The organism is Lentzea alba (genome assembly GCF_011067745.1).
GTDB lineage: Bacteria > Actinomycetota > Actinomycetes > Mycobacteriales > Pseudonocardiaceae > Lentzea > Lentzea alba.
In genome coordinates this window covers 679,463-793,151 of sequence record NZ_JAAMPJ010000002.1, presented here as the reverse complement: position 1 = coordinate 793,151, position 113,689 = coordinate 679,463, and the positions used below count along the sequence as shown (strand labels likewise).

Here is a 113,689-nt window from a genome sequence, read left to right as displayed (position 1 = left end):
GGCACCCATCAGCGGGTCCTGCATCGGCTCGCTCCAGGACGGCCCCATCGCCTTCGCCGCGAGTTCCACCACGTGCGTGCCGACCTCGTCGTCGTTCACCGTCACCGGGTAACCCGGCACGATGCTGACCTCGGCGTGGCACCCGTAGGCGGCGGCCGTGTGCTTCACGACCTGCTTGAGCTCCTTGTGCACCTGCTTGCGGGTGAGCTCGGACAACGTCCTGATCGTCCCGTCGAGCGTGGCGACCTCGGGGATGATGTTCGTCGTCGTGCCGGCCTTGATCTGCGCGACCGTCACCACGGCCGGCTGGTGCACGCTGATCCGCCGCCCGAGCATCGTCTGGATCGCGCCGACCATCGCCGCGGCGGCCGGTACCGGGTCCAGGGCGTTGTGCGGCATCGCGCCGTGTCCGCCGCGGCCCTTCACGTGGATGTGGAACGTGTCCGCGCTGGCCATGATCGGGCCTGGCCGCGTGGTCACCACGCCGGACTTGGTCGTGGACGTGATGTGCAGCGCGAACGCCTTTTCCACGCCGTCGTCCAGCAGGCCTTCCTCGATCATGTACCGGGCGCCGTGGTAGCCCTCCTCGCCCGGCTGGAACATGAACAGCACCTTGCCCCGCAGCGCGTCCCGGCGGTCGGCGAGAAGCCGTGCGGACGACGCGAGCATCGCAACGTGCGTGTCGTGCCCACAGGCGTGCATGTTGCCGTCCACTTCGGACGCGTAAGGCAGCCCGGTGTCCTCCTGGAGCGGCAACCCGTCCATGTCGCCGCGCAGGAGCACGGTCGGCCCCGGCCGTTCGCCTTCGAGCACCGCCACGACCGAGGTCGTCGACTCGCCCTTCGTGACCTTGAGCGGCAGACCCTCCAACGCGTGCAGGATCGCCGCCTGCGTCTTCGGGTTCTGAAGCCCCTGTTCAGGGTGGCGGTGGATCTGCCTGCGCAGCGCCACCGTGCGGGGCTGCAGCGAGCGCGCCCCCTCGAGCAGTCCGGCGAGCCGTGGGTCCGACGTTGTTGTGCTCATCTATCGATGGTGCCACCACCTCAGCTACCGGGAAGGTCGTCTGGGCCCTACGGTGTGCACATGACACAGCAGGAGCCGGTCAACGGCTTCGCGGTCGCGGTCGTCCGAGAGGACGGCCGCTGGCGGTGCAGCAGGATGGACAGCTCCGCGCTGTCGGAGCTGGACGCGGCGATCACACAGCTGCGCCAACTACGGTCGACCGGCGCCGTGTTCGGGCTCCTGGCCGTCGACGACGAGTTCTTCATCATCCTGCGCCCGGTCCCAGGAGGCGTGGCCCTGCTGCTCTCCGACGCGGCCGCCGCCCTCGACTACGACATCGCCGCGGACGTCCTGGACCTCCTGCGCGTCGAACCGCCGGACGAGGAGGACACCGAGATCTGGCCCGAGGGCGACCTGGGCGTGCTGTCCGACCTCGGCATGCCCTCGCACGAGCTCCAGATCATCGTCGACGAGGAAGACCTCTACCCGGACGAGCAGCTCCAGATGATCGCCCAGCGCATCGGGTTCATCGACGAGTTCACCAAGCTGCTCGACACGATCCAGGCGTGATCTCCTCAGACGACATGATCCGCACGGCGATCCGTGCGGCTGCCGGCGCGGGCGCGGACGTGCCGATCGGCGCCGTGGTCTTCTCACCTTCGGGTGAGGTCCTGGCCGAGGCCTGCAACGCGCGTGAGGCGCTCGGCGACCCGACCGCGCACGCCGAGATCCTCGCGCTGCGGGCAGCGGCCGCGAAGTTCGGCGACGGCTGGCGGCTCGACGGCTGCACCCTCGCCGTGACGCTCGAACCGTGCACGATGTGCGCCGGCGCGTTGGTGCTCGCGCGTGTTTCGCGTCTCGTCTTCGGCGCCTGGGAGCCCAAAACCGGCGCGGTGGGCTCGCTTTGGGACGTCGTGCGCGACCGCCGGCTCAACCATCGGCCAGAGGTGCAGGGCGGTGTGCTCGAGTCGGAGTGCGCTGACCTGCTCGAACGCTTCTTCCGGACCCAGCGTTAACCCCCTGGATCCGGCTGTGTATTGTTCTTACCGGTGGCGTGTCCGAGCGGCCGAAGGAGCACGCCTCGAAAGCGTGTGAGGTGCAAGCCTCCGTGGGTTCAAATCCCACCGCCACCGCTCAGAAGGGCCCCGGATCTCTCCGGGGCCCTTTTTGCATGCCCGGAAACCTTCTGACCCTTGTCGCGAGCTGATCTTTACTGCTTTACTAGCTGCCTAGTAAAGCAGTAAAGGGGACCTCATGTTCGTCTTCCGGATCGACAGTCGCTCCGGCGTGCCGCCCTACCTGCAGCTCGTCCAGCAGGTGCGTCAGGGCGTGTTGCTCGGCTTCCTGCGGAACGGCGACCGGCTGCCGTTGATCCGCGAGGTGGCCGAGTCGGTGGCGATCAACCCGAACACGGTGGCCAAGGCCTATCGCCAGCTGGAGCAGGAAGGCCTGGTCACCGGGCGTCCGGGGCAGGGCACCTTCGTCAACGAGACCGCGGCCGCCACGATCTCGCCCGCGACCTACACCTCGTTGCAACGCGGTCTGGAGGCGTGGATGGGCCGTGCGCGGGCCGCCGGCCTCGACGAGCAGGCGATCAGCGCGCTTTTCACTTCCGCCCTCAACCAAGCGAAGAATGAGAACATCGCATGACAGCGACCGAGTACGCGCTCCGGACCGACGGCCTGGGCAAGCGCTATCGCAAGGTGTGGGCGCTGCGGGACTGCTCGCTGGCCGTCCCGGCCGGCCGGGTCACCGCGCTCGTCGGACCCAACGGCGCGGGCAAGAGCACCTTCCTGCGCCTGGTGGTGGGGCTGCTCGCGCCGACCACCGGCAGTGTCGAGGTGCTCGGCGAGTCTCCCGCCACCAACACCCCGCAGGTGTTGTCCCGCATCGGGTTCCTCGCTCAGGACCACCCTCTCTACAAGCACTTCACCGTCGCGGAACTGCTGCGCCTCGGCCGCTCCTGCAACCCGCGCTTCGACCAGGGCCTGGCCGAACGGCGGCTGGCGCAGCTGGAGATCCCGCTCGACCGCAAGGCCGGTGCGCTCTCCGGCGGTCAGCAGGCCCAGGTCGCGTTGGCGTTGGCGCTGGCCAAGCGGCCCGACCTGCTCGTGCTGGACGAACCCATGGCGAGTCTTGACCCCGTTGCTCGCTTGGAGTTCCTCCAAGCGTTGATGGGCGCGGTCGCCGCGGACGGCATGACCGTGTTGTTCTCCTCTCACGTCGTGCCCGAGCTGGAACGCGTCTGCGACCACCTGATCGTGCTCAACCACAGCAGGGTCACGCTCGCCGGCGACATCGACTCGCTGGTGGACGAACACCGGCTGCTCGTCGGTCCGCGTACGACCGGTGATCTCGGCAGGGCGGGCACGGTCGTGGAGGCCACGCACAGCGAGCGGCACACGACGTTGCTCGTGCGCGACGGCGGACTGCCGGCGGCTCCCGGCTGGCAGGCGAGTCCGGTCGGCCTCGAGGACCTGGTGCTGGCCTACCTGCGCCGGCCCGCGCGCAACGACGTCGAACTGGCGGAGGTGTCGGCATGACCTGGCTGACCTGGCGGCAACACCGCGCCGAGATGTACACGCTCGGCCTGTTGGTCGCGGCGATCGCTGTCTTCCTGCTCGCCGTCGGACTGCCGTTGCACTCGTTGTTCCCCAACGGTGCAAGTCAGTGCCTGGGCATCGACGTCACCGAGGCGTGCTCGACCGCGATCAGGCGGTTGAACGAAGAGCACGGGTACGCCTCCAAGATGCTGAACCTGTTCAGCCTGGTGCCGTTCCTGATCGGCGCGTTCTTCGGCGCACCGCTGGTGGCCCGCGAAATGGAGGCGGGCACCTGGCAGTTCGCCTGGACCCAGTCCGTGCCGAGGATGCGCTGGCTCGCGGTCAAACTCGGGGCGCTGGGCCTCGCGGCAGCGTTGTTCGCCGGCATCTTCGCGGCCGTCGTCACGTGGTACCGGCAGCCGATGGACGTGCTCGACGGCCGGTTCGGGGCCGACGCGTTCGACGTGGAAGGGCTCGCTCCCGCGGGGTACGCCCTGTTCGCGTTCGCCGTCGCCACGGCGGCGGGCGCGGTGTTGCGTCGCAGCCTGCCCGCACTCGCGGTCGCGCTCGGTGCCTTCCTCGCGGTTCGCGTCTTCGTCGGGGGTTGGCTGCGGCCGAACTACCAGGAACCGCAACGTCTCGTGGAACTCGTGGCCGCCGGTGACCCCGCCGACCCCGGCAATCCGCGGATGTCGACCGGTTCCGCCGCCGACTGGACCATCGCCACGGGTTACCTGGACTCGTCCGGCCGCCCGCTCTCGCTCTACGACGCCGTGACGATGTACTCGGCCGCGGAGAAGGAGGGCGTGAAGTTCAGCGCGTACCTCCACGAGCGGGGCGTCCAGCAGTGGGTCGAGTACCAACCGACCGGCCGGTTCTGGACGTTCCAGCTCGCGGAGACCGCCATCTTCGTCGGCCTGGCGGCGGCGCTGCTCGCGTTCGTCGTGTGGCGGTTCAAGCGCCGCGTCTTCTGAGCGAGGTTCAGAAGCGCACCCGGTCCAGGAACAGGTCGAGCAGCTCCGCGTCACCGAACACCTCGAGCCCGTCCACCGGCCGGCGCCGGTAAACCGCCAGCACCAGCTCCACGACCGGCCCGCGCAACGCCACCGCGGCCTTCTCGTGCCCCTGCCGCACCACGGGAGCGGCGCCCGTGAGATCGATCACGAACTCCGCTTCGCAATCGGTCGCGTGCAGGTGCACGGAACGGCCTGGCCCGAGCAGGGGAGCGGTCTCGGCAGGCCACCGCATGAACGCGTAAGGCAGCGCCAGGGCGGTCCACTCCGAGAGCGTGTCCCTGGCGACCTCCGCATCGAGATCAAAGGCCACACCCAGCGCGTTCGTCACGTCCCAGCGGTGCATGACGGTCTCGTGCGTCATCCGGCGCGACCACGCCCGCGGGCCGGGGTGGCCGCCGAGCGTCGCGATCATGAGATCCGGATCGACGGCCAGCAGCGCCTCCGACAACGACGCGGCGCCCTCCAACAGCCACGGGACGACGTCGGAGACCTGCTCACCGACGTACGAGGCCAGCTGCTGGGCGCCGTTGCGGTCGTACGGGATCTCCGTGACTCGCTCGCGGATCATCAGGTCCGCCCAGCGGTGGGCGTGGCCGACGTGGCGAACCAGCTGGTTCAGCGTCCAGTCCGGCGTGGTCGGCACGGCGATCGAGAGGTCGGCGCCGTCCAGTGACGACGCGAGCAGTGCGGTCTGGTCGATGATCTCGGCGCAACGGCGCTCGTAGTCCAACATGCCCCAAACGTAGGGACGCTGACCGACGCCTGGGAGGGGACCGCCGGTCAGCGTTCCGAAATCGAGCATACACCATGATCGAACACTTGTTCGAGTGATCATTGATGGGCCAACTGGTTAACCGTTAGTAACAACGCCTTCCAAACGCCACCCGATCGAGGAAAGATGCGTCGATCCGCCGCATCCCCTGGAGGAAGTTTTGAGACCCACCCTGCCCGGCGTCGGGACAGCGGTGGCGGCGCTCGTGTTCGCCGCCGTCCCCGCCGTTGCCGCACCCAGCTCCGACGCGCTGATCTCCGAGGTCTACGGAGGCGGCGGCAACTCCGGCGCCACGCTCAAGCAGGACTTCGTCGAGCTCGCCAACAAGAGCGCCTCGGCGATCAGCCTGGACGGCTACAGCGTCCAGTACATCTCGGCCACGCCCGGCGCGACCACGCAGTGGAGTGTGACCCCGCTCGCCGGTTCGATCGCGCCCGGCAAGACGTTCCTCGTCGCCGAGGCCAAGGGCACCGGCGGCACCGTCGACCTGCCGGCCCCGGACGTCGTCGGCACCATCGCCATGGGCGGCACCAACGGCACCATCGCACTGGTCAACGGCACCGAGGCGCTCACCTGCAAGACGGCCGCCGACTGCGCCGCCGACTCGCGCGTCAAGGACCTCGTCGGCTTCGGCACCGCGGTCGTGCGCGAGGGCACCGCGACCGGCGCCCTGAGCAACACCACCTCGGCGTCCCGCAAGACCGGGCTCGCCGACACCGACGACAACGGCGCCGACTTCACGGTCGGCAACCCGACCCCGACCAACTCCAAGGGCGAGACCCCGGGCGGCGGCAACCCGGATCCCGACCCGGACCCCGTGCCCGGCGACAAGCGCATCCACGACATCCAGGGCGTCACGCGCATCTCGCCGTTGCTCGGCCAGAAGGTCACCAACGTCCCCGGCGTCGTCACCGGCACGCGCGCCACGGGTGACCGCGGCTTCTGGATCCAGGACGTCACGGGTCAGGACAGCGACCCGCGCACCAGCGAGGGTGTCTTCGTCTACACGGCCGGCACCGCGCCGACCGTCGCCGTCGGCGACAACGTGCTGGTCAGCGGCACGATCGCGGAGTACCGGCCGGGTGGCGGCTCGAAGCAGACCCTCACCGAGATCACCGTGCCCACCACGATCACGTTGTCCAAGGGCAACCCGGTCCCGGCGCCGGTGCTCGTCAAGAACCTGCCGCAGGGCTACCTGCCCGCGCCGGGCGGCGACATCGAGCAACTGCCGCTGGAGCCGCAGACCTACGCCCTCGACCTCCTCGAGTCGCTCGAAGGAACGCTCGTCCAGGTCGACGACGTCCGCGTGGTCGGCCCGAGCACCGAGTTCGGCGAGGTCTGGGTCACGATCAACCCGAACCAGCACCCCACCGTCCGCGGCGGCACCATCTACACCGGCTACGACCAGCCGAACAACGGCCGGCTGAAGATCAAGGCCACGCCGCTGCCCGTGTCGAACGTCGGCGACGTCTACGCCGGCGCGACCGTGGGAGCCATCGAGTACACGGACTTCGGCGGCTACACCCTGGCCGCGCTGAAGCTCGGTCAGCACGTCTCGTCCAACCTGCAGCGCGAGATCACCGCGCAGCAGAAGGAGAGCGAGCTGTCGGTCGCGACCTACAACGTCGAGAACCTCGACCCGGCCGACGCGCAGGCCAAGTTCGACCGGCTCGCGGACGGCGTGGTGACCAACCTGCGCAGCCCTGATGTCGTTGTGCTGGAAGAGATCCAGGACAACAACGGCACGGTCAACGACGGCACGGTGGCCGCGGACCAGACGTTGCAGAAGTTCACCGACGCGATCGTCGCCAAGGGCGGCCCGCGCTACCAGTGGCGGCAGATCGACCCGGAGAACGGCAAGGACGGCGGTCAGCCGGGCGGCAACATCCGCGTCGGCTTCTTCTTCAACCCGCAGCGCGTGTCCTTCGTGGACCGTCCGGGTGGCGACTTCAAGACCCCGGTCGAGGTCGTCAAGAAGCACGGTCGCGCCGCGCTTTCCGTGTCACCGGGCCGGATCGATCCGCTGAACGACGCGTGGCAGGACAGCCGCAAGCCGCTCGCCGGTGAGTTCAAGTTCCGGGGCCGCACGGTGTTCGTGGTCGCGAACCACTTCGCCTCCAAGGGCGGGGACGACGCCATGCACGGCCGCACCCAGCCGCCGAACCGCTCCTCCGAGGTGCAGCGCGTCAAGCAGGCCGCTGCGCTCAAGGCGTTCACCGAGCAGATCCGCGCGATCGACAAGGGCGCCAACGTCGTCCTCGCCGGCGACCTGAACGACTACCAGTTCTCGCCCGCGCTGAAGACGTTGACCGGTGACGGCAACCTCAAGGCGCTCATCGAGACGCTGCCGGTGAACGAGCGGTACAGCTACGTTTTCGAGGGCAACTCGCAGACGCTCGACCACCTCGTGCTGAGCAAGAACATCACCCGCTTCGGCTACGACGTGGTGCGCATCAACGCCGAGTTCTCCGACCAGGCGAGCGACCACGACCCGCAGATCGTCCGCGCCCGCCCGTCCACGGGTGACGCGAACATCGACAAGATCGTGTTCGCGCTCGAGGACATCCTCGACTGCCTGAAGAAGTAACCACGGCTCGCCGCCGCCGCGTCACTCTCCTGACGCGGCGGCGCTGGCCGCGGCCGTCACCCCGGCCTGAATCGCTTCCACCGCACGGCGAACGGCGTCTCCCGCCCAGTTCCCCCGCGCGATCTCCTTGGCCCGCTTCCTGATCTCGCGCTTGTCGCCCACGAACACCTTGTGCACGGCGTCCACCGCGTACAGCAGCGTGATCAACGAACCGATGTGCGCATCGGCCCCGCGATACCCGTGCACGACCTCGCCGACCGCCTTGCGCAGCTTCTCCGCCGCTGCTTCGTCGACGATCGGATAGCTCTTCGCCGGGAAGATCCCGAGCACCTTCCGCGGCTCGACCCTGATGACCGAGTGGTCCCGCAGCTGCCCGATCACGTTGTTCCACAAGCGCTTCCGGACGCGTTCGACCGCGGACTGCGGGCGCAGCGGCTTGGTCAGCCGGCCGAGAGCCTCGTTCAGCACCAGGTCGTTCAACGGGGTCGGATCGACGACTCGCAGTTTTTTGCCGTTCGGCTCGAACGCGACGCGCCCCGAGTTCACCAGCTCGACGAGCACGGCACCCGCGAGCGCGTTCTCCGCCGACGTCGAACCGATCCGCACACGGCCGCTCCGCTGGTCGATGAGCAGCAACATCAGGTCTCCGGGCAGCATGAAAGAACGGTAGGTGCCGCTGTGGTCCCGGGAATCCGACTTTCGTATCAGCTCGACGCCACCGACGTCGCGGCCACCGTGAGCTCGTAACGCCGGAAGGGCGCCGACTCCTGCGAGTCGGCGCCCTTCCGGTGAAGAGAGCGGAGGATACGGGATTTGAACCCGTGAGGGGGTGAACCCAACACGATTTCCAGTCGTGCGCACTAGGCCGCTATGCGAATCCTCCGTGGAGAACCTTACCGGACGGGTGTTCCGGGACCCAAAACGGGGGTCTCCGGGAAAACTTCTGAGGTCTGTGTCGATCTGGCGGGTGCCCGCTCGTCGTGATCCCGTAAGACCGACCGAGGAGGACAATCGTGAAGTACATGCTGTTGATCTACGCGGCCTCTGACCAGCAGGCGAGCTGCACCGTCGAGGACTGGATCGCCTACGAGAAGGAGATGAAGGACGCGGGTGTCCTGGTCTCCGGCCACTCGCTCGCCGACCTGGTCACGGCGACCACCGTCCAGGTGGGACCCGACGGCCGCAGGACCGTGACGGACGGTCCGTTCGCCGAGACCCGTGAAGTACTGGGCGGCTACGACATCATCGACGTGCCGGACCTCGACGCGGCGCTGGAGTGGGCGGCGAAGTGCCCCGGTTCGCGTGACGGCGGGGCGGTCGTCGTGCGGCCGATCGCGGAATTCGACTTCTGAGTCCTGCGATGAACGTCGAGCAGGTGTTCCGGGAGGAGCGCGGCCGGTTGCTGGCCACCCTGGTCAAGCGGTTCGGCGACCTCGACCTGGCCGAGGAGGTCACCTCCGACGCGATCGAGGCGGCGCTGCGGCACTGGCCGGTGGACGGGGTGCCGGACCGGCCCGGCGCGTGGTTGCTCACGACCGCGCGCCGCAAGGCCGTCGACCGGTTGCGTCGTGACCAGGTCTACGCGGCGCGGCTGGCGTTGTTGCAGGTGGAGGTCGACCGGGCCGATCCGCCGGCCGCGGACGTGCTGCCGGACGAGCGGCTGGAGTTGTTCTTCACGTGCGCGCACCCGGCGTTGCCCGAGGAGGACCGCGGCGCGCTGACCCTGCGCTGCCTCGCCGGCTTCACGACGCCGGAGGTCGCGCGGGCCTACCTGGTGCCGGTCCCGACGATGCAGCAACGGATCGTGCGCGCGAAGAAGAAGATCAGCCAAGCGCGCATCCCGTTCCGCGTCCCGGACCCGCACGAGCTCCCGGAACGCCTGCCCGGCGTGCTGCAGGCCGTCTACTCGATCTTCACCGAGGGCTACGCGGCGCAGCGCACCGACCTCGCCGAGGAGGCCATCCGGCTGGCCAGGATCCTGCACCGCCTGCTGCCGGACCGCGAGGTGACGGGACTGCTGGCGTTGATGCTGCTGATCCACGCCCGCCGCGACGCCCGCGCCGACCTGCTGGAGGACCAGGACCGCTCGCTGTGGGACCGCGACCTGATCGACGAGGGCAGCGCGCTCGTCGAGGTGGCGCTGACCGGCGGACACGGTCCGTACGGGGTGCAGGCCGCGATCAACGCGCTGCACGACCAGGCCCCCGATTTCGCGAGCACCGACTGGCCGCAGATCGTCGCCCTCTACGACGTCCTGCGGAAACTCACGCCGTCACCGGTGATCGCGCTGAACAGGGCCGCCGCGATCGCCATGCGCGACGGCGCCGCGGCGGGGCTCGCGTTGCTCGACGCGCTGGCCGACGAACCCAAACTCCGCGACTACCACCCGTACCGGGCGGCCCGCGCCGACCTGTTGCACCGCCTGGGCCGCGCCGCCGAAGCCGCCCAGGCCTATCGCGAGGCCATCGCGCTCGCGGGCACCGAACCCGAACAGGACTTCCTGCGCCGCAGGCTGACCGCCATCGAGGGGCAATCGTGATCATGAAGTGGCTGGAGGCCGAACGCCTGAGCGTCGCCGACCTCCTCGACGACCTGACCGACGACGAGTGGCAGCGCGAAACCCTCTGCACCGGCTGGACCATGCAGGAGATGGCCGCCCATCTGACCACCTCGACGCGCACCGGCTGGTGGGACGCGATCAAGGGCGCCGTCACGTCCGGCTTCAGCTTCGACCGGATGGGGGACCGCCAGGCGCGTGCGATCGCGGCACGGTTCACCCGGTCGGAGTTGATCGCGCAAATTCGCGAGACCGCCGCGTCGCCGAAACGGGCTCCGGGTGCCGCCCCGATCGATCCGCTGGTCGACTTCCTGGTCCACGGCCAGGACATCGCCCGTCCGCTGGGCCGCTCCCGTGAAATGCCTCTCGAACCCGCCCAGTCGGCCTTGGAGCACGTCCTGCGCAGCTCGTTCTACGGCGCCCGCAAGCGTTTCCCCAACGGCGAACTGCCTGCTCTTCCGGTGTCTGACCTGCTGATGATCGCCACCGGCCGCGTGTTGTCCACAACTGGGGACAACACTGTGGGCAACTCGAACATGCGTTCGATGTAGACCCTTCGCTACACTTGCGTCGGACCTCGTGCGGCACACATCTCGCGAACCTCCCCAGGGCCGGAAGGCAGCAAGGATAAGCGGGCTCTGGTGGGTGCACGGGGTCCCCTTTTTCTGTCGGGGTCCACCGGTACTGTTCCGGGCGTGGCGCTCGCTCTGTATCGCAAGTACCGTCCGGCCACGTTCTCCGAGGTCGTAGGCCAGGAGCACGTGACCGACCCGCTGCGCGTCGCCTTGTCGGCAGGCCGGGTGAACCACGCCTACCTGTTCAGCGGCCCGCGCGGCTGCGGCAAGACCTCGTCGGCCCGCATCCTGGCCCGCTCGCTCAACTGCGTGAAGGGCCCCACGCCCGACCCGTGCGGCGAGTGCAACAGTTGCATCGGCCTGGCGCCGAACGGCAGCGGCAGCGTCGACGTGGTGGAACTCGACGCGGCCTCCCACGGCGGTGTCGAAGACGCGCGCGAACTCCGCGACAAGGCCTTCTACGCCCCCGCCGAGTCCAAGTACCGCGTCTTCATCATCGACGAGGCGCACATGGTCACCACGCAGGGCTTCAACGCCCTGCTGAAGATCGTGGAAGAGCCGCCGGACCACCTGATCTTCATCTTCGCCACCACGGAACCGGACAAGGTCCTCCCGACCATCCGCTCCCGCACGCACCACTACCCGTTCCGCCTGATCCCACCCGGCGTGATGCGCAGCCTGCTCGAACGCAACTGCGCCGCCGAAGGCGTGGCCGTAGAACCCGCGGTCTTCCCTCTGGTGATCCGCGCGGGCGGCGGCTCGGCCCGCGACACCCAGTCGGTGATGGACCAGCTCCTCTCCGGCGCGGGCCCGGACGGCGTCAAGTACACCCAAGCCATCACGCTCCTGGGCGTCACCGACGCGGCCCTGATCAACGACGTGGTCGACGGCCTCTCCACCGGCGACGGCGCCGCAGTCTTCGGCACCATCGACCGCCTGGTAGAAGCGGGCCACGACCCCCGCCGCTTCGCCTCGGACCTCCTGGACCGCCTCCGCGACCTGGTCCTGCTCTGCGCAGTCCCCGACGCCGCCGAGCGCAACCTGGTCAGCGCCCCGGACGACGAGGTGGCCACCATGGTCGCCCAGGCAGAACGCATCGGCCCAGCAGCCCTGACCCGCTACGCCGAAATCGTCCACACGGGCCTGGTGGACATGCGCGGCGCCACCGCCCCGCGCCTGCTCCTGGAACTCCTCTGCTCCCGCATGCTCCTCCCGTCAGTGAGCCAGTCGGAAGCCGCCCTGCTCCAACGCCTGGAACAACTGGAACGCCGCCCACCAGTAGCAATGCCGGCCGGAGTTCCCGCAGCCCCCGGCGCACCCGCCCCGGCCATCAGCAGCGACACCGCCGCCGCAGGCGGCCCGGTCTTCACCCGCAGGTCCCAGCAACCGCCAACCGCCGAGCAGCCGAGGCAACCAGAACCACCCCGCCCAGCACCAACTGCGCCCCCGGCAGCCACCCCTCCCCCCGCCGCAACTCCCGCGCCCGCAGCAGCCCCGGCGCCAAGCCCGGCTCCGGTCGCCGCAGAACCCCCGGTCGCCGCTGCCCCCTCTGCCGCCCCGACCCCGGAACCCGCCGCCCCCACAACCGGCGGCATGGACGCGGCAGCAGTCCGCCGAGTCTGGTCCGAACTGCTGGCCGCAGTCCGCAACTCCAGCCGCAGCACCGAAGCAATGCTGACCAACGCCGTGGTCAGCGAGGTCGACGGCAACGTCGTCACCATCGCCCACTCCTCGGCCCCCTTGGCCCGCCGCCTGGCCGAACCCCGCAACACCGAGGCCATCGCCAACGCCCTGTCCGCAGTCCTGGGCGGCACCTGGCAGGTCCGCTGCACCCACGGCACCCCCAGCACCACAACCCAAGCCCCAACCCCCACCAAAGCGGCCCGCCCGGCCCCCACGCGCCCAAGCCAGGCAGCAGCAGCCCCGGCCCAACCCGCCCGCAAGCCAGAACCCCAACGCCCAGCCCCACGCCCACCGGCAGACGACGTCCCTCCGCCCCCAGAACCGCCGGAGCCCGACGAACCCCTCCCGCCGGAACCGGACGACGAAGAGGCAATGCTGGCCGAGGCAGCCCGCCCAGCAGACCCGAGCACCATCACCGAGGCCAAAGACCCCGAAGCCGTGATGCTCAAACTGCTGGCCGACGAACTGGGCGCCCGCCCGCTCAAAAAAGCCTGACCCGCACCACCGCAAGCACCACCCGCGAAGCGGCCCCTCAAGCCCAATGCCGGAGGCGAGGCGACGCGAAGGCGCAGCCGAGCCCGCTCTTGGCATGCCCACCAACGCAAGAAGCAACGCAACGCGCAGCCGTCCTGAGCAACAGGCGTGCCATCAACCCACGTGCGGCGCTGGCCCGGTTCTTGATCAGATTGGCGGGGTCCGGGGCGGAGCCCCGAGTCCCAAAACGCAACGCGCTCCTCGCAAGGTGACCACCCGCAAGACCGCGCCCCACCCAGGCCGAATCGTCGAAACCCGTACCCTGGACCTCAACCACCCACCCACGAGAGGACCAGCGGTGCAACCCGGTCAGTTCGACATGCAGGCCCTGCTCCAGCAGGCCCAGAACATGCAGCAGCAGATGGCAGAAGCACAGCAGCAGCTGGCCGAAACGCAGGTCACCGGCAACGCGGGCAACGGCCTGGTCACCGCCACGGTCACCGGCGGCGGCGAGCTGGTCAACCTCGCCATCGACCCCAAGATCGTCGACCCCGAAGACGTCGACACCCTCCAGGACCTGGTCATCGCCGCGATCAAGGACGCCAACACCAAGGCCCAGCAGCTGGTGGAGCAGAAGCTCGGCCCGCTCGCCCAGGGTGGCCTCGGCGGATTGCTCGGCTAACAAATGTACGAGGGCCCAGTACAGGACCTGATCGACGAGCTGGGCAGACTCCCAGGCGTCGGCCCGAAGAGCGCCCAAAGAATCGCCTTCCACCTCCTGGCAACGGAACCCGCGGACATCGAGCGTCTGCAGAACGCACTCCAGAAGGTCAAGGAAGGCGTCGTCTTCTGCGACGTCTGTGGCAACGTGAGTGCGGAGACCACCTGCCGCATCTGCCGCGACCCGAAACGGGACCTAGCCCTGGTCTGCGTGGTCGAGGAGCCCAAGGACGTCCAGGCGATCGAGCGCACCAGGGAGTTCAAGGGCCGCTACCACGTCCTGGGCGGCGCGCTGGATCCGCTGAGCGGTGTCGGCCCGGACCAGCTCAGGATCCGGCAGCTGCTCAACCGCATCGGCACGGCCACCAACGGGATCGACATCTCCGAGGTCATCATCGCCACGGACCCCAACACCGAGGGCGAGGCCACGGCCACCTACCTGGTCCGGATGCTCAGGGACTTCCCCGGCCTCACGGTCACCAGGCTGGCCAGCGGCCTGCCGATGGGTGGCGACCTGGAGTTCGCGGACGAACTGACGCTGGGACGTGCGCTATCTGGTCGCCGAAGCATGTGACCACCGCTCCACCGCGACTGGGCGACACCCGCCTGGTCGCGGTGGACGGTCCGTCAGGCGCCGGCAAATCCACCTTCGCGAAAAACCTCGCAGCAGAACTCGGCGCCCAACTCATCAGCACCGACCACTTCGCCACGTGGAGCGACCCCACGACCAAATGGTGGCCAAGACTCGTCCAAGCCCTCGACCAGGTAGCCGACGGCAAACCCGGCAGGTACCGGAAAACCGACTGGTCCCAAGGCTTTCCGTGCCCAGACCAAGGTGACGAAGTAGAAATCCGTCCACAAGGGACGATCATCCTGGAGGGTTTTTCCTCAGCCAGGAAAGCGAACACCCGCACCAGCCTCACCATCTTCGTCGACCACGGCGACGAAGCAACGAGACTCGAACGCGCGGTCCAGCGGGACGGCGAAAGCCAGCGACAGCACTTCATCCGTTGGCAGCAATACGAAAGAGGCTGGTTCGCGGTCGACGAGACCAAGGCCAGAGCCGACTACGTTGTCACCTCGAGCTGAGCCCGGACCACCCCGGCCTCGGGCGTGCCGATCTCGCTGAACACCTCGAGCGACGAAGCCCAGTACTCCCGAGCCGAATCCACGTCACCCAACGCGGCGGAAGCGTCGCCGGCCAACTGCAGAGCACGCCCGAACACCCAGCGGTGCCCGGAGTCCGAGCCGACGGAAGCCGCGCGCTGAGCGCATTCCAAAGCACCGTGGGCATCGAGGGTGTCGAGGTGGATGCGCCCGAGCACGAGCAGCACCTCCATCTCGGCGAGCCGGAACTGCGACCGACCAGCCTCGACGAGCGCCGAGGTCGCCATCGACAGCGCGTCCTCGTAGCGACCCACGCCGCGGTACGCCGACGCCAGCCCGCGGCGAGCGGAGCAGACGCCCCACGAGTAACCGGTCTCCACCGCGATCGCGAGCGCCGCCGAGAACTGCTCCACCGCTTCTTCGAACCGGCGAGCGCCCTCCAAAGCCCGGCCGAGCAGGTTCTGCGCGTCGCAGACGCTCTTGGCGTTCTCCAGGTCCTGCGCGATCTGCATCGCCGCAGAAGCCTCGACCGCGGCCTCGTCGTAGCGGCCGCGCATGATCAGCGTAATGGCCATGCCCTCGTGCATGGTGTGGCCGAAGTTGCGGGCGGCCGCACGTTCGTACAGCTCGCTGGCCCGCGCGAAGTAGGAGGCGCCGAGGTCCGGCGTGCCGCGCGCCGCGTGCACCTCGCCGAGGGCGCGCATCGAGTTCGCCTGGCTGATCCACGAGTCGAGGCGCGTGCCGACTTCCAGGGCTTCCTCGAACGTCGTCGCGGCGCGGTCGAGCTGGCCCAGCTGCATGTAGACGCCGCCGAGGTTGAACAGGGCGTTGGCGAGCACCTGGGTCGCGTTGACCCGGCGGGCGATCACCAGGGCGCGTTCGAGGTGGTCGGCGGCGTGTTCGAGTTCGCCGAGGTCGATGTAGACGCTGCCGGCGTTGGACAGCACGGCGGCCTCGGCCTCGGGCAGGTCGATGTGCTCCTGCAGGGCGATGGCCTGCTGGTAGTAGCCCAGGGCGTTGCGGTGCTGGCCCGTCACCCAGTACAGCGTGCCCAGCGACGACAGCATCGCGAGCTGGCCGAGTTCGTCACGCGGCGCGCGAGCGCCCAGCAGTCCCGCCTTCGCGGTCTCGCGCCACTCGGCGGTCAGGCCCTGCGTGTAGAAGTAGCCGCGCAGGGCGTCGGCGAGCTGCCACGGCGAGTTCTCGGGGTCGCGCTCCACGGAGTGCGCCACCAGCGCCACCAGGTTGGCGCGCTCGACGTCCAGCCAGGTCAACGCCTCGGTCGACGTGCTGAACGTGCGCGGCACCACGCTGTCCAACGGCGCGGGGCGCGGGAAGCGGAACAGCGTCGACTTCATCGCCGAGGTGGCGTTGTCGACCGAGCGCACCGCCCAGTCCACCAGTCGCCGCAACGCGAGCCGCGAGTCCGCGCGGCCCTCCTCGAACGCCAGGCGCTCGGCCGCGTAGTCGCGCAGCAGGTCGTGGAACTGGTAGCGGGACGGCGCGTGGTTCGCGATCAGGTTCGCGGTGGCCAGCCGGTCGAGCCGGCGGCGAGCGTCCTGAGTGGTCAGCCCCGACAGCGCCGCGGCCATCTCGGGCGTGAAGTCGGTGCCGGGCACCAAAGAAAGCAGCCGGAACATCTGCGCCAGCTCGGGCTTCAGGGCCGTGTAGGACAGGTCGAACGCCGCGTGCACCGCGACCCGTTCGTCGCCTTCGACCGCCAGCGCGGCCAGCCGGTTGCCCGCCCGCAACTCCTCCACGTAGTCCGCGATGGACAGTTCCGGACGCGACACGAGGTTCGCGGCTGCGATACGCAAAGCCAATGGCAAGTGCGCGCACAACGCCGCCAGCTCCAGCGCGGCGTCCTCTTGGGACTCGACCTCGTCCGCACCCAAAATACCCGCCAGCAACGACTTCGTCTCGTGCCAGTCGAGCACGTCCAACCGCACGTTCGACGCTGCGTGCGAGACCGCGAGGCCGCGCAACGTGTCGCGGGAGGTCACCAGCACCGCGCATCCCGGAGAACCCGGCAGCAGCGGCCGGATCTGCTCGGCGGACGACGCGTTGTCGAGCAGCAGCAACACGCGCTGGCCGGTCAGCGTCGACCGGAACATCGCCTCCTGCTCGTCCTGGTCGAGCGGCACCTGGTCCGGTTCGGTCCCCAGCGCGCGCAGGAACCGCGGCAGCACGTCGACGGCGCTCAACGGCGGGCCGGGGGCGTATCCGCGCAGGTTCACGTACAGCTGACCGTCCGGGAAGTCCGCGCGCATCCGGTGCGCCGCGTGCACGGCCAGGGCCGTCTTGCCCACCCCCGGCGGCCCGGCCAGCGTCACGACCGGCACGCCCTGCGCGGTCCGCAGCAGGGCGATGATCAGCGACACGGCCTCGTCGCGACCCACGAAGTCGGGGATGTCCGCGGGCAGCTGGGACGGCACGACCCGCTCGGGCTTCGCGGCCACCACGGGCACGCCGGCCGACGCGGCGGCCACCGCGTCGATCGACCCGGACAGCACCTGGCTGTGCACACGCCGCAGCTCGTCGCCGGGATCGATGCCCAGCTCCTCGCCCAGCAGACGGGAAACCCGCTGGTAGGCGGCCAGTGCCTCGCTTTGGCGGCCGGACCGGTACAGCGCCACCATCAGCTGCGCCCAGAACCGCTCGCGCAACGGATGTTCGCTGGTCAGCCGCGACAGCTCGGCCACAAGCTCGCCGTGCCGGCCCAGTTCGAGATCGACCTCGACCCGGCGCTCCAGCACGTGCAGGCGGCGTTCGTTCAGCCGCGGCACCTCGTCGCGGTGCAGGATCTCCGACGGCACGTCGACCAGCGCCGGACCCCGCCAGAGCCCGAGAGCGGCGGCGAACGCGGCCGAGGCGGCCTGCAGGTTGCCGGCGGCGCGCTCCTGCTCGCCCTGGTCGATCAACGGCTCGAAGCGCATCAGGTCGATGGTCTTCTCGTCGACGTCGATCAAATAGCCGTCCGGGACGGTCCGGATGGGCACCGACGGCCCGAGCAGCTGTCTGAGACGCATCACATAGGTCTGCAACGTGGCGCGAGCGCGGGCCGGCGGATCTTCGCCCCACACGTTCCCGGCGAGCTCGTCCACGGACACCGAAGTGCCCGCACGCAGCAACAACGACACCAGCAGCGCCCGCTGACGGCCCGCCCGGACCAGCAGTGGTTCGGAGTCGAGGAGGACCTGGAGGGGGCCGAGCACGCGGAACTCGACCTGCCTGCTCATGCGACCTCCTCCGCGTGTCGTTGTTGTTTCTACAGCCTAGGAGAGCGTTCGACGTATCCGTGGTGCTCACGTTGGGTCAGCGAACGTGCGCCAGACGTATCAGAATGCCTGGTCTAGTGGCCGGATCGTGACCTGAGTAGCCCCGGAGGGGGTATGTACAACGGTTATGGTCGGCGACCACACCGTGAGATGTGCGGATTGTCCAAGGGGTGTTTGATGGTCCACTCAGTAACGGCTCGCCGCCGTTGGGTTGCCGCGATCGGCTTCCTCAGCGTCAGCGCGCTGGCCCTGTCCGGTTGCGCGCAATCCCAGCGCGACTCTGGTGGTGGCGGCAAGGAAGGCGGCACGCTGACCTTCGGTGCCGCCGGCGCGCCGAAGCTCTTCGACCCGTTCTACGCGACTGACGGCGAGACCTTCCGGGTCGCTCGTCAGATGTACGAAGGCCTGGTCGGCTTCAAGCCGGGTACCGCCGAGGTCGAGCCCGCGCTGGCCACCAAGTACGAGTCGAGCGCCGACGGCAAGACGTGGACCTTCACTCTCAAGGAGGGCGTGAAGTTCCACGACGGCTCGGACTTCAACGCCGAGGCCGTCTGCTTCAACTTCGAGCGCTGGTACAACCAGAAGGGCGCCGGCCAGTCCGACGCCGTCTCGCAGTACTGGCTGGACAACTTCGGCGGGTTCAAGACCACGCCGGACAAGCCCTCGCTGTACAAGGCCTGCACGGCCAAGGACGCCAAGACCGCGGTCATCGAGCTGAACGAGGTCACCTCGCAGTTCCCGTCGGTCCTCGGCTTCACGTCGTTCTCGATCTCGAGCCCGACCGCGTTGAAGCAGTACGACGCGGACAACGTCGTGGCGGCTGGTGACGCGTTCACCTACCCGGCCTACGCGAACGAGCACCCGACCGGCACGGGCCCGTTCAAGTTCGGCAAGTACGACAAGGCCAACAACACCGTGGAGCTCGTGAAGAACGACGCCTACCACGGCACCAAGGCCAAGCTGGACAAGATCGTCTTCAAGATCATCCCGGACGAGACCGCCCGGAAGCAGGCGCTCAAGGCCGGCGACATCGACGGCTACGACCTGCCGAACGCGGCGGACTGGGCCGGTCTGAAGACCGACGGCTTCAACGTCGCGATCCGTCCGGCGTTCAACGTGTTCTACCTGGGCATCAACCAGAAGAACAACCCGAAGCTCGCCGACCTCAAGGTTCGCCAGGCCCTGATGTACGCGATCAACCGCGAGCAGCTGGTCAAGTCGCAGCTGCCCGAGGGCGCCAAGGTCGCGACGCAGTTCATGCCGGACACCGTCAACGGCTACAACAAGGACATCAAGGCCGTCGGCTACGACGCCGCCAAGGCCAAGTCGCTGCTGGCCGAGGCCGGTGCCTCCGACCTGACGCTGAAGTTCTACTGGCCGTCCGAGGTCACGCGTCCGTACATGCCGTCCCCGAAGGACCTGTTCGGCGCGATCTCCGGTGACCTGCAGGCCGCCGGCATCAAGATCGAGGTCACCACGAAGCCGTGGAACGGTGGCTACCTGACCGAGGTTGACCAGGGCATCCCGGACCTGTTCCTGCTCGGCTGGACCGGTGACAACGGCACCGCGCACAACTGGGTCGGCACGTTCTTCGGCCGCACCGACAACCGCTTCAACACCGGTGTGTCGCCGTGGGGCAAGACCCTCGCGGACGCCCTGGCCAAGGCCAACTCCGAGCCCGACGAGGGCAAGCGCACCAAGCAGTACGAAGAGATCAACAAGCAGATCATGGAGCAGTACCTGCCCGCGATCCCGATCTCGCACTCCCCGCCCGCTCTGGTGTTGAAGTCGGACATCAAGGGTGTCGTCCCGAGCCCGTTGACCGACGAGAAGTTCGGCCCGGCCTCCAAGGGCTGAGCTGGACTAGCTCCCACCACAAGAGAACAACGGGGTAGCTCAAGTGCTCCGCTACACGATTCGACGGCTGATTCAGCTGGTCGGCGTGGTGCTGGTGCTCTCGATGTTGCTCTTCGCGTGGTTGCGACTTCTCCCAGGAGGGCCGGTTTCGGCCCTCCTGGGAGAACGCGCTACGCCGGAGTCGCGCGAAGCCCTCACCAAGCAACTCGGCCTCGATCAGCCGATTTTTGTTCAGTACTTCAAGTTCCTCGGTCGCGCCGCGACCGGTGACTTCGGCGTCTCCACCGGTGTTCAGCCCGGTGACTCGGCGCTCGACATCTTCCTCCAGCGGTTCCCCGCGACGATCGAACTCAGCTTCTTCGCGATCGTGATCGCGATCGCGGTCGGCGTCCCGCTCGGATATCTCGCCGCGAAGCGTCGCGGCGGCTGGTTCGACAACCTCAGCGTCGTCGGCTCGCTGATCGGTGTGGCAGTGCCGGTGTTCTTCCTGGCCTACCTGCTCAAGGACGTGGCGTCATCCAGTCTCGGCCTGCCCTCGCAGGGCCGGCAGGACGCGATCGACGCCACCCGCGTCACCGGGTTCTTCACCCTCGACGGTCTCATCACCGGCGAGTTCGACGCGACGCTGAACGCACTGGAACACCTGATCCTGCCCGCGATCGCGCTCGCCACGATCCCGTTCGCGGTGATCTTCCGGATCACCCGCGCGGCCGTGCTCGACGTGCTCGACGAGGACTTCGTGCGCACCGCCGAGGCCAAGGGCCTCACCGCACCGGTGATCCGCCGCCGGCACGTGCTGCGCAACGCGATGCTGCCGGTCGTCACGACGATCGGCCTGCAGACCGGTGCGCTGCTCTCCGGCGCCGTGCTCACCGAGAAGGTGTTCTCGTTCGCCGGTGTCGGGCAGGCGCTCGCCATCGGGTTCGAACGCCGTGACTACCCGGTGCTACTGCTGTTGATCATCATGGCCACGATCGTCTACGTCGTGGTCAACCTGCTGGTCGACCTCTCGTACGCGCTCATCGACCCGCGCATCAGGACGAGGTGAGCGCAGTGGCACTCGGAGTGACCAAGAAGGAAAAGATCGACGGTCTCGCGGAGTCCGCGGGCGTCTCGCTCGCCGCAAGCGCGTGGAAGAGGCTGCGCCGCAGCCCGGTGTTCCTCATCGGTGCGACGATCATCGGCATCTTCGTCGCGCTCTCGCTGCTCTCGCCGTGGCTCGCCCCGCACAACCCGTCCGAACCGATGCTGATCGAGCAGGTCGTCAAGGCGCGCAACGAGATCCCGCCGCCGCAGCCGGGTCACCCGCTCGGTGGCGACCTGCAGGGCCGCGACTTCCTGTCGCGTCTGCTGGTCGGCTCGCAGCAGACGTTGATCGTCGGCGTCGGCGCGACCCTGATCGGCCTGGCCGGCGGGTTGATCCTGGGCACGCTCGCGGGCGCGCTCGGCGGCTGGGTCGACTCGGTCGTCATGCGCATCGTCGACGTCATGCTCTCGCTGCCGTCGCTGCTGCTCGCGTTCTCGATCGCGGCGATGTTCGCGAAGCCCAGCCAGTTCACCGTGATCCTCGCGGTCTCGATCGTGCAGATCCCGGTGTTCGCCCGGCTGCTCAGAGGCTCGATGCTCGCGCAACGGCACAGCGACCACGTGCTGGCGGCGACCGCGCTCGGCGTGAAGAAGAACGCGATCGTGTTCCGGCACATGCTGCCGAACTCGCTCAGCCCGGTGATCGTGCAGTCCACGCTGGTGCTGGCCACCGCGATCATCGAAGCGGCGGCGCTGTCGTTCCTCGGCCTCGGCAACCCGGACGACCGGATCCCGGAGTGGGGGCAGATGCTCGGCGACGTGCAGAACGTCTTCGACACGCATCCGCACCTCGCCGCGTGGCCCGCGGTCTGCATCATCATCGTCGCGCTCGGCTTCACGCTCATGGGCGAGACGCTGCGCGAAGCCCTCGACCCGAAGAACAGGCGGTGAGTCGTCGTGGCACTGCTCGAAGTTCGTGACCTCACCGTCGTGTTCCAGCGCAAGGGCGAGGAGCCGTTCCGCGCGGTCGACGGCGTCAGCTTCGACGTCGAGCCCGGCCAGACGGTCGGGCTCGTCGGCGAGTCGGGCTGCGGCAAGTCCGTGACATCGTTGGCGATCATGGGTCTGCTGCCCAAGCGCGGCGCCAAGATCACCGGCACGGTGTCCTACGACGGCACGGACCTGCTGAAGCTGTCGGACCGGGAGATGCGCGACCGTCGCGGCCGCGATCTCGGCATGGTCTTCCAGGACCCGCTGTCCTCGCTCAACCCCGTCGTCCCGATCGGCCTGCAGGTCACCGAGGTGCTCGAACGGCACCGCGGCATGCCCCGCAAGGAAGCCATGATCGAGGCGAAGGACCTGCTCGACAAGGTCGGCATCCCGGACCCGAACCGGCGGCTCAAGGAGTACCCGCACCAGCTCTCCGGCGGTATGCGGCAGCGCGCGTTGATCGCCATCGCGCTCGCGTGCCGGCCGAAGCTGCTGATCGCGGACGAGCCGACGACGGCGCTGGACGTGACGATCCAGGCCCAGATCCTGTCGTTGATGAAGGAACTGGTGCAGGACCTCGGCACCGCTCTGGTGATGATCACCCACGACCTGGGTGTCGTCGCCGGGCTGTGCGACGAGGTGAACGTGCTGTACGGCGGCAAGGTGGTCGAGAAGGCCATGCGGCACAAGCTCTTCGCCGAGCCGCGCCACCCGTACACGCACGGCCTGCTGGCCTCGATCCCGCGCCTGGACGCGGCGCCCGGCGAGAAGCTGACGCCGATCAGGGGTTCCGTCGCGGACAACATCCCGTGGACCAGCGCCTGTGCGTTCGCGCCGCGGTGCCCGAACGCGCTGGACGTGTGCCGCGCGGAGACGCCCGCGGAAGTCGAGAAGCTGGGCCGCCTGCTCCGCTGCCACAACCCGGTGGTGCCGGGAACTCCCGCCGCCGAGGAGGTGCCGGTATGAGCGAGACCCTGGTTTCCGTCCAGGACATGAAGGTGCACTTCCCGATCAAGCGGGGCGTGTTCATGGACCGCACCGTCGGCTACGTCTACGCGGTCGACGGCGTCGACCTCGAGATCAAGCGCGGCGAGACGTACGGCCTGGTGGGCGAGTCGGGTTGCGGCAAGTCCACCCTCGGGCGGGCGATGCTGCGGCTCAACGAGCCGACCGCGGGCAAGATGGTCTTCGACGGTCAGGACTTCTCCGCCCTGAAGGGCGAGGAGCTGCGCAAGATGCGGCGCCGGATCCAGATGGTGTTCCAGGACCCGCTGTCGTCGCTCGACCCGCGCCAGTCCGTGGAGTCGATCCTGATCGAGGGCCTGCGGGCGCACGACCTGGACGAGGGCAAGGAATCCACGTCGAAGCGGCTCCGCGAGCTGCTGTCGGCCGTGGGCCTGCCGTCCACCGCGCTGCGCAAGTACCCGCACGAGTTCTCCGGCGGTCAGCGGCAGCGCATCGGCATCGCGCGGGCGCTGGCGCTCAACCCGGACCTGATCGTCGCAGACGAGCCGGTGTCCGCGCTGGACGTGTCGGTGCAGGCCCAGGTCGTCAACCTGCTGGAAGAGCTGCAGGACCAGTTCGGCCTGACCTACCTGGTGATCGCGCACGACCTCGCGGTCGTGAAGCACATCTCCGACCGCGTGGGCGTGATGTACCTCGGTGGCCTGGTCGAGGAGGCCACCGCCGAGGACCTCTACGCGGAGCCGCTGCACCCGTACACGCGGGCGCTGCTGTCGGCGATCCCGGTGCCCGACCCCGTGGTCGAGGACCGGCGCGAACGGATCCTGCTCGCGGGCGACCTCCCGTCGCCGGCGAACCCGCCGTCCGGCTGCCGGTTCCACACCCGGTGCCCGTGGCGACAGGCTTCTCGCTGCGACACCGAACGCCCGGCGCTGCGCGAGCTCAAGCCGGGTCACAAGGTCGCATGCCACTACGCCGAACAAATCCAGTCCGGCGAAATCCAGCCGCACGAGGTCAAGCCGATCCTGGTGGAGGAGGGCGACACCCTGTCGCCTGACATCCCCCTGGTAGGCCCAGCCTCGGTAACCGAAGCCCTGAACCCCTAGTTCCAAAGTTCACGCGGGGCCCTTTCGTACTGTCACGTAGTACGAAAGGGCCCTGCGTGTCTCACCCCAGTGGCGAGTGAGGCTCTAGTGGGTGATGGTCCCGTGGCTGGGTGGACAGTCGTGGGGCGATATTGGTCAGGGCTGCTGAGATCGCGTCGGTGGACGGGCTCGAGGGAGTCACGATCGGACGGCTCGCGGTCGAGCTCGGCATGAGCAAGAGCGGGGTGTTCTCGCACTTCGGGGCGAAGGAAGAGTTGCAGATCGCCACGGTGCACGCGGCCGCGGAGATTTTTGCGCGCGAGGTCGTGGTCGCTGGTGGGGCGTTGATGGACGTGTGCGGGCGCTGGCTCGACTACTCGAAGCGCCGCGTGTTCCCCGGCGGCTGCTTCTTCGTCGTGACGCGCTCGGAGTTCGCCGCCCGCCCCGGCCGCGTGCGCGACGCGTTGATGCTGTTCAACCTGCGTTGGATCTCACTGCTGGAGCGACTCTGCGGTGACGCTCAGATGGCGTTCGAGGTGGACGCCCTGCTGGCCGCCGCGGACCGGTTCGCCGTGCTCTACGACGACGCCTCGGCGTACGAGAGGGTGCGGTCGGCGTTGCGCGTGCGGATCACCATGCCCACCGGGATGGAGATGAGCGTGGCCACGCCGAACGACAGCAGCATCGCGAGCCACGCCTCGTCGACGATCTGACCGCCGATGTACCCCATGGTGGCGGGGTAGAGGCTCCAGAGGGCCGATCCGACCGCGGCCACGGGGATGAACCGCTTGAGCGGCCACTTCAGCGCACCCGCCAGCAGCGCGCCCACGATGCCGCCGGCCGGCAGGAACCGCGCCGCGATGAGGATCGTCTCGCCCTTGGACCCGAGCTGGTCGGCGGTCCACACGACCATGGCCCGCGCCTTGGCGTTCTTGTTGACGCGGTCGAGGGCCCTCATGCCCATCCGCCGGCCCATCGTAAAGTTGATCATGTCGCTGGCCAGGCAACCCGCGGCCGCGACGAGCACCACGAGGTACAGCGGAACCTCACCGGAAGCGGCGAGGACGCCGGCACCGATGAGCACGGCCTCCGTCGGTGCCAAGGGCACGACGGCGACCAGGAACAGCACGACGAGACTGGCGGCTGTGGTGCTCATGATCCGTGAACGTACGTGACGCGGATGAACAATCCCGACCTGGGTGTTTCTTCAGCGCACCTACAGGATGGAAGTCGATCTACGCTGGTTCGTGCCGTTCACTCTCGCGCACCCGGCCGCCGTGCTGCCGTTGCGCCGGTTCCTCTGGTTCCCCGGACTCGTCGCGGGTGCTGTCGCGCCTGACGTCGGCTACTACGTTCCGGTCCTGCCGACCCACGACCTGCTCGGCGGATCCGTCGCGGCAGTGGTGTTGCTGCTGGTCGGACGGCTGTTGCTGCCCTCGGTGATGGCTGTGGCGCCGGAGTTCGTGCGGGTGCGGGTGCCGCGGCCCGGAGGCATCCGCCAGCCCGTCGTGCGCGCGTTGTCCATTGTGGTGGGAGTGCTCACGCATCTGCTGTGGGACGGCTTCACGCAGACCGACGGATGGTTCGTGCGGCGGTGGGACTGGTTGGACATCACAGTCGTCGGACCGCACCGGCTCTACAACGTCATCGGGTACGTGTCGTCGCTCGGCGGCATGGTGCTGCTCGCCTGGATGGCTGCCCGGTGTCCGAAAGTGCATGACTGGCCGTCACGTACCGGGAAATCCCGGTACAAGTTCTGGATCTTCGTGGCCCTTGCCGCGGCAATCGGCGTGACGTGGTCTTTGTCTGATCCTGTCAGCCAGATCAGCCTTTATGACTGGGTACGACGTCTCCTGCTGGGCCTGATTCAGGGTGTGAGCGTCGCCGTCGTGGTCCACGCCGTTCTCTGGCGCTTCGGTCAGTCACGGAATGACACGTGATGACTGCCGGGCACCCGTCTTGACCTGCTTGTTCACCCGTCATTAACCTCCGAGGTCCAATAGGAAAGCTTGTTTACCAATCCTTCGAGCCGCCGCCCTTGCCCAGGAGGACGAAGTGATCAGAAAGCACACCCGCACGGGTGTCGCGTTGGCCCTGTTCGCGCTGGTGATACCTCAGATCGCAGCGTCGGGCACGGCCAACGCGGCTGATTCCCTGCTGTCGGCCAACAAACCCACCACCGTCTCGTCCGTCGAGGCTCAGACCTTCGGCGGCGCCAATGCCGTGGACGGAGATCCGACCACTCGCTGGGCGAGCCTCGAAGGCGTCGATCCGCAGTGGATCGCGGTCGACCTCGGTGGCACCGCCACCATCACGAAGGTCAAGCTGAACTGGGAGGTCGCCCACGCCGCCGAGTACAAGATCCAGACCTCGGCCGACGGTTCGTCGTGGAGCACCAAGAAGACCCTCACCGGGCAGAACGGTGGCATCGACGAGACCGCCCTGACCGCGAGCGGCCGCTACGTGCGGATCTACGGCACCAAGCGCGGTACGCCCTACGGCTACTCGCTCTGGGAGCTGGAGGTCTGGGGCAGCCGTGAAGGCGGTGACAACACGCCGCCGAGCGCGCCGGGGAACCTCACCAGCACCGGCACCACGTCGAGCTCGGTCAGTCTGCAGTGGACGGCCGCGAGCGACAACGAAGCCGTGACGGGCTACGACGTGCTGCGCAACGGCAGCGTTGTCGGCACTCCCACCGGCACGACGTTCACCGACACCGGGCTGGCCAGCGGCACGGCGTTCACCTACACCGTCCGCGCTCGTGACGCGGCCGGCAACCTCGGGCCGTCGAGCAACGCGGTGCAGGCGACGACCCTGCCGGCCGGGCCTGGCGACAACATCACGATCGTCGTCGCCGGCGACATCGCGTCGTTGACGAACGGCGAGCACTACGAGACCGCGAAGCTGATCGAACAGATCAAGCCGAACCACATCCTGACGGTCGGTGACAACCAGTACGACAACGGCACGCTCGCGGAGTTCAGGGCCCACTACGACAAGTCGTGGGGCAAGTGGAAGAGCATCACCCACCCCGCGACCGGCAACCACGAGTGGTACGACAACCTCAACGGGTACAAGGCGTACTTCGGTGCGCAGGCCTACCCCGCCGGCAAGCCGTACTACAGCTGGGAAGCGGGCGAGTTCCACTTCGTCTCGGTCGACTCCGACCCGATGGACAACGACGGTTCGGACTCCACGCAGGTCAACTGGCTCAAGGCGGACCTGGCCGCGAACACCAAGCCCTGCGTGGTCGGCTACATGCACCACCCGCGGTTCACCTCCGGCAAGTACGGCGACAACGCGAAGATCGCGCCGTACTGGAACGCGTTCGCGGACGTCAAGGCGGACCTGATGCTCGGTGGCCACAACCACCACTACGAGCGGCTGTCCCCGTTGAACAAGAGCGGTGCGATCGACCAGACCAACGGCGTGAGGTCGGCGGTCGTCGGCATCGGCGGTGACTACCTCTACAAGGAGCGCACCCCGCGGGTCGGCGTGGAGAAGTACTTCTCCGACAGCCACGGCGTCATGAAGCTCACCATCTCCGGCCGCTCCTACTCGTGGGAGGTCATCGACACGGCCGGAACGGTGCGCGACAAGGCCGGTCCCTACTCCTGCCGTTGATCTGCTGATCGGAGGCCGTCGTGTACATCGCAACCGCTCGACAAGCCCCCGCCGCGGGTGGCACCGGCAGGATCGCGGCGAACGTGCTCGCCCTGGGCTCGGTCTCACTGCTCACGGACGTCTCGTCCGAGATGGTGACCGCGATCCTGCCGCTCTACCTGGTGCTGGGGCTGGGGTTCTCCCCGCTGCAGTTCGGTGTGCTCGACGGCATCTACACCGGTGTCACGGCACTGGTCCGAGTCGTCGGCGGTCATGCGGCTGACCGCTGGCAACGGCGCAAGCTCGTGGCCGGCCTGGGTTACGGGATCTCGGCGGTGGGCAAGCTGGGCTTGCTCGCCGCCGGGACCTCCGCCACCGCGATGGGGCTCGTGCTGGCGGGGGACAGGACGGGCAAGGGCTTGCGCACCGCACCGAGGGACGCACTGATCACGTTGAGCAGTGAGCCCTCCGCGCTGGGACGCGCCTTCGGTGTGCACCGCGCCATGGACACCGTGGGCGCGTTCCTGGGGCCGCTCGTGGCCTTCTGTCTCTTGTGGACGCTCCCGGCCCGCTACGACGTGGTGTTCGTGGTGAGCTTCTGCTTCGCCGCGCTCGGTGTTCTCGTTCTGGTGCTCTTCGTGCGCGATCACCGCGACGTGCTGCCACGCGTCGCGGTGTCGCTGCGAAGCGCGTTCGGTTTGCTGCGGTCCAGGCCGTTCCGGCGGGTCTGCCTGGTCGCGTGCGGGCTCGGGTTCCTGACGCTGGGCGACGGGTTCATCTACCTGTTGCTGCAGAAGAAACTCGACGTCGACGTCGCCTACATCGCGTTGCTTCCCCTCGGCACGGCCGGCGTGTACCTGCTCGCCGCCGTGCCGATGGGCGCGCTGGCCGACCGGGTCGGGCGGTGGCGGATGTTCCTCGTCGGCCACCTCGCGTTGCTCGGGGCGTACCTGCTGTTCTTCGGTGCTTCCGGGATTTCGTTGCTCGTGGGCGTTCTGCTGTTGCACGGGCTGTTCTACGCGTGCACGGACGGCGTGCTGATGGCCGTCGCCGGTCCGCTGATCCCGGACGAGCTGCGCACGTCCGGTCTGGCCCTGCTCCAGACCGGCCAGGTGCTCGCGCGGGCGTCGTCTTCCGTGCTGTTCGGCGCGTTGTGGACGTGGTTCGCGTGGTGAGGATGCTGCTCGTCGTCGCAGCCGTGATCGTGCTGGGCGCGGGTGCCACCGCCTACGCCCTGCGCGCTCCGGAGGAGGTCCCGGTCGCGGTCGAGCCCGGCCCGGTCGAGCTGACCGCGGGCCGGCTGCTGTTCGTGGACGACGCGAGCGGCAGGGTGGCGTCGGTGCCGCTGTCCTCACCTGGCGGTCCGCGTCGGCTGAGTTCGTTGTCCTGCAAGCGGTTCTTCACGGCAGCTCGGCAGGGGCTGTGCCTCGCGGACCGGTCCGGCCCGTTCCCCGGATCCGTCGCGATCTTCGTCGACGAGTCGCTTTCCGAGACCCACCGCATCGACGTCGCGGGTGTGCCGAATCGCGCGAAGCTGTCGCCGGACGGACGGATGGCGTCCTGGACGACGTTCGTCACCGGCGACTCGTACGCGCAGACCGGCGCGTTCTCGACTCGCACGGGCATCTACGACCGGGAGACGCTGCTGTACCAGAGCAACATGGAGGGCACGCGGATCGCCGGCATCAAGAGGGCGGAGGACATGAACTTCTGGGGCGTGACGTTCACCGAGGACGATCGCTCCTACTACGCAACGCTGTCCACCGGGGGCAAGACCTACCTGATCAGTGGCGACTCGGTCGACATTTCCGCGAAACCGTTGCGGGAGAACGTCGAATGCCCGTCGCTGTCGCCGGACGGCAAGCGCGTGGCGTTCAAAAAGCGCGTGCCGGGCGACGGCGCGCGGCCGTGGCGGCAGCACGTGCTGGACCTGACCACGATGGTGGAGACACCCCTGGCCGAGACGCGTGGGATCGACGACCAGGTCGTGTGGCTCGACAACGACACCATCGCCTACGGCCTGCCGGGTGAGGGCATCTGGGCCGTGCCTGCGAACGGGGAGGGCGCGCCGCGGCAACTGGTGCCGCACGCGTCCTCCCCGTCCGTTGTTTTCAGCCCAAAATGATCTAACGCTGCGCCCGGTTGATCGCGGAGACGATCGCGCGGAACGACGCGGCGACCGTTGAGCTGTCGATGCCGACGCCCCACAGCACGCGGTCGCCCACCGCGCACTCGAGGTAGGCGGCCGCGCGGGCGTCGTCACCGGCGGACAGCGCGTGCTCGGCGTAGTCCATGACCCGCACGTCGTAGCCCACCGACGCGAGCGCATCGACGAACGCGGCGATCGGCCCGTTGCCGGAACCCGTGATCTCCTGCTGCTCACCGTCGATCAGCAGCGTCGCGGTGATCTCCTCGTGCCCGCTGCCGTCCGACGACGCCTTGTGCTTGAGCAGGTACAGCGGCACCTTGCCGTGCAGGTACTCCTCCGCGAAGGCGTCCCACATCTCCTTCGGGTTGATCTCGCCGCCCTGCGTGTCGGTGACCTCCTGGATCACCTTCGAGAACTCGATCTGCAGGCGCCGCGGCAGGTCGAGGTGGTGCTCCTGCTTCATCAGGTACGCCACGCCGCCCTTGCCGGACTGCGAGTTGACCCGGATGACGGCCTCGTAGTTGCGGCCGACGTCCTTCGGGTCGATCGGCAGGTACGGGACCTCCCAGGGGAAGTCGTCGACGTGCTGCCCGGCGTCCTTGGCGTCGGCCTCCAGCGCCTCGAAGCCCTTCTTGATGGCGTCCTGGTGACTGCCGGAGAACGCGGTGAACACCAGGTCACCGCCGTACGGGTGCCGCTCGGCCACCGGCAGCTGGTTGCAGTACTCGACCGTGCGCCGGATCTCGTCGATGTCGCTGAAGTCGATCTGCGGGTCGATGCCCTGGCTGAACATGTTCATGGCCAGCGTGACCAGGCAGACGTTGCCGGTGCGCTCACCGTTGCCGAACAGACAGCCCTCGATCCGGTCCGCACCGGCCAGGTAACCCAGCTCGGCCGCCGCCACACCGGTGCCGCGGTCGTTGTGCGGGTGCAGACTCAGGATGATCGAGTCGCGGCTGTCGAGGTTGCGGGACATCCACTCGATCGAGTCGGCGTAGACGTTCGGCGTGGCCATCTCGACGGTGGCCGGCAGGTTGATGATCAGCGGCTTCTCGGGCGTGGGCTGGATGACTGCCGTGACGGCGTTGCAGACGTCGAGGGCGTAGGTCAGCTCGGTGCCGGTGTAGGACTCGGGGGAGTACTCGTACCGGAAGTCGGTCTCCGGGTAGTCCTGCTCCTGCTGCTTCGCGAACTTCGCCGCGTCCACGGCGATCTTCTTGATGCCTTCGCGGTCGGAGCGGAAGACGACGCGACGCTGGAGGATCGACGTCGAGTTGTAGAAGTGGACGATCGCCTTGTTGGCGCCGCGCAGGGACTCGAAGGTCCTGGCGATCAGCTCTTCACGGCACTGGGTCAGGACCTGGATCGTGACGTCGTCCGGGATGGCGCCGTCCTCGATGATCTCCCTGACGAAGTCGAAGTCGGTCTGGGATGCGGCAGGGAAGCCGACCTCGATCTCCTTGAAGCCCATGCGGACCAGGAGGTCGAACATCTTGCGCTTGCGCGCGGGGGACATCGGGTCGATCAGGGCCTGGTTGCCGTCTCGCAGGTCTACGGCGCACCACAGGGGAGCCTTTTCCGCCCGCTTGGTCGGCCAGGTGCGGTCAGGGACGTCGATTACCTCTACTACCTCGTGGAACGGGCGGTAGCGGTGGAAGGGCATGCTGCTGCCGAGCTGGCGGTTCCACTGCGGCTGGGAGTCGGGGGCCGGGCGCGCCGGCTGGCGGATTCGGCTGGTTCCCGAGGTGTAGGCGTCGGGGGAGGTCATGATTTTTGGCTCCGGGTGCGGGTCGTGATGGGAACGACCGGCGGCAACGCTGAGTCCCGCGACGGGGGGCCGGTCTGATCAGACCCCGTCACGGCAGCGAAGCAGGAGGGAACGCCACACGTCGGACAGAGTAGTCACAGTTTGGTTGAAGATGGAACTGCGGGCCCGGATCGTGGGATGTGGTTGCTGGGAGTGACCGGGTGGGTGGTCGCCGTGCGGGCGGCGACCATGCGGTTGCGTGCTTCCACTTGGGGCTCTGCCCCAGACCCGGCTCCGCCATCGGCGTGGGTGCATGTCATGGTGCAACCACAAGTTTTGTTGCGCGTGAATCCGGGAATCGTTCACGTATGTCCAGATTACGTACGACTAGTGGCCGCGGCACGGCTTCACGCGTGATCAGCGGCATCGGTGCGCTCTTCGCCCTGATCGAGATCCTCTACATCCTGATGATCGTGCTTGGCGCCAACACCGCCAACGGGTTCTTCAGGTTCATCCAGTCCCTGGCCGAGCCCCTCGCCCTGTTCTTCCCCGGGCTCTTCCACACTGGCAACTACAACGTCGACGTGTTCCTGAATTACGGTCTGGCCGCCGTGTTCTGGCTGGTCGTGACTGGGCTGCTCGCGCGTGCGGTGTCACGCTACTGACCGCCCGCCGCTTGCTGCCGACGGCACGCGGGGTCCCTACGTACCCGTCTGACGGTACGCGGGGACCCCGCGTACCGTTTTGGGCGCAGAAAGCCTTGTGCCCGTTGGCAAATAGGTTGCTGACAACGTTGTCACGTGAGCTTCTGGCTGGCCGTTCGAGCGATCGTCCTTAAGCTCGTGAGGCGCCTCAACTAGGTTCGGGGCATGGCGCGCGACGACTTCTGCAACAGCTGTGGGGCCCAGTACGCGGACACGTCCGGGTATCCGCGCAAGTGCGACAGCTGTGGGCACATGGTGTGGGACAACCCGTCGCCCGTTGTCGTGTTGCTGGTGCCGGTGAAGGACGGGGCCCGCACTGGACTTCTCACCGTGCGCAGGGCCATTCCGCCGGTGGGGCAGTTGGCGTTCGTCAGCGGGTTCATGGACCGCGGCGAGTCGTGGCAGCAGAGTGCGGCGCGCGAGCTCGAAGAGGAAGCGAACGTGCGCGTTGACCCCGACGAGTTGCGGCCGTTGCACTTCGTGTCCACGCCGGACGGGGGGACGGTGCTGATGTTCGCCGCCGCGCCGGCGATCAACGCCGAGGACTTGCCGCCGTTCGTGCCTAACGACGAGGCGTCTGAGCGCAAGGTCATCTTCGAGCGCGAGCCGTTGGCGTTTCCGCTGCACAACGAGGTCGCGTCCAAGTACTTCTCAACCGAACAGTGACTGGCCCCAGGTGCCGGTGAAGGTGGTGTCGGAGAGCGGGTGGCGTTGGCGTTCGCGCTGTTCGCGGGCTTGAAGGTCTTCGGGGAGGTCTTCCAGGTCGCCCTGGTGGCCCAGAGCCATCACTACCAACGGGCGCACGTCGTCGGGCATGTTGAACGCGGTGTGGGCGGCTGTCTTGTCGAAGCCGCCCATCATGTGTGCGATCAGGCCCAGGTCCACGGCTTGTAGCGCGATGTTCTCCATGGCCAGGCCCAGGCCGAACTCGACGTTGGGCAGGTCGCCGCGCGAGTCCTGGGTGATCACGCAGCCGATCAGGAGGACCGAGGCGCGGAAGGCCCAGGTCTTGTTGCCGGGGCGGAGGGTTTCGAAGATCGCGTCGAACGTCGGGGTGCCGCGCTTGCCCACGACGAAGCGGGCGGGCTGGCTGTTGCCGTGGGACGGTGCCCAGCGGGCCGCTTCCAGCAGGACGCGCAGCTCGTCGTCGGAGATGGTGGCTTCAGCGTGGAAAGCGCGTGGGCTCCAGCGCTTCGAGATCAGCTCGTTCATCAGATCGCATACTGCCAAACGGCCAGGGCGTTGGCGCCGAACCAGGCGCTGAACAGGATTGCCAGGCCCAGCACGGTCAGGACTGTGGAGGTCTTGCGGCGGGCCAGGACCAGGGCCAGGGGGAGCAGCAGCGTGAACGCGGGCAGCAGCAGGCGGGCCTTCGAGTTCATCAGGCCGTTCGAGCCGATGTCCATGACCAGCACGCCGATGCCGTAGACGATCAACGGCCACTCCAGGCGGCGCTGGAAGGCGTAGACGACCAGGACGACTGCCAGCACCAGCAGCCAGACCGTGCCGGTTTCCAGTTCAGAGCGCGGATTGCCCAGGTGTTCGAAGGCGAACTCCAGGGTGGCGCCGCCGCCGTCGAACTTCGAGCCCCAGCCGCGTTGCTGCACGCCGAACCAGCCCGCCAGGTCGCCGGTGCGGATTGCCACCCAGCCGAGGTAGCCGAGCAGGCCCAGCGGCGCGATCAGGCCGCCTGCCCAGGCTCGCCAGTCGCGGCGGTCGGCGATCACCGCGACCAGGGCTGCCAGGCCGACGGCCGCGATCAGCGCTGCCGCGGTGGGGCGGACCAGGCCCGCTGCCGCGCAGCAGACGCCGGCGAGGATCCAGCGCTTCTTCACCACGCCGACCAGGGCCCACGCGGCGAACGCGCAGAACGTGGCCTCGGAGTAGGTCATCGAGAGGACGACGGCCATCGGGGACGCGGCGAACAGCGTCACGAAGATCAGGCCGGTCTTCGTCGAGCCGTCGCGGACCGCGCGGCCGAGCACGAACAGGCCGTAAGCGCAGAACAGGCCGCTGATCAGGCTCACCGCGAAGGCGGCGCCCACCGCGTCCACGCCCGGCAGGCCGTCCACCCACCTGATCAGGGCGGGATAGCCGGGGAAGAACGCCAGCGGGGTCTCGGCCGAGCGCCTGCCGGCCGCGTCGGTCAGGCGCTGCGGCACGTCGTTGTAGCCCCCGGAGGCGATTCCGAGGAACCACTCGCCGTCCCACGACTTGAGGTTGTCGACGGCGGTGTCGGCCTTGCCGTGGATCTTGTTCTGGTACTCGACGACGAGTTGCAGGACGAAGAGGCCCACCTGCCGCACGAACAGGTAGATCAGGGCGGGGGCCGTCCAGCGCGCCGCCGGGTGTCTGAGCGCCTCGGCCAACCGTGAGGGCGCATTGCTCTCATGCACGGCTGTTGGGGCCTCCACGACATCGGTGCTCGACGACACCCGGACAGAGTAGTCACGCGCGTCACGGCTCCAGAGTCTCACCAGGTGGTCCGGGTAGGCTGCCTACGACGTGGGGTTTTAGTCGCGCGAAGGAGGTCAGGTCGGTGGCGCTCGTCGTCCAGAAGTACGGCGGTTCATCGGTTGAGAGTGCCGAGCGGATCAAACGCGTGGCCGAGCGCATCGTCGCGACCAAAAAGGCGGGGAACGACGTCGTGGTCGTCGTGTCCGCCATGGGTGACACGACCGACGAGCTGCTCGACCTCGCCCGCCAGGTCTCCCCGGTGCCGCCCGCACGTGAGCTCGACATGCTCCTCACCTCGGGTGAGCGGATCTCGATGTCGCTGCTCGCGATGGCGATCAACTCACTCGGTGCCGAGGCTCGTTCCTACACGGGCTCGCAGGCAGGCGTGATCACGACCTCGGTGCACGGCAAAGCCCGCATCATCGACGTGACGCCGAGCCGGATCCAGGACGCGACGTCCGAGGGGGCCATCGCGATCGTCGCGGGCTTCCAGGGCGTCTCGCAGGACTCCAAGGAGATCACCACGCTCGGCCGTGGCGGCAGCGACACCACCGCGGTGGCGCTCGCGGCCGCGACCAAAGCCGACGTGTGCGAGATCTACACCGACGTGGACGGCGTCTACACCGCCGACCCGCGCATCGTGCCGAACGCGAAGAAGCTCGACACGATCACGTACGAGGAAATGCTCGAGATGGCCGCGTGTGGCGCCAAGGTGCTGATGCTCCGCTGCGTGGAGTACGCCCGCCGCTACAACGTGCCCGTGCACGTCCGCTCTTCGTTCAGCAACAAGACCGGAACCATCGTGTCCGGTTCAGTGGAGGACCTTCACGTGGAACAGGCGATGATCACCGGCGTCGCGCACGACCGGTCTGAAGCCAAGATCACTGTCACCGCCGTGCCCGACCACCCCGGCATCGCCGCCAAGATCTTCCGGGTCGTGGCGCAGGCCGAGCTCGACATCGACATGGTCGTGCAGAACGTCTCGCAGGCCGCGTCCGGCCGCACCGACATCACGTTCACGCTGGCCAAGGTCGACGGCCCGCGCGCGGTGGCGGCGCTGGAGAAGGCGCGTGGCGAGATCGGGTTCGACCAGGTCCTCTACGACGAGCACGTCGGCAAGGTGTCGCTGATCGGCGCGGGTATGCGCTCGCACCCCGGCGTCACGGCGACGTTCTGCGAGGCGCTGGCCACGGCCGGCGTCAACATCGACATCATCTCCACCTCGGAGATCCGCATCTCGGTCATCTGCCGCGACACCCAGCTCGACGACGCCGTGCGCGCCCTGCACGACGCGTTCGACCTGGGCACCGACGAAGAGGCCGTCGTTTACGCAGGGACTGGACGATGAGCGCCCCCGTTCTCGCACTGGTCGGCGCGACCGGTGCCGTCGGTACCGTCATGATCGACATCATCAACACCCGGTCCACCGTGCCGTGGGGCGAGATCAGGCTGATCGCCTCCCCGCGCTCGGCGGGCAAGAAGATCAACGTGCGCGGCCAGGACCTCACGGTCATCGCGCTCTCGCCCGAGGCGTTCGACGGCGTGGACATCGCGATGTTCGACGTCCCTGACGAGGTCTCGGCCGAGTGGGCCCCGATCGCCGCCGAGCGCGGCGCGGTCGCGATCGACAACTCCGGCGCGTTCCGGATGGACGCCGACGTGCCTCTGGTCGTGCCCGAGGTCAACGCGGACCAGATCAACAACCGCCCGCGCGGCATCATCTCGAACCCGAACTGCACGACGCTGTCGATGATGGCGTCGCTCGGTGCCCTGCACCGCGAGTTCGAGCTGAAGGAACTGGTCGTGGCCTCCTACCAGGCCGCTTCCGGTGGCGGCCAGGCGGCGATCGACCGCCTGTACGCCGAGATCAGCGCGCTGGCCGGCAAGGAGGTCGGTGTCGTCGCGGGCGACGTCCGCCAGACGCTGGAGGCCGCCGGGCTGCCGATCTCGGACTCGCCGTTCCCGGCCCCGCTGGCGCTGAACGTGGTGCCGTGGGCGGGTTCCCTGAAGGACGACGGCTGGACGTCGGAGGAGCTGAAGGTCCGCAACGAGGCCCGCAAGATCCTGGGCATCCCTGACCTGAAGGTCTCCGCCACCTGCGTGCGCGTCCCGGTCGTCACCACGCACTCGCTGTCCGTCCACGCGACGTTCGCCCGCGAGGTCACGGTCGAGGCGGCGCACAAGATCTTCGAGGAGCAGCCGTCGATCGTCCTGGTCGACGACCCGGCCGCGAAGCGCTTCCCGACGCCCGCCGACATGGTGGGCGAGGACCCGACGTACGTGGGCCGCGTGCGCCAGGCGCTGGACTTCCCGAACACGCTGGACTTCTTCGTGTGCGGTGACAACCTGCGCAAGGGTGCCGCGCTGAACACCTACGAGGTCGCGGAAGAGCTCGCGAAGCGCCTCTGAACGTTCTGTCGCGTTGGTGGCCTCTGCCGTGCACACGGCAGAGGCCACCTTCGTCTATGGAACGTTCTTCGCGAGGTTCACCAGCCACTGGCCTTCTCGCTCGACCACGAAAATCTTCTCGGCATACGGTCCCGCGGCGGAGGTGCCGGTCAGGTCGGCGATCGACTCGTGGGCGATCTCGCTGTCGCGCACGCGCGTCTCCGTCACCACGATGTTCCGCCCGCCCCACGTCGCGAGCCGGGCAGTCACAGCAGCGTCCACCGACGCGTCGACACCTGGTGACAAAGCGCGCAAGGCGTTCTCGTCGTTGTCGTTGAGCGCGCGGACGTAGCGCTCGGCGGCCGCGGCCGGAGTCGCCGACCCCGTCGCCCCCGGCGGTAGGTCGCGCGACGTGGGATCGGTGTTGTCCGCGGTCAGCAGGACCAGCGCGGCGGCCACGCCGATCAACAGAGCACAGCCGACGACGGCCACGAGAACCACGTCTCGCAGCCGCCGTCGCGGTTCAGCGGTCACGTCAGAAAGTATGCAGTGCCGACCAGCCGTCCTTGTTGCTCCAACCGTCGCGGAACATCACCGAGGTGAGTGGGACGTTGTGCCGGTTGTTCGTGTGGTAAGTGAGGAAGATTTCCTTGGCGTACGGCCAAGTCGGGTCCTCCGGGTAAGCCTCTCGCCCACTGACGAACATGGTGTGGTCGAGGTTTCCCTCGCCATTGGGGTCGTTCGGCGGGTGGTCCCAGTTGACGTACATGACGTCGGCGGGTTGTGCCTTCCACACGCCGTACGGGTCACCTGCGACCAAATCCCTGGTGTGGCCGGAGAAGTTGTACATGTAGACCGCGTTGTTGTGTGCGGCAGCCCAGCTGTACGCCGTGAACCCCTCGCCGCTCGGTCCGTAGAACCAGACGTCCGGATCGGTGCGGTTCCACCAATAGCCGACTGGTTCGAGTCCGCCCCGCAAAATGATCTGCGAGAAGAAGTTGGTGCAGTCGTTGCCGTACTTGCGGAACTCCGGGTTGTAGAACTCCTGTGAATCGGGCACCTGGCCCCACCAGCGGTCCGCGTAGGCGAGCATGGCCAACCAGTCCAACGGCGCGGCGACCGTTTTCGCCTCCTCGGCCCGCGGGGTGAACCCCTGTCGGTTCGGGGTGGCGCCCGAGTCGGGCGTGGGAGCGGAGTTCGGTCGTTCGACGCGGGGTGCCGGCTTGTCGGACTTGGCCGTCACGGTGTCGTTTTGCGGGGCTTTCATCGTCTTGTCCGCCTGAGTCGGTGGCGGCAGGGCGCTTCCGTCGAGGTGCGGCGTGGTGGAATCGATCTTCCACCGGCCGTCCTCCGTGCGCAGGACGAAGTCGTGCGTGAGGGAGTAGCCCTCGTGCTGCGGTGGTGTGAGACCGGTTGCAGGGTCGACGGTGGTGCTGACCGAGCGGAAGAACAGCTTTGTGGTCTCGGCGGCGCGCGCCCGGATCACGCCGGAGCCCGACCGGTCCACCTTTCCGACCCGCACCTGGACTTCCGCGTCACGGTGGCCGCCGAACGGCAGCTTCCGCAGCTGATCGCGGTGTGCGCGTAGTTTTCCTTCCTGAGCACCGAGTTCGTGCGTGAGTTTCGACGTGAATCGCGAGCCCTGCTCGGAATCCGTCTCGCCAGTGATGAGGCCTGCTCGGGACTGCAGGTAGGAATGGATGATGTCACTGATGGCAGAATCCGAGGGTTCTGCTTCCTCGGCCAGCACGGGCGACGACAGCGAAAACGTCAGTCCCGATGTGATGCAGAGTGCTGCCAAAGTGCGATGCGATGCTCTCATCAGTCTTCCCCCGAAGAACTAAATGATTGCGGAATGGCGACTGCCCCCAGCGGTGCCGCCTCTTCTCGCGGAAACCACGGAACCGCAGTTCAAAGTGAACAGGTACCGCCAACTGGATGTAGTCGTATTCTGGGAGGCTCGGAATTCTGGGTCGGGCACGTTCAGTTCCGGGAACCCAACCCGCCGGTGGCACAAGAGTGGTTCGAGCGGTATCCGCCCTCCTAGGCTGATGGCCATGGCGGAGAGCGACGAGCAGTACGACGCGCTGGGTGCGATCTACGAGCGTGCCAAGCACATCCCGACCGGACTGGCCGAGCGCGCGACACTGCTGTCGGCCGTGGGTGACCTGCTCGGCAAGTCCGTGCTGGACGTGGCCTGCGGCACCGGCTTCTACGCGCGGCTCTTCCGCGACCTCGGTGCGACGAAGGTCGTCGGCGTCGACTCGGCCGGCGAGATGATCGCCTACGCCCGTCACGTCGAGAAACGCGAATGGCGCGGGATCACCTACGAGCAGCACGATGCGACCAGCCTGCCGGTGCTCGGCGAGTTCGACGTGGTGACCGCGGTGTGGCTGCTCGGCTACGCGGACGACGTGCCCGCGCTCGACGCGATGATCGGCAACCTCACCGCGAACCTCGTGCCCGGTGGGCGACTCGTCGTGCTCGTGCCGAACCCGGAACCGGACTGGGAGCTGTACGCGCAGTACGGCCGCTACGGCTACGAGATCGTCCCGACCGGCCCGATGAACCTGAAGCAGCCGGTCAGGGTGCGCGTCCTCGGCGACCCGCCGTTCGACTTCGACTCCTTCTACTGGGAGCGCGGCGTGTTCGACGGCGCGCTCACCCGTGCGGGCCTGACGGAGGTCACCCGCCATCCGGTCGTCGTGCCGGACGAAGAGGAGTCCTGGGACGGGCTGCTGCAGTGCCCGAGCTTCGGTGTGTTCACCGCCGTGCGGGCCGGCGCATGATCGTTCTAGCGGTCGATCTCGGGACGACGGCCACGAAGGTCGTCGCGGTGGACGCGCGGGCGAAGGTGGTCGCCTCCACCGAACGCACCTATCCGATGCGCACCAGCGGTCTCGAAGCCGCGCACGACCCGCAGCAGGTGCTCGACGCCGCGTTCGACGCGATCCGCGAGTTGGCGTCCGAGGACGTGCGAGCCATCGCGCTGACCGGTGCCATGCACTCGATCATGGGGCTGGACGCTTCGCTGAACCCGGTCACGGAGGCGCTGAGCTGGGCCGACAACCGCGCGGTCGAGCAGACTGAACGACTGCGCGGCACTGCGGAAGGTCGCGAGCTGCACCGCCAGACCGGCGCTCCGATCCACTCGTTCACGCCGCTGATGAAGCTCGCCTGGTTCCACGAGAACGGCGTCCGCGCCGCGAAGTGGTGCGAGATCAAGGACTTCGTGCACCTCCACCTCACCGGCGAGCTGATCAACGAGCACTCGTCCGGCTCGGGCACGGGCCTGATGAACATCCACACACTGCAGTGGCACGAGCCCTCGCTGGAGTTCGCCGGCGTCACCGCGGACCAGCTCCCGCCGCTGGTCGAACCCACCCACACCACGCCGCTGAAAGCCGACATCCCAGGGCTCAGGAAGGGCATCCCGGTCGTCGTCGGCGGTGGGGACGGCCCGCTCGGCAACCTCGGCGTCGGCGCGGCCTCCCCTGGCGCGGGCGCCGTCTCGCTCGGCACGTCGGGAGCGCTCCGGGTGGCCCAGCAGGGACCCGGCATCGACGACGAGGGCCGCACGTTCAGCTATGCCATCGCCGACGGGCTGTGGGTTCGCGGCGGTGCCATCAGCAACGGTGGCGTGGTGGCCCAGTGGGCCGCCGAGACGTTCGGCATCCCGGTCGGCGACCTGCTCGCCCAAGCCGAACACGTCGACTCCGACGGGCTCGTCGCGCTGCCGTACCTGCTCGGCGAACGAGCGCCGTGGTGGGACCCGACCGCGCACGCCGCCCTCCTCGGCCTGCGTCGCGAACACACGCCACAGCAGATCACGAAAGCGCTGGTGGAGGGCGTGTGTCAGCAGCTCGCACTGGTGCTGGACGCGGTGCCGCACGTCGACGAGCTGCGGATCACCGGCGGAGCGTTCCGCGCCCCGATCTGGGCGCAGACCCTGGCGAACGCGCTCGGCATGCCGTTGCACCTCACCGAGGACACCGGCGGCTCGGCCGTGGGCGCGGCGCTGCTGGCGTGGCGGGCGCTCGGCGAGATCGAGTCGCTGACCGTCGACCTCGTGCGGCCGATCCGGACGATCACGCCGGACGCCGACGCCATCACGAGGTACGCGAAGGCACGACCGTTCGTGGCGAAGGCGTACCGGGCGCTGGAAGAGCTGTACGGCGATCTTGAACACATCAAGAAAGCGAAGGGTTAAACGCTTTGCCGTCCACGTGAGGATGAGGACGTGGATCTCGCCCCCTTCAAACACGTCCTCATGCTGCCCGGAGTTCGCTCGCTCGCACTCCTGATGTTCTTCGCGAGAATGCCCCCGGCGGCGACCGGCGTGATCCTGACGCTGCACGTCGCGGTCACCCTGGACAAGGGATACGGCGCGGCGGGACTGGTGGGCGCGGCGGCCACGATCGGCATGGGGCTGGGCACCCCGCTGATGGGCAGGCTGATCGACCAGCGCGGTCTGCGCGCGTTGCTCACGGTCGGCGTGACGGCGTCGGCGGCGTTCTGGCTCACCGCACCGCTGATGGGCTACTGGACGCTGCTGTGCACCTCGTTCGGCGTCGGCCTGCTCGGCGCGCCGATGATGTTGATCGGCCGGCAGGTCATCACCGCGCTCGTGCCGGAGAGCCGGCGCCGGATCGCGCTGTCGGTCGACTCGATCTCGGTCGAGCTGTCGTACATCGGTGGACCGGCCCTCGGCGTGTTCGTCGCGACGAAGTTCTCCACGAACGCCGCGTTGCTGTTCATCGGCCTCTCGATCCTGGTCGCGGGCGTGTTGCTGTACTGGATGAACCCGCCGATGGTGCACGAGGACGAGATCGTCGACGGGCCGCAGCCGAAGATCGTCGAGTGGATGCGCGGCCGGATCGTCGGCGTGCTGGTCGTGTGCGTCGGAGCGACCGTGTGCCTCGCCGGCATGGAGGTTTCGGCGATCGCGTCACTGGAACACATCGGCAAGCAGAGCTGGCTGGGTGTGGTGTTCTTCGCGATGTGCGTGGCGTCGATCGCGGGCGGCCTGGTCTACGGCGGGGTGAAGCGGGCTCCCAGCGTGCTGGTGCTGTTGGCACTCATGGCGGCGTTGGAGATCCCCGTCGGACTGGGCGATGGCAACGTCCTGCTGCTGTGCCTGCTCCTCGTGCCGATGAACCTCATGTGCGCGCCGTTGATGGCGGCGTCCGGTGAGCACATCAGCAGGCTCGCGCCGCCCACCGCCCGTGGCCTGGCCCTCGGGCTGCAGGGGTCGGCGTTCACCATCGGTGGCGCGATCGGCGCACCACTCGCCGGTGTCGCGGTCGACCACGGCGGCGCCCCGGCCGGGTTCGCGATCGTCGGCGTGGCGGGACTGCTGGTCGCGGGTGTCGCGTGGCTGCTGGCCAGGCAGAGCAAACCTGTTGCCAGCCGGGTGACGATGTCCTCGTGAACCTCGCCCCCTTCAAGTCGGTCCTGGCGCTGCCGGGGGTCCGTCCCCTGATGCTGCTGATGCTCTTCGCCAGGATTCCCCCGACGGCGGCGGGCGTCACGGTGACCCTGCACGTCGTCACCACGCTCGACAAGGGCTACGCGGCGGCCGGCACGGTCGGGTTCGCGACCATGATCGGTCTCGGCCTCGGGTCGCCGTTGATGGGCAGGCTGGTCGATCGCAAGGGCCTGCGGTTCGTGTTGGCGTTGAGCCTGCTCGAAGGCGTGTTCTGGGTGACGGCGCCGCTGATGGACTACTACCTGCTGCTCGTCCTGGCGTTCGCGAACGGCCTGGTGGCGGTGCCGATGATGTCCATCGGCCGGCAGGCCCTCACCGCGCTCATCCCCGAACCGCAACGGCGGCCGGCGTTCTCGCTGGACTCGATCTCGGTCGAGCTGTCGTTCATGGTCGGCCCCGCGGCGGGCGTGCTGATCGCGACGAAGTTCTCGACCGGCACGGCGCTCATCTCGATCGGCGTGGCGATCCTGGCCGCGAGCGCGGTGCTGTTCGTGGTGAACCCGGCGCTGGTGCACGAGGACGAGGTCGTCGACGGGCCACAACCTCGCGTGACGGAATGGCTGCGCGGACCGGTGATCGCGGCGTTGATCATCCCGTTCGGCGCCACGATGACGTTGTCCGGCATGGAGATCGCCTCGATCGCGTCGCTGGAGCGCGCGGGCGAGCAGAGCTGGCTCGGCCTGATCTTCGTGGTGATGTGCGCGGCGTCGGCCCTCGGCGGACTCGTCTACGGCAGCCTCAAACGAGTGCCGGGCGGGGTGGTGCTGCTCGCGGGCATGGCGCTGCTGGAGATCCCCGTCGGGCTGGGCGACGGCAGCGTGGCGTTGCTGGCCGTCGCGCTCGTCCCGATGAACCTCCTGTGCGCGCCGACCATCGCGGCCTCGACCGAGCTGATCAGCAAGCACGCACCGGCGTCGGCGCGCGGCCTGGCACTGGGGCTGCAGGGCTCGGCCTTCACGTTCGGCGTCGCCGCGGGTCAGCCGCTCACGGGGCTCGCCGTGGACCACAGCGGACCCCCGCTCGGTTTCGCCGTCGCCGGACTGGCCGGACTGACGATCGCCGGTCTCGGCTGGGTGTTCTCCCGCCAGCGTCAGGCGGTCTCGGTCACGTCCTGAGCGGAGTTGGCCAGCGCGAAGCCGGTCCGGAGCGCTCCCACGGCTTCGGACACGGCCTCGCGGAAGATCCCGCCGACGCCGAGCACGTTCGCGAAGCCGTGGAACAGGCCCTCGTGCCTGCGCAGCACGACCGGCACGCCCTCGGCGGCCAGCCGCTGTGCGAAGGCCTCGCCCTCGTCGCGCAACGGGTCGTAGCCCGCGGTCGCGATGTAGGTGGGCGGCAGGTTCGAGAGGTCCTCGGCGAGCATGATCGACAGGCGCGGGTCGTGGCGGTCCTGGCCGCCGGAGCTGTACTGGTCGAGGAACCAGTCCATCTTCTCGTCGGTCAGGAAGAACCCGTTGCCGAAGATCTCCCGCGACCGGCGGCGCACCGAGGCGTCCACGCCGGGGTAGAAGAGCAGCAGGAACGTGATGTCGACCTCGGCGCTGTGCGCGGTGACCGCGGCCAGGTTGCCGCCCGCGCTGTCACCGCCGAGCGCGATCCGGTTCGCGTCGATACCCAGGTCCTCGGCCTTGGCCACGGCGTAGCGCAGCACCTCGGCCGCGTCGTCGACCGCCGCGGGGAACGGGTGCTCGGGCGCGAGCCGGTAGTCGGCCGCCAGCACCCGCACGCCGGCTTCCCTCGCGAGGAAACGGCACAGGTTGTCGTGGGTCTCCAGACCTCCGGTGACCCAGCCGCCACCGTGGTAGAAGATCAACAACGGCGAGCCGGTCGCGAGGCCGTCCGGCGTGTAGAGGCGGCCGGCGAACTCCCCGATCGTGAGCTCCCGCGCACCCACTCCGGTGATCTTCGGGCCGGCGACGAGCTTCGAACTCAACTCCAGGTCCAGTCGGCTCTCGGATGCTGACTTGGTGCGCCAGTCCGTTCCGGACAGCTGCTGCAGCCTCAGCAGGAGCTGTGCCTCGGGGTGCAGGTCCTGGCCGTCCAGGCGGATCGGGGTACCGGCGATGAGTCGACGCACAGGGTTGGGAAGACCGAACGCGAAGCGCAGTGCACCGGCCAGCACGGCCGCCTGGAAGTTCGACATGTGTTGCAGGTTACTCATGAGTAGTGCTGGATCTCCAGGTATCTGGAGGTGGAAGGATCGAAGTCATGACGGTGACGGTGGTGGGCATCGGCGGCTCGATCAGGTCCGACTCGCAGTCCGAGCGGGCGCTGCGGGTGGCCCTGGAGGGTGCTCGCGAGCTCGGTGCGGAGACGATCCAGTACAGCGGCCCTGAGCTGGTGCTGCCCTTCTACGACCCGTCCGTCCCCGAACGCACGGACGTCGCGCTGAAGATGGTCGAGGACCTGCGCCGGGCGGACGGCGTGATCCTCGTGTCGCCCGGCTACCACGGCACCGTGTCCGGCCTGGTCAAGAACGCCCTCGACTACATCGAGGACCTGCGCGACGACGAACGCCCGTACCTCGACGGCCGCGCGGTCGGCACCATCACCGCCGCGTACGGCTGGCAGGCCGCGGTGAACACGCTGTCGGCGGTCCGTTCGATCGTGCACGCGCTGCGCGGCTGGCCGACGCCGTTGGGCGCGGCGATCAACTCCGCGCAGGTCAAGTTCGACGGCGACGGCGCCTGTTCGGACGCCGACGTGGACCGGAACCTGCGGGTGATCGGCCGTCAGGTCGTCGAGTTCGCGCTGCGCCATGCGTCTCAACTCGACGTGAACTGACTCACGATCGGGCAGACAAGTCGTGTGCGATCCGTTGGGTACCAGTGGGTAACAAAAACCACTGACTCAAGGGAGAGCGGAATGGACACGCTGTACACGGCCGAGGCGACTGCTTACGGCGAAGGCCGCAACGGCGAGGTGCGCTCCTCCGACGGTGTGATCGACGAGGTGCTGTCGGTCCCGAAGGAGATGGGCGGCCCCGGCGGTGACGCGACCAACCCCGAGCAGCTCTTCGCGGCCGGCTACGCGGCGTGCTTCAACTCCGCCCTCGCCGCAGTCGCGCGCGCCGGCAAGATTCAGCTCGCTTCTTCTGAGGTAACCGCCAAGGTGGGGATCGGCCCGAACGGCGCCGGGGGCTTCCAGCTCGCCGTCGAGCTCGCGGTCAACATCCCCGGATTCGACCAGGCGGTCGCGGAGAAGCTCGTCGAGCAGGCCCACCAGGTCTGCCCGTACTCCAACGCGACGCGCGGCAACATCGAGGTGGCGCTCACCGTCACCGTCTGAGGAGGCGCGTTTCACCATGGCCAAGAACCCGATCACCAGCCCACTCGCTGACGCCGACCGCGACGCGGTCGGAGCGGTGCTGCAGGCGACTCTGGTGGACCTCGTGGACCTGTCCCTGATCGGGAAGCAGGCGCACTGGAACGTGATCGGCAAGAACTTCCGCAGCGTCCACCTGCAGCTCGACGAACTGGTCGTGCTGGCGCGCAACGCCGCCGACCAGGTCGCCGAACGCTCGGCGGCCCTCGGCGTCACGCCGAACGGCACGGCGAAGACCATCGCCGCGTCGTCCGGCGTGCCCGAGATCGCCACGGGCTGGCTGAAGGAGGACCAGGTCGTTTCCTCGATCACGGCGTCCCTGGCGTCGCTGATCTCCCGCATGCGGGCCCGCATCGACGAGACCGACAAGCCGGACCTCGTCACCCAGGACCTGTTGATCGGCATCACGCAGGAGCTGGAGCAGGCCCACTGGATGTGGCAGGCCCAGTCCGCCTAACCCATCAGCTGACGGACGGCCCGCTCCTCGATGGAGCGGGCCTCGTCGACTTTCTCGGCCAGGTCGTCGTAGTCGCCGCCGCGGGCGATCTCGGACCAGAGCTGCCCTGACCGCCGGAACTCCTGTGCACCAGGCAGTCCTGCCTCGGTGAGGAACTCGGCGTAGAGCGGCCGGGTCGCGCCCGGTGCCGTGTACTCGACCTCCAGGCAGTCGTGCAGCCGCTGCCGCACGAACCCGGGGTCGTCGGCCCACCGCTGGGTCCAGCCCTTCTTCCCCTTGTCGCGCAACTGTTCCGCGAGCTTGCGCATGCCGGAGAAGCCGAAGTTCACGTCGAAGTTGTTGCCCAGCACCGGTCCGGTGAGGTGTTCGCACGTCATCCGCACGGCTTCCTCGACGTCCGGCTCGCCCTGGCGGGCGCCGATGCTGATCATCTCGTGCTTGCCCTGACCCCAGCTCGTCATGAACTCGCTGAGCGGCTGGGTGTTCGTGCCGTGGTTGTGCACGGTGACCACGTCGTCGTCCACGCCGAGCACGCCGACGGGGTGCTTCTCCTTGCCCAGCAGGCAGATCACCGGTCCGTCGGCTGATCGCAGCTGCTGTTCGGCCTTGCGCGCGGACCTGGTGGACGTGACGTCGTGGGCGATGTTCGCGTGCATGAGCGCGGTGGGGATGAACGGCGCGGGGTGGTGCCGCGCGACGATCGTCATCGTCGGTGTGTGCCCCTTGTACTCGAACACGAAGTACATGAACCCGATGCCGCCGGCGAGCCCGGCCAGCATGGCCTCCGACCACTCGTCGTCGAGCATCTCCCGCAACAGCCAGGAATCGTGCATCCGACCGGTGGGCCGGGCGTCCTTGAGGACGTGCCGGCGTGCGGTGGTGTAGGACTCGCCGGTGCGTTCCATCCGGGCGCGAACCAGGCGCTTGAACGACTTCTGCTCGGTCATGGCGTGCCTTTCGCGGACGTGCTGGAGCCGTTCCCCACGCCTTGCTCTGCTCGTCCGGGCTGCGCTCGCGGTGCACACGACTGACCGGTGCCGGGAGGACAGGAGTCCCCTTTGCCTCCGCGACGCCGGTCAGCGCGGGTGACCGATCAGGAGGTGAGGCGCTCGGCGGCGCAGTCACCATGCTAACGCCCGCGCGGCGTGACCACCTGCACCTCTTGGTTCGCGACGTAGGGCGGGTAGCCGGGCCGGTCCACCCGCCAATCCCCGTCGTGGGAGAACATCAGGCCCACCCGCACGACGACAGCGGGGTTGGCCTTGCTCGTGAACAGCACCTCGTCGTTCTCGGTGATCGTGCCGGGACCCGTGGGCATGAAGCGCAGGTGGCCGGTCGGCAGGGCGGTGAGCAGACCGGGGATGCCGGAATCGGTGCGCACCTCGCCGTGGGCGGCCCAGGTGGCGGCGCCGACGTCGACCTCGCCGGAGGCGTCCTTGACCACGCCGAACAACCGGTACTGCGTCATGAGCAGGTCTCCGGCCGCCGGCGCCGGGTACCTGGCGGTGGTGACCGACACCGTCGCGGTCCTCGTCTGCGGGGCATCGCGCAGTCCCGCCGCGGGCCACATCGGCGTCTCCCCGGACTCCACGCCGTTGATCTGGCTGTTCCACGCCCCGGCGCCGCGCGGCAGGAACCGCCAGTACGTGTCGCCGAGCGGGCCCGTCTCCCGCGGTCCTGGGACGGTCGTGCTGACCATCACCGACGTCGTCTCCGGTTTGGCCAGCGCGAACGCCAGGCTGCCTCCGTTCGGGAAAGCGGCGTCCGCGGGGTCCTGGGTGGCGGCCACGAAACCGACCGCCAGCGGTTGTTCCTCGGGGAAGCTCACCGCGCGCACGAACAGCTGCTCGGTGCCGGGGGTGCCGGTGGTCGCCGGGCTGGTCACGAACGCCACGACCGGCCGGTCGTCGGCGGTGTACCCGGCCATGACCACCAGCACGGTGTTCACCGCCAGCGAGGACGACCGCTCGGCGTACAGCGGGTCCACGTCGCCGTCGGGTACACCGGGGCCGCCGGACGCGCGCCAGACCTCCTCGGCGCGGTCGAGCAGCGCCTCGTCACCCGCCAGCGAGCCTCGCAGCGACCAGTCGTCGATGTCGGGGAGACCCATGGACGCGATCGTGTGCACGGCGAACCCCACGACCACCGCCACGACCGCCAGGAAGGCGAGTCCGGCCCACGCCGCCGTTTGCAGCAGGTCCCGGACCCACCCCCCATCAGCGTTCGGTCTCACTTCGCGAGGTGCCGCCGCGCGAAGTCCACCTCGGCCGCCGTCTGCCGCATCGTCTCGGCGACGACCAACGAGCCGTGTCCCGCGTCGTAGCGGTACATCTCGTAGGTGTGGTCGCGAGCCGCGAGCGCGTCGAGGTAGTTGTCGATCTGCCGGATCGGGCAGCGCGGGTCGTTCTCGCCCGCGAGGATCAGCACCGGCGCGGTGACCTGCTCGACGTAGGTGAGCGGCGAGCACTCCTTGTAGAGCTCCGGCAGTTCTTCCGGCGAGCCGCCGAACAGCGCCCGGTCGAACGCCCGCAGCGGTTCCATCTCGTCCTCGTACGCCGCGAAGTAGTCGGCGACCGGGACGCCCGCGATGCCGACGGCCCAGCGTTCGGGCTGGACGCCGATGCCGAGCAGGGTCAGGTAACCGCCCCAGCTCGCACCGTTGAGGACCGACTTCGCCGGGTCGGTGAGCCCGGACTCGACCGCCCAGTCGTGCACGGCGGCGATGTCCTCGAGCTCGGTGAGGCCCGGCCTGCCCTCGATGGCGTCACGCCACTTCGAGCCGTAACCGCTGGAGCCGCGGTAGTTGACGTGCACGGTCGCGAACCCGGCGTCCAGCCAGACCGCGCGGTAGGCGGAGAAGCGGTCCTCGTCCGACGAGTGCGGGCCGCCGTGGATCAGGAACACCGTCGGGAACGGGCCCTCGCCCTCGGGCTTCGAGACCAGCGCGTGCACCTCGCCGACGAAGACGTCCTCGAGCTTCTGCGAGGTCGCGGGCTTGGCGCCCTGCGGCTCGACCAGCACGCGCTCGGTGCCGTCGGTGGCCAGCGCGCGGATCACCGTGGACTTCTCGGCGGACGACCACGAGTACTCGACCGTGCCGTCCGGCCGCACGCCCGCGGAGCCGATCACGCCGGGCGCCGTGTCCAGAGTGGACAGTTCGCCGGTCGCGAGGTCGTAGCGGTGCACGGTGTTGCGGGCGTGGTGGGTGTGCACGATCAGCAACGCGGTGGCGTCCGGGTACCAGTCGGCGGCGACCTCACCCGGCAGGTCGAGGACGATCTCCTGCTCGGTGCCGGCGGCGACGTCCCAGATCAGCAGCTCCTCGCGACCGCGGCGCTCGTGCAAAACCAGCAGCCGCTGGTCGCCGCGCACCGGGCTGAACGAGATGGCGTCGAGGCCCTTGCCCTTGCCGTCCCACTTCTCGCCCTTGTTCTCCCCGGTAACCGCGTCGAGCGCGCGCAGGGCCATGTGCCGGTTGTCGCCGTGCTCGGAGTGCGCGATCACGACCAGCGACTCGTCCTTCGACATCGCGCTGACACCGGCGTCGTTGACGTGCTGGTAGAGCACCTCGGTCTGCCCGTTGCGGGACAACCACACCGTGGTGCCGTCGTCGGTCGAGGCGGCCACCGCCGTCACGTCCCGGCCGAGCTCCAGACCGGCGGGGTAACCGGGCGTCACGGCCGGGATCGCGGGCTCGGCCTTGCTGCCGTCCGCGGTGAACGGCTCGCGCACCCAAACGCCGAACTCGTCACCGTCGTGGTCGTCGAACCACCAGATCTCGGTGCCGTCCGGGTTCAGCGTGGCGTGCGAAGTGCCGTTCGGCCGGTCGGTGACCTTGCGGTGCTCGTCCGCCGCCCGGTCCCAGGCGTAGATCTCCCACACGCCGCTCGCGTTGGAGACGTACAGCGTGCGGTCCGGCGCGTCGTCGGCCCAGCCGGGCAGGCTCATCCGGGGAGCGGTGAACCGCTCGCGCCACCGGGTCTCGGCGGCCGGATCGTCGAAAAGCTGGTCCGGAACGTTCGGAGAAGGGTGCGTGCTCACCCTTCAACACTAGGGCCTGTGTCGAAGTCTGGATCCGCGATAGCCGGGCCTGAGGCGGCCCCTGACGGCACGGACGACCGGCCCACGTACAACACCGGTATGCGGACCGGGCGTCCGCACCACCAGGAACCACCTCAGGCGCGACTCTCATCGAACCCAGACTTCGACACAGGCCCTGGTGCCGCGATGCACCCGTCTGGCCGTCGGAATACGGGCAAGGGCCGACGTTCCCCGCACTAGAGTCACGGGCAGTTTTCTAGGGGGACTTGTCATGACACGACCACAGCAGTGGGCCGCGGCGCCGCCACAACCGTCGCCGGGTTACCGGCCGCACCCGCAGCAGCCACCTCCGACGTACGCCCAGCCGCCGCGCAAGCAGCTGGTCACCACCGTCGTGACCCTGCTGCACTGGGCGTTCCTCGCGGGCACGTTCGCCCTGGCCGACCTCGCGATCCTGAGCGTCGCGATGACCGGCGACGGCATGGTCACCGGAGTCTCGCTCGCGATCGCCTGGGCCACCCTCGGACTGCTCAACGTGCCGGCCGTGCTGGCCATCGACCACGCTGACTTCCGCCTGTCCCGGTGGGCGAGCCTCGTCACCGCCCTCGCGTTCGGCGGCGCGCTGGTCCGGTCAGCGGTCCTGGGTGCCGCCGGGCCCATCGAGTGGGTGGTGATGGTCGCGATGCTGGCGGTGTGCCTCCTCAACGTCTTCCTCACGCTCCGGCCGCGCCGATGACCGGCGAACTCGCCCGGTTTCTCCGGCCAGCGGAATAGCTAGGTGTGCGGCCCGCCGAGAGTTAACGTTGATACATGTCCGAAACGATGGATCGCCTCGCCGGCGCAGCCACGTTGGAGGAAGTGCAACAGGTCGTGCGCACCACGGCCCGGTCCTCGCTGGCCGCCCACGGCGCGACGTTGGTGCTGCTGGACGGCGATCTCTGCTACTACGCCGACGAGGACTCGATGAGTCCGTTGTGGAAGGGCCAGCGATTCCCCGCGGTCAACTGCATCAGCGGCTGGGCGATGATCCACCGCCAAACCGTGGCGATCAGGGACATTCGCTTCGATTCGAGGATTCCTCAAGAAGCGTATCGGCCGACCTTCGTGCGAAGCCTGTTGATGGCCCCGATCCTGCGCCCGGAACCGATCGGCGCCATCGGCTGCTACTGGGCGATTCCGCACACCGCGACCCCCGACGAAATCGCGACGCTGGAGTCACTGGCCGCTGTCGCCGGCGACGCCCTGGAACGCTTCCCGGAGGGCCTGCCCGCGCGGGGCTTCCTCAGCTGATGTGACGGAAGTGCCGCAGGGCCAACGGCCGCTGCAGGTACTCGTCCTCGTCCGGAAAGGTCACCGGGTCGGTGCGCCAGCCAGGCCCCGCGTAGTTCTCGAGCGCCTGCTCGTCCCGCCACCGGCTCACGTACCGCACCTTCAGCGGGTCGTCGAGGTCGACGAGCACCTCGTGTCCCTCAAGTCCGTCGTACGTCTCCGGAAACGTCCTGACGAGGTCCCGCACCCGTTCGACGAACTCCAGCTCCCGCCCCGGCTTCACGAGAGCCTCGGACACACGCGTCAGCATGTGCCCGATCCTATTGGCACAGTTCTACTTGCCGAGCTCTTGCTCGAAGATCTGGTCGACCTGACGCGAAGCCCGCGACAACGCCTTGACCGCGGCCACGACCACCACGAATCCGGCTGCCACAACGGCGGTGACCCAAGCCGACGTGAGCATGTAGACGATCGCCAGCGTCTGCAAGACCACAATGGACTTTGCGACTACGACGATCCACGACCTGTGGACGGGTTTGGCGGCGGCGGAGTCCATCACAAGCATCTCCCGACTTTCGAACGAGTGCCGAACGCATTGCCTGTGTCGCGTCGATCAAGGCACCCGTTACTTACCGTGAGTTGAACCGTCAACCTTCACTCGAAGGGCTTAACGCTACGTGCACGTTCCGCATAGTTTGGCGCGGAACGGTGGCGCTGCGTCATGCAGACACGGTGGCCTCTGTGGCCGCTGGTGTCGAGCCGCATCACACGATCGAGTGGTCCTCGGGCACTATTGGTGGCCTTGTGAGGGAGGGGGGCGGGACCTTCGGCCCTGGGGTCGGCGAGCACTCCGGCGAATCGGCGAGAAGTGGTTTGTCGACAAAGCCATGTGGAGACCGCTGGCAGCTCGACGGCTGGGCATTTCGATGCACAAAACAAAAATCGGGCCGATTCCACTAAATCGTGGAATCGGCCCGATTTTTTGTCGGGGTGACAGGATTTGAACCTGCGACCTCTTCGTCCCGAACGAAGCGCGCTACCAAGCTGCGCCACACCCCGGCTGGGAACGAGTAGAACTCTACATCATGTCCGCTCCAGCTCCGAATCGGGCCCCCTCATTTCGCCCCTGACCAGGCGTAACCGGCCGCGGAACGAGAGTCAGCAGGGAAGCCTCCGGAGGGCAGCAGAACCGCACCGGCGCGTACGGCGAAGTGCCCATGCCGGCGGACACGTTCATCCACATGTGCGAACCCCACCGCGACACCCCGCGGGCGCGGCCGCGGTCCAGTTCGCAGTTCGTCACCAGGGCGCCGTAGAACGGCACGCGCAATTGTCCGCCGTGGGTGTGGCCCGCCATCACGAAGTCGTAGCCGTCGGCGGCGAACGGGTCCAGCACGCGCGGTTCCGGCGAGTGCGTGATGCCCAGACGCAAAGCGGCCTGAGGGTCCGGGGTGCCCGCGATGTCGACGTAGCGGTCGCGCTTCAGGTGCGGGTCGTCCACGCCCGCCACGAAGATCGTCTGGCCCTTCACCGTGATGGTGCGGCGGACGTGGGTCATGTCCTCCCAGCCGCGTTCGATCATGCCGGCGCGGAGGTCGCGCCACGGCAGCGTCACGCCGTGGATGCGCTTCGTCTTGGACGACGGCAGCAGGTAGCGCACCGGGTTCTTGAGCTTGGGCGCGTAGTAGTCGTTGCTGCCGAAGACGAACAGGCCCGGCTTGTCCAGCAACGGGCCGAGCGCGCGCAGCACGCCTGGTACGGCGTCCTTGTGCGCGAGGTTGTCGCCCGTGTTCACGACCAGGTCGGGGTTCAGGTCGGCCAGCGCGGCGACCCAGCGCTGCTTCGACACCTGGTTCGGCGTCATGTGCAGGTCTGAGATGTGCAGCACGCGGATCGGGCGCGCGCCGGGGCTCAGCACCGGCACCGTGGCCGTGCGCAGGGTCCAGTGCCTTCTCTCGATTCCCGCCGCGTACGCGACGGTGGCGGCACCGAGTGCGGTCGTGGTGAGGAGGGCGCGGCCGAGCTTGTTCACGCGTCAAGGGTACGGAAGGGGGATAACTCGATCGGCGCGGCATCCGGCGGGCGGTACCGTTCTGCGCCATGGCGGAGTTGAAGACGCGGTTGCAGAACGACCTGACTGTGGCGATGAAGGCCAGGGAGACGGTCACGGCCGGTGCGCTGCGGATGGCGCTCACGGCTGTCACGAACGAGGAGGTCTCGGGCAAGCAGGCCCGTGAGCTCAGCGACGATGAGGTCGTGAAGGTCCTCTCGCGCGAGGCGAAGAAGCGCAAGGAGGCCGCCGAGGCCTTCGACGGCGCCGGGCGCGCCGAGAAGGCCGAGTTGGAGCGCCAGGAGCTCGCCGTGCTGGAGGCCTACCTCCCCGCCCAGCTCGACGACGCCGAGCTCGCGTCCATTGTGGACAAGGCAGTCGAGGCCGTTGCCGCGCAGCTCGGTGAGACGCCGGGGCCGAAGCAGATGGGCCAGGTCATGAAGGCCGTCAACGCCGAGGTCGCCGGGCGCGCCGAGGGTGGCCGCGTCGCCGCCGCGGTGAAGGCCAGGCTGACCTCCTGAGAACGTCGTGCCGCAGCGGCCGAAACCGCTGCGGCACCCATTTCTAGAACGCTTTGTCGACAGCGTCCGCGAACTCGCCCATCGACCCGAACTCCAGGTCGTAGCTGAACTCCCCGGACGGCTCGGGCGTCGCGCCCCAGCCCGGCTGGTCGCGCCGACGGTTGATCCACACCGACGGCAGCCCCTCCCGCTTCGCCGGGACGTGGTCGTGGAACAGGCTCTGCGCCACGTGCAGCAGGCCCGAACGCTCCACGCCCAGCTCGGAAAGCGTTGCGTCCAACGCCCGGAAGTGGTTCTCGGCCGGCTTGTACGCGCCGACGTCCTCCGCGGTGATGATCGCTGCGAAGTCCCCGCGCAGCTGCCGGTTACTGCCCGCGAACCCGGCGCGGTGCACGTTGGACAGGATGATCAGCTGGTAGTGCGCGGCCAGTCGGGCCAGCGCGTCGGCGGAATCGGGGAACGCCGGCCAGTCCGGCACCGAGTCGCCCAGCCGCCGAGCCCACGAGTCGCTCACCTCGCGTCCCAGTTCGGCGCCGGCCCGGCGGAAGGCCGTGGCCAGCACGTCGGGATACAGCCGGAACGGCGTCTCCGCCGCCACGGCCGCCTCGTGCGAGCTGTACGCGAGCAGCAGCTCCTCCGTGGAGAGTTCGAGCCCCTGTTCGCGCGCCCACGGCGAAAGCACCGCGGCGAGACCGCTTTCCCAGTCGATGAGCGTGCCGTAGCAGTCGAAGCTGAGTGCCTGGAACTTCGTCAGGTCCATGAACCAAACTGTAGTACAGTTCAACTGTAGGGCAACCGGTTAAGCTGGCCACATGTCAGCCCTCGACGGCCTCGAAGTGCGCCGCACCACCACGGCCCAGCAGCTGGCCGACGGCCTCGCCGACCGGATCATGGCCGGCGCTTTCGGGCCAGGCGACAGGCTCCGGGAGAGTGCGATCGCCGCCGAACTGGGCGTCGCCCGCAACACCATCCGCGAGGCCGTGCGCATCCTGGAGCTCACCGGCCTGGTCCGCTACGAGGTCAACCGCGGCGCCGTCGTCATCGCGCCGACGCCGGAGAACGTCGAGGCCCTCTACACCGCGCGCGAACGCCTGGAAACGGCCGCGGCGGTCCGCACTCCGCGTCCCGAGCAGCTGCAAGCGATCAACACGGCGTTCGACGACCTGGTGGAGGCCGCGAAAACCGGTGACCCGAAGCAGATCGTCGACCGCGATCTGGCCTTCCACCAGGCGATCGTGACCACGCTCGACAGCTCACGGCTCGACGACTTCTACGCCGCGATGACCAAGGAACTGCGCTTCTACCTCACGGTCCTCTCGAAGGACGACACGCCGGACGAGATCGTCGCCGAGCACCGGGTCATCGTCGACGCCATCCGCGCCGGCGACCGTGACCGCGCGGTCGCCGAGATCAGCGCCCACATCGACACGAGCGTCCAGCGGCTCAAGCAGCTGCTCGCCGACGACCGGTAGCTCCTACCTCCTGGGGATGCCGGGTTCGGTCGGCAGCGTGATCGGTGGCGGTTCGTTCGGGTTGCCGGGGTTGCCGGGAGTGCCCGGCGGCGGCTGGTTCGTGGGCTCCGTGGCCACCGGCGGCGGCACGTAGCCCGAGCTGACCGACAGCGTGATCACCGTGCCGCGCAACGCGTTTCCGCGCGGCGACTGGCTCACGACCGTCCCCTTCGGCTGGTCGGAGTTGACTGTCTGCAGGTTCACCTTGTAGCCGGCCTGCTCCAGGGTCCGCATGGCGTCGTTGACCTGCTTGCCGACGACGTCGGGGACCTGGATCTCCTTGCCGCCCTTGAGGTAGCGCGGGTCCGCCGGTGCGAGCTGCGACACCGGCAGCGAGGCGTGCATCGCCGACATCGTCGTGAACCACGTCTTGGCCGGGACGGAGCCGCCGAAGATGTTGCCGCTGCCGCACAACCGGGGCGCGCCGGCCAGGCAGATCGGACGCGGGTTGGTGCCGTCGTTGAACGTCTGCACGGCGCCCGCGAAGTCCGGGGTCGCGCCGATGAACGCGGCCGACTTGTACTCCTCGGTGGTGCCGGTCTTGCCGATCATCGGGCGGGTCCACTTGGCCGCGCGGGCCGCTCCCGCGGCAGTGCCGTTGCCCTGGTCGTCCTTGCTCATGCCGATCGCGAGACCGTTCGCGAGGCCCTCGGCCACGACCTGCTCGCACGGCGCCTCGTTGACCTGCACGGCCTTGCCGTTGCGGTCGAGCACCTTGGCGATCGGGGTGGGCGGGCACCACTTGCCACCGCTCACGATGGTCGCGGCGACGTTCGCCAGCTCCAGAGTGGACACGGGTGCGGGCGAGAGCGTGAACGACGCGTTGCCGCCGTTCTGCTTGTAGAACTCGGTCTGCGAGATGCGGTTCTGCTTGTCCTTGGCCTTCGGGTCCGGCCGGGTGCCCTGCAGGTTCGTCGCCATCGTCTCGCGCATGCCCAGCCGGGACGCCATGTCGACGACGGCGTCCATGCCGGTCAGCTCTTCGAGGATCACGAAGCCGGTGTTCGGCGAGGTCTGCAGAGCCGCCTGCAGCGTCATCGACGACGGGTAGCTCGAGTCGAAGTTGCTCAGGCAGTACCAGCGGGTGCCGGGCTCACCGGTCGACGGGCACCGCTGGGCGCCGCCCTTGAAGACCTTCGAGGTGTACGAGGTCGGCGTCTGGATGACGTTCTCGATGCCGAGACCCTTCTCCAGCGCCGCCGCGGCCGTGAAGACCTTGTAGACGGAGCCCGCGCCGAACTTGTTCTCCACGCCGCTGGGCAGGTCGAACGTCGTCTGGTTCTGGTCCGCCTTCAGGCCGTAGTCGCGGTTCGCGACCAGCGCGAGCACGTCGTGGCGTTCCTTGCCGGGCTTCACCACGGCCATCGTGTTCGCGATGCCGTCGGTGCCCTTGGCGACGCCCGCCTCCGCGGCCGCCTTCGCCTGCGAGGTGACCGCTCTGTCCAAAGTGGTCTGAATGGTGTAACCGCCGGTGCGCAACTGCTCTTCGCTGAAACCGGCGCGTTGCAAGTAGTTCACCACGTAGGAACAGAAGAAACCGTTTTCCGGACCGGCGCCTACACAACCGTTCGGTGGCGTGCGAACCGGCGTTGCGAGTCCGAGGCCTTCCTTCTTCGCGGCCTCACCCGCGTCGCGCGACAGCTTGTCGTTCTCGACCATCCTGTCGATCACTTTGTTGCGCCGGTCCAAAGCTTTGTCCGGATACGCTTCGGGGTCGAGTGCTGACGGACTGTTCACCATTCCCGCGAGCATCGCGGCCTGCGGAACCGTCAACTTGTCCGGCGTCGTGTTGAAGTAAGCCTGCGCCGCCGCCGCGATGCCGTAAATCGTCGAACCAAAAGGAACGACGTTGAGGTACCGGGCGAGGATCTCCTCCTTGCCGAGCTTTCGCTCCAGCTGCAACGAGATCCGGGCCTCGCGCATCTTGCGCGCGATGGTCTGCTCCTGGGCCTTGGCCTGCTCCAGCTTGTTGTTCCGCGCCACCACGTGGACCAGGTAGTTCTTGACGTACTGCTGGGTCAGCGTGGACGCGCCCTGCGACACTGAGCCGCTGACCTGGTTCGTCAGCCCGGCGCGGATGGTGCCCTTCCAGTCCACGCCCTGGTGCTCGTAGAACCGGCGGTCCTCCACCGAGATCAGCGCCGCCTTCATGGTCGGCGAGATCTTCTCGGGTGGTGTGAGGACTCTGTACTGGTCGAACAGGTAGGCGATCGGCTGCCCGTCCTTGTCGGTGACCTTGGTGATCAGCGGGGGGTCCGTGGTCACGAGGTCGGCGGAGATGCTGTCCACGGTGTCGCTGGCGCGGTTGGACACCAGGCCCGTCGCGCCCACGACTGGGAACAGCATGCCGGCGAGGAGAACCCCAGCCAGCAGGCACAGGCCGAGCATCTTGAGCACGCCATTCCTGACTCGCACGCGGGTCAGCGTACGCCGTACACGAACGGGTGAAGGTGATCAGTAAGCCCCGTTACTCAGCATGAGTAGAGATACGCAAGACAGGTAACAGTCGGGTGACCCAGGGTTGGACGTGGAACCGAACGGCACTACAGTCCGTCAACGTCCAAGGAATGCAGCCGTAGCTCGAACGCTACGGCATCCGTGGCAGGGGTGTGGCGGATTTTCCACATTTGGACAGCACTGAGGAGTGGGGGATATGAACCAGGGGGATTGGCGTATCAACGCTTCGTGCCGAGACGAAGAGCCTGACCAGCTCTTCGTACGAGGTGCGGAGCAGCGCAAGGCGAAGCTCGTGTGCCTGGGTTGCCCAGTTCGCATGGAATGCCTGGCCGAAGCGCTGGATAACAGGATCGAGTTCGGGGTCTGGGGAGGCATGACCGAGCGCGAACGCCGTGCTCTGCTGCGTCGCCGGCCTGACGTGGAGTCGTGGTTCGAACTGCTCGACACCGCACGTCAGGAGCACCTCGAAGACACCAGGGTGGGATAACTACTACTCCCCGGCGAGGCGCCGACCTATCTCTCGGAGGCCGTCCAGGTCGTGCACGTCCGCGGGCAACGCGGGCACGCCGACCAGCGCAACACCGGGGTGAGCACGTGTGAACCGGGCCAGCAGCCGCTTTTCCCGACTGGCGACTGCTGCCCGGTCCGCATGCAACCGGAGCACCGCCGCCGCGAGCGGCGCATCACCGGAGCGGTCCAGGTCGTCCGCTGCGGCGAGCGCGTTCGCCGCCGGCAGGTCCGTCGCGAGCACGGGATGAGTCCTGTTCGCCACGAGCCCGCACAGCGGCATGCCTTCGGCGCTCAGCCGTTCGACGAAATAGCTCGCCTCGCGCAACGCGTCCGGTTCCGCGGCCGCCACCACGACAAATCCGGTGCCCGGTGAGCGGAGCAGCTCGTACGTGCGCTGAGCGCGTTCGCGGAATCCGCCGAACATGCTGTCGAACGCCTGAACGAATGTCGACGCGTCCTGCAACAGCTGGCCGCCGACGATCGTCGACACGGCACGCGTGAAAAGGCTGAAACCGGTTCCGACGATCTTGAGCAAACCTCGGCCGCTCGCGCGTGCGGGCGCGGAGAGCATGCGGATGAACTTGCCGTCGAGCACGGTCGACAACCGCTGCGGCGCGTCCAGGAAGTCCAGCGCCGACCGCGACGGCGGGGTGTCGACGATGATCAGGTCCCAGTCGTCCTGCGCCACCAGCTGGCCGAGCTTCTCCATCGCCATGTACTCCTGCGTGCCGGAGAACGACGAGGAAATGGTCTGGTAGAAGGGGTTCGACAGGATCTGGTCGGCCCGGTCTCGGCCCGCGTGGGTCAGCACCATGTCGTCGAACGTGCGACGCATGTCCAGCATCATCGCGAACAGCTCGCCCTTGGGCTCGAAGCCGTCGACGACGACCTCGCGCGGGGTGTTGTCGAGCTCCCGCAGGCCCAGCGACTGCGCCAGCCGCCGCGCCGGGTCGATCGTCAGCACGACCACGCGCCGGCCGCGTTCCGCCGCCCGCAACGCCAGCGCCGCCGCGGTCGTCGTCTTGCCGACGCCACCGGAGCCGCAGCAGACCAGCACGCGGGTGCCCGGGTCGTCCAGCAGCGGGTCGAAGTCGAGCCTGGTGGTCACCGCACACCCGCCGCGACCAGCACCTCGGCCAGCTCGTACAGCGCGGCCACGTCCACCCCGTCGTTCAGCTCCGGCAGCTCCACCGTCGGCAGGTCCGAATGGCTGAGCAGCTCCATGGCTTCCTCTTGTGACTGCACCCGGATGGCGTGCTCCACGGTCTCGTCGACCAAACCTTCGAGCGTGAACTCGTCGAGATCCAGCCCGGCGGCCTGCAGACCGGCGCGGACCCGTGACTCGTCGATCCGGCCCTCCGCGGCGACCGGCACCGAACGCGCGGGCAGCCGGGCCGGGTGGACCCGGTTCACCAGCACCGCGCCCGGCCGCAGGTCGGCACCGTCGAGCTCGGCGACCGCGTCCAGGGTCTCGCGCACCGGCATCTCCTCCAGCAACGCCACCAGGTGCACCGCGGTGTCGCCGGAGTGCAGCAGCCGTACGACGCCCTCGCTCTGCCCCTTGATCGGCCCGACCTTGGCCAGGTCGGCCATGGCCTTGGTGACGTCCAGGAACTTGACCACGCGCCCGGTCGGCGGCGCGTCCAGCACGACGGCGTCGTAGAGGTGGCGGCCGTCCGGCCCGGTGCGGTTCACGCACTCCTTGACCTTGCCGGTCAGCAGCACGTCCCGCAGGCCGGGGGCGAGCGTGGTGGCGAACTCGATCGCGCCCATCTTGCGCAGCGTCCGGCCCGCGAACCCGAGGTTGTAGAACATCGCCAGGTACTCGAGCAGCGCGGCTTCCGCGTCGATCGCGAGCGCGTGGATCTCACCGCCGCCCGGCGCGGAGGCGATCCGTTCCTCGGCGTAGGGCAGCGGGGCGCGGTCGAAGAGCTGGGCGATGCCCTGCCGGCCCTCGACCTCGATCAGCAGCACCCGCCGGCCGCCGGTGGCCAGCGCGAGCGCCAGCGCGGCCGCGATCGTGGTCTTGCCGGTGCCGCCCTTGCCGGAAACCACGTGCAGACGGGCTCGGGTCAGCTCCTCGGTCCACGACGTCACACGTCCAGACTATGTGTGAAATCGGCTGGAGGTGGACCGGTCGGTCAATCGGCCATGGTGAGGAAGAGAACGGCCATGGCGGTGGCGGCGACCAGCGCCCAGGCCACGACCGACGGCAGCCACAGCGCGATGCTGAGCGTGATCACGGCCACGACCACGAGCCCGATCAACCCGGCCTGCACGACCTCTTTGCGCTCACTGTGCTTGCGATCACGCACCTGAGCCATGGCGACGAGCACCATCACCAGCCCTCCGACACCGAACAGGCTGGTGGCGATGATCCGCCAGGTTTCCATGTGATCAAGGTAGCCCGAAGTCCGGGAACCGCGCAGGCGTCGTTCGGGTGGCGGGTTAGGCTCCGCGTCATGACCAAGTGGGAGTACGCGACCGTGCCGTTGTTGATCCACGCAACGAAGCAGATCCTCGACCAGTGGGGCGAGGACGGCTGGGAGCTGGTCACGGTGCTGACGAACCCGACGGGGGAGCAGCACGTCGCGTACTTGAAGCGGGTGAAGGCGTGAGCACCTGGAGCGCCCGCCTGAAGGAGCTCGGCATCGAGCTGCCCGGCGTCGCCGCCCCGCTCGCCGCCTACGTCCCCGCCACGCAGAGCGGGTCGTGGGTGTTCACCTCCGGTCAGCTGCCGTTCGTCGAGGGCAAGCTGCCCGCCACCGGCAAGGTCGGCGCCGAGGTCTCCCCGGAGGAGGCCAAGCAGTACTCCGCGACCTGCATCCTCAACGCGCTCGCCGCCGTGCACGCGCTCGTGGGGATTGACTCGATCAAGCGAGTCGTGAAAGTTGTCGGGTTCGTGGCCTCCGCCGAGGGCTTCACGGGGCAGCCGGGTGTCATCAACGGTGCTTCGGAACTGCTGGGCGAGATCTTCGGGGACGCGGGCAAGCACGCCCGGTCGGCCGTGGGGGTCGCCGAGCTGCCGATCGGTGCTCCAGTTGAGATCGAACTCATCGTCGAGGTGTGACATGTCGGACACGTGCCACGAACTGCTGCTGCGGCTCGCCGGGCGCCTCCCGGACGACCTGCTGTGGCGGTACCGGGACTGGGCCGCCTCGGACGCGTATGCGGTGCTCGCGCGGTCGTTGCCGCGCACTCTGCTGCACGGACGCATCCCTCTGACGGATCATGAAATGCGCCTTTTGCAGGACGCGCTGGTGCCCTACGGGGCGGAACCCGGTGCGGTCAGTTCGGTCAAAGGACTGGACGAACTGCCACCTACCGACTACACCTTTTCCCCAGAATCACCCGATCGGGTGCCGATGGGGGATTCCGCGACCGTCGTGCTCGGTGCCACGCTGCGAGGCCGGCACGGGGTCGGTGAGGTTCGCTCCTGCTGGCGCATCGGTCCCTCCGGGGTCAACCGCGTCCTGCTGGTCGCGGCGACCACCGGCCACGCCCGGCTGACCGGCGAGTTGCAGCGAGTGTTGCGTGCGTTGGGCGAACACGACCCGTGTGTCGAGGTCGTGCCGTCCGGTCTGGACCTGCCGCCCTACCACCGGGCGGCGTTGGCGGCATCGGAGCTGGTGTGCGCCGGCGCCGAGTCCGAGGAGCACTTGGTGCTCAGCTAAGGAGAGTTGGACGTGACGACGAACGACGGTGTCGGTCTGCCGGTCCGTCTCCACGATCTCCTGCTGTCGATGGCCGGGCGCGTCGATGACGACGCCCTGTCGCAGGCGCGCGAGTTCCTCGCGGTCGGAGAGCTCGACCGCGCGATCGAGATGCTCATCGGCGCACTTCTCGCGGGCAGCATCCCGGTGCTGCCGGACGAGCGTGCCGCCATCACCTGGATCCTCCACGAGGTCCGCTCGGACGGATCGCTGACCGACCGCCTGCCGGTGGTCGAGATGCTGCCGTTCATCCGGCACCGGTTCACCTCCGAGTCGGATCCGACCTCGGACATCGCGGGCCCGCTGACCCGCGCGGTGCAGGTGCTGCCGGACGTGCGCTCGGTGCGCTGCGTCTGGCGTTCCTCACCCGCCGGCTCGACACCGGGTCCGTTGCCGCAGCGCGTGGTGCTGGTGGACATCGGTCCGCAGGGCTTCGCGCCCGCGACCGCCTACCGGGTCGACGCGGTGCTGCGCAAGGTGGGTGTTCGGGCCGCCGTCGAGGTCCTGACCGTCGGCACGCAGCTCAGCGACTACCACGCGTCCGCCGTGACGTCGTCGCGCGCGGTGCCGATCTCCGGCGCCCCGATGGCTTCCCCGCAGTCCCCGCCGCCGCCTCCGTCCCAGCAACCGGCGATGGCCCACGAACCGGCCGCCGCCTGGTTCGACCAGAACGAAGAACTTCCCGCTCCGGCGCCGGTGGCCGAGCCGACACCGGCGCCGGAGCCACTGGAAGAGACCGGCTCACGTCGCACGCGTTCATCGTCGTCGAACCTCGAGGGCTCGCAGCCCTTCCCGCCCAAGCCCGTGAAGCGCATCCCGATCGTGCCGACCGAGGCCGGGATCGAGCTGCTCCCAGGACCCTCGCCGATCGACCGGGCCGAGCTGCTCCCCGAGCCCACGCCGATCAACCGGGCCGAGGTGACCACCGAGCTGAAGCCGGACGAGCTGGCGGCGCTGCAGGCCGCGCTGGCCGAGCCCGCCGAGCCGTCGTCGGTGGACGCGAACCTGAGCGAGCGTGAGCGGGCCCTGCTGCAGCAGCTGCACGAGGAGCTGGCGCAGCGCGAGCAGACCGGCGCGAAGCCCACCGACTCCGGCCGGTGGCAGATCGACCGGTCCTCGTCGCGTCAGTCCGCGTTCGGGGTCACGAACAACGGGCACCAGCCTTAGTAGCCGGTGCGCAGGTACTCCAGCTGGGCCCGCACCGACCACTCGGCGGCGGGCCACAGCACCCTGTCCACGTCCGCGTAGACGACCTCGACGACCTGTCGCGGGGTCGGTGAGCCGCCGAGCGACTCCACGGCCTTGCGGACCTGTTCCAGCCGTTGCGTCCGGTGCGTCAGGTACATCCGTGCGGCCTCGCCCGCGTCCGCGAGTTCGGGGCCGTGGCCGGGCAGCACCGCGGTGTGCTCCGGCAGCTCGGCCAGCAGCTTGAGCGAGGAGAAGTAGTCACCGAGCTTGCCGTCCGGGTGGGCCACGATCGTCGTGCCGCGGCCCAGGACCGTGTCGCCGGTCAGCACCGCCTCACCGTCGATCACGAAGCACAGCGAGTCGCTGGTGTGGCCCGGCGTGCCGAGGACGCGGAGCTCCAGTCCGGCGCTGGTGATCACGTCACCGTCCACCAGGCCTTCCGAGCCGTAGGTGAACGTCGGGTCGAGCGCGCGCACCGGAGCCTTGACCAGTTCGCCGAACTCGCGGGCGCCTTCGGAGTGGTCCGGGTGGCCGTGCGTCAGCAGGATCTCGGCGATCGGGCCGACCGCGGCGACGCGCTTCAGGTGGGCCTCGTCGAGCGGTCCGGGATCGATGACGACGTACTCGTCCGCGTCCGGGGCCTTGAGCAGCCACGTGTTCGTGCCGTCGAGCGTCATCGGGGACGGGTTGTCCGCGAGCAGCACGGCGGCGTGCGCGGTCACCTGGCGGAGTTCGCCGTAGCGGGGATGCGCGGCGCGGGCGCCGATCAGCGGGGAGCCGCTCACTGGAACACCACCCGGATCACGTCGCCGTCGCGGATGAGCTTGGGGATGATCTTCTCGACGCTGCGCTCCTCGGCCATGACCTTCTCCACGGTCCCGTGAGCGCCCACCTCCTCGAGGGTGCGCCAGGTGGGTGGCATGAGCATCCGGCGGCCCTCCTGGGCGTCCTGGACGGCCTCCGCGGGCCTCTGCCACGAGGCGTCGGAGGCCTCGGTGGTCTCACCGTCGGCGCGTTGCCCGGTCGGCAGAGCGGCGACGAAGAAGCGGGTGTCGTAGCGGCGGGGTTCCTCGTAGGGGGTGACCCAGTTGGCCCACGGCCGCAGGAGATCGGCTCGCAGGACGAGGTCGTTGGCCGCGAGGAACTGGGCCAGCGAGATCTCGCGGTCGACCAGTTGCCGCCGGGCGTCCGAATAGGTCGACGTGTCCGCGACGACCGAGTTGGCGTCGGGCCCGGCGAGCAGGACGCCGGACTCCTCGAAGGTCTCGCGGACCGCCGCGCACACGAAGGCACGGGCCGTGGCCGCGTCCACGCCGAAGACCTCGGCCCACCACTGAGGTTCGGGACCTGCCCACGCGACGGACGTGTCGGCGTCGCGCTGATCGACCCCACCGCCGGGGAAGACGGTCATGCCGCCCGCGAACGCCATGCCCTTCACGCGGCGCAGCAGGAAGGCCTCCAGGCCGTCGCTGCCGTCCCTGAGCAGGACCACGGTGACGGCGTCGCGGGCCTGCACGGGTTGAGCGGCCGGCGAGGTGGGTACCAGGTTTCCCGGCAAGGTCATGTCGTCGGGCATTCTCCGAGCGTACGACCGCGCTTACCCGAGGATGGTGTGATGGCGACGAAGGTCTCCGGCTGTCTGGTCCAGATCCTGCTGTTCCTGCTCGGCGCCGTGCTGGGCACCGGCCTGACCGCCGTGGCGGGCGTGGTGATGTTCGTGCCCGACCGCACGACCGTGATCAGCGTCGATCCCACGGCGACCGCTCCGGGCGTGTACGTGAAGAAGGTCGAACGGCTGGTGGGCGGCACCTACTACGAGATCTGGCTCGGCCCGTCGCCGGACCGCGGTCACGTCGTGACGGTGCCCAACGGCTGGGAACACGACCCGGACCGCGAGACGACCAGCGACGGCATGCGGCTCAGGTTCGACAACGGGGGCGAGATCTTCGTGCCCAAGGCCAGTTACTCCTGAGGCAGGATGGGCGAGTGGACGAACAGCTGCGCGTAGGACTTGTCGGTGCCGGCCCGTGGGCTCAGATGATTCACGCCCCCGGCATCGCGAACCACCCCGGCACGACGCTGACCGGCGTCTGGGCCCGGCGCGCCGAGGCGGCAGGGGAACTGGCCGTCGCACACGGCGCGGAGCCGTTCGAGGACTACACCGCGATGCTGTCCACTGTGGACGCCGTGGCGTTCTGCGTGCCGCCGGCCGTGCAGGGCCCGATGGCGATCGAGGCCGCCAACGCGGGCAAGCACGTGATCCTGGAGAAGCCGATCGCCGAGTCGGTGGAGGTGGCCGAAAACCTTGCCGCCGCAGTGTCTTCCGCCAACGTCGCGTCGCTGGTCGTCCTGACCCGCCGCTACGCCCCGGAAACCAAGGAACTGCTGGCCCAGCTGCACCGCACGGGCGGCTGGACCGGCGCGGACGGCCGCTGGCTGACCGGCGCCCTGCTGGACGGCCCGTTCTCGAACTCCCCGTGGCGCCACGAGAAGGGCGCGCTGGACGACATCGGCCCGCACGCGTTCGACCTGCTCGACGCGGCCCTGGGCGAGATCACCGACGTGATCGCGGCGAACGTGTCCGAGACCGGCCTGTGGCAGCTGATCCTGCAGCACGCGGGTGGCGCCACGAGCACCCTGTCGATGACTCTCTCGTTGCCGCTGCAGCCACCGTTCGCGGGCTTCACGGTGTACGGCCCCAACGGCCATCGCACGCTCAACAGCCGTGACACGTCCGCCCAGGACTGCTTCACGAACCTGCTCGACGACTTCGTGGCCATGGTGCACAGCGGCACCACAACGCATGAGTGCGACGTGAGGCGCGGTCTGCACCTGCAGCGCGTCATCGACCTGGCGCGGCGCAAAGCGGAGGCCTGACGGCTAGAAGCGCGTCCTCAGCCGCGCGCACAGGTCGGCGGCGTCACCGGTTGGTGCTTCCGGCCAATCCTCGTCCCACGGCACCTCGTCCGGCGTCCCTCGATGCCGGACGAACACGTGCTGGTGGAAGTGCGCGACCGCCCGCCCGACAACAGCCGAGAAGACGAACTCGGGATCCAGTTCGGCTCGCAGCCCGACAGCCACCAGCCGGACCGCCCGAGCCACGGCCTCCGCCTCGGCGACCGTGAGCAAGTCCAGGGTTGCGACGTGTCGGCGCGTCTCCACGAACAGGTGTCCCAGCACCTCACCCGGTTGGTGTGAGACGACGACGAGGTCGTCTTCGAACACCACCGGGCCGGCCAGCGGTCCCGAACCCCGGTGCTTGGCGCAGATCAAGCACTCGTCCGGCACCCGCTGGAACGACGCGCTTCCGCTTCGTTCCGCCATCTCGCCATCTTGGCACCGGGCCGCGACGAGGGCGCCGAAAATTGTCAGGGGTGCCCGCTAGCTTCCCGGGCATGGACCTCACCGCCACGACAGCCGAGCTCGCCGGCGCCGCCGCCGAGGTGGCGCGGCTGCTGCCCACCCGCGTGCTCGACCCGGTGCTGGCCGGGCTTCGCCTCCGGGCCGGCACCGATGTGGAGATCGCGGGCAGCGACCAGGAGCACGGCGTGCGTCTCACGGCCCGTGCGACGGTCCACACCGAGGGCGAGGTGCTCGTGCCGGCGAAGCCGCTGGCCGCGACCCTCCAGGCCCTCGACGAGCCGCAGGTCCGGCTCAAGGTCGAAGGTCAGCGGCTGGCGATTCGCACGCCCACGTCGAGGTTCGCGATCCCGCTCCTCGACCTGTTCGACCACCCCGGCATCCCAGAACTGCCGCCACTGCAGGGTTCCATCGACGCCGACCGGCTCAAGGTGATCGCGGCGGTGGCGGGCGCGGCGTCGAAGGACGACGCGTTGCCGATCTTCACCGGCATCCGGATCCAGTCGGACCCCCACAAGCTGCACGTGATGGCGACGGATCGCTATCGCATGGCGTACGCCACATTCCCGTGGGAACAAGAAGGTCAACTAGACCTGTTGGTACCAGCGAAGCCGCTCGTGGAAGCGGCACGGCAAGCCCACGGCCCGGTCGCGCTGCACGCCAACGCGGACCGCATCGGCCTCGCCTGGGCCGACAACTCGATCTCCACCGCACTCCTGGCCGCTCCGTTCCCGGACGACCGAGCGCGCCGACTCCTGGAGGCAGTCATCGACAGCACGGTGCTCGTGGACGCGGACGCGCTGGCTCGCGCCGTCCGCCGAGCAACCCCGTACGGCGGCCCGCGGCAGGCGGTGACGCTCCAGGTCGAGGACTCGGAGCTGCGCGTCAAGGGCAGCGACCCGCAGCAGGGCGAGTCCGAGGAGTTCGTCAAGGCCACCGTCGAGGGCGACCACCTGACCAAGACGTTCCAGGCCCGCTACCTGGCTGAGGCGCTGAAGGCGTTCTCCGGCCGCCGGATCGAGCTGAAGATCCAGGACGGCCTGCGCTCCACCGTGCTCACCTCGCCCCCGGGCGAAGACGGCGTAGAGCTCACCTACCTCGTCGTCCCGATGCGCTCGGTCGCCTGACGCTCAGCAAAGCCATGGGGGGCACATTCATGGACCTCAGGTCCATGAATGTGCCCCCATGGCTTTCCCGCGTGCGGCTCAGCGAGCGGCGAGGTCCATTTCGGAGCGAGAAGGCAGCGGCTCGGGCGTCGGGACGCCACGACGGACCGTGCCGCGCAGCAGCCACACCGCGAGCGCGATCAGCAGCCCGGCCACGCCCGAGGCGATGAACGCCGGCCGCGTGCCGAAGTGCTCGATCAGCTGACCGGACAGGCCCTGACCGATGGCGAGGCCGACGGTCACCGAGGTGATCACCCAGCCGAACGCCTCCGCGGCCATGCCGGACGGCGTGACCTGCTCGATCGCTGCGGAGTGCGCGGTCGACTGCGGCGTGATCAGCGTGCCGACCAGGAACAACGCGACGCCGAGCCCGATCAGCGTGGCGGGGATCGCCAGCAGGAACGCGAGCAGCGCGAAGCCACCCAGCAGTACCGGCAGGCGCAGGTGCATCGGACGCGGCCACGGGCGCATGCCGTAGAGCACGCCGAAGATCACCGAGCTGATCGACCACAGCGACAGCATCAGGCCACCCATCGACGCCTGGCCCGCCGCCTTCGCGAACGCCGGCACGGCCACCTCGACGAACCCGATGGTCACGCCGAAGCCGAGTGCCGCCAGCGCCACCGTGCGCATGCCGGGGTAGGCGAACGCACCGAGCAGCGGACGAGGCGCCTGCAGCACCGGGCCCCACGCGCGCACGACCGGGTTCGTGGCGAACCACAGCGCACCCACGACCATCAGCACGGCACCGACGACCACGCCGGTGCCCGCCCACGGCGCGGCCAGCAGCAGACCGGCGAGACCCGGTCCGAGGATGAAGAAGACCTCCATGCTGATCGCCTCGTAGGCGTAGGCCGCCATGCGCGTCGGACCGGCCGGCACCATCCGCTCCCACAGCGCCCGCGACGCCGAGCCCACCATCGGCTCGGTCGCGCCGACGCCGAGAGCCAGCGGGACCAGCACGAACACCGGCGAACCGGCCTCGACGGCGAGCACCGAGACCGTCACGAACACGGCGAACAGGGCCGTCACGACCATCAGCGGGCGGGTGGGACCGAAGCGGTCCATCAGCCGGCCCTGGACGACGGAACCCATCGCCACACCCACGAGCGCCGCCGCCGACACCATCCCGGCGACCGCGAACGACCCCGTCGCGCGCTCCACGTAGAGCAGCAGCGAGAGCCCGACCATCGCGATCGGGAGGCGGGCGAGCAGAGACGCGACCACGGGGCCGCGCATGCCGGGGGTCGTCAGGGCAGCACGGTAGTCGGAGAGACGAGCGGAGTGGGACATGTGTACCAGTATGCCAAACCTGGTACGGCTGTACCAGATCAGGTGCCCAGGGTCACCACGGTTGCGATTAGGTCACAGGAATGGGATGACCGGGTGAAAGATGCAACGAATCGGCCACGTACGAGGTCCTTGAGGGTGAAAGGGCTTGAGCGGTCGGGGTGGAGACGTGCGAAAGTTGACTCATCCACCGAGACCAACCTCTGGCTTGAGGGTCGGGGCCTACGCGCCAGAGGGATGGAAGGCACGGTTCGTCGGGGGATGGGCCGTGCAACGCAAAGGACCGGTGCGCCACGTCGGGGGTGGCGCCCGGTCCTTTGTGTTCTGCGAAAGATCTCTAACGGGCGCGGCGCGCGAGGCGCTCCGGGTCCAGGATCAGCACGCTCTTGCCTTCGAGCCGCAGCCAGCCGCGGTGCGCGAAGTCGGCGAGCGCCTTGTTCACGGTCTCGCGGGACGCGCCGACGAACTGGGCGATCTCCTCCTGCGTCAGGTCGTGCGTGACGCGGAGCAGACCGGCCTCCTGCGAGCCGAAGCGCTGCGCGAGCTGCAGCAACGCCTTGGCGACGCGGCCGGGCACGTCCGTGAAGATCAGGTCGGCCAGCATGGAGTTCGTCCGGCGCAGCCTGCGGGCCAGGGCCCTCAGCAACTGCTCGGCGATCTCCGGCCGGTTGGTGATCCACTGCCGGAGCGCGGGGCGGTCCATGGACACCGCGCGCACCTCGGTCACCGTCGTCGCGGTCGACGTGCGGGGGCCGGGATCGAAAATGGACAGTTCGCCGAACATGTCGGAGGGCCCGAAGATCCCCAACAGGTTCTCGCGGCCGTCCGGCGACTTGCGGCCGATCTTCACCTTGCCGGACTGGATGATGTACAGGCGATCGCCCGGCTCACCCTCCGCGAAGATCACGTGGCCACGCGGGAACTCCACCGTCTCCAGGGTCGTCGCCAGCGCCTCTGCGGCTGCCGGGTCCACCCCCTGGAAGATGCCCGCTCGCGCCAGGGTCTCGTCCACCTCGTCCCTCCTAATCGACGCGACGGCACGCCTACCACCATCTTTGGTGGAGTCAGCGCCGTGCCGCCGATCACTGCGTTGCAGTCTAAGGGCTGTGTAGTGGATCGCCGTTCGGCTCGCCGTCTCACTAGGAACAACCAGCACTGACTCGATCCAGCCCGACGGGCCAGTCTACGCCATCTAGCGGACTCGCTTGCGCGCACCGCCGCGGCCACGGCGACGGAGGCGGAACATGTCGAGTGCGCGACCGATGCCGTGTCCGTAGAGCGCCTTGACCTCTTCGGGCCGGGCGGACTCCAGGAACTCCTCGACCTCGTTCTCCTGCACGGCAACGTGCCGGAGCTTCGCTTCGACGCGCTCCATGAAGAGCGCGAAGAACATGATCACGATCGGTACGACGATCACAAGCCAGGCAGTCATGATGCTCCGCAGTGTGGCGCAAGTGGGATTCGAGTACGCGTCTAGGGGTGGGTTACGGCGTGTTGACTACGCTGGTTCAGTGCCCGCAACCAAGAAACCGGAAACCAAGCTCGGCCTGACCCGCAGGGCCCGCCGGATGGTGCGCGTGCTTGCCGAGGGATACCCCGACGCGCACTGCGAGCTGGACTTCACCACGCCGTTGGAGCTGATCGTGGCGGTGGTGTTGTCCGCGCAGTGCACCGACAAGAAGGTCAACGAGGTCACTCCCGCGCTCTTCGCGAAGTACCCGACGGCCGCCGACTACGCCGGCGCCGACCGGGTCGAACTCGAAGAGATGATCCGCCCGACCGGTTTCTACCGGAACAAGGCGACGTCTCTGATGGGTCTCGGTGCCGCCCTTGTGGAGCAGCACGACGGTGTGGTTCCGGGCAAGCTGGAAGAGCTGGTCAAGCTTCCTGGTGTAGGACGCAAGACGGCCAACGTGGTTCTAGGCAACGCGTTCGATGTGCCGGGCATCACAGTCGACACCCACTTCGGCCGTCTCGTCCGCCGCTGGGGCTGGACCGACCTGGAGGACGCGGTCAAGGTCGAGCACGCGATCGGCGAGCTCATCGAGAAGCGCGACTGGACGATGGCCTCGCACTGGATCATCTTCCACGGCCGCCGCGTCTGCCACGCCAAAACGCCTGCTTGCGGCGCATGCCTGCTGATGAAGGACTGCCCATCGTACGGCCTCGGTCCGGAAGATCCGGACAAGGCGGCCAAGCTCGTGAAGGGCGACGAGAAGCCGCACCTGATCGAGCTCGCCGAGCGGGTTCGTGCGGGTGAGAAGCTGGTTGGGTGAACAACCGCACGCGCTGGCTGGTCCTCGTGCTCGTCCTCGGCGTCGCGGGTGTCGTAGCGCTGTGGCCCCGTGACAAAACGCCGGGGCCGTTGCCCACGCCGTCCCGTCCGTCGCAGGACGTGTCGGCGTTGCGCGCGCAGGCCCAGCTACGGCCGTGCGTGCCGGGCGAACAGGGCGGTGTCGACGTGACATGTCTCGGCGACGGCACCCGGACGGCCCTCGCGCTGAAGGGGCCGCTCCTGATCAACTTCTGGGCGACCTGGTGCCAGCCGTGCCAGGAGGAGCTGCCCGTGCTGGACACGTATGCGAAGCAACCAGGTGCCGTCCCGGTCGTCCCAGTTCTTGTGGAGAGCAGGGAAGCCGACGGCCTCGAACTGCTCGCCCGGCTCGGCGTGCGGCTGCCCTCGGTCTACGACGGGGCGGACGAGCTGCGCAAGCGGTTCAAGGCGCCGAACAGGCTGCCCGCCACGTACTACATAGCAGCAGACGGTCAGATCCGGCAGATCACGGATCCACCGTTCAGTGCGCCCGAGCAGGTGGAAAAGGCGGTTCGATGACGGAGGCGACAGAGCCACCCGACTGGATGCAGCGCCTGGCCAAGGCCACCGACCAGATCGACGCGCAGACGTTCATGCGGGTCCCGCGCGCTCCCTCCGAGGGGGTGCGCAAGGCGTCCGTGCTGATGTTGTTCGGCGAGGACGAGAACCACGGCCCGGACGTGTTGTTGCTGCGCCGATCGGACACGCTCGGCTCGCATCCGGGTCAGGTCGCGTTCCCCGGCGGGGCGGCCGACGACACCGACGACGGCCCGGTGGGCACCGCATTACGCGAGGCTTACGAGGAGACGGGTGTACTTGCGTCAGGAGTGAGACCGCTCGCCCTGTTGCCGGAGCTGTACGTGCCGGTGTCCGGGTTCGTGGTCACGCCCGTGCTCGCCTACTGGGAACAGCCGAGCCCCGTCGCACCTGTCGACCCGGCGGAGACCGCCGCCGTCGCGCGGGTGCCCGTCGCGCACCTCGCCGATCCTGCGAACCGGTTCCGGGTGCGTCACCCTGCGGGTTACGTCGGAGCGGCCTTCTCCGCGCCGGGCATGCTGGTGTGGGGCTTCACCGCGGGGTTGATCAACGGCCTGATCGCACTCGGCGGCTGGGAACAGCCGTGGGATGCGACGGATGTGCGTGACCTTGAACTAGCGTTGCGCGCTACAGAGTGAGGCGGAGGTTTTCGGGTTGAACTGGGTTGACCTGCTCGTGCTGGGCCTTGCCGCGATCGCCGCGGTGTCCGGGGCCAGGCAAGGCATGGTCGTCGCGCTGCCCGCGTTCGTCGGTGTGCTCGTCGGCCTGATCCTGGGCACGCAGATCGCACCGTTGCTGGTGTCCCAGTTCGAGAACGTCGTCACGAAGGTCGTGTTCGCGGTCGGCATCGTGGTGCTGCTCGTGGCGCTGGGCGAGACGATCGGCGTCTACATCGGCCGGACGATCAAGGCACGGGTCAACGCGTCGCCGTTGCGCGGCGCGGACAACGCCCTGGGGGCGATCGTGCAGGGCCTGGTCGTCTTCGTCGTGGCGTGGATGATCGCGCTCCCGCTGACGTCGGTCGTGGGCCTGCCGGACCTGACGAAGTCGCTCAACCAGTCGGTGATCCTCGGCAAGGTCAACGACACCATGCCGCAGGCCGCCCGGGTGCTGTCGCAGGACCTGCAGAACCTCTTCGACGTCTCGGGCTTCCCGCAGGCGATGGATCCGTTCAACCGAACGCCGCTCAAGGAGGTCGAGCCGCCGAACGACCAGCTCGCGAACTCCCCGGTCGCGACCCGGTTGAAGTCGTCCGTGCTGAAGATCCGCGGTCGGGCGCCCTCGTGCTCGCGTGCCCTGGAAGGCACCGGGTTCGTGATCGCGCCGGAACGCGTCATGACCAACGCGCACGTCGTCGCCGGCACCAACGAGGTCACGGTCGAGGTCGGCCGCGGCCAGTTCGACGCGACGGTCGTCGCCTACGACCCCCGCACGGACATCGCCGTGCTGGCGGTTCCGGACCTGGAGGCCACGCCACTGCAGTTCCGCACCGACGCGGTGCAGCCGGGCGAGGACGGCATCGTGCTCGGCTACCCGCTGGACGGCCCGTACAAGGCCTCACCGGCCCGTGTCCGCGAGCGGATCGAGCTGCTGCGCGGCCCGGACATCTACGACGCCCAGACGGTCACGCGCGACGTCTACACGGTTCGCGCCGAGGTCCGCTCCGGCAACTCCGGTGGCCCGCTGGTCGACCCGAACGGCCGGGTGATGGGCGTGGTCTTCGGTGCCGCGGTCGACGACCCGGAGACCGGGTTCGTGCTCACCGCCCAGCAGGTGCAGTCGTTGGTGCAGAAGGCGCCGACGCTGACCCGCCGGGCGTCGACCCAGGGGTGTGCCTCGTAGCGATGCCGTCGAGCACGTAGCTCAGACCGGTGTCGAACATCGCTCCCACGTTGGTGTGGTCGGCGTCGTACACGACCTTGGCGAGCATCGGGAACTTCCCGGTCGCCAGCACCCGCTCGATGTACGGGCCGGACGCCCGCTGCCACTGCTCCTCGGTCATGCCGCTCGACTGCTCGGCGCGGGCCTCGGCGATCTCGCCGCGGACCGCGCCGTGGACGAACGCCATCACAGCGCCGACCGCGCCCAGGACGTGGTCGATGGTCGGGAACTCCGGCTTGCCGTCGAGCGTGGCCAGTGACGCCTCGATGTGCTTCAGCGAGTTCGGGCCCTGGTGCGGGCGGCCGCCGAGCAGGTCGACGAACCACGGGTGCCGCCTCGCCGCCGCGCGGATGCCGTGGGCGATCCGGGTCAGGGCGGCGCGCCACTCGGTGCCGGGCTCGGGCAGCGCGATCTCGCCGTAGATCTCGTCGACCATGAGGTCGAGCAGCTCGTCCTTGGTCTCGATGTAGCCGTAGAGGCGCATCGGACCGGCGTTGAGCGCGCCCGCGACCTTGCGCAGCGACACCTCGTCGAGTCCGCCCTCGTCGGCGAGCCTGATCGCGGCCTGCACGATCAGTTCCCTGCTCAACGGGGTCGGTGACGGCTTGCTGGGCGGCTCTGGGCGGTCCCACACGAGTTCGTTCGACATCGGACCGGACGATACACCGTCTGTCTGCGATACAGTGTATTGACCAATACGGTGTATCGGGAGGATGCGATGAAGACTTCGGTGCTGGTGGTGGGCGGGGGACTGGCCGGGACGTCGGCCGCGATGTTCCTGGCGTGGCGCGGGGTGGCAGTCACCCTGGTGGAGAAGCATCCGGGCAGCTCACCGCACCCGCGGGCGGTCGGCTTCAACGCTCGGGTGGGCGAGTTGCTGCGGGCGGTCGGACTGGAGGCCGAGCTGCCGCCGAGCCAGGTGACGAAGGGCTTCGGCGTCCGGCGGGTCCGCGCGGAGAGCCTGATCGGGAAGAAGTACGACGAGACCTTCTGGTCGCCACCGGCGCAGCTCTCGGACGTCGAGTACTCGCCCTGCAAGGGCGTGGCGCTGGCCCAGGACCGGATGGAACCGATCCTGCGGGACAAGGCTCGCGAACTCGGCGCGGACATCCGCATGAGCACCCGGATGCTGGAGTTCTCCCAGGACGACGACGGCGTCGCGGCGATCGTCCAAGGCGACGGCGAGCCGTACGAGATCCGCGCCGACTACCTGATCGCGGCGGACGGCCACCGCAGCCCGATCCGGGAGGCCCTCGGCATCGGCCGCACCGGACGCGGGTACATGCACACCTCCCGCAGCGTGCTGTTCCGCGCGTCGCTGGACGAGTACCTGAAGGACGGGGTCGGCCAGTTCCTCATCGACGACGTCGGGTTCCTGACCACCTACGGCGACGGGCGCTGGGTCCTGATGCTCGAGGACCGCGAGTACGACGAGGCCGAGCTGCGGCAGAAGATCTTCCAGGCGATCGGCCGCGACGACCTGGACGTGGAGATCATCACCACCGGCCGCTGGACGATCTCGGCGGCCGTCGCCGACCAGTTCTCGAAGGGCCGGATCCTCCTGGCGGGCGACGCCGCGCACACGTTGCCGCCGAGCCGTGGCGGGTTCGGGGCGAACGTCGGCATCGAGGACGCGCACAACCTCGCCTGGAAGCTCGCCGCCGTGCTCAACGGCGAGTCACGTCCGTCCCTCTTGGACACCTACGACGCGGAACGGCGCCCGGTCGCGTTGCTGTGCCACCAGCAGATCTTCGCGCGCAACGACGGCCACAACCGCGACGGCGAACCGGTGGACGCGCCGCTGTACGACAACAACGCGATGCACTACGGCGTGCTCTACCGGTCGGCCGCGGTGCTCGGCGCCGGCCCGGAACTGCCGCCGGCCCAGCTCCCCGAGCAGTGGCACGGCCAGCCGGGGACGCGGGCCCCGCACGCGTGGATCGAGCCCGGCAGGTCCACTTTGGACCTGTTCCAACGCGGCTGGGTGCTCGTCGCGGACCACCCGCAGTGGGAGGAGGCCGCGACGCCGCTGGGCGTCCAGTACGAACGGATCGAGCAACTGGAGGTGTTCGGGCTGTCCGAGAAGGGCGCTTCGCTGGTCCGGCCGGACGGCTACATCGCCTGGCGCTCGGTCGATCTGCCGGACGACCCGGCGGGGGCGCTGGCGGCCGCGTTCAGGACGTCTTCTGCAGGAACTCGGTGATCAGCCTGCTCGTGGTGTGGGACGCCTCCTGGTTCGGGAAGTGCCCCACCTCGGGCAGGCTCCGGAACTCCGACCCCGGCCCGAGCCACTGCCGCGAGTCGCGGGCGGAGGACTCGAGCGTGATCGGGTCGAGCGCCCCGTGGATCTGCAGCACCGGCACCTGCATCGGCTTGTCGACGGCCTCAGTGAACCGGCGGCCGTCGCTGCGGAGCTGCGAGCGCACCGCCCAGCGGTAGTACTCCATCGCGCTGTGGGCGACGCCCGGGATCGTCATCGCCTGCCGGCAGCGGCGGATGACCTCGTCGAACTCGGGCGCCGACCGCCACTTCGGACCGGACCAGGCGGACAGCAGCCGGGCGACCTGCATGGCGTTCTCGCCGGTCAGCCACCGTTCCGGGTAGATCGGCAGCTGGAACCGCAGCACGTGCGAGTTCACCCGCGGATGCCGGCGGAACGCCTGGCGCATCGCCAGCGGGTGCGGTGCGGACAGCACCGAGATCGACGAGACCAGCCGCGGGTGGACCGCGCCGACCGTCCAGGCGATGGCGCCGCCCCACGCGTGACCCACCAGGTGTGCGCGCTGGGCGCCGAGCGCCTTGATCAGGCCCGCGATGTCACCGCCGAGCGTGTAGCCGTCGTAGCCGCGTGGGGGTTTGTCCGAGTCGCCGTACCCGCGGAGATCGACGGCCACCGCGCGGTAGCCGGCCTCTGCCAGTGCCGTCAGCTGGTGCCGCCACGACCACCAGAACTCGGGGAACCCGTGCAGGAGCAGCACGAGCGGTCCCTCGCCGAGTTCGGCGACGTGCAGGCGGATGCCGTTGGCCGACACGTCGCGGTGCGTCCACGGACCCGCGACCCGCACCACCGACGGGTCGGGTTTGCGGCTCAGTTGTCGTCGCCCCTGCTCTTGGTGTCCCGCTGGGTGAGGGCCGCGACGGTGTCCTTCGCGGCCGCGATCGACTTCTCCGGCGCCCTGATCTTCTTCAGCTTGCGCACGCCGAGCAGGACCAGGAGCCCGGTCGCCACGAGCATCACGACGAACACGAGCCCGAAGCCCGCCCACCTGGGCCAGCCCCACCACTCGGAGAACCCGAACCCGAGGGCCATGAAGAGGAAGAACAGGCTGAAGCAGAGCACCGTGAGAGCGGCGATCAGGTAGGCGCTGCCGAACGCGCCCTTCTTGAGCTCCTTGACGAGCTCGCCCTTGGCGAGTTCGACCTCTGCTCTGACCAGAGTCGACATGTGCGCGGTCGCGTCACGAACGAGGCCACCGATCGATGCCTCGGCGGTCGGGTCGTCTGCGGTCAGCGGAATCGACGCAATGTGCTCCCTGGTGGTCACCCGGACATCGTGCCATGCGCCCGGCTGCGGCGAATGAGCAACACCGCGGCGAGCAGCGACGAGATCATCGAGGCGATCAGCACGGCGGCCTTGGCGGTCTCGGGCTGGTCGAGTGAGAGGTCCGCGATCAGCAGGCTCACCGTGAACCCGACCCCGCCCAGCACCGCCACCGCGAAGATGTCCCGCGGTCCGGCGCCGGACGGCCAGACCGCCGCCTTGAACCACACCGCGAGCGCCGAGGCCCCCACGATCCCGATCACCTTGCCGACGACGAGCCCGACGATCACGCCGATCGCGATCTTGTCCGCGAAGAGCCTGCCCAGCGCTTCGGCGCCGACCGGCACGCCCGCCGCGAACAGCGCGAACACCGGCACCGCCACCCCGGCCGACCACGGCTGCAGCCGGTGTTCGAGCCGGACCGCGGGGGCTTCCTGCTCGTACGGGTCGCGCTTCACCCGCGTGAGCAACGCCAGCGCGACGCCGGCGATCGTGGCGTGGATGCCCGACTCGTGCATGAACCACCAGGTGGCGAGCGCGATCGGCACGTAGAGCCAAACGCTGGTGACCCGCTTGTGCTGCAGGAACCAGTACAGCGCGAGCAGCAGCACGACGGCCCCCGCCGCGAGCAGGTTGAAGTGCGCCGTGAACAGGATCGCGATCACGACGATCGCACCCAGGTCGTCCACCACGGCCAGCGAGAGCAGGAAGACCCGCAGGCTCGACGGCAGCCCGGACGCCGTCAACGCCAGCACCCCCAACGCGAACGCGATGTCCGTCGCCACCGGAATCGCCCAGGCCTTCTCGATCCCCGGCTGGCCCCAGCCGATCGACAACGCGATCAGCGCCGGCACGATCATCCCGCCGATCGCCGCGACCACCGGCAGGATCGCCGCCTTGAACTCCGACAGCTCGCCGACGACCAGTTCGCGCTTCAGTTCGAGACCAGCGACGAAGAAGAAGATGGCGAGCAGTCCGTCCGTGGCCCACTCGCCGACGGTCAACGGTCCGGCGTGCAGGTCCCGCAGCCCGAAGTAGGCGGGGGAGAGCGGTGAATTGGCCCAGATCAGCGCTATGGCGGTCGCTGCGAGCAGCACGGTGCCACCGACGGTTTCCGTGCGGAGGTAACGGGCGAACTCGGCGGCAACGGCCTTCTTGCGCGACACAGGGCTCCTAGGGCGGTCAGCAGGTACGGCAAATCCTCGTGCCGACCAGACTTCCCGGCTCACCCTGTTGCGATCTTAACGCGAACGGGCGCCCTCGAGTGAGGACGCCCGTCACGTTTGTGCTGATCAGTCCTCGGACTTGCCCGACTGCAGGCCCGCCGAGATCAGGTCCATCACCGACGAGTCGGCCAGCGTCGTCACGTCGCCGACCGCGCGGTTCTCGGCGACATCCCGGAGAAGACGCCTCATGATCTTGCCGGACCGCGTTTTCGGCAGCTCCGGCACGACCATGATCTGCCGCGGCTTCGCGATCGGGCCGATCTCCTTGGCCACGTGGTCGCGCAGCGCCTTGATCGCGTCGGCGCCACCGGCGTCGGAACCCGCGCCACCGCGCAGGATCACGAACGCCACGATGCCCTGGCCGGTGGTCGCGTCCGACGCGCCGACGACGGCCGCCTCGGCCACGGTCGGGTGCGAGACCAGCGCGGACTCGACCTCGGTGGTGGAGATGCGGTGGCCGGACACGTTCATCACGTCGTCGACGCGGCCGAGCAGCCAGATGTCGCCGTCGTCGTCGTACTTGGCACCGTCACCGGCGAAGTAGAAGCCCTGGTCCTTGAAACGCGACCAGTACGTGTCGCGGTAGCGCTCCTCGTCGCCCCAGATGCCGCGCAGCATCGACGGCCACGGCTCGTCGAGCACCAGGTAGCCACCGCCACCGTGCGGGACCTCGACGCCCTCGTCGTTGACGACCTTCGCGCCGATGCCGGGCAGCGGGCGCTGCGCCGAACCGGGCTTGGTCGACACCACGCCGGGCAGCGGCGAGATCATGATCGCGCCGGTCTCGGTCTGCCACCACGTGTCGACGATCGGGGTCTTGCCGCCGCCGACGTTCTCGCGGTACCAGATCCACGCCTCGGGGTTGATCGGCTCGCCGACCGAACCCAGGACCCGCAGCGAGCTGAGGTCGTACTTGGCCGGGATGTCCGCGCCCCACTTCATGAAGGTGCGGATCAGCGTCGGCGCGGTGTAGTAGATCGAGACGCCGTACTTCTGCACGATCTCCCAGTGCCGGCCCTCGTGCGGGGTGTTCGGCGTGCCTTCGTAGACGACCTGCGTCACGCGGTTCGACAGCGGGCCGTAGACGATGTAGCTGTGGCCGGTGACCCAGCCGATGTCCGCGGTGCACCAGTACACGTCGGTGTCCGGCTTGAGGTCGAACACGTTGTGGTGCGTGTACGACGCCTGCGTGAGGTAGCCGCCGGACGTGTGCAGGATGCCCTTCGGCTTACCTGTGGTGCCCGAGGTGTAGAGGATGAAGAGCGGGTGCTCCGAGTCGAACGCCTCGGGGGTGTGCTGGTCGGACTGCCCGTCCACCAGCTCGTGCCACCACACGTCCTTGTCCGTCCACGCGACCTCGGAGTCGGTCCGCTTGACGACGATGACCTTCTCGACGGACGGCGCGGCGGCGACGGCCTCGTCGACGGCGGGCTTGAGCGGGAAGGGGTTGCCGCGGCGGTACTGGCCGTCGGTGGTGATCACGAGCCGGCACGAGGAGTCCTCGATGCGGGTGCGCAGCGCCTCGGCGGAGAAGCCGCCGAACACGACGCTGTGCATCGCGCCGACGCGGGCGCACGCGAGCATCGCGAAGATCGCCTCGGGGATCATCGGCATGTAGATCGCGACGCGGTCCTCGGCGCCGATCCCCAGCGAGGTCAACGCGTTCGCGGCCTTGGAGACCTCGCGCTGCAGCTCGGCGTAGGTGATGGCGCGGGAGTCACCGGGCTCGCCCTCCCAGTGGATCGCGACCTGGTCGCCGTGGCCGGACTCGACGTGCCGGTCGACGCAGTTGTAGGCGACGTTGAGCTTGCCGCCGACGAACCACTTGGCGAACGGCGCGTCCGACCAGTCCAGGACCTGCGTCCACTTGGTGTCCCAGTGCAGCCGTTCCGCCTGCTTCGCCCAGAACGCCTCGCGGTCGGCCTTCGCCTCCTCGTACAGCGAGGGCTGTGCGTTCGCCTGTGCCGCGAACTCGTCGGAAGGCGGGAACGTCCTGCTCTCCGTGAGCAGGTTGTCCAGGGCTTGGCCCTGGCCTGGCGACTGGGTCATGGTGCGAGACCTCCTGGAAAATCCAGACCGGTTGGGGATGCGGGTACTGACCGTAGTGCGAGCCAGTTCACTTCCAACAGGGTCCTCCCCCGAAAGGTTCAGACCAATCTGGGGTGGATTACGACACGGCTTCCATTGTGTAACCCGTTTTGTCTGGTTGAAGCACGTGCGGCGCGTTGAACGGGCGCAGTTGCGCGCTCAACGGTCCGGGCAGTGAGCTGGATCACGCGTTTCACCTGGTCAGGTACTCTGCGCGACCGTGACCGATCCGCTTGCTCCGCTGCTTTCCTTGCCTGGTGTGGCCGACGCCGCCAACGCGGCCAAGGACGCCGTCTTCCAGGTGCACCGCCATCGGGTGAACTTGCGCGGCTGGGCCACGACGGCGGCCGAAGCGTCCGTCCGCGCCGCCCGTGCGTCGGCGGCGCTGGAAGGCGGGCCGACCGAGATTCCGGAGTCCGGCGAGGTCACGAACCCCGTGCTGGCCGGGTCTTTGCGCGTCGCCGAGGCACTGGGCGGTTTGGTGAGCACCTGGCAGCGCGCGCCGTTGCAGGCCCTCGCGCGGTTGCACGTGCTCGCTGCTGCGGACCTCGCATCTGACGTTGGTCGTCCACGGGTGTCCGAGGACGTGTCGGCCCGGCTCGACATGCTCGGGTCGCTGGTCACCGGTGGAACGTCCGTGCCGGCTCCGGTTCTGGTCGCGGTCGTGCACGGCGAACTGCTCGGGCTGGCGCCGTTCGACGTGGCCAACGGCGTGGTGGCGCGGGCGGCGGCCAGGATGACCTCGATCTCCAGCGGTCTCGACCCCAAGGGCCTCGGCGTGCCGGAGGTGGCGTGCCTGCGCCGGTCGGCCGAGTACGAGGCCGCGTCCGTGGCGTTCGCGTCGGGCTCGTTGGAAGGTCTGGCGCAGTGGATCCTGTTCGTGTGCTCGTCCCTGGAGGCGGGCGCCCGCGAGGCGAAGAGCATCGCGGACGCCGCACTCACCGGGTGACTTCGGCCAGCACCTCGGCGGCCCTGATCGCGTCCTCGTCGGTCACGTAGAGCGGCGCGAACCCGAACCGGAGGATGTCCGGCGGCCGCTGGTCGCCGATGACGCCGCGCGCGATCAGTTCGTCCATCACGGCCTTGGCGTCCGGGCAGCGCACCGAGATCTGGTTGCCGCGGACCTCGGGGGTGATCACTTCGAGGTTCGTGAGCTTCTCGACCTGCGCGCGGAACAACGCGGTGAGCTCGAGCCCTCGCTCCCGCAGTTCGGCGAGGTCGACGTCGTCCCACACGTCCAGCGCGGCGTCGAGGGCCAGCATCGACAGGATGTCCGGCGTGCCGACCCGCGCCCGGACGATGCCGGGGTCCGGTTCGTAGGACGTCTCCATCGCGAACGGCTCGCGGTGGCCGTTCCAGCCGGACAACGGGTTCTCGAACGTCGCCTGCTTGTGCGTCGGCACGTAGATGAACGCGGGCGAGCCCGGTCCGCCGTTGAGGAACTTGTAGGTGCACCCGATCGCGAAGTCGACGCCCAACGCGTCCAGCTCGATCGGCAGCACGCCCGCGCTGTGGCAGAGGTCCCAGACCACCTGTGCGCCAACGCCGTGCGCCTGCTCGGTCAGCGCCTTCATGTCGTTGAGCGCGCCGGTCCGGTAGTCGACCTGGTTAAGCAACACCACCGCGGTGTCCTCAGTGAGGTCCAAAGAGGACGGATGCGCACCGCGAATCTTGAGCCCGGTCAACGAAGCCACGGACTGCGCGATGTACCCGTCGGTCGGGAACGTCGACTCGTCGCACACGATCTCGGTGCGGCTCGTGCCTTTCACGGCTCCCATCAACGCCTTGAAGACGTTGACCGACGTGGAGTCGCCGACGACGACCTGGCCGGGCGCGGCCCCGATCAGCCGGCCGACGCGGTCGCCGATCCGTTGCGGCGCCTCCCACCAGCCCTCGGACCACGACCGGATCAGCCGCGTGCCCCACTGATGCCGCACGACCTCCTGCATCCGTTCGGCGACGTGCTTCGGCGCCGCGCCGAGAGAGTTGCCGTCGAGGTAGATGACACCTTCAGGGATGTCGAACAGCTCACGCTTCACACGTAGCTCCTGGCGGTCCACAGTTCCGGGAACACCGCACGCTGGGTGCGCTTCTCCAGCCAGGCAACACCAGCGGAGCCGCCGGTGCCGACCTTCGCGCCCATCGACCGGCGCGTCGCGAGCAGGTGGTCGTAGCGCCAGCGCGCGAACTCCTCGGCGATGTCCGTCAGCGCCTCGCCCAGCTCCAGCAGGTCGCGGTCGTCGCCGCGGTAGATCGCCGCCCACACCTGCTCGACCTCGGGCGACGCCTCGTACGCCTTGGTGAGGTCGCGGTCGAGCACTTCGCTGGGAATGTCGAAACCGCGGCGCTTCAACGCCGCGAGCACGTCGTCGTACAGCGAAGGCTTCGCGAGGGACTCCTCCAGCTGCGCGTGCATCGCCGGCACCGCGCGGTGCGGCACGAGCATCGACGCGGACTTCTCGCCGAGCAGGAACTCCATCTCGCGGTACATGCCCGACTGGAAGCCCGAGCCCTCACCGAGCGCGTCGCGGAACGAGTTGAACTCGGTAGGCGTCATCCGCGCGATCGGCCGCCACGCCGCGGAGAGCGCCTGCAGGTGCAGGTCCGAACGCCTGAGCGTGCGGACGGCGGCCCTGAGGTCGTTTTGGCGGAGTTCGGTCTGGGCCTGCCGCCACTCGAAGCAGAGCAGGCCGAAGTACAGCTCCATCACCTGCGTGATGACCAGGAACGACATCTCACGGGGATCTTTGGACCACTGCTGTTGAAGGGTGTGCAGCACCGACGCGTGCACGTAGTCCTCGTACGGCGTGGTGCCGCCGAAATCCAGCTTGGGGGACACGGGGCAGCTCATGCCCTCAATCCTCCTGCCTGGGCTTCCTCACCTGAATGGGTGACGAAAGGCGTTTGCTCCAAACTTCTTCTGATTGCAAACAGAATCGCCAGGTAGCTTTGCATTCATGTTGGACGAGGTCGACAAGGCCCTGTTGGAGGCCCTCCAAGAGGATGCGCGCCTGTCCTACAACGAGCTCGCACGGCGAGTACACGTCTCACCGCCAACGGTCGCCCAACGCGTCCGACGGCTGGAGAACATGGGCGCCATCACCGGCTATCGCGCCGTGGTCGACCCCACCGTCGTCGGACGTCCGGTCGTCGCGTTGGTGCGCATGAAGTGCTACGGCCCGCGGTGCATCACGGTCCATCCCGAGCTGCTCGACGACCTCCCGGAGGTGGTCGAGGTCGTGCGGCTGACCGGCGACATCTGCTCGGTCGTGAAGGTCGTGACGACCTCGATCACGGAGCTGGAACGGCTGCTGGTCCGGCTCGCGAGCCACGGGGAGACGTCCAGCGCGATGGTGCTGTCGACGCCGATCCCGTGGCGTCCGGTGTTGCCGGGATGACAAGGCATCCGCGTTCGGGCCGGACCTAACCCGCCAGCCGGTCCAGCGCGTTGCGGACGTGGCCCTTGGTGTCCTCCAAGGCGGCGGCCGCACGTTCGGTCGGTTCGCCGGACAGCAGGTGCACCAGCGCCACCTTGAGGTCGCCGGCCGCGTCCGCCAGCGCCTGCTCGCAGGCGTCCTCGGGTTGGCCGGTGGCCTCGTGCAGGATGCGGATCGTCCGCCCGCGCAGCTTCGCGTTGGTCGCGCGCATGCTGACCATCAGGTTCGAGTAGGTGCGGCCGAGCTTGATCATCACCGCGGTGGAGAACGAGGTCAGGACCAGTTTCTGAGCCGAGCCCGCCTTCATCCGGGTCGACCCGGCGATGACCTCCGGGCCGGTGTTCAGCGCGACCAGGACGTCCGCCGCGAACGGCACCGACGCGTTGTTCGACACGAGCACGGTGTGGGCGCCAAGCGCTTGCGCCTCCTGCAGCGCGCCGATCACGAACGGCGTGCGCCCGGACGCCGTCACGCCCACCACCAGGTCTTTTCCGGTGGCGTGGCGGCGGATCTGGGCGGCACCGGACGAGTCCTCGACCTCTTCGACGGCGCGGACGAGGGCTTCCGAACCGCCGGCGTGGTGGGCGACGAACCAGTCGCTCGGGGCGTTGAACGTGGGCACCAGTTCGGCGGCGTCCAGCGTGGCCAGCCGCCCGGACGTGCCGGCGCCGACGTAGTGGACGCGGCCGCCGGACATGATCGAGGTGACGCCGAGGTCGACCGCGCGGGCCAGTTCCGGCAGTGCCTCGGCGACGGCGGACGGGACCGTGCGGTCCTCATCGTTGATCATGCGCAGCACGTCGATCGTGGGGACCCGGTCGATGTCCGTGGTGCGAGGGTTCCGTTGTTCGGTCGGAGATTCCACGCGCACCACCACACCGTTCCGGGGGGAGATCATTTAGTCGTCTCCCGCGGCCGCCGCCGGCCATCTGGTCTCGCGCCCAGCCGGTGACCGGACACCGCTTCGTAGGTCGCTTCCAACGCCGTCTTCGCCGTGTCCACGTGGTGCTGGGCGACGCCGATGAACAGGCAGTCGATCACGGTGAGCTGGGCGATGCGGCTGGCCATCGCGCCGGAGCGGAAGGTGGTCTCGCGCGCGGCCGTGGTCAGCACGTGGTCGGCGATCTCGGTGATGGGCGAGCGCGGGAAGTTCGTCAGGGCGACCGTGGTGGCGCCGGTCTCCCGGGCGACGCGCAGCGCCTCGACGGTCTCCGCGGTCGAGCCGGTGTGGGAGATGCCGACGGCGACGTCCGCGTCGGTGAGGACGGCGGCCGAGGTCAGCGCGATGTGCGTGTCGTTCCACGCGAAGCAGGTGAGGCCGATGCGGTGCAGCTTCTGCTGCAGGTCGAACGCGACGAAAGCGCTCGCGCCGAAGCCGTAGACGTCGACCCGGCGGGCGCCCGCGACGGCTTGGACGACCTTGTCGAGCGACTCGATGTCGAGCTGCTCCGCGGTCTCCTCGACGGCGCGGGCGTCGGCGTACGCGACCTTGCCCACGACCTGCTTGAGGTCGTCGCCAGGCAGGATGTCGCCGCCCATGTCGTGGTTGGCCCTGGCCTGGCTGCGTGCGGTGTCGGCGGCGAGCGCGATGCGCAGCTCCGGGTAGCCGCCGACGCCGATGGCCTTGCAGAACCGCGTCACCGTGGTCTCACTCGTGCCGGCCTGCTCGGCGACCTCGGTGATGCTGCGGTGCGCGACCGTTGCCGGGTTCTCCAGGACCACCTTCGCGACGCGCTGCTCGGCGCGCGCGAGACCCGGCAGCAACGACCGGATCTTCACCAGTGGACTGGACTCGGCACTGCTTTCAGTGGACACGTGGGAAACTTACTAACCGCCACTTCGGGGGTCAACGGAGTGTGGGCGGAACTCACCCCAACTGTGTCCGAAAGTCACCCTGTACGGGCAAATCTGCGGCCGAACGTCACCGAACGTTGGGCACCTTCCTGGTGGACACGGCAATCCGGTTCCAGGAGTTGATGGTGAAGATCAGCGCGATGAGCTGGGCCAGCTCCTCCTCGCCGAAGTGCTTCGCGGCCCGCTCATAGACCTCGTCGCTGACGTACTCGTGGCTGCTCAGGACCGTGATGGCCTCGGTCAGCCGAAGCGCCGCCCGCTCCTTCTCGGTGTAGAGGTCGCCGGCTTCCTCCCACGCGTTGAGGAGGTAGATGCGCGCCTCGGATTCGCCACCCATCCGGGCGTCAGCCGTGTGCATGTTGATGCAGTAGGCGCAGTGGTTGAGCTGGGATGCCCTGATGCGGACGAGCTCCGCCAGTTGCTCGTCCAGGCCCTCACGCGCGGCGGCGTCGAGAGCGATCATGGCGCGGTAGACCTTCGGCGCTTTCTTGGCGAGGTCGATTCGGTTGTTCATCTGCACAACCTATGGAGCCGATTGGCCCCCGGCATGGTGCAATCCAGTCGTGGAATCTTGGGCCAATCTGGACTTCCACCTCGACCTGTCCGGTCCGGGTGGGCTGCGGCATCGGCTGACGGCGTCACTGCGGGAAGCGGTCCGGTCCGCGCGGCTGCCGCCGGGGACCCGGCTGCCCGCCTCGCGGTCGCTCGCCGCGGATCTGGGGATCGCGCGGAACACCGTCGCGGAGGCCTACGCCGAACTCGTCGCGGAGGGCTGGCTGACGGCGCGCCAGGGGTCCGGAACCGTGGTCGCCCAACGGGTTTCGCCACCTGCGCCGGTCAAGCGGCAGGCACTGGGGCCGGACGTGCGGTTCGACCTGACGGTGTCCACACCGGACATCACCGAGTTCCCGCGCACGGAGTGGATCCGGTCGACGCGGCGGGCGCTGATGGCGGCGCCGTCGGAGGCGTTCGGGCCGGGGGATCCGCAGGGGCGGATCGAGCTGCGGACGGCGCTGGCGGAGTACCTGGCGCGGGCGCGGGGTGTGCGGGCCGATCCAGAGCGGATCGTGGTGTGTTCGGGGTTCGCGGACGGCATCCGGATGTTCAACCGGCTGTTGAAGCCGCCGACCGTGGTCGAGGAGTACGGGCTGGGCTTTCACCAGTCGTTGTGGAAGTCGACCGTGCCGCTGAAGGTGGACGACCACGGCGCGAACACCGAACAGCTGCCGGACGATCGCCGCGTGTGTGTGCTCACGCCGGCGCACCAGTTCCCGTTGGGCGGTCCGTTGCACCCGCTGCGGCGCGCATCGGCCGTGGAGTGGGCACGGCGCGTGGGTGGCCTTGTGCTGGAAGACGACTACGACGGTGAGTTCCGCTACGACCGGCAGCCCGTCGGAGCGGTGCAGGGGCTCGATCCCGAGCACGTCGTGTACCTGGGCACGTCCAGCAAGGCGTTGTCGCCCGCGCTGCGAATCGCGTGGATGGTGTTGCCGGACCGGTTCGTGGATCCGATCTTGTCGCTGAAGACCGATCGCGAGCAGTACAGCAGCATGCTTGACCAACTGGCGTTGGCTGACTTCTTGTCGTCGGGCGCGTACGACAGCCACGTGCGACGAATGCGGTTTAAGTACCAACGAAGGCGTGACCGGCTTGTGGAGGCTGTTTCGCCGTACGCATCGGTTTCGGGTATCGCGGCCGGTATGCACGCTGTGCTGGATACGCCCTATGAAGCGGAGATCGTGCAGACCGCGTTCGAACGCGGGATCGAGGTCAGTCCTCTCTCGGGGTTCCGGCACGAGCTGAGCGACGACGACCGCACGGGGATCGTGGTGAGCTTTGGAGCGCCCGCGTTTCCACGGGCTCTCCCGTTGTTCACTGAAGTGCTAGCGGCGTGCCACTGACCAGCCTTCCGCGGTGACGTCGCCACGGGCGTGGACGTACACGCCACGGCCGTTGTACTGGCCTGCCTTCGTGTAGACGAATCGGGACTTCTTTTGTTCTGTGGCAACCCAACGGCGTTCAGTGGTGGTGATCGTGCGGACGTCCTGCCAGCCCGTGCCGTTCCAGTGCTGGATCGTCAGCTTGTCGCCCTTGTCGACGTCGACGAAGACCTCGACCGGGCGTTCCGCGGTGAGCGTGCCGCCGGAAGTCGTTGCCCGCCACTGCTTTCCGTGCGACTGGACGGCGAGCGCGTTGGCCAGGCCGTCGGCGACCGCGCGGCGGGCGGGGTTGACGCTGCCCCAGTCACGGCTCGGGTGCACGCGGTTGGCCAGCAGGATCGCGATCGACCGCGAGGCCTTGTCGATCACGAACGACGTGCCGGTGTAGCCGGTGTGACCTGCGGTTCCCGGTCCGCTCAGGCCACCCATGTACCAACGCTGGTCGAGCTCGAAACCGAGCCCGTGGGCGTTGTCGGGGAACTGCTGGTTGAAGTTCGTGAGCATCAGCTCGACGGAGTGCTCGGTCAGGATCCGGCGACCCTGGTAGGTGCCGCCGTTGAGGATCGTCTGGCCGAGGATCGCGAGGTCCTTGGCCGTGCCGAACACACCGGCGTGGCCGGCGACTCCTCCGAGGGACCAGGCGTTCTCGTCGTGCACCTCGCCGCGGACCATGCCGCGTGGCGGTGCGGCCTGGAACTCCGTCGCGGCCGTTCGGTTCCTGGCCTTCGGGTTGTAGCCGGTGTCCTTCATGTTGAGCGGCTTGGTGATGCCGTCCCTGACCGCCTGGTCGAGCTTCCTGCCGCTGACTTTGTGAACGAGCTCGCCGAGCGTGATCAGGTTCAGGTCGGAGTAGACGTACGTGGTGCCGGGCGTGGACTTCGGCTTCACGTCCATCACCGCCTTGATGCGTGACGGGACATCCGGGTACAGCTTCCACAACGCGATGAACGGTTCGAGGCCGCTCGTGTGTGTGAGGAGCTGCTTGACGGTGATGTTCTCCTTGCCGTTCACGCCGAACTCGGGCAGGTAGGTGGCGACCCTCTCGTCGATGTTCACCCGGCCCTGCTCGACCTGCTGGATCACCGCGATCGACGTGAAGAGCTTGGAGATCGAGGCGAGGTCGAAGATCGTGTCCTTCTTCATCGGGACGCGTTCGTCTTCCGGCAACTGGGTCTGCTGGTCCTGGTAGAGCACCGCGTAGCCGGTGCGGTCGTGCGTGACGATCTTGCCGTCGTGCACGTACATCGTGACGGCGCCGGCGAACAGCGGTTTGCCGTTGGCCTGGGGTTTGGTGAAGTCGCGGACCTGGCGCAGGGCAGTGTTGATCGGCTCGGGGTCGAGGTTGGCCCAGTACGGGTTGGATTCGCGCAGGGTGGTCCACGGGTGCGCGAAACCGTCCTGGGGCTGGTCGAAGTGGCCGGGGATCGCGACCGTCACGAGTGCGGCGGCCAGGGCAGGGATGAGCATCGCGTCCTCACCGGTAGCGCAGGTAGGGCAGACGGGTGCGGCGGAACTGCTGCAGTTCTCGTTGCCACGCCCCGACGATCTCGTGCAGCGGGGCCTGGGCGTCGATCATCTTGCGCAGCCGGTCCGAGCCGCTCAGCTTGTCGATCCAGTTGTCCGGACGCCACGCGAACACGCTGGGGTACAAGGACTTCGCGGTGATCAGCATGGCGACGGCGGCTTCGATCGCGTCGAACTCGGTCGCGTCGGTGACGTGCAGGGTGACACCGCCGCAGGTCTTGCCCTGGAACTTGTTGAAGGTCGGCGCGAAGTAGGTCTCGCGGAACCTGACTCCCTTGAGGTTCAAGGCGTTGAGGGCCTCGGCCCAGCGCCAGTCGATGCCGGGCGCGCCGACGGTTTCGAACGGGCGGGTGGTGCCGCGACCCTCGGACAGCACCGTGCCCTCGAACAGACACGTGCCGGGGTAGACCAGCGCGGTGTCCTGCGTGGGCATGTTCGGGCTCGGCGGCACCCACGGCAGGCCGGTGTCGAGCTGGTTGCGGCGCCAGCCCCTGACGTTGACCACTTCGAGTTTCGTGGTCAGGTCGAACTCGCCCTTGAAGAAGCGGGCGAGTTCGCCGACGGTCATGCCGTGTTGCTGGACGATCGGCTTCAGGCCCACGAAGGTCGCATAGGCCGGATCGAGCTGCGGGCCGTTCGCGTTGCCGCCGATGGGGTTCGGGCGGTCGAGGACGATGAAGTCCAGGTCAGGTGCGGCCTGCATCGCCGTGTACATCGACCAGATGTAGGTGTAGAAGCGCGCACCTACGTCCGCGATGTCGAACACGACCGTGTCGATGCCCGCCTTCGTGAACATCGCTTGGAGCTTTGTGGCGTTGGCGCCGTACGCGTCGTACACCGGCACGCCCGTGCGTGGGTCCGCGTAGTCGCCCTCGGAGCCGCCGGCCTGAGCCGTGCCGCGGAAGCCGTGTTCGGGGCCGAAGACGGCCTGCGGCTTGGCGCCGTGGGCGACCATCGAGTCGACGACGTGGGTCTGGTCCTTGAGGACGCCCGTCGGGTTCGTCAGCACGCCGACCTTGCGGCCCTTGAGCTTGCGCCAGCCGTCCTGCGCGAGTTGTTCGGCGGCTGTCGTGAGCTTCGGGGCCGCGGTGGCGGTTGTGGCGGTGACGAGGGGGACGGACAGGGCGCTCGCTGCGAGGAAGCTCCGTCGTCTCACCAGGTCACCCCGTGTCCCAGCGGGTAGGGCGTCGGGCCGGGGACGTCGACCGGGAGCTTGCCCTGCGGCTTGGCCTCGCCGAGCAGGATCCTGGCCAGCGCCTCCATCGAGACGGTCGTGGTCGAGTAGGTGGCGAGCCACGTCTTGGCGTTGCCGTGGGCGACGTCGTACGGGTTGCCGGTGGCGACCGCGATGACCGGTTTGCCGGTGGCGACCAGCTGGTTGAGCAGGTCGAGCTGGGCGGGCCGGGTGCTCAGGTTGTTGGTCAGCACGACGATCTTGTCCGCGTTGGCCGCGGCTGCCAGTGCTTGTTGCGTTTGCGCCGGCGTGGGGCTCGTCGCCGTGACGACCTTCGTGCCCTTGATCCTGGCGGCGAGGGCCGTCGTGGGTGCGTCGCTGGTGCCGACGACCAGGGGAGCCGTGGCGTTGAGCGGGATTGCCTGCGCGTCGTTGCGGACGGCGGTGATGGTGCGGTCGGCGATCGCTTGGGCTTTTTGCGTGTTGGAGCCGACGACCTGGTCGACCTTGTTCTCGTCGACCTGGGCGTTGAGCATGACGCCGCGCAGGAGCTTCATCTTGAGGATGCGCAGCACGCTCTGGTCGATGCGCTGCTCGGTGATCTCACCGCTGCGGACGGCCTTGAGGACGCTGTCGATCGCGAGGCCGAGGTTCGGCGGCATCAGCAGCTGGTCGACCCCGGCCTTGATGGCCAGCACCGGGATCTCGGCGTCGGAGTGGAGCTTGCGGACGCCCGCCATCTCCAGCGAGTCGGTGATGACGACACCGTCGTACTTCAGCTCTTCGCGCAACAGACCGGTGATGACCCGCGGGGAGAGCGTGGCCGGGTTGCCCGACGGGTCGATCTGCGGCACCTGGATGTGCGCGGTCATGATCGAGTCGATCTTGGCGGCGATGGCGGCCTGGAACGGCGGCGCGTCGATCTGACGCCACTGGTCGAGGCTGCGGTTGGAGACCGGCAGGCTGGTGTGGCTGTCCTCGGCCGTGTCGCCGTGGCCGGGGAAGTGCTTGGCGGTCGAGGTGACCGAGCTCATGTCGAACCAGCGGCGGCCCTCGTAGCCCTGGACCTGGGCGCTGACCATGTCGGCGGCGAGTTTCGGGTCGCTCGCGAAGCTGCGCACGCCGATGATCGGGTTCGCCGGGTTGGAGTTGACGTCGGCGTCCGGCGCGAAGTTCTGGTTGATGCCCATCGCGCGGAGCTCCTGGGCGGTGATCCTCGCGGCCTCTTCGGCGTCCTGCGTGCTGCGGCCGGCGCCGAGGGCCATGTTGCCCGGCAGCTGCGTGGCCGGCGGGCCGATGCGCGTGACGAGGCCCATCTCCTGGTCGGTCGAGATGAGCAACGGGATGGGGCTGGCCTTCTGCAGGCCGTTGGAGAGCTGTGCGATCTGCTTCGGGGTGTCGATGTTGTCGCGCGTGGAGTTGTTGAAGTAGATGACGCCGCCGGGGCGGTACTTGCGCACCATCTCCGCGGCCGTCGCCACGCCGAAGTCGGTCTGGTTCTTGGGGTGCGGGACGTCGGCGGCCTGGCCGTTGACGTACGTGACGAAGAGCTGGCCGACCTTCTCTTCCAGAGACATCCCGCGCAGCGTGGTCACCGAGGCGTCCGCTCTCGCCACCGGCGTGAGCGCAACCATGGCCGTGACCAGCGTGAACGCGGCGATTTTCCGCACTATCCCTTGCCTCCCGGTGATGTTCCCACAGGTAACTGGCGCATTTCGCAAGTTACTCACGGCTGCGTGGTGGGTCAACGGGCGAACATTCTGCCGTCCGGAGGCAATTTTTGACCGAACAAGCAGACGGGGCCACCCTCGGAAGGGTGGCCCCGTCTTCAGCGCGGGCTTGCGAGTTACCAAGCGTGCAACTCTAGTCGTACAACCCTGGCCTCGGCGTCCGGCGTCCCGGTACGCAGGCCCTAGACGACAAGCCTCCCGCGGCGTGCTGCGCGTGGGTGCTCGAAGTCCGCGCACGGAGCTTGGTCGGGGTGGATCCTGACTTCTCTTCGTCTGGCCCCTGGCCGACCCGAGGTCCGCACCACCCATTTAAGTGCGTGGGGCCGGTCACAGCAAGGGCTCGGACGGGTGCACCGTTCAAGCCACGTTCAGTAGTGAAAGTACTGGCGTTTCTGGATTTGTGAGCGTTTCTCCGTTTTCGGGTACCGCTGACAGGGCGGCGGCGTGCACTCACGCGGGCACCACGTGTGCGTGGCGTTGCCGCTACTCGCCGGTACCCGTCACCTTCGGTGTTTTTGTGCTTCGCGGGCTTGACTTCAGTCCCTGCCGCGCTTGCGCCGCAGGCCGTACCAGGCGGCGCCGGCGGCCGCGACCGCGCCGAGGCTGATGGCCGTCACCGCGACCGCCTTGCCCGACGGGGTGGGGATGCGGGAGCGCAGGCTCACCGGGTCGACGAACTGCAGGACCGGCCAGTCCTTCTCCAGGGCGGTGCGGCGCAGGCCGCGGTCCGGGTTCACGACCGTCGGGTGGCCGACGACCTCGAGCATCGGCAGGTCCGTGACGCTGTCCGAGTAGGCGTAGCTCTGGGTGAGGTCGTAACCGTGCTCGGCGGCGAGCTGCTTGATCGCGACCGCCTTGTTGTCCGCCGCGCAGTAGAAGTCGATGTCGCCGGTGTAGCGGCCGTCGTGCACGACCATCTTCGTGCCGACGCTGAAGTCCGCACCGATCATCTGGGCGATCGGGGCGACGAGTTCCTCGCCGGACGCACTCACGATGACGACGTCGTGACCCTCGGCTTTGTGGTCGGCGATCAACTGCGTCGCTTCTTTGTAGACGAGTGGATCGACGATGTCGTGAAGCGTCTCGTTCACGATGCTGCGGATCTGTTCGACGTCCCAGCCCGCGGCCAGTGCGGTGATGTGCGCGCGCATGCGGTCCATCTGGTCCGCGTCCGCGCCGGCGAGCATGAACACGAACTGCGCATAAGCGCTCTTCAGCACCGCGCGGCGGTTGATCAGCCCCTCCTGGAAGAAGGGACGGCTGAACGCCAGCGTGCTCGACTTCGCGATCACGGTCTTGTCGAGGTCGAAGAAGGCGGCGATCCGACTCATGTACCGCAGCTTAGGCGTACTCGTCAGTAGGCCGTTCGGGCGGCATTTCGTTCGTGTACGAATCCATTGTGTGTCACGGTTACCGAAACTTGCCCCGCGGCTGTTGCCGAAGTTGCGCGCAGCACTGGCGCATGGGGATACAGTAGGAGGGTCCGGTTCGACGGACGGGTTCAGTCCGACCCCCCGGGACTGAACCATTGACGACCCCCGTCCCTCCCCCCTGGCGGGGGTCGTCCCATATCCGGACCCCGTTTCCGCGTCACCGCGACTGGACCTCTGCGGCCCTTTGCCCGGCTTTCGCCGCCCAACCCTCCAGACTCGCACACAGGTCCGACACTTCCCGCCGTCCAGGCGCCTCAAGATCGCGACTTGTCCACACCCCGCGATTTGTCCACATCTGGATCTTCGCCCGTTGTGTCGTTCATCACGACCCACCAGCGTGGACCCCATGCCCAAACCCAGCGCCCTCCTCACCGACCCGGACCTGCTCGACGAGGTCCTCCGCATCGCCGCCGCGGCCGACTGCGAGGTCTCGTGCGCCTCCGACGTGACCGCCCTGCGCTCCGAGTGGCACACCGCTCCCTTGGTCCTGCTGGACCCGGCCGCGGTCTCCGCCTGCCTGGACGCGAACTTCCCCCGCCGCTCCGGCGTCCTGGTGGTCCACGGAGGCGACCCGCCCTGGGCCCCGGCCGTGGCCCTGGGCGCCGACGGAGTGCTCGAACTGCCGGTGGAGGGCCGCCTGCTGGTGGGCGCTCTCGCCGACGTGGACGAGGGCCCGCCCTCCGACCGCGGCCGAGTGGTCTCGTTCGTAGGCGGCCGAGGCGGCTCCGGCGCCTCGATCCTGGCCATCGCCTGCGGCCGTGAGGCGGTGGCGACGGGCGGCGAGGCCATGCTCGTCGACTGCGACCCCCTGGGCGGCGGCATAGACCTGGCCCTGGGCACCGAGTCGGATGAGGGCGCCCGCTGGCCAGGCGTGCACTGCACCGGCGGCCGAGTCCCGATGTCCGCTCTCCGTGCGGCCCTGCCCGCCTCGGGCAGCCTGAGCGTCCTGGCCTGCGACCGCACCGGCCCAGACCCGGAACCAGCCGCGGTGGCCGCAGTCCTGGACGCAGGCCGCCGCGCTGGCAACACCGTCGTCTGCGACCTTCCCCGCCACCCGACCGCCGCCGCCTCAGCAGCCCTGGACCGCACCGACCTGACCGTCCTCGTGGTACCGGCCGAAGTACGAGCAACCGCCGCCGCCTGCCGCGTCGCCTCCCGCCTGCTCACCCAGGGCCGCAACATCCGCCTGGTGGTGCGCGGCCCGTCCCCCGGCAACCTGCAAGCCACCGAGATGGCCGACGTGATCGGTATCCCCCTGCTCACCCAGATGAGACCGGAACCGGGCCTGGCCGAGGTGCTGGAACGGGGCCGCTTCCCGCGCAACGCCAAGGGCCCGCTGGCCACTGCGGCCCGCCTGGTGCTGAAGGAACTCCGCCCATGACGGGCCCCGAGCCGCGCCCAGCCGCGAAAGGCATTGCGCTCGCCACCGGCTCCGACCTACGCCCAGCCGCGAAAAGCGTCGCGGTACTCACCGGCTCCGAGCCGCCCCGAGGTGCGAAAGGAGTCGCGCTCGTCACCGGCTCCGCGGTCCACCGACCGGTGCGGCCGGACAGCGGATTCCTGGGCGCCGCCGTGACCGTTCTTCACTCGCTTCGCTGTGAGAGCAGTGTGGTGCGAGGGGGGCTGCGGCCATGACCCCGCCTTCTCCGCAGGGACGCTCGACGCCTCCGCCACGAGATCAGCCTGGGGTGAGCGGAGCTCCGGCCGCCACCCAGCCTCCTCGCCCCGGACCCGCGGCCCCAACGCCGGGAAAACCCTTTCGCGCCAAGTCGATCGCCGCCGTGACCCTCGCCGCCGTCCTGCTGCGGATGGTGCGCAACGTCTTCGTCTACGGCCGTCCCTTCCCGCCTCCCTTCGTCTTCAAGGAGCCACCGGAATGAGCCGCTTCCTCGCCTGGTGCCACGAAACCTGGCGCCGCCTCACCGGCCGCGAGATCACCTACGGCCGGCACGCCCGCCACCCGGAGGCAGCAGCATGACCGCCACTCCCTGTGCGCCCGTGGGACGTGACGTGACTGCCGCCCCTGTTCCGCCCGTGGGACGTGACGTGACTGCCGCCCCTGTTCCGCTCCTGGGGCATGACGTGACCGTCACTCCTGTTCCGCCCAACGGGCGCGACGTGACTGCCACTTCTGTTCTGCCCGTGGGGCGTGGCGTGACCGCAGCCCCTGATCTGCCCAACGGGCGCGATGTGACTGCCACTTCTGTTCTGCCCGTAGGGAGTGACGTGACCGTCACTCCTGTTCCGCCCGAGCAGCGTGACGGGACCGCGAACCCTGTACGTCCAAGGGGCGTGACGTGACCGCAGCCCTGATCGACCGCGTCCGCCACCGCCTCGCCGGCGCGGACATGGAGATGACCGCCGCCGTCGTCGCACACGCGGTCCGGTCCGAAGCGGGCGGCGTGCTGGCCGACTCGGACGTCTTGGAAGCCCTCCAAGTGCTTCGGCAGGAGTTCAGCGGCACCGGGCCGCTCGACCCGTTGCTCGCCGACCCCGGCACCACCGACGTCCTGGTCACCGCGCCGGACCAGGTGTGGGTCGACGGCGCGGACGGGCTGCGCCGCACCGCCATCACCTTCCCCGACGAGGCCGCGGTGCGCCGGCTCGCCCAACGCTTGGCGGTTGCGGCCGGGCGTCGGCTGGACGATGCCTCGCCGTGCGTCGACGGGTGGCTGCCCGGCAGTGGTGTGAGGTTGCACGCGGTGCTGCCGCCCATCGCGGACCGCACCTGCCTGTCCCTCCGCGTGCTCCGGCCCGCCACGCACGATCTCGACGCGCTCCAGCGGCTCGGCACGTTCGACGGCGAGATCGCGGAAGTCCTCAGAACGATCGTCCGCAGACGCCTGGCCTTCCTGGTGATCGGCGGCACCGGGTCGGGCAAGACCTCGTTGCTGTCGGCGCTGCTCGCGTGCGTCCCGCCAAGCGAACGGATCGTGTGCGTGGAGGACGCGGGCGAGCTGAATCCGGACCATCCGCAGTTCGTGCGGCTGGTGGCGCGGCCGTCGAACATCGAGGGGGCCGGCGAGATCACCGTGCGGTCCCTCGTCCGGGAAGCGCTGCGCATGCGGCCCGACCGGATCGTCGTGGGTGAGGTGCGGGGTGCGGAGGTGCGTGAGTTGCTCACCTCGCTGAACACCGGGCACGAAGGTGGTGCCGGAACGCTCCACGCCAACTCGCCGACGGAAGTGCCGGCGCGGCTCGAAGCGTTGGGGGCGTTGGGCGGGCTGGACGTGCAGGCCCTGCACAGCCAGGTTGCCGCGGCCGTGCAACTGGTGCTGCACATGCGCCGAGACGGCAACACCCGGTACCTCAACGAGATCGGGGCGTTCACGCAAGAGAGAAGCACCCTCGGAGTCCGTCCGATCTGGACGAGACAACAAGGTTGGCACGAGAAGGAGTTGCTGTGCTGAGCCTCGTGCTGGTGGCGACCGCGTTGCTGGTCTGGCCACAACTGAAGCCACTCCGCAGGCTCAGGCCGGCGAACAAGCGAGAAATCGTTGTCCCGCAGTACATCTGGTTGATCGCGGCGATGACAGCAACCTATCTCGTGGCGGGCATCGGCGGGCTGATCGCGGGAGCGGTCCTCGCCGCCACCGTCTACCGGATGGTCAAGCAGGGCAAGCGAAGGCGCGCGCAGAGGGCGGCGACCGAAGCGCTCAGCAACGGCCTGGCCGGCGTGGTCGACGAGCTCCGCGCGGGTGCTCATCCCGCCACCGCTGCGGAAGGGGCGGCCCAGGACACTCCGGCGCCGGCCGACGAGGTGTTGAAGGCCGCGGCGGCCACCGCGAGGTCGGGTGGTGATGTCGAGCGGACGCTGAAAGAGCTTCGCCTGCCGCTGCTCCCGACGGATCAGCTGGCCAGGGCGTGGCACGTGTCGGCCCAACACGGCGTGGCGTTGGCGGACGTGCTGGACGCCACCAGGCGCGATCTCGATCAGCGGGCCGCGTTCGCGCGGCAGGTGCACGCGCGCATGGCCGGGCCGCGCGCGAGTGCGGCGGTGTTGGCCGGGCTGCCGGTGTTCGGTGTGTTGCTGGGCGAACTGAGTGGTGCCCGGCCGATGCAGGTGCTCGCCGGCACCACGGCGGGACAGTTCCTGCTGGTTCTCGGCGCGTTGTTCCTGGCGGCGGGCCTGTGGTGGACGAAGCGGATCACGGAGGTCGAGCCGTGACGTTCCTCCTCCTCGCGTTGGCGATCCTGCTGGCACCGGCTCAGCGAAGAGCGATCGATCGGTTGCGGCCCAGAGAGCACGACCCGCCGCAGAAGAAGGCCACACGCACAGGCCCGTTCGAACGGGCCGCTGCCTGGGATCTGCTGGCCGCCTGCCTCAGAGCCGGGTTGCCGGTGCCGACGGCGATCCAGGCCGTCGCCGTCGAAGAGCTCGGTCAGGTCGCGGAACTCCTCAGGCTCGGGGCCGACCCGGTCACGGCATGGGCACCCGCGCTCGACCGGCCGGAGACGGCCGCGCTGGCGAGGGCGGCGCGCAGGACCGCGCGGTCCGGGGCCGCGCTGGCCAGGCAGGCCGCTGAGCTGGCCGAGCGGACCAGGGCCGAGGCGACGAACGAGGCCGAGGCGAAGGCGCAGAAGGCCGCGGTGGCGGTGGCGGCGCCGCTCGCGCTGTGTTTTCTGCCGGCGTTCCTGTGTCTCGGCGTGGTGCCGGTGGTGCTGGGGCTGGCCGGCCGATTCCTCAACTGATTCCTCGAACAAGGAGCGAAGAGATGGAACTGCTGAAGGACGACAGCGGCATGAGCACGGTGGAGTACGCGATCGGGACGTTGGCGGCGGCCGCGTTCGCTGGTGCGTTGTACGCGCTGTTCACCAGTGACCTGGTCCAGAACATGTTGCAAGGGCTGATACAGCGTGCGCTGTCGTCGGTCTGATGACAGCGGCATGGTCACGGTGGAGGCGGCCATCGCGGTGTGCGCGCTGCTGGTGGTCATGGGGCTCGCGGCCGCCGGGCTGACGGCGGTGATCGAGCAGATGCGGTGCACCGACGCGGCACGGGAGGCGGCGCGGCTCACGGCACGCGGTGAACGGCAGCGTGGCGAGGAGGCGGCCGGGCAGATCGCGTTGGGAGCCACCGTCGAATTCCAGGTGGAGGGGGATGCGGTGCGGGTTGTCGTCCGCAAGAAGGGGCCGCTGGGTTTACCGCTCAGCGCGCAGGCGTTCGCCGTCGTGGAGCCGCGATGAGCGGTGAACGGCCTGGTTGCGAGCGAGGTTCGGCTGCGGTGAGCGGTGTGGTGGCGATGTCGCTGCTGATCATCGTCACGATCACCGGTGCGCAGGTCGGGGCGGCGGTCGTCGCGCGGCACCGGGTGACCGGTGCGGCCGATCTGGCGGCCCTGGCGGCTGCCGCTCGTCTCACCGACGGCGACGGAAGTGCTTGTGAGCAGGCAAGACGAGTGGCCGAGGCCAATCGATCAACCCTCGACAGCTGCGCGGTGAGCGGATGGGAGGTGGTTGTGCAGCTGTCGGCGATTACGCCGTTCGGCCCGGTGAACGCACGTGCCAGGGCAGGTCCGGCCGAAGATCGAAGCGTTTGGAGCGCGACGAGCGGTCGACTCGCAGCGGTGAGCGGACTCACAAGTCCGCCGGGACATGCTGAACGGTGATCGAACTAAACGCGGGCAGTTCAGTGCCTCGGTCAGACGAAGGACGTTCGCCGTCTCGTAGCTACCAGTTGTCGAGCGGGGGTTACGGAGGCTGGTGCCGGTGTCGTTAGTTGTAGAGGCGGCACCGACGCGGTGTCCTACGAACACCGGCACCACGTTGATGTCGAGTCAGATTCTGGGAAGAAGGCGACGGAAGATGGATTGGTCGGACAGCTGGCGCGGGGCCTTCCGCATTGAACTGCGTGCCGAGGCCGTCAGCCTCGCGTACCGCGGTTGGCCCGTACTGCCCGGCACCTACCCGGCCGGTTCGGAGCAGGGCGTCACCCAGTGGGCGGGCCGCAGCGGGCTCGAACTCCACGGCCCCATCCCCGTGCACCGCGACTGGGTGGACCGCATCGGGACCCGTCCCGACCAGGTCGCCACGTGGTGGGCGGGTCGCTCCTACAGCCTTCTCGTCGCCACCGGCCACGTGGTGGACGCGATCGAGGTCGGCACCGACCTCGGCCGTCGCGCGGCCGTCGCACTGCGCTCGATCGGTGTTCCTGTGCCGATCGCCGCGACCCCGTCCGGCCGGTGGATGTTCCTGGTGAAGTCCGGCTCGAAGCTCAACACCGAGCTGGCCAACAACAGCGACGTGCACCACTACGCCAAGGGCGAGTACATCCCGCTGCCGCCCACCCCGATGGCGCACGGCGTCGTGCACTGGCGGGTCAAGCCGTCGATCTGCGGCTGGAACCTGCCGGACGCGCACGTCGTGCAGGACGCTCTCGTCGAGGCGCTGCACGCCCCGGCCGGCTACCAGCTCGAAACCGTTTAACAACTACAAAAGAGCCCGGCCGTGCTGGGTGTCGTCGTGGACTCTCCCCGACAACCCCGAAGACGATGCCCTGCACGGCCGTTCCAACCCCGCCCGATCCGATGATCGGCCTCCGTACCCCGCACTTCAGGGGCCGCTGAGGAACGGGCAAAAAGCCGAACACGCACCCCGAAGGACAGCCTCCCGCACTAGTGACCGGACCGAGGAACGTTAGTGGCAGAACACCAGCTCTGCCGCGGTCGGTGAAGCCGGCTCCTCCCCGGAGTTCGTCAGAAGACAGTGGACACCGTCGCCTCCCGCGTGTCCTGTCGAGACGAACGAACCAGATTCCGCCGATGTTCCAAGGAATCCGGTCGCGAAGCGGTAGTAGGCGGGAAAACAGTGTTCGGCACGTGGAGAGGGCGCGCCGCAGGTACCCGTGAGCCTGCGGCGCGCCCCCACGAAAACTAGAGAAGCTCGCAGTAGGCCGCGAAAGCCTCGGTCTGCTCCATGCTTCCCGGACGCGGTACCGCGTCGGCGTCCCAGCCGAGGTCCCGGTCCACCAAGACCTGCTCGATCAGCGGGTGCCACCGCTGATCGAGCATTTTCAATCCCCACTTGAGGGCGCCGCGCTTCGACGTCACTTCTGCGGTGTGCAGGGTGTAGAGCGTCCGACAGTACTGCGCGACGATGTAGCGCTGAGTCCAGGCGACGTCCATCGGCGCCCACGACTTGATGCCCTCCCACAGAATCGGCAGGTCGGCGCGCATCGTCGAGCGCAGCACCGAAGCCGGCACCTCGTCGACCAGCGACGTGATCGGTGGGCCGTCCAGCACGATGCCGTGGTTGCGCAGGATCCACCGGGCGTGCGGGCTGTTGCAGTGGGTGTCCCAGATCAACGTGCGATGGCCGTGGTCGTTGAACAGCCACGGAACCCCGAGGCCTGCCACCGAGCGCAGCGACTCCACGTCGGCGTACGAGCCCTCGATCTCGGTCGACCAGTGGCCTGGTCGCAGGGGAATCTCGTCGTGCAACGCCCGCAAGCCCGCTTCCCGAGCGCCGGACGGCAGCTCGGTGCAGGCGACGATGAAGTCGCAGTCGCTGTGGATGTCACCGGCGCCCAAGGCGAACGAGCCCTGGACGTAAGCGCCCACGTAGGTGGGGCCGAGGATCTCCCGAACCGACGAGACGAGGTCGGCGAGCAGTGCGTTCAGATCAGCAAAAGGCGTGAACAAGGCAAGTCTCCAATGAACCCGTGGCCGAGAAGCGGACGGGCGCGGCGGAGCATCGGACTCAGCCGCGCCTAGGCGCGACGGGTCCGGTCAGTGGCGTTGCAGCTGCATGCGGTCACGACGCCACCGTAACCAACGAGCGGTGCCACGGTCAGGCGATTTTGCTCAGCACGACGTCCAGCACGAGCACGGCACCGGCCTTGTCCAGCGGTTCGTTGCCGTTGCCGCACTTGGGTGACTGCACGCACGACGGGCAACCCATCGGGCACGAGCACGAGCTGATCGCCGAACGCGTGGCCGAGAGCCACGCCCGCAGCGCCTCGAAACCGCGGTCCGCGAAGCCCGCGCCGCCGGGGTGGCCGTCGTGCACGAACACCGTCGGCATCCCCGTGTCCGGGTGCACGGCCGTCGACACGCCACCGATGTCCCAGCGATCGCAGGTCGCGAACAGCGGCAACAGGCCGATCGCGGCGTGCTCGGCGGCGTGCAGGGCGCCGGGGATCCGTTTGCCGTCGACACCGGCGGAGACCAGCAGCGACTCGTCGACCGTGTACCAGACGGCTCTGGTCTGCAGGCTCTGCTCCGGCAGGTCCAGCGGGATCTGGTCGAGCACCACGCCGGACGGCAGCCGCCGCAGGTAGCCGACGACCTGCGTGGTCACCTCGACCTCGCCCAGCGAAACGGACACACCGCCGAAATCGGTGCGTTCGACCTCGCGCACCACGGTGATGTCGACGCAGTCACGCGGCTGCGTGGTCCACTCCGGGTCTTCGCGGTGCACCATCGCGAGGCCGCTCTCCAGGTCGAGGTCGTCGACCACGTACGCCCGCCCCTGGTGCAGGTACACGGCGCCGGGATGCACCTGCCAGCAGGCCGATCCCGGGTCGACGGTGCCGAGCATCCGGCCGGAGTCCGACTCGACGACGGCCACCTGGTCGCCGCCCGAACCGCGGATGTCCACACCGGCGTGCGGGCGGTCGTGCGACGCCCAGTACCACCCCGCCGGCCTGCGCCGCAGCAGCTTCTCCGCGACCAACTCCTCCAGGACCGACTCGGCCAGCGGTCCGCCGAAGTCGTCGAGGCACGCCGGGGTCAACGGCATCTCGGACGCGGCGCAGGCCAGCTGAGGCCCCAGCACATAGGGGTTCAACGGATCCAGCACCGTCGCCTCGACCGGCCGGTCCAGCACCGCGGACGGGTTGTGCACCAGGTAGGTGTCCAACGGGTCGTCGCGCGCCACGAACACCACCAACGCGCTGTCACCGGATCGGCCGGCGCGGCCCGCCTGCTGCCAGAACGACGCCAAAGTGCCGGGGAAACCGGCCACCACCACGGCGTCCAGCCCGGCGATGTCGACGCCGAGCTCCAGGGCGTTCGTGGTCGCGACGCCGAGCAGATCACCCGTGGACAGCGACTTCTCCAGCGCCCGCCGCTCTTCCGGCAGGAAGCCGCCCCGGTAGGCCGCGACCCGGCCGGGCAGCTCACTGTCCACTTCGGACAGGATCCGCTGTGTGCCCAGCGCGGTCAGCTCGGCGCCGCGGCGGGAGCGCACGAACGCGAGCGAGCGGGCGCCCTCGACGACCAGGTCGGCGAGGATCCGCGACGTCTCCGCGCCCGCCGAACGCCGGATCGGCGCGCCGTTCTCACCCTCCAGAGAGGTCAGTGGCGGCTCCCACAGCGCGACCGTCCGCGAGGCGCGCGGCGAAAAGTCGTCCACGACAGCGGAAACCGGCACGCCGAGCAATCTCTGCGCCGAGGCAGAAGGATCAGCCACAGTGGCCGATGCCAAAACGAAGATCGGATTCGCGCCGTATTTGCGGGCGATCCGCCGCAGCCGTCGCATCAACAACGCCACGTGCGAACCGAAAACACCGCGATAGGAATGGCACTCGTCGATCACCACGTACTTCAGCCGGCGGAAGAACCGCAGCCATTTCGGGTGCTGCGGAAGGATGCCGCGGTGCAGCATGTCCGGGTTGGTGAAGACCCAGTTCGCGTGCGCCTTGACCCAGTCGCGTTCGGCCATCGGGGTGTCCCCGTCGTAGGCCGACGCGCGCACACCCTTGATCCCCAGCTCCTCGAGCGCGCGGAGCTGGTCCGCCCCAAGGGCTTTGGTGGGTGACAGGTACAGCGCGGTGGCCTTCGTGTCCGCCAAAAGAGTGGAAAGCACGGGCAATTGGTAGGCAAGTGACTTGCCGGACGCCGTGCCCGTCGCGAGCACCACGTGCTGCCCCGACCACGCCAGCGAGGCGGCCTCGACCTGGTGCCGCCACGGCTCCCGCACGCCCGTTTCCGCGAACGCCTCGACCACCGGCGCGGCCGCCCACGGAGGCCATTCGACGTGATCAGCCTGCCGCAACGGCAGATCACGTGCGTGTGTGAGAGGTGACTCCCCGGCGGGTACCCCCGCCAGCACGCGGTCCAGCAACCGCCGTCCCTGATCCACCACGAGGCGAGCTTTGCACACGACACCGACACTTCCGGCCGGGGCGTACTCGACTTCCAGCGCAGATAACGGTGTGTGCACGGATCGGGACGTTTCGTTGCCTCGTTGCAACCACCCCCTAGACTCCCCGCTCATCGCATCCAATGAGGGATGCGTCACGTCGCGCTGGGCGGCTGGTCTGCCTTGGCGCTGCACATGGCAACTCACCAGGAGGACGGATGTCCCGGCAATTCCTCGCGGAGAGCCTCGAGCTCTCCGGGGGTGATCGCGGCGTCGTAGCCGTGGTCGCCGTGGTCGCCCTGGCTGCTCTCGCCGTCGGGTACGTGCTGCTCAAGGAGGTGCTGGCCGCCGGCCAGGGCACCGACAAGATGCAGGACATCGCCAAGGCGGTTCAGGAGGGCGCAGCGGCCTACCTCAACCGGCAGTTCCGCACGCTCGGCATTTTTGTCGTGATCGTGTTCGTGCTGCTGTTCGCGCTACCGGCAGATGATTTGGCCGAACGAATCGGCCGATCATTGTTCTTCATCGTCGGTGCCGCGTTCTCGGCGACTATCGGCTACCTGGGCATGTGGTTGTCCACGCGCGCCAACGTGCGTGTCGCCGCCGCCGCGAACGAAGAAGGCGGTCGCGAAAAGGCGACGCGCATCGCGTTCCGCACCGGTGGTGTGGTCGGCATGACCACGGTCGGTCTCGGCCTCTTCGGCGCCGCGCTGGTCGTGTTCGTGTACACGGGTCAGGCTCCGAAGGTCCTGGAGGGCTTCGGTTTCGGTGCCGCGCTGCTCGCGATGTTCATGCGTGTCGGCGGCGGCATCTTCACCAAGGCCGCGGACGTCGGCGCCGACCTGGTCGGCAAGGTCGAGCAGGGCATCCCCGAGGACGACCCCCGCAACGCCGCCACCATCGCGGACAACGTGGGCGACAACGTCGGTGACTGCGCCGGCATGGCCGCGGACCTCTTCGAGTCCTACGCCGTCACCCTGGTGGCGTCGCTGATCCTCGGCACCGTCGCGTTCGGTGTGCAGGGCCTGCTGTTCCCGCTGATCGTCCCCGCGATCGGTGTGCTGACCGCGATCATCGGCGTGTACACGACGAAGGCGAAGGTGGGCGAGAGCGGCCTCACGGCCATCAACCGCTCCTTCTACATCTCCGCGGTCATCTCCGCGGTGCTGTGCACGATCGCTGCCTTCTCGTACCTGCCGAGCTCCTTCGCGGACCTCAGGGGCGTCAGCGACGCGGTCAAGGCCACCAGCGGCAACCCGCAGCTGATCGCGGCCGTCGCGGTGATCATCGGCATCGTGCTGGCCGGCGTCATCCTCTGGCTGACCGGCTACTACACCGGCACCGACCACAAGCCGGTCAAGGAGGTCGGCCAGACCTCGCTGACCGGTGCGGCCACGGTGATCCTGTCCGGCATCTCGGTCGGTTTCGAGTCCGCCGTCTACACCGCGCTCGTCATCGGTGCGGCCGTGTACGGCGCGTTCCTGCTCTCCGGTTCGGTCGTCGTCGCGTTGTTCGCGATCGCGCTCGCCGGTTGTGGTCTGCTCACGACCGTCGGCGTCATCGTCGCGATGGACACCTTCGGCCCGGTCTCCGACAACGCGCAGGGCATCGCCGAGATGTCCGGTGACGTGCACGGCGAGGGCGCGCAGATCCTCACCGAGCTCGACGCGGTCGGCAACACCACCAAGGCCATCACCAAGGGCATCGCGATCGCGACGGCCGTGCTCGCCGCGACCGCGCTGTTCGGCTCGTACCAGGACGCGATCACCCAGGCGATCGCCAAGGTCGGCAACGTCGCGGGCGACCTGCCCGTGTCGTTCAGCAACCTGGTGTTCAGCCCGAACGTGCTCGTCGGTGTCGCCATCGGTGCGGCCGTCGTCTTCATGTTCTCGGGCCTCGCGGTCAACGCCGTGACGCGCGCCGCCGGTGCCATCGTGTTCGAGGTGCGCCGTCAGTTCCGCGACAACCCCGGCATCATGGACTACTCGGTGAAGCCGGAGTACGGCAAGGTCGTCGACATCTGCACCAAGGACTCGCTGCGCGAGCTCGCGACTCCGGGGCTGATGGCCGTGCTCGCCCCGATCGCCGTCGGCTTCGGCCTCGGCGTCGGCCCGCTGGCCGGTTACCTCGCCGGCGCGATCGCGACCGGCACGCTGATGGCGGTGTTCCTGGCCAACTCCGGTGGTGCCTGGGACAACGCGAAGAAGCTGGTCGAGGACGGCAACCACGGTGGCAAGGGCTCCGACGCCCACGCCGCCACGGTCATCGGCGACACCGTCGGCGACCCGTTCAAGGACACCGCCGGTCCGGCCATCAACCCGCTGATCAAGGTCATGAACCTGGTCTCGGTGCTGATCGCGCCCGCCATCGTCACCTTCTCCATCGGTGACCAGGCGTCCGACCCGATCCGCATCGCGATCGCCGTGGTCGCGGCACTGATCATCGTGGGTGCGGTGGTCGTGTCCAAGCGTCGCGGCACCGCGATCGCGGACGCGCCCGCGGAGACCGTGAGCAACGGCGCCGCGTAGGTTCACCGCCTCCGGTCGGGGTACGTTCGGGTTTCCCCCCGACGTACCCCGACCTAGGAGTTACGACATGAGGCTCAGCCTCGTCGCCACTGCCGTTGTCGCCGCCGCCTGTGCGCTGGCCGGGTGCACCAATGGCGGCAACTCCGGCACTTCATCGACGCCCACCAGCGGCGCGGCCAGCCCCGAGGCCGTCGCCTACATGGACAAGGTGTGCGGCGCCGCCTCCGAGTTCGCCAAGATCGAGAAGACGGCCCCCAAGATCGACGCCGACTCGGCCAAGCTCAAGGCCGAGATGGCCGCCTACATGGGCCAGCTCGCCGACGCCTTCACGAAGTCCGCGGAAGGCCTCAAGAACGTCGGCCCGTCCCCCGTCGCGGGTGGTGAGGAGGCCGTCAACAAGATGGCCGAGACCTTCACCTCGCTCGGTGCCGTCTTCAGCGACGCCAAGACGAAGGTCGAGCAGGCCGACGCGAACAACGCCACCGGAGGCATCCAGGCCGCCGGAGAGGCCATCGCGAAGCTCTCCGAGCTCGCCGACCCGCTGCGCGACCTCAAGGCCAACCCGGAGCTGCAGAAGGCCACGCAGACGGCACCCAAGTGCCAGGAGATGCAGCGACTCAACGTCACGCCAACGAGCTGAACGGGCCCGGCAGGGGTAGCTTCCGCGCCATGCGTCGCACAGTCATCGCGCTCCTGGCGGGCCTGCTCGCGGTCACCGCGTGCAGCACCGGAGGAGGAGGCTCAGCCACGTCCCCGACCCCGACCCAGACCACTGACGCCGATGTCGTGGCGTGGATGGACAAGGTCTGCGGTGCCGTCGGCGGCACCGTCAAGGCCATGTCGGACGAGCCCAACATCGACATGACCGATCCCGCCAAACTCAAGACGGGCCTCTCCGAGTGGCTCGGCACCAAGGTCACCGCCGTCGACAAGTCGATCGCGGACCTCAAGGCGCTGGAGAACGGTCCGCACCCCAGGTCGAAGGAGCTGGTCAGCACCGCCGAGCAGGGCATGGGCCAGATCAGGACACTGCTCGGCGACACCAGGACGAAGGTGGACTCCGCCACCGACCCGACCCAGGTCATCACCGCCTTCACCGAGATGGTCACCAAGGCCGCCGCGCTGGAGGGGGCCGGAGCCGACGTGCAGAAGAAGTTCACCGAGACGGGACTCGCGGACGCCGCTCAGAAGGCCCCCAACTGCAAGGGCCTGGCGATCACCCCCACGTCTCCGCCGACTTCCTGACGAACCGGGAATCCCGCCGGACCGGATCGCCCGGACGTGTACCGTTCGGCGATCCGGTTCGCCATTTCTGGGGGATTTCCACCATGAACGCACGTTTGAGATTCGTTGTCGCCTGCACCGGTGCCGCCCTCGCGCTGGCAGGGTGCTCCAACAGCGCCGCACCGTCCACGCAGAAGAGCACCGCACCCACCACCACGTCCGTCACCCCGCCCGCGGCCGACCCGGTCAAGTGGGCCGGCGCGTTCTGCAGCGGCACCACGCCGGTGCTGACCGGCGCGGTCGAGCTGATCACCCTCGCCGCGGCGAACAGCCAGAACCCGCCCGCGCTCAAGGAGGGCATGCTCAAGATCCTCGACAGCGGCTCGACGGCGCTCGCCGACGCCGAGAAGAAGCTCAAGGACGTCGGCGCGCCCGGCCCCGAGGCCCAGGCGCTGCACGACGAGCTGATCAAGATGTTCGGTGACGGTGCCAAGGAGTACAAGTCGGTCGCCGAGCAGGTCAAGAAGATCGACGCCAACGCGCCCGACTTCCTGGGCCAGGTCGAGAAGATCGGCGGCGAGTCCGCCGACCCGTCGAAGTTCTCCGAGCAGATCAAGAAGCTCGACTCCGACCCGAAGTACAAGGACGCCATCGCGAAGGCGCCCGAGTGCACGGAGATGCGCACCAAGCTCGGCAAGCTGATCGGCCAGTGACGAACCTCCGCTGATCGCGGCCGTGCTGGTCACGGCCGCGATCTCCGCGTGCACGCAGCAGGCGTCGGCACCCGCGCCTGCCACCACCACGACGAGGCGTTCCGCGCGAACGAGGTGTGCGTGAACTGGCAGGCACTGGCCGGAGGAAAATAGGCCCGATGAAGAAGCGTCTGCTCGCTGCCGTGCTGGCCAGCGCCGTCGTGCTGACCGCGTGCGGTTCCGACGAGGACAAGCCGCTGACCGACGCCCAGGGACAGTGGGTGGACGCCTTCTGCGGTGGCTTGCTGCCCGGCATGAAGGCGGGCCAGGAGTTGCAGAAGCAGGACGCCGCCAACCCCGCCGCGGTCAAGACGGCCTACCTCAAGCTGGTCACGGCCAACGCCACCGCGCTCGCCGACGCCGAGAAGAAGCTCAAGGAGCTCGGACCACCGTCGGACGAACTCGAGGACGTGCACGAACGGCTGACGAAGTACCTCGGCGAGTCGGCCAGGTCCTACAGCGCCGCGAAGGCGCCGGTCGAGAAGCTCGAAGCCAACGCCGCGTTCTGGGAGAGCGCGGAGAAGACGCTCACCGACACTTCGCAGGTCAGCAGCCCGGAAGAGCTCCGGGCGACCTTCGACGCGCTGGAGAAGTCACCCAAGTACGCGGCGGCGATGGGCAAGTCCGCACCCTGCGCGGAACTGAAGTCCGGGCAGTAACTCGACCAGCGTATTCACACACGTCCCACTGGTCACAGTCGAACGTCTGTTCTACCCTGTGGGCCGTGGTTGGGCAGCTGTCCTTCTTCTCGGCCGAGGCGCGCACGCCGGCCAAGGCGGACCTCGCCGGCTTCCTCTGCGGGCCGGGGCAGGCCGTCAGCTTCGCGCGCGGCACGGCGGCCCGCGTGTACGTCGAGCTGCGTGACGAATGGCGCCACCAGCCCCTCAAGCAGGCCTGCGCCGAGCGCGGGGTCACGTCCGAGCTCTGCGTGAACGAAGAGGGCACGCACTTCGTCCGCACGCCGTTCCGCACCGATCTCACCCCTCTGGCCGCCCGCTGGCTGGACGGATCTGTCAAAAAGGTCCCGGCGGACTTCGAGCTGAACGGCGCAGTGCTGCGGGTCTGGGCGCTGGCCGCGGGCAGCTGGATGGAGTCGGCGTACCTGCTCGGTTTGGACCCCAACGCACCGCAGACACACCTGCCGTTGCAAAATGCCCTGCTCGCATCCGGACTTCCGTGCACCCTGGTAGGGGCTCCGGCGTTGCGGGTAACCGGCCGACGAAGGCTGGCACGGCTCGCTGAGCTGGTCGGAAGCCCTCCGCACGGGGTGGCGTGCAGCACCTGGCCGGCGGCCTGAGCGGGCGGTCCGGCATGGTTGTGTCACGCTGTCTCGTCGTACAGGCGTCGCGGATGGTGTGCTTTTCGGCCGACGCTGGGCAACACTGGCGGGCCTGGGAACCGGGTTTGGAAGAGAGCGGGACGGCGAGTGGCTGGATCGACACGGACGAGAAAGAGCAGCGGAGGAGCGGGTAGCACCCGACGACTGGTGATCGTCGAGTCGCCCACGAAGGCGCGCAAGATCGCCTCCTACCTCGGCAGCAACTTCGTCGTGGAGTCCTCCAGGGGACACATCCGGGACCTGCCGCGCGGTGCCGCCGACGTTCCCGCGAAGTTCAAGGGCCAGGCCTGGGCCAGGCTCGGCGTGGACGTCGACCACGACTTCGAACCTCTGTACGTGGTCTCCGCGGACAAGAAGTCGCTGGTCACTGAGCTCAAGGAAGCGTTGAAGGACGTCGACGAGCTCTACCTCGCGACAGACGGTGACCGCGAGGGCGAGGCCATCGCGTGGCACCTGCTGGAGACCCTCAAGCCGAAGGTCCCGGTTCGCCGGATGGTGTTCCACGAGATCACCGAGTCCGCGATCCAGGCGGCCGCCGCGAACCCGCGCGACCTCGACCAGGACCTGGTCGACGCCCAGGAGACCCGGCGCATCCTCGACCGCCTCTACGGCTACGAGGTCAGCCCCGTGCTGTGGAAGAAGGTCATGCCGAAGCTCTCGGCGGGCCGCGTGCAGTCCGTGGCAACGCGTCTGGTCGTGGAGCGCGAACGCGAACGCATGAAGTTCGTGAGCGCGAGCTACTGGGACATCTCCGCGCAGATGGACGCCGGTGCGCAGGCCACGCCGCGTCAGTTCGGCGCGCGTCTCGTGGCCGTCGACGGCACGCGTCTCGCCACGGGCCGTGACTTCGGTTCGGACGGCAAGCTCACCGGCAAGGCCGACGTCGTCGTGCTGGACGAGCAGCAGGCCAGGGCCATCGCGAACGGGTTGCAGAACGCGCCGGTCAAGGTCGCGTCCGTCGAGGAGAAGCCGTACAGCCGCAAGCCGTACGCGCCGTTCATGACCTCGACGCTGCAGCAGGAGGCGGGCCGCAAGCTGCGGTTCTCCGCCGACCGCACGATGCGCACGGCGCAGAAGCTGTACGAGAACGGCTACATCACCTACATGCGTACCGACAGCACGACGCTGTCGGAGACCGCGATCAACGCCGCCCGCACGCAGGCCACGGACCTCTACGGCGCGCAGTACGTCGCGAAGGAGCCGCGCCAGTACACGCGCAAGGTCAAGAACGCGCAGGAGGCCCACGAGGCGATCAGGCCGGCGGGAGAGGTCTTCCGCACGCCCGGCCAGGTGGCCGCCGAGCTCGACGCGGACGAGTTCAAGCTCTACGAGATGATCTGGCAGCGCACGATCGCCTCCCAGATGGCCGACGCGCGGGGCAACACGACCAGCGTGCGCATCGTGGGTCGCGCGGGCACCGGCCAGGAGGTCACGTTCGCCGCGTCCGGCCGCACGATCACGTTCGCCGGCTTCCTCAAGGCCTACGTCGAGACCGTCGACGCCGAGGCCGGTGGCGAGTCGGACGACGCGGAGTCGCGCCTGCCGCAGCTGGTCAAGGACCAGGACCTGACGATCGCGGAGCTGTCCGCGGACGGGCACACCACCTCGCCGCCCTCGCGCTACACCGAGCCGTCGCTGATCAAGACGATGGAGGAGCTCGGCATCGGCCGTCCCTCCACCTATTCGTCGATCATCAGCACCATCCAGGACCGCGGCTACGTGTGGAAGAAGGGCGCCGCGCTGGTCCCGTCGTGGGTGGCGTTCGCCGTGGTCGGCCTGCTCGAGGGCCACTTCGGCCGTCTCGTCGACTACGACTTCACCGCCGCGCTCGAGGACGAGCTGGACGGTATCGCCGCAGGTCGCCAGCAGCGCACCACGTGGCTGTCCGGGTTCTACTTCGGCGGCAGCATCGGCCCGGACGGCTCGATCGGCCGCTCCGGCGGGCTGAAGAAGCTGGTCGGAACCGGTGTCGAGGACATCGACCCGCGCGAGGTCAACTCGATCCCGCTGTTCAGCGACTCCGAGGGCCGCACGGTCGTCGTGCGCGTCGGCCGGTTCGGGCCGTACCTGGAGCGCGAGGTCGACGGGGCCGCGCAGCGCGCGAACCTGTCGGACGACCTGGCGCCGGACGAGCTGACCGCGGAGATCGCCGAGAAGCTGTTCTCGACGCCGCAGGAAGGTCGCTCGCTGGGCACCGACCCGGTCTCGGGCAACGAGATCGTGGCCAAGGAGGGCCGCTTCGGCCCGTACGTGACCGAGGTGCTGCCCGATCCCGCGGAGAACGGAGCCGCGCCGTCGAAGGCGAAGGCGCCGAAGCCGCGCACCGGCTCGCTGTTCAAGTCGATGTCGCTGGACACGGTCACGCTGGACGACGCGTTGATGCTGCTCTCGCTGCCGCGCGTGGTGGGCAAGGACCCGGAGACGGGCGCCGAGATCACCGCGCAGAACGGCCGCTACGGCCCGTACCTGAAGAAGGGCACGGACTCGCGGTCGCTGACGGACGAGGCGCAGATCTTCACGGTCACGCTGGAAGAGGCCCTGAAGATCTACTCCGAGCCGAAGAAGCGCGGTCGCGCGGCCGCCGCACCGCCGTTGCGCGAGATGGGCAACGACCCGGTGTCCGGCAAGCCGATGGTGATCAAGGAGGGCCGGTTCGGCCCGTACGTCACCGACGGTGAGACCAACGGGTCGCTGCGCAAGACGGACAGCGTCGAGACGATCACCGACGAACGCGCGGCGGAGCTGCTGGCCGAGAAGCGCGCCAAGGGACCGGTCAAGAAGAAGGCTCCCGCGAAGAAGCCCGCGGCGAAGAAGCCCGCCGCGGCCAAGAAGGCTCCGGCGAAGTCCAAGAGCTGAGCCGCGGATGATTTCCGGCTAGGAGGTGGCGGTGCCGACGAACGAGTTCGGTCCGGACGGGACTCAGGCCCCGCCGCCTCCCAGGCTGTTCCCCGACCCGTTGGCGGGACTGGTGACGGCCGACACCTGGGTCACTCCTCAGTGGACTGGTGGGTACTCCACGTCACGTGTGTCGGTGCCTACACCGCCGACGCCGACGGAAGAAATGCGCCAGGCGATCTGGTCGGCGATGGAGCAGGAGCAGCGGCGGCCCCGCGGCCGGCGTCCGCGGACCCAACAGGCCCAGCAGCAACAGGCGCCGCAGCCGTGGGTGCCGGCGGCGCACATGCCTGTGCCGCAACAACAACAGCCCGCCAAGCAGTCCGGCGGGGTGGCCGCGTTCATCGGCTGCCTGGTCGTGATCGGTTTCTTCGTGCTGGTCCTGGTCAACATTCTTGGGGCGATCTTCAGCTAGCCGAGCTGAGAGTCCGGCAACGTCACCCACCTCATCCGGTTACGCTGATCCCACGGGTGGGCCGAGTAGGGGTGACTGAAATTCAGGACGCGGACACAGGAGCGACCGAGGCAGGCCAGACAGGGCAGGCCGAGTCCAGCGTGTCC

The 113,689-nt window shown here is 68.7% G+C and carries 112 protein-coding genes, 3 tRNA genes, 1 other RNA gene and 2 pseudogenes (2 of these 118 cut by a window edge); 72 read left to right on the top strand and 46 right to left on the bottom strand.

The annotated features are described in order from the left end of the window. Positions 1-1,023: the 5' portion of a M20 metallopeptidase family protein gene (locus tag G7043_RS12220; protein ID WP_166045649.1), read on the bottom strand. Its footprint begins 183 nt before the window's first position; only the first 1,023 of its 1,206 coding nucleotides appear in the window; the start codon lies at positions 1,021-1,023; its stop codon lies beyond the left edge, outside the window. A gap of 60 nt (positions 1,024-1,083) precedes the next feature. Between G7043_RS12220 and G7043_RS12215 the strand changes: the two genes are divergently transcribed. The 6 genes from G7043_RS12215 (at position 1,084) to G7043_RS12190 (ending at position 4,519) form a co-directional block, all read left to right on the top strand. Further along, entirely contained in the window at positions 1,084-1,572 is a 489-nt protein-coding gene (locus tag G7043_RS12215; RefSeq protein ID WP_207310944.1) for a tRNA adenosine deaminase-associated protein, read from the top strand. 14 nt (positions 1,573-1,586) lie between these two features. After that, the gene (locus G7043_RS12210) at positions 1,587-2,018 is read left to right on the top strand and encodes a nucleoside deaminase (RefSeq protein ID WP_207311107.1); all 432 of its coding nucleotides are present in this window, start codon (positions 1,587-1,589) and stop codon (positions 2,016-2,018) included. Positions 2,019-2,050: 32 nt separating this feature from the next. Next, positions 2,051-2,135: transfer RNA gene (locus G7043_RS12205), tRNA-Ser, on the top strand. 121 nt (positions 2,136-2,256) lie between these two features. Continuing rightward, a complete protein-coding gene (locus tag G7043_RS12200; protein WP_166045648.1) occupies positions 2,257-2,652 on the top strand; it encodes a GntR family transcriptional regulator in 396 nt (131 codons plus the stop codon). After that, positions 2,649-3,545, top strand: coding sequence for an ABC transporter ATP-binding protein (locus G7043_RS12195; protein ID WP_166045647.1), 897 nt, complete (start codon positions 2,649-2,651; stop codon positions 3,543-3,545). Before G7043_RS12200 ends, G7043_RS12195 begins: the two co-directional genes overlap by 4 nt. After that, positions 3,542-4,519 carry an ABC transporter permease subunit gene (locus G7043_RS12190; protein WP_166045646.1) on the top strand — a complete coding sequence of 326 codons (978 nt, stop codon included), beginning with the start codon at positions 3,542-3,544 and terminating at the stop codon, positions 4,517-4,519. Before G7043_RS12195 ends, G7043_RS12190 begins: the two co-directional genes overlap by 4 nt. A gap of 7 nt (positions 4,520-4,526) precedes the next feature. Here G7043_RS12190 and G7043_RS12185 read toward each other — a convergent pair whose 3' ends face one another. Continuing rightward, positions 4,527-5,294, bottom strand: a complete 768-nt coding sequence (locus tag G7043_RS12185) for a maleylpyruvate isomerase family mycothiol-dependent enzyme (RefSeq protein WP_166045645.1) — start codon at positions 5,292-5,294, stop codon at positions 4,527-4,529. Positions 5,295-5,493: 199 nt separating this feature from the next. On the opposite strand from G7043_RS12185, the gene G7043_RS12180 reads away from it, so the two are divergent. Then, positions 5,494-7,920, top strand: coding sequence for an endonuclease/exonuclease/phosphatase family protein (locus tag G7043_RS12180; protein ID WP_313887820.1), 2,427 nt, complete (start codon positions 5,494-5,496; stop codon positions 7,918-7,920). Between the two features lie 21 nt (positions 7,921-7,941). Here the strand turns inward: G7043_RS12180 and G7043_RS12175 are convergent, their stop codons facing one another. Further along, the gene (locus tag G7043_RS12175) at positions 7,942-8,577 is read right to left on the bottom strand and encodes a GOLPH3/VPS74 family protein (protein WP_166045644.1); all 636 of its coding nucleotides are present in this window, start codon (positions 8,575-8,577) and stop codon (positions 7,942-7,944) included. Between the two features lie 141 nt (positions 8,578-8,718). Beyond that, a tRNA-Ser gene (locus G7043_RS12170) sits at positions 8,719-8,803 on the bottom strand. 130 nt (positions 8,804-8,933) lie between these two features. On the opposite strand from G7043_RS12170, the gene G7043_RS12165 reads away from it, so the two are divergent. The 8 genes from G7043_RS12165 to G7043_RS12130 all read left to right on the top strand — a co-directional run bounded on the left by G7043_RS12165 (position 8,934) and on the right by G7043_RS12130 (position 15,018). Beyond that, positions 8,934-9,272 (top strand): YciI family protein, encoded by a 339-nt coding sequence (locus tag G7043_RS12165; RefSeq protein WP_166045643.1) that lies wholly within the window; start codon positions 8,934-8,936, stop codon positions 9,270-9,272. A gap of 8 nt (positions 9,273-9,280) precedes the next feature. Continuing rightward, entirely contained in the window at positions 9,281-10,459 is a 1,179-nt protein-coding gene (locus G7043_RS12160; RefSeq protein WP_166045642.1) for an RNA polymerase sigma factor, read from the top strand. Positions 10,460-10,461: 2 nt separating this feature from the next. Further along, positions 10,462-11,028 (top strand): maleylpyruvate isomerase family mycothiol-dependent enzyme, encoded by a 567-nt coding sequence (locus G7043_RS12155; RefSeq protein WP_166045767.1) that lies wholly within the window; start codon positions 10,462-10,464, stop codon positions 11,026-11,028. Positions 11,029-11,045: 17 nt separating this feature from the next. Then, positions 11,046-11,142, top strand: an RNA gene (gene ffs / locus G7043_RS12150) — signal recognition particle sRNA small type. A 30-nt stretch (positions 11,143-11,172) separates the two neighbouring features. Continuing rightward, the gene (locus tag G7043_RS12145) at positions 11,173-13,230 is read left to right on the top strand and encodes a DNA polymerase III subunit gamma and tau (RefSeq protein ID WP_166045641.1); all 2,058 of its coding nucleotides are present in this window, start codon (positions 11,173-11,175) and stop codon (positions 13,228-13,230) included. A gap of 358 nt (positions 13,231-13,588) precedes the next feature. After that, positions 13,589-13,891, top strand: a complete 303-nt coding sequence (locus G7043_RS12140; protein WP_166045766.1) for a YbaB/EbfC family nucleoid-associated protein — start codon at positions 13,589-13,591, stop codon at positions 13,889-13,891. A gap of 3 nt (positions 13,892-13,894) precedes the next feature. Next, positions 13,895-14,503: a recombination mediator RecR gene (gene recR / locus G7043_RS12135; protein WP_166045640.1), complete on the top strand. Its 609-nt coding sequence runs from the start codon at positions 13,895-13,897 to the stop codon at positions 14,501-14,503. Further along, a complete protein-coding gene (locus G7043_RS12130) occupies positions 14,500-15,018 on the top strand; it encodes a uridine kinase family protein (protein WP_313887819.1) in 519 nt (172 codons plus the stop codon). The genes recR and G7043_RS12130 overlap by 4 nt, the downstream gene beginning before the upstream one ends. Here the strand turns inward: G7043_RS12130 and G7043_RS12125 are convergent. After that, positions 14,997-18,275, bottom strand: coding sequence for an AfsR/SARP family transcriptional regulator (locus tag G7043_RS12125; RefSeq protein ID WP_166045639.1), 3,279 nt, complete (start codon positions 18,273-18,275; stop codon positions 14,997-14,999). The genes G7043_RS12130 and G7043_RS12125 overlap by 22 nt on opposite strands. Positions 18,276-18,491: 216 nt before the next feature. Between G7043_RS12125 and G7043_RS12120 the strand changes: the two genes are divergently transcribed. The 6 genes from G7043_RS12120 (at position 18,492) to G7043_RS12095 (ending at position 24,948) form a co-directional block, all read left to right on the top strand. Further along, complete coding sequence (locus tag G7043_RS12120; protein ID WP_166045638.1) at positions 18,492-20,171, top strand: ABC transporter substrate-binding protein; 1,680 nt, start codon at positions 18,492-18,494, stop codon at positions 20,169-20,171. A 43-nt stretch (positions 20,172-20,214) separates the two neighbouring features. After that, positions 20,215-21,219, top strand: a complete 1,005-nt coding sequence (locus G7043_RS12115; RefSeq protein WP_166045637.1) for an ABC transporter permease — start codon at positions 20,215-20,217, stop codon at positions 21,217-21,219. 5 nt (positions 21,220-21,224) lie between these two features. Continuing rightward, on the top strand, positions 21,225-22,148 hold the full coding sequence (locus G7043_RS12110) for an ABC transporter permease (protein WP_313887818.1): 924 nt from the start codon (positions 21,225-21,227) through the stop codon (positions 22,146-22,148). A 6-nt stretch (positions 22,149-22,154) separates the two neighbouring features. Next, complete coding sequence (locus G7043_RS12105; RefSeq protein WP_166045635.1) at positions 22,155-23,153, top strand: ABC transporter ATP-binding protein; 999 nt, start codon at positions 22,155-22,157, stop codon at positions 23,151-23,153. Next, positions 23,150-24,256: an ABC transporter ATP-binding protein gene (locus G7043_RS12100; RefSeq protein ID WP_166045634.1), complete on the top strand. Its 1,107-nt coding sequence runs from the start codon at positions 23,150-23,152 to the stop codon at positions 24,254-24,256. The genes G7043_RS12105 and G7043_RS12100 overlap by 4 nt, the downstream gene beginning before the upstream one ends. Before the next feature lie 110 nt (positions 24,257-24,366). Beyond that, on the top strand, positions 24,367-24,948 hold the full coding sequence (locus G7043_RS12095) for a TetR/AcrR family transcriptional regulator (protein WP_166045633.1): 582 nt from the start codon (positions 24,367-24,369) through the stop codon (positions 24,946-24,948). Positions 24,949-24,968: 20 nt separating this feature from the next. On the opposite strand, the pseudogene G7043_RS12090 reads toward G7043_RS12095, so the two are convergent. Further along, positions 24,969-25,391: pseudogene (locus G7043_RS12090) on the bottom strand (DedA family protein); the annotation flags it as partial. Between the two features lie 91 nt (positions 25,392-25,482). Here G7043_RS12090 and G7043_RS12085 point away from each other — a divergent pair. The 3 genes and pseudogenes from G7043_RS12085 to G7043_RS12075 form a co-directional block, all read left to right on the top strand. Then, a complete protein-coding gene (locus G7043_RS12085) occupies positions 25,483-26,175 on the top strand; it encodes a DUF4184 family protein (RefSeq protein ID WP_166045632.1) in 693 nt (230 codons plus the stop codon). A 115-nt stretch (positions 26,176-26,290) separates the two neighbouring features. Then, positions 26,291-27,859: a discoidin domain-containing protein gene (locus G7043_RS12080; RefSeq protein ID WP_313887817.1), complete on the top strand. Its 1,569-nt coding sequence runs from the start codon at positions 26,291-26,293 to the stop codon at positions 27,857-27,859. A 20-nt stretch (positions 27,860-27,879) separates the two neighbouring features. After that, positions 27,880-29,084: pseudogene (locus G7043_RS12075) on the top strand (MFS transporter); the annotation flags it as partial. Between the two features lie 880 nt (positions 29,085-29,964). On the opposite strand, the gene leuA reads toward G7043_RS12075, so the two are convergent. Beyond that, on the bottom strand, positions 29,965-31,755 hold the full coding sequence (leuA, locus tag G7043_RS12065) for a 2-isopropylmalate synthase (protein ID WP_166045630.1): 1,791 nt from the start codon (positions 31,753-31,755) through the stop codon (positions 29,965-29,967). Between the two features lie 347 nt (positions 31,756-32,102). Between leuA and G7043_RS12060 the strand changes: the two genes are divergently transcribed. Together G7043_RS12060 and G7043_RS12055 are read left to right on the top strand one after the other, a co-directional pair. Then, complete coding sequence (locus G7043_RS12060) at positions 32,103-32,399, top strand: hypothetical protein (protein WP_166045629.1); 297 nt, start codon at positions 32,103-32,105, stop codon at positions 32,397-32,399. A 204-nt stretch (positions 32,400-32,603) separates the two neighbouring features. After that, positions 32,604-33,104, top strand: coding sequence for an NUDIX domain-containing protein (locus G7043_RS12055; RefSeq protein ID WP_166045628.1), 501 nt, complete (start codon positions 32,604-32,606; stop codon positions 33,102-33,104). On the opposite strand, the gene G7043_RS12050 is transcribed toward G7043_RS12055, so the two are convergent. Further along, positions 33,090-33,650, bottom strand: a complete 561-nt coding sequence (locus tag G7043_RS12050; protein WP_166045627.1) for a nitroreductase family protein — start codon at positions 33,648-33,650, stop codon at positions 33,090-33,092. The two genes, G7043_RS12055 and G7043_RS12050, sit on opposite strands and share 15 nt — an antisense overlap. Then, the gene (locus G7043_RS12045; RefSeq protein WP_278185745.1) at positions 33,650-34,873 is read right to left on the bottom strand and encodes a hypothetical protein; all 1,224 of its coding nucleotides are present in this window, start codon (positions 34,871-34,873) and stop codon (positions 33,650-33,652) included. Before G7043_RS12045 ends, G7043_RS12050 begins: the two co-directional genes overlap by 1 nt. Before the next feature lie 104 nt (positions 34,874-34,977). Here G7043_RS12045 and G7043_RS12040 point away from each other — a divergent pair, with 104 nt between their 5' ends. Further along, on the top strand, positions 34,978-36,243 hold the full coding sequence (locus tag G7043_RS12040; protein WP_166045626.1) for an aspartate kinase: 1,266 nt from the start codon (positions 34,978-34,980) through the stop codon (positions 36,241-36,243). Next, the gene (locus G7043_RS12035; RefSeq protein WP_166045625.1) at positions 36,240-37,304 is read left to right on the top strand and encodes an aspartate-semialdehyde dehydrogenase; all 1,065 of its coding nucleotides are present in this window, start codon (positions 36,240-36,242) and stop codon (positions 37,302-37,304) included. The genes G7043_RS12040 and G7043_RS12035 overlap by 4 nt, the downstream gene beginning before the upstream one ends. 54 nt (positions 37,305-37,358) lie before the next feature. On the opposite strand, the gene G7043_RS12030 is transcribed toward G7043_RS12035, so the two are convergent. Further along, on the bottom strand, positions 37,359-37,817 hold the full coding sequence (locus tag G7043_RS12030; protein WP_166045624.1) for a DUF2950 domain-containing protein: 459 nt from the start codon (positions 37,815-37,817) through the stop codon (positions 37,359-37,361). 1 nt (position 37,818) lies between these two features. After that, positions 37,819-38,805, bottom strand: a complete 987-nt coding sequence (locus G7043_RS49845; RefSeq protein ID WP_166045623.1) for an amidase domain-containing protein — start codon at positions 38,803-38,805, stop codon at positions 37,819-37,821. Between the two features lie 535 nt (positions 38,806-39,340). On the opposite strand from G7043_RS49845, the gene G7043_RS12020 reads away from it, so the two are divergent. From G7043_RS12020 to G7043_RS12005, 4 genes are read left to right on the top strand one after another with little or no spacing between them, the layout of a single operon-like run. Continuing rightward, the gene (locus tag G7043_RS12020) at positions 39,341-40,072 is read left to right on the top strand and encodes a class I SAM-dependent methyltransferase (RefSeq protein WP_166045622.1); all 732 of its coding nucleotides are present in this window, start codon (positions 39,341-39,343) and stop codon (positions 40,070-40,072) included. Further along, positions 40,069-41,493 carry a gluconokinase gene (locus tag G7043_RS12015; RefSeq protein ID WP_166045621.1) on the top strand — a complete coding sequence of 475 codons (1,425 nt, stop codon included), beginning with the start codon at positions 40,069-40,071 and terminating at the stop codon, positions 41,491-41,493. The genes G7043_RS12020 and G7043_RS12015 overlap by 4 nt, the downstream gene beginning before the upstream one ends. 30 nt (positions 41,494-41,523) lie before the next feature. Continuing rightward, complete coding sequence (locus G7043_RS12010) at positions 41,524-42,714, top strand: MFS transporter (protein ID WP_166045620.1); 1,191 nt, start codon at positions 41,524-41,526, stop codon at positions 42,712-42,714. Next, positions 42,711-43,886 (top strand): MFS transporter, encoded by a 1,176-nt coding sequence (locus G7043_RS12005; RefSeq protein ID WP_166045619.1) that lies wholly within the window; start codon positions 42,711-42,713, stop codon positions 43,884-43,886. The genes G7043_RS12010 and G7043_RS12005 overlap by 4 nt, the downstream gene beginning before the upstream one ends. Here the strand turns inward: G7043_RS12005 and G7043_RS12000 are convergent. Then, positions 43,862-44,914: an alpha/beta hydrolase gene (locus tag G7043_RS12000; protein ID WP_166045618.1), complete on the bottom strand. Its 1,053-nt coding sequence runs from the start codon at positions 44,912-44,914 to the stop codon at positions 43,862-43,864. The genes G7043_RS12005 and G7043_RS12000 overlap by 25 nt on opposite strands. Before the next feature lie 65 nt (positions 44,915-44,979). On the opposite strand from G7043_RS12000, the gene G7043_RS11995 reads away from it, so the two are divergent. From G7043_RS11995 to G7043_RS11985, 3 genes are all read left to right on the top strand, one after another. After that, on the top strand, positions 44,980-45,555 hold the full coding sequence (locus G7043_RS11995) for an NADPH-dependent FMN reductase (RefSeq protein WP_166045617.1): 576 nt from the start codon (positions 44,980-44,982) through the stop codon (positions 45,553-45,555). A gap of 81 nt (positions 45,556-45,636) precedes the next feature. Then, positions 45,637-46,059, top strand: coding sequence for an organic hydroperoxide resistance protein (locus G7043_RS11990; RefSeq protein ID WP_166045616.1), 423 nt, complete (start codon positions 45,637-45,639; stop codon positions 46,057-46,059). A 16-nt stretch (positions 46,060-46,075) separates the two neighbouring features. Then, a complete protein-coding gene (locus G7043_RS11985) occupies positions 46,076-46,552 on the top strand; it encodes a Dps family protein (RefSeq protein WP_166045615.1) in 477 nt (158 codons plus the stop codon). Here the strand turns inward: G7043_RS11985 and G7043_RS11980 are convergent. From G7043_RS11980 to G7043_RS11970, 3 genes are all read right to left on the bottom strand, one after another. Further along, positions 46,549-47,499 (bottom strand): DUF4872 domain-containing protein, encoded by a 951-nt coding sequence (locus tag G7043_RS11980; protein WP_166045761.1) that lies wholly within the window; start codon positions 47,497-47,499, stop codon positions 46,549-46,551. The genes G7043_RS11985 and G7043_RS11980 overlap by 4 nt on opposite strands. A 182-nt stretch (positions 47,500-47,681) precedes the next feature. Next, the gene (locus tag G7043_RS11975; protein WP_166045614.1) at positions 47,682-48,785 is read right to left on the bottom strand and encodes a hypothetical protein; all 1,104 of its coding nucleotides are present in this window, start codon (positions 48,783-48,785) and stop codon (positions 47,682-47,684) included. After that, the gene (locus G7043_RS11970) at positions 48,782-50,593 is read right to left on the bottom strand and encodes a prolyl oligopeptidase family serine peptidase (protein ID WP_313887816.1); all 1,812 of its coding nucleotides are present in this window, start codon (positions 50,591-50,593) and stop codon (positions 48,782-48,784) included. Before G7043_RS11970 ends, G7043_RS11975 begins: the two co-directional genes overlap by 4 nt. A 271-nt stretch (positions 50,594-50,864) precedes the next feature. Between G7043_RS11970 and G7043_RS11965 the strand changes: the two genes are divergently transcribed. Together G7043_RS11965 and G7043_RS11960 are read left to right on the top strand one after the other, a co-directional pair. Next, positions 50,865-51,329: a hypothetical protein gene (locus G7043_RS11965; protein ID WP_166045613.1), complete on the top strand. Its 465-nt coding sequence runs from the start codon at positions 50,865-50,867 to the stop codon at positions 51,327-51,329. 74 nt (positions 51,330-51,403) lie between these two features. Beyond that, complete coding sequence (locus G7043_RS11960) at positions 51,404-51,883, top strand: GAF domain-containing protein (protein ID WP_166045612.1); 480 nt, start codon at positions 51,404-51,406, stop codon at positions 51,881-51,883. On the opposite strand, the gene G7043_RS11955 is transcribed toward G7043_RS11960, so the two are convergent. The 4 genes from G7043_RS11955 to G7043_RS11940 form a co-directional block, all read right to left on the bottom strand. Further along, positions 51,876-52,172: an antibiotic biosynthesis monooxygenase family protein gene (locus tag G7043_RS11955; RefSeq protein WP_166045611.1), complete on the bottom strand. Its 297-nt coding sequence runs from the start codon at positions 52,170-52,172 to the stop codon at positions 51,876-51,878. The two genes, G7043_RS11960 and G7043_RS11955, sit on opposite strands and share 8 nt — an antisense overlap. Before the next feature lie 24 nt (positions 52,173-52,196). After that, positions 52,197-52,418, bottom strand: coding sequence for a hypothetical protein (locus G7043_RS11950; RefSeq protein WP_166045610.1), 222 nt, complete (start codon positions 52,416-52,418; stop codon positions 52,197-52,199). A gap of 429 nt (positions 52,419-52,847) precedes the next feature. Further along, a tRNA-Pro gene (locus G7043_RS11945) sits at positions 52,848-52,921 on the bottom strand. A gap of 19 nt (positions 52,922-52,940) precedes the next feature. Then, a complete protein-coding gene (locus G7043_RS11940) occupies positions 52,941-53,894 on the bottom strand; it encodes a metallophosphoesterase (protein WP_166045609.1) in 954 nt (317 codons plus the stop codon). Positions 53,895-53,962: 68 nt separating this feature from the next. Here G7043_RS11940 and G7043_RS11935 point away from each other — a divergent pair, with 68 nt between their 5' ends. Then, complete coding sequence (locus tag G7043_RS11935; protein WP_166045608.1) at positions 53,963-54,433, top strand: GatB/YqeY domain-containing protein; 471 nt, start codon at positions 53,963-53,965, stop codon at positions 54,431-54,433. A 43-nt stretch (positions 54,434-54,476) separates the two neighbouring features. On the opposite strand, the gene G7043_RS11930 is transcribed toward G7043_RS11935, so the two are convergent. Then, on the bottom strand, positions 54,477-55,193 hold the full coding sequence (locus tag G7043_RS11930) for a haloacid dehalogenase type II (RefSeq protein WP_166045607.1): 717 nt from the start codon (positions 55,191-55,193) through the stop codon (positions 54,477-54,479). A gap of 52 nt (positions 55,194-55,245) precedes the next feature. Between G7043_RS11930 and G7043_RS11925 the strand changes: the two genes are divergently transcribed. Next, complete coding sequence (locus G7043_RS11925; RefSeq protein ID WP_166045606.1) at positions 55,246-55,905, top strand: GntR family transcriptional regulator; 660 nt, start codon at positions 55,246-55,248, stop codon at positions 55,903-55,905. 3 nt (positions 55,906-55,908) lie between these two features. Here G7043_RS11925 and G7043_RS11920 read toward each other — a convergent pair whose 3' ends face one another. Next, the gene (locus G7043_RS11920; RefSeq protein WP_166045605.1) at positions 55,909-58,359 is read right to left on the bottom strand and encodes a penicillin-binding protein; all 2,451 of its coding nucleotides are present in this window, start codon (positions 58,357-58,359) and stop codon (positions 55,909-55,911) included. A 238-nt stretch (positions 58,360-58,597) separates the two neighbouring features. Here G7043_RS11920 and G7043_RS11915 point away from each other — a divergent pair, with 238 nt between their 5' ends. Then, complete coding sequence (locus G7043_RS11915; RefSeq protein ID WP_086668180.1) at positions 58,598-58,888, top strand: WhiB family transcriptional regulator; 291 nt, start codon at positions 58,598-58,600, stop codon at positions 58,886-58,888. Between the two features lie 3 nt (positions 58,889-58,891). Here the strand turns inward: G7043_RS11915 and G7043_RS11910 are convergent, their stop codons facing one another. The 3 genes from G7043_RS11910 to G7043_RS11900 are packed head-to-tail and all read right to left on the bottom strand — an operon-like array spanning position 58,892 to position 61,304. After that, the gene (locus tag G7043_RS11910; protein WP_166045604.1) at positions 58,892-60,019 is read right to left on the bottom strand and encodes an ArsA family ATPase; all 1,128 of its coding nucleotides are present in this window, start codon (positions 60,017-60,019) and stop codon (positions 58,892-58,894) included. Next, positions 60,016-61,008 carry an ArsA-related P-loop ATPase gene (locus tag G7043_RS11905; protein ID WP_166045603.1) on the bottom strand — a complete coding sequence of 331 codons (993 nt, stop codon included), beginning with the start codon at positions 61,006-61,008 and terminating at the stop codon, positions 60,016-60,018. The genes G7043_RS11910 and G7043_RS11905 overlap by 4 nt, the downstream gene beginning before the upstream one ends. 44 nt (positions 61,009-61,052) lie before the next feature. After that, a complete protein-coding gene (locus tag G7043_RS11900; RefSeq protein WP_166045602.1) occupies positions 61,053-61,304 on the bottom strand; it encodes a hypothetical protein in 252 nt (83 codons plus the stop codon). Positions 61,305-61,373: 69 nt separating this feature from the next. On the opposite strand from G7043_RS11900, the gene G7043_RS11895 reads away from it, so the two are divergent. From G7043_RS11895 to G7043_RS11880, 4 genes are read left to right on the top strand one after another with little or no spacing between them, the layout of a single operon-like run. Continuing rightward, a complete protein-coding gene (locus G7043_RS11895) occupies positions 61,374-61,529 on the top strand; it encodes a DUF4177 domain-containing protein (protein WP_086668176.1) in 156 nt (51 codons plus the stop codon). Next, a complete protein-coding gene (locus G7043_RS11890) occupies positions 61,526-61,981 on the top strand; it encodes a RidA family protein (RefSeq protein WP_166045601.1) in 456 nt (151 codons plus the stop codon). The genes G7043_RS11895 and G7043_RS11890 overlap by 4 nt, the downstream gene beginning before the upstream one ends. A gap of 1 nt (position 61,982) precedes the next feature. Next, the gene (locus tag G7043_RS11885; RefSeq protein ID WP_166045600.1) at positions 61,983-62,585 is read left to right on the top strand and encodes a hypothetical protein; all 603 of its coding nucleotides are present in this window, start codon (positions 61,983-61,985) and stop codon (positions 62,583-62,585) included. Positions 62,586-62,597: 12 nt separating this feature from the next. Beyond that, complete coding sequence (locus tag G7043_RS11880; protein ID WP_166045599.1) at positions 62,598-63,791, top strand: hypothetical protein; 1,194 nt, start codon at positions 62,598-62,600, stop codon at positions 63,789-63,791. On the opposite strand, the gene G7043_RS11875 is transcribed toward G7043_RS11880, so the two are convergent. Together G7043_RS11875 and G7043_RS11870 are read right to left on the bottom strand one after the other, a co-directional pair. Continuing rightward, complete coding sequence (locus tag G7043_RS11875) at positions 63,788-64,597, bottom strand: MBL fold metallo-hydrolase (RefSeq protein ID WP_313887815.1); 810 nt, start codon at positions 64,595-64,597, stop codon at positions 63,788-63,790. The two genes, G7043_RS11880 and G7043_RS11875, sit on opposite strands and share 4 nt — an antisense overlap. Then, on the bottom strand, positions 64,594-65,388 hold the full coding sequence (locus G7043_RS11870; RefSeq protein ID WP_166045598.1) for an NUDIX hydrolase: 795 nt from the start codon (positions 65,386-65,388) through the stop codon (positions 64,594-64,596). Before G7043_RS11870 ends, G7043_RS11875 begins: the two co-directional genes overlap by 4 nt. Before the next feature lie 39 nt (positions 65,389-65,427). Here G7043_RS11870 and G7043_RS11865 point away from each other — a divergent pair, with 39 nt between their 5' ends. Both G7043_RS11865 and G7043_RS11860 read left to right on the top strand, forming a co-directional pair. Next, complete coding sequence (locus G7043_RS11865) at positions 65,428-65,784, top strand: hypothetical protein (protein ID WP_166045597.1); 357 nt, start codon at positions 65,428-65,430, stop codon at positions 65,782-65,784. 14 nt (positions 65,785-65,798) lie between these two features. Next, positions 65,799-66,689 (top strand): Gfo/Idh/MocA family protein, encoded by an 891-nt coding sequence (locus tag G7043_RS11860; protein WP_166045596.1) that lies wholly within the window; start codon positions 65,799-65,801, stop codon positions 66,687-66,689. Between the two features lie 3 nt (positions 66,690-66,692). On the opposite strand, the gene G7043_RS11855 is transcribed toward G7043_RS11860, so the two are convergent. Next, positions 66,693-67,136 carry an HIT family protein gene (locus G7043_RS11855; RefSeq protein WP_166045595.1) on the bottom strand — a complete coding sequence of 148 codons (444 nt, stop codon included), beginning with the start codon at positions 67,134-67,136 and terminating at the stop codon, positions 66,693-66,695. Between the two features lie 71 nt (positions 67,137-67,207). Between G7043_RS11855 and dnaN the strand changes: the two genes are divergently transcribed. Next, entirely contained in the window at positions 67,208-68,299 is a 1,092-nt protein-coding gene (gene dnaN / locus G7043_RS11850) for a DNA polymerase III subunit beta (protein ID WP_166045594.1), read from the top strand. 78 nt (positions 68,300-68,377) lie between these two features. Here dnaN and G7043_RS11845 read toward each other — a convergent pair whose 3' ends face one another. The 3 genes from G7043_RS11845 to G7043_RS11835 all read right to left on the bottom strand — a co-directional run bounded on the left by G7043_RS11845 (position 68,378) and on the right by G7043_RS11835 (position 71,060). Then, positions 68,378-69,631 (bottom strand): MFS transporter, encoded by a 1,254-nt coding sequence (locus G7043_RS11845; protein WP_166045593.1) that lies wholly within the window; start codon positions 69,629-69,631, stop codon positions 68,378-68,380. A 334-nt stretch (positions 69,632-69,965) separates the two neighbouring features. Further along, the gene (locus tag G7043_RS11840; RefSeq protein ID WP_030477589.1) at positions 69,966-70,640 is read right to left on the bottom strand and encodes a Crp/Fnr family transcriptional regulator; all 675 of its coding nucleotides are present in this window, start codon (positions 70,638-70,640) and stop codon (positions 69,966-69,968) included. Positions 70,641-70,820: 180 nt separating this feature from the next. Beyond that, positions 70,821-71,060, bottom strand: a complete 240-nt coding sequence (locus tag G7043_RS11835) for a hypothetical protein (protein ID WP_030477588.1) — start codon at positions 71,058-71,060, stop codon at positions 70,821-70,823. Between the two features lie 136 nt (positions 71,061-71,196). Between G7043_RS11835 and nth the strand changes: the two genes are divergently transcribed. The 4 genes from nth to G7043_RS11815 are packed head-to-tail and all read left to right on the top strand — an operon-like array spanning position 71,197 to position 74,321. After that, on the top strand, positions 71,197-71,904 hold the full coding sequence (nth, locus tag G7043_RS11830; protein WP_242642219.1) for an endonuclease III: 708 nt from the start codon (positions 71,197-71,199) through the stop codon (positions 71,902-71,904). Continuing rightward, on the top strand, positions 71,901-72,461 hold the full coding sequence (locus G7043_RS11825) for a TlpA family protein disulfide reductase (RefSeq protein ID WP_166045592.1): 561 nt from the start codon (positions 71,901-71,903) through the stop codon (positions 72,459-72,461). Before nth ends, G7043_RS11825 begins: the two co-directional genes overlap by 4 nt. Continuing rightward, complete coding sequence (locus tag G7043_RS11820; protein WP_166045591.1) at positions 72,458-73,117, top strand: NUDIX hydrolase; 660 nt, start codon at positions 72,458-72,460, stop codon at positions 73,115-73,117. Before G7043_RS11825 ends, G7043_RS11820 begins: the two co-directional genes overlap by 4 nt. Positions 73,118-73,133: 16 nt before the next feature. Next, a complete protein-coding gene (locus G7043_RS11815; RefSeq protein WP_166045590.1) occupies positions 73,134-74,321 on the top strand; it encodes a MarP family serine protease in 1,188 nt (395 codons plus the stop codon). On the opposite strand, the gene G7043_RS11810 is transcribed toward G7043_RS11815, so the two are convergent. Further along, the gene (locus tag G7043_RS11810; protein WP_166045589.1) at positions 74,239-75,009 is read right to left on the bottom strand and encodes a TetR/AcrR family transcriptional regulator C-terminal domain-containing protein; all 771 of its coding nucleotides are present in this window, start codon (positions 75,007-75,009) and stop codon (positions 74,239-74,241) included. The genes G7043_RS11815 and G7043_RS11810 overlap by 83 nt on opposite strands. A 69-nt stretch (positions 75,010-75,078) precedes the next feature. On the opposite strand from G7043_RS11810, the gene G7043_RS11805 reads away from it, so the two are divergent. Continuing rightward, positions 75,079-76,563: an FAD-dependent monooxygenase gene (locus G7043_RS11805; protein WP_166045588.1), complete on the top strand. Its 1,485-nt coding sequence runs from the start codon at positions 75,079-75,081 to the stop codon at positions 76,561-76,563. On the opposite strand, the gene G7043_RS11800 is transcribed toward G7043_RS11805, so the two are convergent. From G7043_RS11800 to acs, 4 genes are all read right to left on the bottom strand, one after another. After that, positions 76,535-77,452 (bottom strand): alpha/beta fold hydrolase, encoded by a 918-nt coding sequence (locus G7043_RS11800; RefSeq protein ID WP_166045757.1) that lies wholly within the window; start codon positions 77,450-77,452, stop codon positions 76,535-76,537. The genes G7043_RS11805 and G7043_RS11800 overlap by 29 nt on opposite strands. Next, entirely contained in the window at positions 77,449-77,904 is a 456-nt protein-coding gene (locus G7043_RS11795) for a phage holin family protein (RefSeq protein WP_245848052.1), read from the bottom strand. Before G7043_RS11795 ends, G7043_RS11800 begins: the two co-directional genes overlap by 4 nt. Further along, positions 77,901-79,067, bottom strand: a complete 1,167-nt coding sequence (gene nhaA, locus G7043_RS11790; protein ID WP_166045587.1) for a Na+/H+ antiporter NhaA — start codon at positions 79,065-79,067, stop codon at positions 77,901-77,903. The genes G7043_RS11795 and nhaA overlap by 4 nt, the downstream gene beginning before the upstream one ends. A 126-nt stretch (positions 79,068-79,193) precedes the next feature. Then, entirely contained in the window at positions 79,194-81,176 is a 1,983-nt protein-coding gene (acs, locus tag G7043_RS11785) for an acetate--CoA ligase (protein WP_166045586.1), read from the bottom strand. Positions 81,177-81,435: 259 nt separating this feature from the next. On the opposite strand from acs, the gene G7043_RS11780 reads away from it, so the two are divergent. Further along, a complete protein-coding gene (locus tag G7043_RS11780; protein ID WP_166045585.1) occupies positions 81,436-82,164 on the top strand; it encodes an oxidoreductase in 729 nt (242 codons plus the stop codon). Here the strand turns inward: G7043_RS11780 and kynU are convergent. Next, positions 82,154-83,254, bottom strand: coding sequence for a kynureninase (gene kynU / locus G7043_RS11775; RefSeq protein ID WP_313887814.1), 1,101 nt, complete (start codon positions 83,252-83,254; stop codon positions 82,154-82,156). The two genes, G7043_RS11780 and kynU, sit on opposite strands and share 11 nt — an antisense overlap. Further along, complete coding sequence (locus G7043_RS11770) at positions 83,251-84,066, bottom strand: tryptophan 2,3-dioxygenase (RefSeq protein ID WP_166045584.1); 816 nt, start codon at positions 84,064-84,066, stop codon at positions 83,251-83,253. Before G7043_RS11770 ends, kynU begins: the two co-directional genes overlap by 4 nt. A gap of 73 nt (positions 84,067-84,139) precedes the next feature. Between G7043_RS11770 and G7043_RS11765 the strand changes: the two genes are divergently transcribed. Next, on the top strand, positions 84,140-84,613 hold the full coding sequence (locus G7043_RS11765; protein WP_449279966.1) for an Lrp/AsnC family transcriptional regulator: 474 nt from the start codon (positions 84,140-84,142) through the stop codon (positions 84,611-84,613). 25 nt (positions 84,614-84,638) lie between these two features. Here the strand turns inward: G7043_RS11765 and G7043_RS11760 are convergent, their stop codons facing one another. The 3 genes from G7043_RS11760 to G7043_RS11750 form a co-directional block, all read right to left on the bottom strand. After that, the gene (locus tag G7043_RS11760) at positions 84,639-85,550 is read right to left on the bottom strand and encodes an N-acetylmuramic acid 6-phosphate etherase (protein ID WP_166045583.1); all 912 of its coding nucleotides are present in this window, start codon (positions 85,548-85,550) and stop codon (positions 84,639-84,641) included. Beyond that, a complete protein-coding gene (locus G7043_RS11755) occupies positions 85,547-86,467 on the bottom strand; it encodes a MurR/RpiR family transcriptional regulator (protein WP_166045582.1) in 921 nt (306 codons plus the stop codon). The genes G7043_RS11760 and G7043_RS11755 overlap by 4 nt, the downstream gene beginning before the upstream one ends. Before the next feature lie 106 nt (positions 86,468-86,573). Then, complete coding sequence (locus G7043_RS11750; RefSeq protein ID WP_166045581.1) at positions 86,574-87,020, bottom strand: carboxymuconolactone decarboxylase family protein; 447 nt, start codon at positions 87,018-87,020, stop codon at positions 86,574-86,576. Between the two features lie 49 nt (positions 87,021-87,069). Between G7043_RS11750 and pdxR the strand changes: the two genes are divergently transcribed. Beyond that, the gene (pdxR, locus tag G7043_RS11745) at positions 87,070-88,407 is read left to right on the top strand and encodes a MocR-like pyridoxine biosynthesis transcription factor PdxR (protein WP_166045580.1); all 1,338 of its coding nucleotides are present in this window, start codon (positions 87,070-87,072) and stop codon (positions 88,405-88,407) included. Here pdxR and G7043_RS11740 read toward each other — a convergent pair. The 4 genes from G7043_RS11740 to G7043_RS11725 all read right to left on the bottom strand — a co-directional run bounded on the left by G7043_RS11740 (position 88,390) and on the right by G7043_RS11725 (position 94,205). After that, positions 88,390-89,913, bottom strand: coding sequence for a serine hydrolase domain-containing protein (locus G7043_RS11740; protein ID WP_166045579.1), 1,524 nt, complete (start codon positions 89,911-89,913; stop codon positions 88,390-88,392). The two genes, pdxR and G7043_RS11740, sit on opposite strands and share 18 nt — an antisense overlap. A 7-nt stretch (positions 89,914-89,920) precedes the next feature. Beyond that, complete coding sequence (locus G7043_RS11735; protein ID WP_166045578.1) at positions 89,921-91,126, bottom strand: exo-beta-N-acetylmuramidase NamZ family protein; 1,206 nt, start codon at positions 91,124-91,126, stop codon at positions 89,921-89,923. Beyond that, the gene (locus G7043_RS11730) at positions 91,123-92,778 is read right to left on the bottom strand and encodes a glycoside hydrolase family 3 protein (protein WP_166045754.1); all 1,656 of its coding nucleotides are present in this window, start codon (positions 92,776-92,778) and stop codon (positions 91,123-91,125) included. The genes G7043_RS11735 and G7043_RS11730 overlap by 4 nt, the downstream gene beginning before the upstream one ends. Before the next feature lie 632 nt (positions 92,779-93,410). Next, positions 93,411-94,205, bottom strand: coding sequence for an HAD-IB family hydrolase (locus tag G7043_RS11725; protein ID WP_166045577.1), 795 nt, complete (start codon positions 94,203-94,205; stop codon positions 93,411-93,413). A 448-nt stretch (positions 94,206-94,653) separates the two neighbouring features. Here G7043_RS11725 and ssd point away from each other — a divergent pair, with 448 nt between their 5' ends. From ssd to G7043_RS11685, 8 genes are all read left to right on the top strand, one after another. Then, positions 94,654-95,688, top strand: coding sequence for a septum site-determining protein Ssd (gene ssd / locus G7043_RS11720; RefSeq protein ID WP_166045576.1), 1,035 nt, complete (start codon positions 94,654-94,656; stop codon positions 95,686-95,688). Between the two features lie 916 nt (positions 95,689-96,604). Then, positions 96,605-97,717 carry a TadA family conjugal transfer-associated ATPase gene (locus G7043_RS11715; RefSeq protein WP_166045575.1) on the top strand — a complete coding sequence of 371 codons (1,113 nt, stop codon included), beginning with the start codon at positions 96,605-96,607 and terminating at the stop codon, positions 97,715-97,717. After that, entirely contained in the window at positions 97,711-98,475 is a 765-nt protein-coding gene (locus G7043_RS11710; RefSeq protein WP_313887813.1) for a type II secretion system F family protein, read from the top strand. The genes G7043_RS11715 and G7043_RS11710 overlap by 7 nt, the downstream gene beginning before the upstream one ends. Then, on the top strand, positions 98,472-98,999 hold the full coding sequence (locus tag G7043_RS11705; RefSeq protein ID WP_166045574.1) for a type II secretion system F family protein: 528 nt from the start codon (positions 98,472-98,474) through the stop codon (positions 98,997-98,999). The genes G7043_RS11710 and G7043_RS11705 overlap by 4 nt, the downstream gene beginning before the upstream one ends. Positions 99,000-99,022: 23 nt before the next feature. After that, positions 99,023-99,184 (top strand): DUF4244 domain-containing protein, encoded by a 162-nt coding sequence (locus G7043_RS11700; protein ID WP_166045573.1) that lies wholly within the window; start codon positions 99,023-99,025, stop codon positions 99,182-99,184. Positions 99,185-99,194: 10 nt separating this feature from the next. Then, positions 99,195-99,494 (top strand): TadE family type IV pilus minor pilin, encoded by a 300-nt coding sequence (locus tag G7043_RS11695; RefSeq protein WP_166045572.1) that lies wholly within the window; start codon positions 99,195-99,197, stop codon positions 99,492-99,494. A 38-nt stretch (positions 99,495-99,532) separates the two neighbouring features. Further along, positions 99,533-99,916: an Rv3654c family TadE-like protein gene (locus G7043_RS11690; RefSeq protein WP_166045571.1), complete on the top strand. Its 384-nt coding sequence runs from the start codon at positions 99,533-99,535 to the stop codon at positions 99,914-99,916. Positions 99,917-100,112: 196 nt separating this feature from the next. After that, positions 100,113-100,733, top strand: coding sequence for a bifunctional DNA primase/polymerase (locus G7043_RS11685; RefSeq protein WP_166045570.1), 621 nt, complete (start codon positions 100,113-100,115; stop codon positions 100,731-100,733). A 446-nt stretch (positions 100,734-101,179) separates the two neighbouring features. Here the strand turns inward: G7043_RS11685 and G7043_RS11680 are convergent, their stop codons facing one another. Next, on the bottom strand, positions 101,180-101,947 hold the full coding sequence (locus G7043_RS11680; RefSeq protein ID WP_166045569.1) for an aminoglycoside adenylyltransferase domain-containing protein: 768 nt from the start codon (positions 101,945-101,947) through the stop codon (positions 101,180-101,182). 148 nt (positions 101,948-102,095) lie between these two features. Continuing rightward, positions 102,096-104,393 (bottom strand): DEAD/DEAH box helicase, encoded by a 2,298-nt coding sequence (locus G7043_RS11675; RefSeq protein WP_313887812.1) that lies wholly within the window; start codon positions 104,391-104,393, stop codon positions 102,096-102,098. Positions 104,394-104,608: 215 nt separating this feature from the next. Here G7043_RS11675 and G7043_RS11670 point away from each other — a divergent pair, with 215 nt between their 5' ends. The 9 genes from G7043_RS11670 to G7043_RS11630 all read left to right on the top strand — a co-directional run. Then, entirely contained in the window at positions 104,609-106,918 is a 2,310-nt protein-coding gene (locus G7043_RS11670) for a sodium-translocating pyrophosphatase (RefSeq protein ID WP_166045567.1), read from the top strand. Between the two features lie 67 nt (positions 106,919-106,985). Beyond that, positions 106,986-107,558: a hypothetical protein gene (locus G7043_RS11665; protein WP_166045566.1), complete on the top strand. Its 573-nt coding sequence runs from the start codon at positions 106,986-106,988 to the stop codon at positions 107,556-107,558. A gap of 29 nt (positions 107,559-107,587) precedes the next feature. Continuing rightward, entirely contained in the window at positions 107,588-108,163 is a 576-nt protein-coding gene (locus G7043_RS11660; RefSeq protein ID WP_166045565.1) for a hypothetical protein, read from the top strand. Between the two features lie 83 nt (positions 108,164-108,246). Beyond that, complete coding sequence (locus tag G7043_RS11655) at positions 108,247-108,855, top strand: hypothetical protein (RefSeq protein WP_166045564.1); 609 nt, start codon at positions 108,247-108,249, stop codon at positions 108,853-108,855. 158 nt (positions 108,856-109,013) lie between these two features. Further along, a complete protein-coding gene (locus tag G7043_RS11650) occupies positions 109,014-109,553 on the top strand; it encodes a hypothetical protein (protein WP_166045563.1) in 540 nt (179 codons plus the stop codon). A 65-nt stretch (positions 109,554-109,618) separates the two neighbouring features. Then, positions 109,619-110,191 (top strand): hypothetical protein, encoded by a 573-nt coding sequence (locus G7043_RS11645; protein ID WP_166045562.1) that lies wholly within the window; start codon positions 109,619-109,621, stop codon positions 110,189-110,191. A gap of 129 nt (positions 110,192-110,320) precedes the next feature. After that, the gene (topA, locus tag G7043_RS11640; RefSeq protein WP_166045561.1) at positions 110,321-113,089 is read left to right on the top strand and encodes a type I DNA topoisomerase; all 2,769 of its coding nucleotides are present in this window, start codon (positions 110,321-110,323) and stop codon (positions 113,087-113,089) included. A gap of 31 nt (positions 113,090-113,120) precedes the next feature. Next, positions 113,121-113,543, top strand: coding sequence for a hypothetical protein (locus G7043_RS11635; protein ID WP_166045560.1), 423 nt, complete (start codon positions 113,121-113,123; stop codon positions 113,541-113,543). 71 nt (positions 113,544-113,614) lie between these two features. Further along, positions 113,615-113,689, top strand: the start of a protein-coding gene (locus tag G7043_RS11630; RefSeq protein WP_166045559.1) for a bifunctional MFS transporter/dTMP kinase. Its footprint extends 1,962 nt past the window's final position; the window shows 75 of its 2,037 coding nt (coding positions 1-75); its start codon is at positions 113,615-113,617; the stop codon falls past the right edge of the window.

Coding starts and splice junctions, on each gene's coding strand:
- G7043_RS12215 (WP_207310944.1), top strand. CDS start 1,084: ATGACACAGCAGGAGCCGGTCAACGGCTTCGCGGTCGCGGTCGTCCGA.
- G7043_RS12210 (WP_207311107.1), top strand. CDS start 1,587: ATGATCCGCACGGCGATCCGTGCGGCTGCCGGCGCGGGCGCGGACGTG.
- G7043_RS12200 (WP_166045648.1), top strand. CDS start 2,257: ATGTTCGTCTTCCGGATCGACAGTCGCTCCGGCGTGCCGCCCTACCTG.
- G7043_RS12195 (WP_166045647.1), top strand. CDS start 2,649: ATGACAGCGACCGAGTACGCGCTCCGGACCGACGGCCTGGGCAAGCGC.
- G7043_RS12190 (WP_166045646.1), top strand. CDS start 3,542: ATGACCTGGCTGACCTGGCGGCAACACCGCGCCGAGATGTACACGCTC.
- G7043_RS12185 (WP_166045645.1), bottom strand. CDS start 5,294: ATGTTGGACTACGAGCGCCGTTGCGCCGAGATCATCGACCAGACCGCA.
- G7043_RS12175 (WP_166045644.1), bottom strand. CDS start 8,577: ATGCTGCCCGGAGACCTGATGTTGCTGCTCATCGACCAGCGGAGCGGC.
- G7043_RS12160 (WP_166045642.1), top strand. CDS start 9,281: ATGAACGTCGAGCAGGTGTTCCGGGAGGAGCGCGGCCGGTTGCTGGCC.
- G7043_RS12155 (WP_166045767.1), top strand. CDS start 10,462: ATGAAGTGGCTGGAGGCCGAACGCCTGAGCGTCGCCGACCTCCTCGAC.
- G7043_RS12140 (WP_166045766.1), top strand. CDS start 13,589: ATGCAGGCCCTGCTCCAGCAGGCCCAGAACATGCAGCAGCAGATGGCA.
- recR (WP_166045640.1), top strand. CDS start 13,895: ATGTACGAGGGCCCAGTACAGGACCTGATCGACGAGCTGGGCAGACTC.
- G7043_RS12125 (WP_166045639.1), bottom strand. CDS start 18,275: ATGAGCAGGCAGGTCGAGTTCCGCGTGCTCGGCCCCCTCCAGGTCCTC.
- G7043_RS12120 (WP_166045638.1), top strand. CDS start 18,492: ATGGTCCACTCAGTAACGGCTCGCCGCCGTTGGGTTGCCGCGATCGGC.
- G7043_RS12100 (WP_166045634.1), top strand. CDS start 23,150: ATGAGCGAGACCCTGGTTTCCGTCCAGGACATGAAGGTGCACTTCCCG.
- leuA (WP_166045630.1), bottom strand. CDS start 31,755: ATGACCTCCCCCGACGCCTACACCTCGGGAACCAGCCGAATCCGCCAG.
- G7043_RS12060 (WP_166045629.1), top strand. CDS start 32,103: ATGTCCAGATTACGTACGACTAGTGGCCGCGGCACGGCTTCACGCGTG.
- G7043_RS12055 (WP_166045628.1), top strand. CDS start 32,604: ATGGCGCGCGACGACTTCTGCAACAGCTGTGGGGCCCAGTACGCGGAC.
- G7043_RS12050 (WP_166045627.1), bottom strand. CDS start 33,650: ATGAACGAGCTGATCTCGAAGCGCTGGAGCCCACGCGCTTTCCACGCT.
- G7043_RS12035 (WP_166045625.1), top strand. CDS start 36,240: ATGAGCGCCCCCGTTCTCGCACTGGTCGGCGCGACCGGTGCCGTCGGT.
- G7043_RS12020 (WP_166045622.1), top strand. CDS start 39,341: ATGGCGGAGAGCGACGAGCAGTACGACGCGCTGGGTGCGATCTACGAG.
- G7043_RS12015 (WP_166045621.1), top strand. CDS start 40,069: ATGATCGTTCTAGCGGTCGATCTCGGGACGACGGCCACGAAGGTCGTC.
- G7043_RS12000 (WP_166045618.1), bottom strand. CDS start 44,914: ATGTCGAACTTCCAGGCGGCCGTGCTGGCCGGTGCACTGCGCTTCGCG.
- G7043_RS11995 (WP_166045617.1), top strand. CDS start 44,980: ATGACGGTGACGGTGGTGGGCATCGGCGGCTCGATCAGGTCCGACTCG.
- G7043_RS11990 (WP_166045616.1), top strand. CDS start 45,637: ATGGACACGCTGTACACGGCCGAGGCGACTGCTTACGGCGAAGGCCGC.
- G7043_RS11985 (WP_166045615.1), top strand. CDS start 46,076: ATGGCCAAGAACCCGATCACCAGCCCACTCGCTGACGCCGACCGCGAC.
- G7043_RS11980 (WP_166045761.1), bottom strand. CDS start 47,499: ATGACCGAGCAGAAGTCGTTCAAGCGCCTGGTTCGCGCCCGGATGGAA.
- G7043_RS11965 (WP_166045613.1), top strand. CDS start 50,865: ATGACACGACCACAGCAGTGGGCCGCGGCGCCGCCACAACCGTCGCCG.
- G7043_RS11960 (WP_166045612.1), top strand. CDS start 51,404: ATGTCCGAAACGATGGATCGCCTCGCCGGCGCAGCCACGTTGGAGGAA.
- G7043_RS11955 (WP_166045611.1), bottom strand. CDS start 52,172: ATGCTGACGCGTGTGTCCGAGGCTCTCGTGAAGCCGGGGCGGGAGCTG.
- G7043_RS11950 (WP_166045610.1), bottom strand. CDS start 52,418: ATGGACTCCGCCGCCGCCAAACCCGTCCACAGGTCGTGGATCGTCGTA.
- G7043_RS11935 (WP_166045608.1), top strand. CDS start 53,963: ATGGCGGAGTTGAAGACGCGGTTGCAGAACGACCTGACTGTGGCGATG.
- G7043_RS11930 (WP_166045607.1), bottom strand. CDS start 55,193: ATGGACCTGACGAAGTTCCAGGCACTCAGCTTCGACTGCTACGGCACG.
- G7043_RS11925 (WP_166045606.1), top strand. CDS start 55,246: ATGTCAGCCCTCGACGGCCTCGAAGTGCGCCGCACCACCACGGCCCAG.
- G7043_RS11915 (WP_086668180.1), top strand. CDS start 58,598: ATGAACCAGGGGGATTGGCGTATCAACGCTTCGTGCCGAGACGAAGAG.
- G7043_RS11900 (WP_166045602.1), bottom strand. CDS start 61,304: ATGGAAACCTGGCGGATCATCGCCACCAGCCTGTTCGGTGTCGGAGGG.
- G7043_RS11895 (WP_086668176.1), top strand. CDS start 61,374: ATGACCAAGTGGGAGTACGCGACCGTGCCGTTGTTGATCCACGCAACG.
- G7043_RS11885 (WP_166045600.1), top strand. CDS start 61,983: ATGTCGGACACGTGCCACGAACTGCTGCTGCGGCTCGCCGGGCGCCTC.
- G7043_RS11870 (WP_166045598.1), bottom strand. CDS start 65,388: ATGCCCGACGACATGACCTTGCCGGGAAACCTGGTACCCACCTCGCCG.
- G7043_RS11865 (WP_166045597.1), top strand. CDS start 65,428: ATGGCGACGAAGGTCTCCGGCTGTCTGGTCCAGATCCTGCTGTTCCTG.
- G7043_RS11855 (WP_166045595.1), bottom strand. CDS start 67,136: ATGGCGGAACGAAGCGGAAGCGCGTCGTTCCAGCGGGTGCCGGACGAG.
- dnaN (WP_166045594.1), top strand. CDS start 67,208: ATGGACCTCACCGCCACGACAGCCGAGCTCGCCGGCGCCGCCGCCGAG.
- G7043_RS11845 (WP_166045593.1), bottom strand. CDS start 69,631: ATGTCCCACTCCGCTCGTCTCTCCGACTACCGTGCTGCCCTGACGACC.
- G7043_RS11835 (WP_030477588.1), bottom strand. CDS start 71,060: ATGACTGCCTGGCTTGTGATCGTCGTACCGATCGTGATCATGTTCTTC.
- nth (WP_242642219.1), top strand. CDS start 71,197: ATGGTGCGCGTGCTTGCCGAGGGATACCCCGACGCGCACTGCGAGCTG.
- G7043_RS11820 (WP_166045591.1), top strand. CDS start 72,458: ATGACGGAGGCGACAGAGCCACCCGACTGGATGCAGCGCCTGGCCAAG.
- G7043_RS11810 (WP_166045589.1), bottom strand. CDS start 75,009: ATGTCGAACGAACTCGTGTGGGACCGCCCAGAGCCGCCCAGCAAGCCG.
- G7043_RS11805 (WP_166045588.1), top strand. CDS start 75,079: ATGAAGACTTCGGTGCTGGTGGTGGGCGGGGGACTGGCCGGGACGTCG.
- acs (WP_166045586.1), bottom strand. CDS start 81,176: ATGACCCAGTCGCCAGGCCAGGGCCAAGCCCTGGACAACCTGCTCACG.
- G7043_RS11770 (WP_166045584.1), bottom strand. CDS start 84,066: ATGAGCTGCCCCGTGTCCCCCAAGCTGGATTTCGGCGGCACCACGCCG.
- G7043_RS11760 (WP_166045583.1), bottom strand. CDS start 85,550: ATGATCTCCCCCCGGAACGGTGTGGTGGTGCGCGTGGAATCTCCGACC.
- G7043_RS11750 (WP_166045581.1), bottom strand. CDS start 87,020: ATGAACAACCGAATCGACCTCGCCAAGAAAGCGCCGAAGGTCTACCGC.
- G7043_RS11740 (WP_166045579.1), bottom strand. CDS start 89,913: ATGCTCATCCCTGCCCTGGCCGCCGCACTCGTGACGGTCGCGATCCCC.
- G7043_RS11730 (WP_166045754.1), bottom strand. CDS start 92,778: ATGGTTGCGCTCACGCCGGTGGCGAGAGCGGACGCCTCGGTGACCACG.
- G7043_RS11725 (WP_166045577.1), bottom strand. CDS start 94,205: ATGAGTCGGATCGCCGCCTTCTTCGACCTCGACAAGACCGTGATCGCG.
- ssd (WP_166045576.1), top strand. CDS start 94,654: ATGCCCAAACCCAGCGCCCTCCTCACCGACCCGGACCTGCTCGACGAG.
- G7043_RS11700 (WP_166045573.1), top strand. CDS start 99,023: ATGGAACTGCTGAAGGACGACAGCGGCATGAGCACGGTGGAGTACGCG.
- G7043_RS11695 (WP_166045572.1), top strand. CDS start 99,195: ATGGTCACGGTGGAGGCGGCCATCGCGGTGTGCGCGCTGCTGGTGGTC.
- G7043_RS11685 (WP_166045570.1), top strand. CDS start 100,113: ATGGATTGGTCGGACAGCTGGCGCGGGGCCTTCCGCATTGAACTGCGT.
- G7043_RS11670 (WP_166045567.1), top strand. CDS start 104,609: ATGTCCCGGCAATTCCTCGCGGAGAGCCTCGAGCTCTCCGGGGGTGAT.
- G7043_RS11665 (WP_166045566.1), top strand. CDS start 106,986: ATGAGGCTCAGCCTCGTCGCCACTGCCGTTGTCGCCGCCGCCTGTGCG.
- G7043_RS11660 (WP_166045565.1), top strand. CDS start 107,588: ATGCGTCGCACAGTCATCGCGCTCCTGGCGGGCCTGCTCGCGGTCACC.
- G7043_RS11655 (WP_166045564.1), top strand. CDS start 108,247: ATGAACGCACGTTTGAGATTCGTTGTCGCCTGCACCGGTGCCGCCCTC.
- G7043_RS11650 (WP_166045563.1), top strand. CDS start 109,014: ATGAAGAAGCGTCTGCTCGCTGCCGTGCTGGCCAGCGCCGTCGTGCTG.